80 protein-coding genes (1 of these 80 running past the window's edge) are annotated in these 115343 nt (G+C 71.8%); 33 read left to right on the forward strand and 47 right to left on the reverse strand.

What is annotated here, in order from left to right:
• A partial coding sequence (locus AB0G08_RS11450) for an RING finger family 4 domain-containing protein (protein WP_358086254.1) occupies positions 1-1210 on the reverse strand: 1210 nt, incomplete at its 3' end.
• A 206-nt stretch (positions 1211-1416) separates the two neighbouring features.
• On the opposite strand from AB0G08_RS11450, the gene AB0G08_RS11455 reads away from it, so the two are divergent.
• Positions 1417-2706: an MFS transporter gene (locus AB0G08_RS11455; RefSeq protein ID WP_358086256.1), complete on the forward strand. Its 1290-nt coding sequence runs from the start codon at positions 1417-1419 to the stop codon at positions 2704-2706.
• A gap of 91 nt (positions 2707-2797) precedes the next feature.
• Here the strand turns inward: AB0G08_RS11455 and AB0G08_RS11460 are convergent, their stop codons facing one another.
• The 17 genes from AB0G08_RS11460 to AB0G08_RS11540 form a co-directional block, all read right to left on the reverse strand.
• The gene (locus tag AB0G08_RS11460) at positions 2798-3781 is read right to left on the reverse strand and encodes a nitroreductase (protein ID WP_358086258.1); all 984 of its coding nucleotides are present in this window, start codon (positions 3779-3781) and stop codon (positions 2798-2800) included.
• Positions 3782-4867 (reverse strand): hypothetical protein, encoded by a 1086-nt coding sequence (locus tag AB0G08_RS11465; RefSeq protein WP_358086260.1) that lies wholly within the window; start codon positions 4865-4867, stop codon positions 3782-3784.
• On the reverse strand, positions 4864-5304 hold the full coding sequence (locus AB0G08_RS11470) for a DUF4188 domain-containing protein (RefSeq protein WP_132239827.1): 441 nt from the start codon (positions 5302-5304) through the stop codon (positions 4864-4866). Before AB0G08_RS11470 ends, AB0G08_RS11465 begins: the two co-directional genes overlap by 4 nt.
• Positions 5305-5307: 3 nt before the next feature.
• Positions 5308-6888 carry a phenylacetate--CoA ligase family protein gene (locus AB0G08_RS11475; RefSeq protein ID WP_358086264.1) on the reverse strand — a complete coding sequence of 527 codons (1581 nt, stop codon included), beginning with the start codon at positions 6886-6888 and terminating at the stop codon, positions 5308-5310.
• 236 nt (positions 6889-7124) lie between these two features.
• Positions 7125-7523, reverse strand: coding sequence for a hypothetical protein (locus AB0G08_RS11480; protein WP_358086266.1), 399 nt, complete (start codon positions 7521-7523; stop codon positions 7125-7127).
• A 117-nt stretch (positions 7524-7640) separates the two neighbouring features.
• The gene (locus tag AB0G08_RS11485; protein WP_358086268.1) at positions 7641-8129 is read right to left on the reverse strand and encodes a hypothetical protein; all 489 of its coding nucleotides are present in this window, start codon (positions 8127-8129) and stop codon (positions 7641-7643) included.
• A 368-nt stretch (positions 8130-8497) separates the two neighbouring features.
• Entirely contained in the window at positions 8498-9055 is a 558-nt protein-coding gene (locus AB0G08_RS11490; RefSeq protein WP_358086270.1) for a hypothetical protein, read from the reverse strand.
• Positions 9056-9216: 161 nt separating this feature from the next.
• Positions 9217-9513 (reverse strand): MerR family transcriptional regulator, encoded by a 297-nt coding sequence (locus AB0G08_RS11495; RefSeq protein WP_358086272.1) that lies wholly within the window; start codon positions 9511-9513, stop codon positions 9217-9219.
• Positions 9514-9876: 363 nt separating this feature from the next.
• The gene (locus AB0G08_RS11500; RefSeq protein WP_358086274.1) at positions 9877-11430 is read right to left on the reverse strand and encodes an aminotransferase class I/II-fold pyridoxal phosphate-dependent enzyme; all 1554 of its coding nucleotides are present in this window, start codon (positions 11428-11430) and stop codon (positions 9877-9879) included.
• A gap of 23 nt (positions 11431-11453) precedes the next feature.
• Positions 11454-12782 carry an NAD(P)/FAD-dependent oxidoreductase gene (locus AB0G08_RS11505; protein WP_358086438.1) on the reverse strand — a complete coding sequence of 443 codons (1329 nt, stop codon included), beginning with the start codon at positions 12780-12782 and terminating at the stop codon, positions 11454-11456.
• Positions 12783-13108: 326 nt separating this feature from the next.
• Positions 13109-14758: a family 10 glycosylhydrolase gene (locus tag AB0G08_RS11510; RefSeq protein ID WP_358086276.1), complete on the reverse strand. Its 1650-nt coding sequence runs from the start codon at positions 14756-14758 to the stop codon at positions 13109-13111.
• Between the two features lie 137 nt (positions 14759-14895).
• Complete coding sequence (locus tag AB0G08_RS11515; RefSeq protein ID WP_358086278.1) at positions 14896-15072, reverse strand: hypothetical protein; 177 nt, start codon at positions 15070-15072, stop codon at positions 14896-14898.
• Positions 15073-15189: 117 nt separating this feature from the next.
• Positions 15190-15453 carry a GNAT family N-acetyltransferase gene (locus AB0G08_RS11520; RefSeq protein ID WP_358086280.1) on the reverse strand — a complete coding sequence of 88 codons (264 nt, stop codon included), beginning with the start codon at positions 15451-15453 and terminating at the stop codon, positions 15190-15192.
• Positions 15454-15565: 112 nt separating this feature from the next.
• On the reverse strand, positions 15566-15907 hold the full coding sequence (locus AB0G08_RS11525; protein WP_358086282.1) for a DUF202 domain-containing protein: 342 nt from the start codon (positions 15905-15907) through the stop codon (positions 15566-15568).
• 130 nt (positions 15908-16037) lie between these two features.
• On the reverse strand, positions 16038-16436 hold the full coding sequence (locus AB0G08_RS11530) for a DUF202 domain-containing protein (protein ID WP_358086284.1): 399 nt from the start codon (positions 16434-16436) through the stop codon (positions 16038-16040).
• Positions 16430-17158, reverse strand: coding sequence for a sulfite exporter TauE/SafE family protein (locus AB0G08_RS11535; protein WP_358086286.1), 729 nt, complete (start codon positions 17156-17158; stop codon positions 16430-16432). Before AB0G08_RS11535 ends, AB0G08_RS11530 begins: the two co-directional genes overlap by 7 nt.
• 2 nt (positions 17159-17160) lie before the next feature.
• On the reverse strand, positions 17161-18036 hold the full coding sequence (locus AB0G08_RS11540) for a hypothetical protein (RefSeq protein WP_358086288.1): 876 nt from the start codon (positions 18034-18036) through the stop codon (positions 17161-17163).
• A 126-nt stretch (positions 18037-18162) separates the two neighbouring features.
• Here AB0G08_RS11540 and AB0G08_RS11545 point away from each other — a divergent pair, with 126 nt between their 5' ends.
• The 12 genes from AB0G08_RS11545 to AB0G08_RS11600 all read left to right on the forward strand — a co-directional run bounded on the left by AB0G08_RS11545 (position 18163) and on the right by AB0G08_RS11600 (position 33448).
• The gene (locus AB0G08_RS11545; RefSeq protein ID WP_358086290.1) at positions 18163-18945 is read left to right on the forward strand and encodes a DeoR/GlpR family DNA-binding transcription regulator; all 783 of its coding nucleotides are present in this window, start codon (positions 18163-18165) and stop codon (positions 18943-18945) included.
• A gap of 186 nt (positions 18946-19131) precedes the next feature.
• Positions 19132-20352: a mandelate racemase/muconate lactonizing enzyme family protein gene (locus AB0G08_RS11550; protein ID WP_358086292.1), complete on the forward strand. Its 1221-nt coding sequence runs from the start codon at positions 19132-19134 to the stop codon at positions 20350-20352.
• Positions 20349-21824, forward strand: a complete 1476-nt coding sequence (locus tag AB0G08_RS11555) for an aldehyde dehydrogenase family protein (RefSeq protein ID WP_358086294.1) — start codon at positions 20349-20351, stop codon at positions 21822-21824. The genes AB0G08_RS11550 and AB0G08_RS11555 overlap by 4 nt, the downstream gene beginning before the upstream one ends.
• Before the next feature lie 5 nt (positions 21825-21829).
• A complete protein-coding gene (locus AB0G08_RS11560; protein ID WP_358086296.1) occupies positions 21830-22936 on the forward strand; it encodes a diphosphate--fructose-6-phosphate 1-phosphotransferase in 1107 nt (368 codons plus the stop codon).
• A gap of 27 nt (positions 22937-22963) precedes the next feature.
• Positions 22964-24259, forward strand: coding sequence for a sugar ABC transporter substrate-binding protein (locus AB0G08_RS11565; protein WP_358086298.1), 1296 nt, complete (start codon positions 22964-22966; stop codon positions 24257-24259).
• A gap of 10 nt (positions 24260-24269) precedes the next feature.
• Entirely contained in the window at positions 24270-25220 is a 951-nt protein-coding gene (locus tag AB0G08_RS11570) for a sugar ABC transporter permease (protein WP_358086300.1), read from the forward strand.
• Positions 25217-26038, forward strand: a complete 822-nt coding sequence (locus AB0G08_RS11575; protein WP_358086302.1) for a carbohydrate ABC transporter permease — start codon at positions 25217-25219, stop codon at positions 26036-26038. Before AB0G08_RS11570 ends, AB0G08_RS11575 begins: the two co-directional genes overlap by 4 nt.
• Complete coding sequence (locus AB0G08_RS11580; protein WP_358086304.1) at positions 26035-27036, forward strand: alcohol dehydrogenase catalytic domain-containing protein; 1002 nt, start codon at positions 26035-26037, stop codon at positions 27034-27036. The genes AB0G08_RS11575 and AB0G08_RS11580 overlap by 4 nt, the downstream gene beginning before the upstream one ends.
• Positions 27033-27944, forward strand: a complete 912-nt coding sequence (locus AB0G08_RS11585; RefSeq protein ID WP_358086306.1) for a 2-deoxy-5-keto-D-gluconate 6-phosphate aldolase domain-containing protein — start codon at positions 27033-27035, stop codon at positions 27942-27944. The genes AB0G08_RS11580 and AB0G08_RS11585 overlap by 4 nt, the downstream gene beginning before the upstream one ends.
• A gap of 8 nt (positions 27945-27952) precedes the next feature.
• A complete protein-coding gene (locus tag AB0G08_RS11590; protein WP_358086308.1) occupies positions 27953-28660 on the forward strand; it encodes a GntR family transcriptional regulator in 708 nt (235 codons plus the stop codon).
• Complete coding sequence (locus tag AB0G08_RS11595; protein ID WP_358086310.1) at positions 28647-29702, forward strand: alcohol dehydrogenase catalytic domain-containing protein; 1056 nt, start codon at positions 28647-28649, stop codon at positions 29700-29702. The genes AB0G08_RS11590 and AB0G08_RS11595 overlap by 14 nt, the downstream gene beginning before the upstream one ends.
• A 290-nt stretch (positions 29703-29992) precedes the next feature.
• A complete protein-coding gene (locus AB0G08_RS11600; RefSeq protein ID WP_358086312.1) occupies positions 29993-33448 on the forward strand; it encodes a discoidin domain-containing protein in 3456 nt (1151 codons plus the stop codon).
• Between the two features lie 84 nt (positions 33449-33532).
• Here AB0G08_RS11600 and AB0G08_RS11605 read toward each other — a convergent pair whose 3' ends face one another.
• Positions 33533-36370, reverse strand: coding sequence for a M48 family metalloprotease (locus AB0G08_RS11605; protein WP_358086314.1), 2838 nt, complete (start codon positions 36368-36370; stop codon positions 33533-33535).
• Positions 36367-36828 (reverse strand): hypothetical protein, encoded by a 462-nt coding sequence (locus AB0G08_RS11610; protein WP_358086316.1) that lies wholly within the window; start codon positions 36826-36828, stop codon positions 36367-36369. The genes AB0G08_RS11605 and AB0G08_RS11610 overlap by 4 nt, the downstream gene beginning before the upstream one ends.
• A 282-nt stretch (positions 36829-37110) precedes the next feature.
• Here AB0G08_RS11610 and AB0G08_RS11615 point away from each other — a divergent pair, with 282 nt between their 5' ends.
• A complete protein-coding gene (locus tag AB0G08_RS11615) occupies positions 37111-37941 on the forward strand; it encodes an IS5 family transposase (RefSeq protein WP_358086440.1) in 831 nt (276 codons plus the stop codon).
• A gap of 274 nt (positions 37942-38215) precedes the next feature.
• Here the strand turns inward: AB0G08_RS11615 and AB0G08_RS11620 are convergent, their stop codons facing one another.
• The 17 genes from AB0G08_RS11620 to AB0G08_RS11700 all read right to left on the reverse strand — a co-directional run bounded on the left by AB0G08_RS11620 (position 38216) and on the right by AB0G08_RS11700 (position 83394).
• Positions 38216-38923 carry a hypothetical protein gene (locus tag AB0G08_RS11620; protein ID WP_358086318.1) on the reverse strand — a complete coding sequence of 236 codons (708 nt, stop codon included), beginning with the start codon at positions 38921-38923 and terminating at the stop codon, positions 38216-38218.
• A 347-nt stretch (positions 38924-39270) separates the two neighbouring features.
• The gene (locus AB0G08_RS11625; protein WP_358086320.1) at positions 39271-45894 is read right to left on the reverse strand and encodes an SNF2-related protein; all 6624 of its coding nucleotides are present in this window, start codon (positions 45892-45894) and stop codon (positions 39271-39273) included.
• Positions 45887-51070 carry a RecQ family ATP-dependent DNA helicase gene (locus AB0G08_RS11630; RefSeq protein WP_358086322.1) on the reverse strand — a complete coding sequence of 1728 codons (5184 nt, stop codon included), beginning with the start codon at positions 51068-51070 and terminating at the stop codon, positions 45887-45889. The genes AB0G08_RS11625 and AB0G08_RS11630 overlap by 8 nt, the downstream gene beginning before the upstream one ends.
• Before the next feature lie 313 nt (positions 51071-51383).
• Complete coding sequence (locus AB0G08_RS11635; protein WP_358086324.1) at positions 51384-53537, reverse strand: UvrD-helicase domain-containing protein; 2154 nt, start codon at positions 53535-53537, stop codon at positions 51384-51386.
• A gap of 123 nt (positions 53538-53660) precedes the next feature.
• On the reverse strand, positions 53661-56204 hold the full coding sequence (locus tag AB0G08_RS11640) for a DUF262 domain-containing protein (RefSeq protein ID WP_358086326.1): 2544 nt from the start codon (positions 56202-56204) through the stop codon (positions 53661-53663).
• Between the two features lie 261 nt (positions 56205-56465).
• Positions 56466-60188 (reverse strand): ATP-dependent RecD-like DNA helicase, encoded by a 3723-nt coding sequence (locus AB0G08_RS11645; RefSeq protein WP_358086328.1) that lies wholly within the window; start codon positions 60186-60188, stop codon positions 56466-56468.
• A gap of 82 nt (positions 60189-60270) precedes the next feature.
• The gene (locus AB0G08_RS11650) at positions 60271-61851 is read right to left on the reverse strand and encodes a serine/threonine-protein kinase (protein ID WP_358086330.1); all 1581 of its coding nucleotides are present in this window, start codon (positions 61849-61851) and stop codon (positions 60271-60273) included.
• Between the two features lie 42 nt (positions 61852-61893).
• Positions 61894-63852: an N-6 DNA methylase gene (locus AB0G08_RS11655; protein ID WP_358086332.1), complete on the reverse strand. Its 1959-nt coding sequence runs from the start codon at positions 63850-63852 to the stop codon at positions 61894-61896.
• A 2-nt stretch (positions 63853-63854) separates the two neighbouring features.
• Entirely contained in the window at positions 63855-64637 is a 783-nt protein-coding gene (gene drmC / locus AB0G08_RS11660; RefSeq protein WP_358086334.1) for a DISARM system phospholipase D-like protein DrmC, read from the reverse strand.
• 76 nt (positions 64638-64713) lie between these two features.
• On the reverse strand, positions 64714-66615 hold the full coding sequence (locus AB0G08_RS11665; protein ID WP_358086336.1) for a DUF1998 domain-containing protein: 1902 nt from the start codon (positions 66613-66615) through the stop codon (positions 64714-64716).
• A complete protein-coding gene (drmA, locus tag AB0G08_RS11670; protein ID WP_358086338.1) occupies positions 66615-70451 on the reverse strand; it encodes a DISARM system helicase DrmA in 3837 nt (1278 codons plus the stop codon). The genes AB0G08_RS11665 and drmA overlap by 1 nt, the downstream gene beginning before the upstream one ends.
• The gene (locus AB0G08_RS11675; protein WP_358086340.1) at positions 70448-71083 is read right to left on the reverse strand and encodes a hypothetical protein; all 636 of its coding nucleotides are present in this window, start codon (positions 71081-71083) and stop codon (positions 70448-70450) included. The genes drmA and AB0G08_RS11675 overlap by 4 nt, the downstream gene beginning before the upstream one ends.
• A gap of 47 nt (positions 71084-71130) precedes the next feature.
• Positions 71131-72327 carry an AAA family ATPase gene (locus AB0G08_RS11680; protein WP_358086342.1) on the reverse strand — a complete coding sequence of 399 codons (1197 nt, stop codon included), beginning with the start codon at positions 72325-72327 and terminating at the stop codon, positions 71131-71133.
• Between the two features lie 96 nt (positions 72328-72423).
• The gene (locus AB0G08_RS11685) at positions 72424-74007 is read right to left on the reverse strand and encodes an exonuclease domain-containing protein (protein ID WP_358086343.1); all 1584 of its coding nucleotides are present in this window, start codon (positions 74005-74007) and stop codon (positions 72424-72426) included.
• A 30-nt stretch (positions 74008-74037) separates the two neighbouring features.
• Positions 74038-78030 (reverse strand): type IIL restriction-modification enzyme MmeI, encoded by a 3993-nt coding sequence (locus tag AB0G08_RS11690; RefSeq protein ID WP_358086345.1) that lies wholly within the window; start codon positions 78028-78030, stop codon positions 74038-74040.
• Positions 78027-81176, reverse strand: coding sequence for a DISARM system SNF2-like helicase DrmD (gene drmD / locus AB0G08_RS11695; protein ID WP_358086347.1), 3150 nt, complete (start codon positions 81174-81176; stop codon positions 78027-78029). Before drmD ends, AB0G08_RS11690 begins: the two co-directional genes overlap by 4 nt.
• A gap of 289 nt (positions 81177-81465) precedes the next feature.
• Positions 81466-83394, reverse strand: a complete 1929-nt coding sequence (locus AB0G08_RS11700) for an N-6 DNA methylase (protein WP_358086349.1) — start codon at positions 83392-83394, stop codon at positions 81466-81468.
• A 102-nt stretch (positions 83395-83496) separates the two neighbouring features.
• Here AB0G08_RS11700 and AB0G08_RS11705 point away from each other — a divergent pair, with 102 nt between their 5' ends.
• From AB0G08_RS11705 to AB0G08_RS11725, 5 genes are all read left to right on the forward strand, one after another.
• Entirely contained in the window at positions 83497-84036 is a 540-nt protein-coding gene (locus tag AB0G08_RS11705; protein ID WP_358086351.1) for a DUF4352 domain-containing protein, read from the forward strand.
• Positions 84037-84128: 92 nt separating this feature from the next.
• Positions 84129-84893 carry a hypothetical protein gene (locus tag AB0G08_RS11710; RefSeq protein ID WP_358086353.1) on the forward strand — a complete coding sequence of 255 codons (765 nt, stop codon included), beginning with the start codon at positions 84129-84131 and terminating at the stop codon, positions 84891-84893.
• Between the two features lie 34 nt (positions 84894-84927).
• A complete protein-coding gene (locus AB0G08_RS11715) occupies positions 84928-85746 on the forward strand; it encodes an RNase H family protein (RefSeq protein ID WP_358086355.1) in 819 nt (272 codons plus the stop codon).
• A 337-nt stretch (positions 85747-86083) separates the two neighbouring features.
• Positions 86084-88600, forward strand: coding sequence for an AAA family ATPase (locus tag AB0G08_RS11720; RefSeq protein ID WP_358086357.1), 2517 nt, complete (start codon positions 86084-86086; stop codon positions 88598-88600).
• A complete protein-coding gene (locus AB0G08_RS11725) occupies positions 88597-89040 on the forward strand; it encodes a hypothetical protein (RefSeq protein WP_358086359.1) in 444 nt (147 codons plus the stop codon). The genes AB0G08_RS11720 and AB0G08_RS11725 overlap by 4 nt, the downstream gene beginning before the upstream one ends.
• A 13-nt stretch (positions 89041-89053) precedes the next feature.
• Here AB0G08_RS11725 and bla read toward each other — a convergent pair whose 3' ends face one another.
• Positions 89054-90013, reverse strand: a complete 960-nt coding sequence (gene bla, locus AB0G08_RS11730) for a class A beta-lactamase (RefSeq protein ID WP_358086361.1) — start codon at positions 90011-90013, stop codon at positions 89054-89056.
• Positions 90014-90207: 194 nt separating this feature from the next.
• On the opposite strand from bla, the gene AB0G08_RS11735 reads away from it, so the two are divergent.
• Positions 90208-92412 carry an ATP-dependent RecD-like DNA helicase gene (locus AB0G08_RS11735; RefSeq protein WP_358086362.1) on the forward strand — a complete coding sequence of 735 codons (2205 nt, stop codon included), beginning with the start codon at positions 90208-90210 and terminating at the stop codon, positions 92410-92412.
• A gap of 113 nt (positions 92413-92525) precedes the next feature.
• Here the strand turns inward: AB0G08_RS11735 and AB0G08_RS11740 are convergent, their stop codons facing one another.
• Complete coding sequence (locus AB0G08_RS11740; protein WP_358086364.1) at positions 92526-94103, reverse strand: helix-turn-helix domain-containing protein; 1578 nt, start codon at positions 94101-94103, stop codon at positions 92526-92528.
• Positions 94104-94238: 135 nt separating this feature from the next.
• Here AB0G08_RS11740 and AB0G08_RS11745 point away from each other — a divergent pair, with 135 nt between their 5' ends.
• Entirely contained in the window at positions 94239-95501 is a 1263-nt protein-coding gene (locus tag AB0G08_RS11745) for an FAD-dependent oxidoreductase (RefSeq protein WP_358086366.1), read from the forward strand.
• 228 nt (positions 95502-95729) lie between these two features.
• Here the strand turns inward: AB0G08_RS11745 and AB0G08_RS11750 are convergent, their stop codons facing one another.
• A complete protein-coding gene (locus tag AB0G08_RS11750; protein WP_358086368.1) occupies positions 95730-96776 on the reverse strand; it encodes an aldo/keto reductase in 1047 nt (348 codons plus the stop codon).
• 91 nt (positions 96777-96867) lie between these two features.
• Between AB0G08_RS11750 and AB0G08_RS11755 the strand changes: the two genes are divergently transcribed.
• Both AB0G08_RS11755 and AB0G08_RS11760 read left to right on the forward strand, forming a co-directional pair.
• The gene (locus AB0G08_RS11755; protein ID WP_358086370.1) at positions 96868-97479 is read left to right on the forward strand and encodes a TetR/AcrR family transcriptional regulator; all 612 of its coding nucleotides are present in this window, start codon (positions 96868-96870) and stop codon (positions 97477-97479) included.
• A 191-nt stretch (positions 97480-97670) separates the two neighbouring features.
• Positions 97671-97943, forward strand: coding sequence for a GlsB/YeaQ/YmgE family stress response membrane protein (locus AB0G08_RS11760; RefSeq protein ID WP_358086372.1), 273 nt, complete (start codon positions 97671-97673; stop codon positions 97941-97943).
• Between the two features lie 101 nt (positions 97944-98044).
• Here AB0G08_RS11760 and AB0G08_RS11765 read toward each other — a convergent pair whose 3' ends face one another.
• Complete coding sequence (locus AB0G08_RS11765) at positions 98045-98398, reverse strand: TraR/DksA family transcriptional regulator (protein WP_148710084.1); 354 nt, start codon at positions 98396-98398, stop codon at positions 98045-98047.
• Positions 98399-98881: 483 nt separating this feature from the next.
• On the opposite strand from AB0G08_RS11765, the gene AB0G08_RS11770 reads away from it, so the two are divergent.
• Positions 98882-99625 carry an N-acetyltransferase gene (locus tag AB0G08_RS11770; RefSeq protein WP_358086374.1) on the forward strand — a complete coding sequence of 248 codons (744 nt, stop codon included), beginning with the start codon at positions 98882-98884 and terminating at the stop codon, positions 99623-99625.
• 15 nt (positions 99626-99640) lie between these two features.
• On the opposite strand, the gene AB0G08_RS11775 is transcribed toward AB0G08_RS11770, so the two are convergent.
• The gene (locus AB0G08_RS11775) at positions 99641-100210 is read right to left on the reverse strand and encodes a WHG domain-containing protein (protein WP_358086376.1); all 570 of its coding nucleotides are present in this window, start codon (positions 100208-100210) and stop codon (positions 99641-99643) included.
• A gap of 71 nt (positions 100211-100281) precedes the next feature.
• On the opposite strand from AB0G08_RS11775, the gene AB0G08_RS11780 reads away from it, so the two are divergent.
• Positions 100282-100773 carry an FBP domain-containing protein gene (locus tag AB0G08_RS11780; protein WP_358086378.1) on the forward strand — a complete coding sequence of 164 codons (492 nt, stop codon included), beginning with the start codon at positions 100282-100284 and terminating at the stop codon, positions 100771-100773.
• A 24-nt stretch (positions 100774-100797) separates the two neighbouring features.
• Here the strand turns inward: AB0G08_RS11780 and AB0G08_RS11785 are convergent, their stop codons facing one another.
• Positions 100798-101997 carry a citrate/2-methylcitrate synthase gene (locus tag AB0G08_RS11785; protein ID WP_358086380.1) on the reverse strand — a complete coding sequence of 400 codons (1200 nt, stop codon included), beginning with the start codon at positions 101995-101997 and terminating at the stop codon, positions 100798-100800.
• Positions 101998-102065: 68 nt separating this feature from the next.
• Here AB0G08_RS11785 and AB0G08_RS11790 point away from each other — a divergent pair, with 68 nt between their 5' ends.
• Positions 102066-103223, forward strand: coding sequence for a citrate/2-methylcitrate synthase (locus AB0G08_RS11790; RefSeq protein WP_358086382.1), 1158 nt, complete (start codon positions 102066-102068; stop codon positions 103221-103223).
• Positions 103224-103241: 18 nt separating this feature from the next.
• Here the strand turns inward: AB0G08_RS11790 and AB0G08_RS11795 are convergent, their stop codons facing one another.
• Complete coding sequence (locus AB0G08_RS11795) at positions 103242-104522, reverse strand: hypothetical protein (protein WP_358086384.1); 1281 nt, start codon at positions 104520-104522, stop codon at positions 103242-103244.
• A 163-nt stretch (positions 104523-104685) separates the two neighbouring features.
• On the reverse strand, positions 104686-105846 hold the full coding sequence (locus tag AB0G08_RS11800; RefSeq protein WP_358086442.1) for an epoxide hydrolase family protein: 1161 nt from the start codon (positions 105844-105846) through the stop codon (positions 104686-104688).
• Positions 105847-105987: 141 nt separating this feature from the next.
• Here AB0G08_RS11800 and AB0G08_RS11805 point away from each other — a divergent pair, with 141 nt between their 5' ends.
• The 4 genes from AB0G08_RS11805 (at position 105988) to AB0G08_RS11820 (ending at position 108803) form a co-directional block, all read left to right on the forward strand.
• Entirely contained in the window at positions 105988-106389 is a 402-nt protein-coding gene (locus AB0G08_RS11805) for a DUF2267 domain-containing protein (RefSeq protein ID WP_358086386.1), read from the forward strand.
• Between the two features lie 161 nt (positions 106390-106550).
• Positions 106551-107075: a pantetheine-phosphate adenylyltransferase gene (gene coaD / locus AB0G08_RS11810; RefSeq protein ID WP_358086388.1), complete on the forward strand. Its 525-nt coding sequence runs from the start codon at positions 106551-106553 to the stop codon at positions 107073-107075.
• A 147-nt stretch (positions 107076-107222) separates the two neighbouring features.
• A complete protein-coding gene (locus tag AB0G08_RS11815; protein WP_358086390.1) occupies positions 107223-107918 on the forward strand; it encodes an ElyC/SanA/YdcF family protein in 696 nt (231 codons plus the stop codon).
• 96 nt (positions 107919-108014) lie between these two features.
• Positions 108015-108803, forward strand: a complete 789-nt coding sequence (locus AB0G08_RS11820) for a methyltransferase domain-containing protein (RefSeq protein WP_358086392.1) — start codon at positions 108015-108017, stop codon at positions 108801-108803.
• A gap of 115 nt (positions 108804-108918) precedes the next feature.
• On the opposite strand, the gene AB0G08_RS11825 is transcribed toward AB0G08_RS11820, so the two are convergent.
• Positions 108919-110133, reverse strand: coding sequence for a peptidoglycan DD-metalloendopeptidase family protein (locus AB0G08_RS11825; protein WP_358086394.1), 1215 nt, complete (start codon positions 110131-110133; stop codon positions 108919-108921).
• 172 nt (positions 110134-110305) lie between these two features.
• Entirely contained in the window at positions 110306-111514 is a 1209-nt protein-coding gene (locus AB0G08_RS11830) for an MFS transporter (protein ID WP_358086395.1), read from the reverse strand.
• Positions 111515-112078: 564 nt separating this feature from the next.
• Between AB0G08_RS11830 and AB0G08_RS11835 the strand changes: the two genes are divergently transcribed.
• The 3 genes from AB0G08_RS11835 to AB0G08_RS11845 form a co-directional block, all read left to right on the forward strand.
• Positions 112079-112777 carry a response regulator transcription factor gene (locus tag AB0G08_RS11835; protein ID WP_358086397.1) on the forward strand — a complete coding sequence of 233 codons (699 nt, stop codon included), beginning with the start codon at positions 112079-112081 and terminating at the stop codon, positions 112775-112777.
• Between the two features lie 5 nt (positions 112778-112782).
• Positions 112783-113622 (forward strand): aminoglycoside phosphotransferase family protein, encoded by an 840-nt coding sequence (locus AB0G08_RS11840; protein WP_358086399.1) that lies wholly within the window; start codon positions 112783-112785, stop codon positions 113620-113622.
• A gap of 236 nt (positions 113623-113858) precedes the next feature.
• Positions 113859-115343, forward strand: partial view of an amino acid adenylation domain-containing protein gene (locus AB0G08_RS11845; RefSeq protein ID WP_358086401.1) — the start only. 1743 nt of this gene lie beyond the right edge of the window; 1485 of the gene's 3228 nt are visible here — the first part of the coding sequence; its start codon is at positions 113859-113861; the stop codon falls past the right edge of the window.

Below are 115343 nucleotides of genomic sequence, written 5' to 3' on the forward strand. Positions count from 1 at the left end.
ACCCTCTCGTACGGGTGCAGCCGCTCGCCGAGGCGCTTCCAGACGGCCGGGTGCCGGCCACCCTCTCGTACGGGTGCAGCCGCTCGCCGAGGCGCTTCCAGACGGCCGGGTGCCGGCGCAGGTCCTCCGCCGCGACCGCGGCGCCGCAGGCGTCGAGCCGCGCGAGAGCGGCGCGCCGCAGCGGCCGGGGCAGGGCCCGCACCCGGGTGCCGGGCACGACGACGGCGGGCTCGTGGACCGGACGCCAGGTCGCGCCCGGAGCCGCGGACTCGTCGTCCCGCCGCGGCAGGACCAGCCCCGGGTCCCCACCCGAGTACGCCCACAGGGTCCGCGCCACGTCCGTCGCGGTCGACCAGCGCTGCCCGGCGGCGGCGAGAAGGTCGTGCTGGCCGGGGGTGCCCGCCGTGGCGTGCAGCGCCCAGGCGACGACCAGCGCGAGGGTCTCCCGCGCGGGCACCACCTCGGGCAACCAGTCGAGGCGGCCCGGCGCGGTGGATCTCACCAGCACCTCGAGGTCGGCCCGGTCGGCCTCGCCCAGCGCGACAGGCCGGGCGACGAGTTCGTCCCGGAGCCGGACCGCAGCGCCGACCGGGTCGGGCTCGAGCCCGGCGAGCCGCACCGGCAGCGGCGGCGCGTCCGGGGCGGCGCGCTCGCCCACGTCCTCGACCGGCGCGGCGGCCCGCCGTGGCGGGCGGCGGAGCGGCGCCGGGGGCGCGACGACCTTCAGGTACGGGTTGTCCGCCGCCAGCCGGCGGCCGCAGACAGGGCACGCGGTGACCTGCTCCGGCGGGAAGCACGCCGGGCAGACGGGATGACCGCACGGGTCGAGCGGCGCGCCACCGTCCTCGCGGCCGCACAGCACGCAGGGCGCGCCGGGCACGGCGAACAGGTGGGTGAGCAGCCGCCGCACGTAGACCGCTTCGATGTCGCGCGGGGTGTCGGGGAACGCGCGGTAGAGCGGCAGCATCGGACGATCCGCGCCGACCATCTCGTCGACGGTCGCCAGCAGCCAGTCGGCCCAGCGGACGCGCACCGCCGCCGGCAGCCGGGCCGCCGCCGTACGCAGGTCGTCCCGGAGCAGCCAGCCACGATCGGCCAGATCGGCCTCGAGCGCGGCCACCCAGGCGGCGCCGTCGGCGGGATCGGCGCCCGTGCCCACCACCGCGACCCGGCCGGTGCGTCGCAGCAGCACCACGGCCAGCGCGTCCATGCCCGCGACCTCCCCGTGCGAAGCGGTGGGCGGAGAGTCGCGACGCTAGTTTCGTCGGAAGAAGTGAGAAGGAAGCACCGCGGGGAGCCGCCCACCGCGGGAGGATCATACGAGGACGCCCGCCACCGGCACACCCCGGTTTCGCCGTCGGTCGCCGGGCGCGCAAGGGGCACCGCTCGTACGGGGGTCCGGATTACCCTCGCCGAATGAGCCGACGCTCCGATCCGGTCCGGCGTCCCCTGTGGCGTGACCGCAACTTCGGCGCCTACTGGGCTGCGCAGTCGCTCTCCGCGGCCGGTGACTCGTTCGCCTACATCGCGGTGCCGCTGCTCGTGCTCCACGCGACCGGGTCGGTCGCCCAGATGGGCCTGCTCACGGCCGTGGCCGGCGCCGCGTCCGTCGGCGCGGGGATCTTCGGCGGCGTGCTGGTCGACCGGTACGACAGGCGGACCCTGATGATCGCCGCCGACCTGGCCCGGCTGGTGCTCTACGGGCTCATTCCGCTGGCCTGGCTCGCTGGTCCGCAGATCTGGCTGCTCTTCGTCGTGCTGCCGATCTGCGAGGCGGCCGGCATGGTGTTCCAGGTCGCCGCGGTGACCGCCGTGCGCAACCTCGTCGACCGGCCCAGGATCACCGAGGCCAACGGGCGCCTCCAGGCGACGTACGCGGCGGCGGCCGTGGTCGGGCCGCTGCTCGCCGGCGTGGTGTCGGCCCGGTTCGGCCCGACGGCGGCCATCGCCATCAACGCGGCCAGTTTCGCCCTGTCGGCCGCCGGCCTCTGGCTGGTGCGGCTGCGGCAGCCGGACGAGAGCGCGGGGGCCGACGGCGCGGTGACGCGGGAGAGCCGGCTGGCCGAGTTCCTCGCCGGCGCGCGGTTCCTCTGGCGTCAGCCCGTGCTCCGCTCGCTGACCATCCTGCTGTCGGTCTTCATCTTCCTGACGTACGGCTTCACCGACGTCCTCGTCTACCACGTCAAGCACGACCTCGGCGGCTCCGACCGCACCGTCGGCACGGTGCTCGGGTTGGCGGCGCTCGGCACGATCGTCGGAGCGCTGCTGGTCGCGCCCCTGCGCCGGCGGCGCGGCTTCGGCATGACCTGGATCGGCGCGCACGCGACGTGCGGTCTCGCCATCGCGGGCATCGGCGTCGTCGGGAGCGTGCGGGGCGTCACCGTGCTGACCGCGGTCTACCTGTGCGGGGTCAGCGTGGGCGGGATCTGCTCGATGTCGCTGCGCCAGGAGATCACGCCCGACCACCTGCTCGGGCGGGTCACGTCGGCGTTCTGGAGCACGCACTACTCGCTCGGGCCGGCCGGTGCCGCGGTGCTGACCTGGGCCGCGGGCCGGTACGGCGTCCCGGCGGTCGCCCTCGTCGCGGGGGCGGGGTGTCTGCTGGTCGCGGTCGGCGGGCTGTTCACCCCGGTCCGCCGGGCCGGGTCGGAGCCGGTGGCCCACCGCCCGGAGGCGCCGCGGGCCACGACCAGCCAGGCGTCCTGACCGGACGCCGGCCCTTCCCGTCGGGAGCCGGCGGTGCTCGACGAGGCGACCGCGCCACCCGCGACGTGGGGAACAGCGCCGTCGACGCCGATCAGCGGAGGCCCTGCCCGACGCCACCGACCCGGCGCGCCGAGGGTGCCGCCGGGCCCACCGGCCGGCCGACCCGCGCCACGTGCAGCAGGCGCCGCGGTGCCACGCCCAGCAACGCCCCCAAGGCCTCCCGCGTGTCGGACGCGTCGACGAGCTGGCTCAGCGGGTGCGCCGCCAGCCCGGCCGCGTGCAGGGTCAGCCAGGTGCGCGCGAGCACCCGACCGAACTCCACCTCTGTCGCGTCGTCCGTCCCGGGCGGTCCGACCAGGACGAGCGCGGCGCCACCGAGGGCGAGCGGGTTGCCGGACGCCGCCGCGAGGAGCCGGGGCAGGCCCAGCCGGCGCAGTGCCGGGTACGCCGCCAGCGCCGCCCGCAACGCGGTCGCCTCGCGCCCGGACAGGCCCAGGCACCGGTCGGTGAGCCCGTCGGCGTGGTAGTGCGGGTGCGCCGGCGTGAGCCGCAGCCACGACCGCAACTCGCCGACCACCGCGGGATCCGCGTACGTCTGCCGGTCGGCGACCCGCAGCAGGCGGGCCAGCAGCCCGGCGTCCGGCACGGCCCGGACCGTCCCGCCCGACGCCCGCGCGACGGCGTCGGCGGCCGCCACCACCTCGGCGTCCGGGCCGGCCGAGAACCGGCCCCGGTGGGTGCGGCGGGTGAGCACCTGCGCCGCGTTGAACGGGGTGTCGTAGCGGTGCGGGGACGCCCGCAGCCAGCCCACCCGACGGTTGGCGACACAGTGGTCGGCGACGAACCGCATCCCCAGTCCGGCGTCCGCCGCGACGATCAGGCAGGTCTCGACGAAGGCGCCCAGGGAGAGCCGCAGGTCCCGCCCGGAGGGGTCGGCCGCCGGCAGCGTGTACGCCTGTTCCCAGCCCACCCGGATCGCCCCGGGCCGGTGGTCGAGCCGCCACGGCTGGGTGTTGTGCGCGCTCGGCGACCGCCAGCAGAGCGGCTCCAGCGCCCGGAACGCCGCGAGCTCCATCTACAGCGCCTTCTCGTAGAAGGTGTACCCGTGCAGCGGCCGGCCGCCCAGCGCCCGGTACTGCGCGGCCGAGGCCGGGTTGTCCCGCCCGACGTAGGTGCTGCGCAGCGTCGTGTACCCGCCGGCGTGCAGGTTGCGACGCAGCGCGGCGGAGAGCAGCCGCTGGTATCCGCGCCCCTGGTGCTCGGGCAGCACCCCCTTGACGATCAGCACCGCCTCCCGCCGGTAGCGGCGCCGTACCGCCAGCAGCCGGAGCTGGTTGACCAGGTTGAGGTTGCCGCGCACCCGGACCACGAACTCGCTGATGTCCGGCACGCACAGCACGAACGCCACCGGCCGCCCGGCCCTGCTCAAATAGAGCAGCAGTGACTCGTCCAGCAGGTACGCGAGCCCGTCGGTCTGCCGGCGCAGCTGCGCGGCGGAGATCTCGGTGTAGTAGCCGAGCTGGGCGAAGGACGCGTTGAGCAGTTCGCGCAGCAGCTCGAGCTGGTCGGCGAGCCGACGGACGTCGCCCCGGTGCACCCTCAGCTCCGCGCCGTCCTCGTCGGCGCCGGGCGGCACGTCGTCCCCGGCGGGGACCGGGCAGATCCAGGTGTCCGACTCGAACCGCCGGCGGAACCCGTACGACTCGTACGCGCCCACGTACCGGGGCGGGTTCCAGGCGCTGTCGATGAAGCCCCGGTCGGCGTACCCGGAGGTGATGACCCCGCCCGCCTGGTTGGGCAGCAACGCGACCGGCCCGAAGAGCGCGTCGCGGTCGCCGGCGGCGTGGGCGGCGTCGGTGACCGCCTCGAACAGCGGTCGCGCCGCCGCGTCGGTGAACTCGGTGAGCCCGAAGAGCTGACACCGGCGGCCGAGCCTGGCGTCGAGGGCGGCGTCGGTGTGCAGGGTGGTCCGGGCCACGACAGCACCTCCGTGGTCGCGCAGCACGTACATCGGCACGCCGTCGCGCCACCACCGCCGCACCTGCTGGCGGGACGGCGGCACGAAGCGCGGCTCGCCGGCGTACACCCGGTCGGTGAGCGCCAGGAACTCGCGCAGGCCGCGCCGGTCGACGACCCGCTCCAGGCCGCGCGGCGCGGTCATCGCCGCACCGCCGGTCCCACCGTCTCCGAGCCCAGCGGCGTGAACGTCTCGATGTGCCCCAACTCGGTGGACTCGGCCCGCCACAGCCCGTTGGAGTAGCCGTCGGGCTCGGCGGTGAAGAGCCGGATGAAGCCCGCGGTGGCGTTGCGGTCGCCGTCGGTGAGCCAGACCATCAGCTTGCGGTGGTGGCGGGAGCGGGCGAAGCGCATCAGTGCCTCGCGGTCGGTGAAGAACGCGACGGTGCCGAGGGTGAACGGGAATTCCCAGTACACCCGGTGCCAGCGGTATCCGGACATGCGGCGCATGTCGCGGACCATCCGGCGCCAGGCCGGGAAGAGCCGCAGGATCGCCAGCGGCCCGCGGTAGCGGGTGGCGCCGAAGAACATGGCGCCGGCCTGGGCCCGCGCGGGGGCGCGGGAGAAGTCACGGGTACGCATCGCTCAGCCCTTCAGGTAGACGTTCTTGATCTTCTGCTGTCCGGCGAACGGGCCGGCGCCCGGTTCGTGCAGCTCGATGCGGAGATCGCCGGCGGTCGGGTCCTCGGTCAGCGACTGCGCGAAGTCGCGGGAGACCGCCGCCAGGTGCCGAAGCACCCCGCTGCGGCAGGCGGCGGCGAGAGCCTCGCGGTCCGACCCGGACAGCGGGCGGCGCAGTTCCAGGTGGACCACGGGTCGGGTCTCCAGCGCGGCGTCCTCGGCCAGCGCCAGGCAGAACCGGCTGATCTCGGCGGCGTACGGGTTGTCGGTGTAGAGGCCGTACTCCACGTCCTGCGGGTAGAGGTTGGCGCCCAGGTACGACACCGTCGAGTCGCGTCGGCCGAACAGCAGCAGCACCGGCAGGGTCATCCGCTCGCTGGCCAGCGCCGCGCGACACTCGGCCCAGCGCTGCGGGTCGCCGCGGACCAGGTCGAGGATCCGCCGGTAGCCGACGAGCAGCGCCTCGTCGCCGACGTTGTACCGCAGCCGCGGCTGGAGCACGTCGGGACCGGTGATCGTGCAGAGCAGTTCCCGGCGCTCGTTGGTCTCCAGGTAGGTGGCCAACGGGTTGTACTGGAACACCATCGGCAACCGCTGCTCGTCCCCGCCGAGCAGCGCCGCCCGCAGCTCGGGATCACTGCGCAGGCGTCGCCGCAGCCACACGGTGAACCGGGTCTCCGCGCCGATCCCGATGGTCAGGTCCGAGGCGCCGTACGCCGACCGGACCTTGAGGAACCGCTCCTCCAGGTAGCCGCGCAGCGCCTCGGTCATCCCCTCTCCCCCGCAACTGGCGAAGATGCGGTGGCGCGACCAGTCGAAGCCCTCGGCGTCTAGCCGGTCGCGCAGGTGCTTCAGGAACGGCGGGTACGCGGTCACCAGGTAGTCGAAGTCCGGGCCGAACTCGCGGAGCGTGTCGACGATCTTGCCGAGGTCCGGGCCGGTGTTCTTGACCACCGCGATCCGGGCCATCGCGGCGCCGGTCGTCGTCCCGGTCGCCCAGGCGCCCATCGAGTAGGCGTTGATGACGAAGGGGCGACGCATCGGGAAGACCAGGCTGGTGTAGCCGACGATGTCGCGGTGCACCGCGCGCAGTTCCCGCTCGCCCCGGGGCCAGTTGAAGGGCCGGCCCGACGAGCCGGCCGACTCGTCGACCACCACGCCCCGCTCCGGCAGTCGGCCGCCCCGGCAGCGCTTGGCGGCGTCGAAGGGGACGACGTAGCCCACCTTGTCGGTCTCCGGGAAGTCCCGCAGCCGACGACGGACCCCGGCCGGCCGGGCGCGCAGGTGGGCCCGGTACGCCGGGACGTCCAGCGCGGCGAGCGCGCAGCCCGCCCGCGCGTTCGCCGCCGCGAGGAGGTCCAGCACCGGGTGGTGCCGCCTGGCCGACCACCGCCACGACGCGGGATGGCGACCGGCGAGCCGCACCGCCGCCCCGAGCACCCGGCCGAAGAACGTCAGACGTGCCCGGCGCCAGCGTTCGCCGGCCGTCAGCCGCGGTGACGCGAGGGGGAACGGGTCGGCACGTCGGTGCAGCGTCTCGGTCATGTCAGAATCCTCGGCGGGTCTGGCCGGGGATGCCTGAGCTGGCGCACCGATCCGCCGCTGAGTACCCGCACCCAGTTCGACTCCCGGTCCCGGGTCGGCCGTGGCGGACGGCGGTCGGGCCGGCTCCTCCCACCGGGCACCCGACCCCTACCCGGAGTCGGGCGTCAGGGCCGCCGCCGTACCGACGTGCACTGCCGGGCTCCCGAGGGCTTCGAACGACGGAGGTCGGCTCTGGTTCAGTGCGGGACGTCGCCCGACGGTCGACCGGGCATCCCGCCGAGCGGACTGTTGAGGATGAGCGGCACGCTGCCCGGTGCCAGGAAGGGGTGGCCGTCGAAGTGCTCCAGGTGGACGTGACCGCCGTCGTCCATGGTGGCCATGTCGCGGAGCACATCCGCGAAGATCGCCCGGCTCTCCGCGCCGCCGCGGACGGTGAGGTGGCGGCGATCGTCGACATCGACGGCAACGGGCCCCCGCGCCACCTCGACGAGGACACCCCGAAGGTGTCGCGGGTGGGTCGACGGTGCGAGGCTCAGCTCGCCCCCGCCGGCTACCAGGTCGGCGAGGCGGCCGAGGTCTGCCCGGTCACCCGTGACGTCGACGCCCTCGGCGCGGCAGTGGTAGTCGAGCTCCATGGCGCAACCGTAGGCTTCCGCGCCTCACGACCGGCTCCCGGTGCCGGGAGTCGTGGCCCGCCGAGGCCGCCGGCGCACCGCTGAGCCTCGCCGGTGCGGGGGTGGAAGCAGAGCCGGTCACCGGGCCAGTCGCTGCGACATCCAGTCGGCCGCCCGCTCGACGGCCCGCCGGGACTCGTCGGTGTGGTCCAGCATGTCGAACCCGTGCTGCCCGCCCGGCACGTCGATCACCTCCACCCGTACGCCGGCGTCGGTCGCCGCGTCGAGGAACACCGCGACCGTCTCGGCGATCTCCTGTCGTTCCCGGCCGGCCCGGGTGAGCAGCAGCGGCGGTACGGGGTCACCCGGCTCGCCGATCGCCGCGCCCGGCGCGAATCGCGGGTCGACGCCCCAGCCCGGCATCGGCGCGAGGAGCGGATACGTCAGCGCCACCGCCCGCAGCCAGGAGGGCCGCTCCCGCAGCCAGTCCGTGCTCAGCAGTCCCCCGCCGGAGAAGAACCAGAGGGCGATCCGCCCGCCGTCGACGCGGGTCGGCGCGTACCCGGTCCACGGCCGAGGCGACGTCGAGGGCGGCCGTCGGGCAGTCGGTGACGGGGCCCTGCGCACCGACGACGACGCGCATCCGGTGCTCGACGGTGACGGCCAGGAGACCGAGGTCGGCGAGGAGGCAGCCGTAGCCGCGGTAGACCGGCCAGTCGCGGGGGCCCGGGTGCGCGTCGGCAGGTAGCGGTCCCCCGTGGACGAGGACCACGGCGGGGTGCGGACCGCCGCCCTCCGGCACGTACCAGTCGAGATTCGCTTCTCGCTCGGGCTGGCGTGCGGTCGGCGTCAGCACGAACGGGCGGAGGAAGTTCGGCGTCTCGTCCACGATCGCAGTCTGGCACGGTCCGGCCACTCCGTGGCACCGCGGTCGAGCGTCGGGCGCGCCCGCCCGCCGAGGCGATCCCCGCGTACGGCGGGCGTTGCCGGGCGGCTCAGGCCCCGGTGCCGGGCGACCCGGGCGGCGGCGGCAGCGGCAACTCGACGGCGTCCACCGTCGCGACCCGCACGGCCGAGTGCGCCGGCGGCAGCTTGTCGGCCCGCGGTGAGCGACTGTGCACCCGGCCCCGGCCGGTCGGGTCCGGCCGCCTGCTCACCTCGCAGGTCACCATCAGGATCGGCGGAGGCGGCGCGGTGAACCGGCCTGCGCCCCAGCGCACCCAGAGCGGGATCCGCCCCGCGTCGGCCTCGGCGAGCAGTTTCTCCCAAGTGCGGCGGCGCGTACCGTGGTCGACCTCGACGACGACCGGCGGCCCGTCCGGGCGGGCGCAGGCCACGTCGAGCACCGACTGCTGTGCGGACATGGGCGGCGGCAGCGGCACCACGCTGGACGCCCGCCGGTAGACCCGCCAGCCCCGCTCACCCGCCCAGTCGACCACCGCGTCGATCAGGCGGGCGGTGACCTCGTCCGTGGTCACGTCGGTGAAGGCGACCGCGTCGAGCCGGTCGGCCAGCGACGCCGCCAACCGCTCCCCGTCCGCACCGACCGCCACCGCCGCAGGGTAACCCGCGCCAAAGTCAGGAGATGACACGGGCTCACGGTGGACAGTTGGGCTGTCTGAACCGCCAGACGACCCATCGCCGTCGTGTCCGGTCAGGCTCAGCATGGTCGTCCGGCTGCGGACGCTCGCCAACGTGGCCCGGCTGAACACGCTCAAGCCTTGGTGATCTGCGATCCGCTCGGCAGGCTGCTGTTCTGGTTGTGCCGGAGGGCTTCTTCGAACTGGTCCTCGAGAATGATGATCCGGCAGGCGGCTTCCAGGGCGGTGCCTTGGTCGACCATCTCCCGGGCCCGCGCGGCAAGGCGCAACTGGTAACGGGAGTAGCGGCGGTGGCCGACGGCCGACCGGGACGGGGTGATCAGCCTTGCCTCGTCGAGGCGACGTAGATGGTCCTGCGAGGCGCCGGTGATCTCCGCGCCGGGGCCCGGATTACGGGTCAAAAACACCATCTGTCGACAGCAGTACGTCCAACCCAGCGCGTGCCTCGTCGCGGTGAGCGGTCCGGCAAGCCGCCCGCTTGACCGGAGCTGCGCATACTGAAAGCAGCGACAGGTTTACGGGCTGTCAATCGGGCCTGCGGTCGTTCAATGGACGGAGGTCGACATGCGTTGGCTCATGACTCTGATCATCGTGTTGGCGGTCGTTGCAGCGCTCTGGCTGTGGCGCCGTTCCCGAAATGCCTCACTCGACATCGACGGCCAGGTTCGTAACCAGCAGGCGTCGACTGAGGCCCGCAGACGACTTGGCGAACACCGCAACCCCAGTGACGGTAGCCCCGGCAGCGGCGCCGGTGGGGTCGGTGGTACCTGGGGCTAGCGGGGAGCGCTGCCGAAGGCGCTGGAGAGGTACGCCCGGGAGTCGGCGATGGCGCCCTCGATGATCCGGGCCGCCTCGCGGGCCTCCTCGGGCCGGTGCCCGGCCTGCACCTGAAGCCGGAACCGGGACGAGCCGGTCGGGGTCACCGGGAACTCGACCATGAACGCCAGCACCCCCCGGTCGAAGAGCAGGCGGTTCGCCGTCCGCGCCAGCTTCTCGTTGCCGATCAGTAGCGGCACGATCGGTGACGGCTCACCCATGCAGGTCAGGCCCCGGCCGGTCAGCTCGTCGCGCACGGCGTGGATCGCGGTGAAGAGCCGGGCCCGCAGCACGTCTCCCTCGGCCGACCGGATGATCCTGGTGGCCTCCCGCACCACTGCGGTCTGCACCGGTGACAGCGCATTGGAGAAGAAGTGCGAGCCGCCGAACATCTTGATGTACTGCTTCAACGCCGGCGAGTTGGATGCCACGAAGCCACCGTTGGAGCAGAACGTCTTGGAGAAGGCGCCCATCACGATGTCGACGCTGCCGAGCAGGTCCTGCATCCCCAGCACGCCCGTCCCGCCGGGCCCCATCGAGCCCAGGTCGTGCGCCACGTCGACCAACAGCGTGGCGTCGTGTTCCCGGCAGGCGCGTTGCAGGGTGACGAGGTCCGGCCAGTCCGCGTCCACCGAGAAGAGCCCGTCGGTGACCACCAGGATCCCGTTGCGGGTGTCGGTGGCCCGGATCTCGGCCAGGTGCCGGCGTACCGCCTCGACGTTGAGGTGCTCGTAGCGGACCACGTTCCGGGTGGCCGCCCGTGCTCCCTGCTGGAGGCAGGAGTGGGCCAGCCGGTCGATCAGGATGTGGTCGGACTGCCGGACCAGACCGACGACCGCGCCGAAGCCGGCCGCCCAACCGGTCGGGAAGAGCGTCACGTGGTCGAGCCCGACCAGGTCGCCGAGGTCCGCCTCCAGATCCTCGGAGATGCGGGTGTTGCCGAGCACCATCGGCGAGCCGGCGCTGTGCGGCCCGTAGTCGTGCATCGCCTTGGCCGCCGCCTCCCGGATCGCCGGGTGAGTGTTGAACGACAGGTAGTCCTGGGAGTTGAAGTTGATGCCCCGGGCCCGCCGGCCCAGGTCGTTGGTGATCTGGGCGACGCTGTCCGGCGCCGCCTCCAGCACCCGGGAGTACTGCCACGTCTCCGTGCGGCGACGGGCCTCGACCCAGCCGTAGAAGTCCTCGGTGCGGGTCAACAGGTTGCGGCCGGCGGGTCGGTAGAAGTCGTACGCGTTCTTGTCCAGGGCGTACTCCTCGTCGGGGTCGACGGGGTTGCGCAGGTGGGCCGGCTCCCACATCTCGGTGAGGTCGGCGACCACCCGGGCCAGCTCGTCGTCGGCACCCTCGAGCGACGCAAGGTCGTCCCACGGGATGTGGGTGGCCCAGTTGCGGGTCATCTCGGAGACCTCGGTCGCGGTACGCGCCATGGTCTCGAAGTCCCCGCAGTGTGCCGCCTTGAGGATGATCCCGATCAGTTCGCCGTCTTCACGCTGGTCCAGCTCGGTGGTCACGGTGTCGTCTCCCTGGTGGGTCATCAGGCGAAGAGGTTCTGCTGGTAGCTGCGCGAGGTCTCCGCGAAGTCCTCGAAGACCGCGTGGTCGGCGGAGGACTCCTTCGCGGCGTCGTTGAGCAGGAAGAGGTTGGAGGCCTGGAAGAACTCCGACACCGGCGCGACGTCGGCGTGCGTGGCGATGAACCGGTCGGTCTCCTGCTGGTTGCCCCGCAACGCGACAAACAGTTGCAACTCGTCGTGCCGGTACGGACGCATCTCGGCGAGCGTGCAGACGTAGTCGTGGTAGGCGGCGGCGTTCTGGCTTCGGCGGCGGTCCCCGTAGGCGGTCATCGCCTCGTCGATCGACGCGTCACCGCGGAGCCACCGGTCCAGTGCGGCGCTGACCAGCTCGGCGTCGCGGAAGGCGTGGGTCATGCCGATCGCGGTGCACTGGTCCTTGGCCGACTCTGCGTCACCGACGAGCACCCAGCCGGGCCCGTGCAGTGGCCGGAGGAAGGCCGACTGGTCCAGGGTGCCGTAGATGCGCTCCTCCCTGGTCCCCTTGGTGCGTACCACCTCGCCCAGCTCCGGGCTGACGAAGTCCAGCGCCTTCTGGTAGTTGCCCGGCACGTCACCGCGAAACTCCCGCGACCATTCACTCGGCCCCCAGACCAGGACCATGTTCTGATTGAAGTTGGTCGGCACCACCGCGCAGGCCAGCCGGCCGCGCCGGTGCAGCTGTGCCGGGCCGAGGTCAAAGCCGGACCAGTAGCTCCAGTAGGCGAACGTGCAGCGGGGCCGCTCGTCGTACTTCGGCAACGCGAGGGTACGGGCGACGAACGAGTTCCGACCGTCGGCACCGACCACGATCCGGGCCCGCTCCTCGACCTGCTCTCCGTCGACCGCACGCCCCCGGATGCCGACGACCTGCCCGTCCTCGACGATCAGCTCACGGACGGTGAAGTTGGTACGCACCTCGGCACCGGCCTTGGCCGCCGCGCCGACCAGGATCTCGTCGAGTACCCGGCGCCGCACGGATGCACAGCTCTGCACCACGCCCGAGTCATCGCCGTGCAGGTCCCGGAAGTACTCCTGCAGCAGCTCGATCGGCACCGAGCCGGTCAGCGAGATGCCGTCGTTGACCACCTCGACCGTGGTGTGCGCCGGAGTGACCGCCAGGACCTGGTCCAGCAGTCCCCACCGGTTCAGGTAGGACATCCCGTGCGGCCAGAGGAAGTGCGTCGAGATGACGTCGCTGGGAAACGAGGAGCGGTCCACCACCAGCACCCGATGTCCACGCCGGGCGAGCAGCAGGGCGGTGGACGCACCCGAACAGCGGGCGCCGATGACGATCGCGTCGTACATCTGTATCGGTCCTTCGTCGATGTGGCGGTGACGGCGCAGGCAGCGGCGGGAAACCCACCCAGGAGCGGCCCCGGGTACGCGGATCCCCGCAGGTCACCCCGGTTGCGTTCGGCGTCAGCCACCGTTGCCGGTAGCGGCCTCCGCCGGTCGAGCCGGCAGGCCCGGCGGAGAGCATAGCTCACGTGTCCACAGTGGATTCGCACCCGCGATGGCGCCCCGTCTGCCACGACCCGGTCGGGTTGGGTGCGGGGTCGATCATGGTCGGGCCGGGAGACCGGATACGGCCCGGTGACCATCCGCTGGCACACCCCGGCGCGCTGTTTCCCGGTCTCCTACCGCGCGTCGACGGACACCGGCGCGCTGAACGGGCCCTCGTTGCCGCTGCGGTCCACGCCGGACACGCAGTAGGACAGTGGGCGGTCGGCCGGGGCGGCGCGGTCGACCCAGCCGGCACCCCGGGCGGTGCCGACCAGCCGGGCCGCGTCGCCGTCCACGCGGTAGACGGCGAAGCTCGTCGCGCCGTCGCCGCGCCAGGTCAGCGTCACCCCGCCGACGTCCGCACGCCGCGCGTCGGTGACCGTGGGAGCGGCCGGCGGCGCCACCGGCAGCTGCGCCATCGCGGGCACCAGCGCCGGGCCGGCGTAGTGGGCGCCGCTGTACCGGCTGACCGCCCCGAGCTTGTCGGCGCGCACCGAAGCGGCGCTGAAGTGCACGCTTCCGCTCACGCCGTACCGGCGGTTGAGGGCGAGCTGGCGGTCCAGCTCGGCCGGGTCGCGCCAGGCGCCGCGCTCGCCCACCCGGTAGTCGGCCTGGCCGATGTAGAGCTGCACCCGGGTGCCCCGCACCGTGGCCACCCACCACGGCAGCAGCTTGGCGTAGTCGGCCCTGCCGAACCCGATGTGCCAGTAGAGCTGCGGCACGACGTAGTCCAGCCACTGCTCCCGCACCCAGAGCCGGGTGTCGGCGTAGATGTCGTCGTAGCTCTGCAACCCGGCCGAAGCCGAGCCGGCCGGGTCGGTGCGCTTGTTGCGCCAGATGCCGAACGGGCTGATGCCGAACTTCACCCACGGCTTGATCGCCTTGATCCGCTCGCTCATCTCGCGGACCAGCGTGTTCACGTTGTCCCGGCGCCAGGCGCGCTTGTCGGTGAACCCCCGGCCGTACCGGGCGAACGTCGCGTCGTCCGGGAAGTCCTGCCCGGCCTCGGGGTACGGATAGAAGAAGTCGTCGAAGTGCACCCCGTCGACGTCGTAGCGCTGGACCGCCTCCAGCATCGCGTCCTCGACGAACGTGCGCGCCTCGGGGATGCCGGGGTTGAAGTAGAGGCGGCTGCCGGGCTGGTCGGCGCTGGGATAGGTCACCACCCAGTCGCGGTGCCGTCGCAGCGGGTGCGTCGGCGCGAGCTGGTCCAGCCTCGGGCCGGGCCCGCCCACCGTGGCCGGCTGCCCGCCCCGGTACGGGTTGAACCAGGCGTGGAACTCCAGGTTGCGGGCGTGCGCCTCGGCGACCATGAACTCCATCGGGTCCCAGCCCGGGTCGCGGCCGTCGCGTCGCCCGGTCAGCCACTCCGACCATGGCGCGTACGCCGACGGCCAGAGCGCGTCCCCGCTCGGGCGCACGTGCACGAAGACCGCGTTGTGGTTGCGCCGCACCGCCAGGTCCAGCCAACCCCGGAACTCCGCCCGCGCCGACTCCGCCGGCAACCCGCGCCGGCTCGGCCAGTCGATGTTGTTGACCGTCGTGATCCACATGCCCCGCAGCTCGCGGGGCGCGTGAACCGCCCGACCGGCGCAGACGGGGGCGCCGTCCGCGGGGGCGGCACCGAAGGCGGTCACGGCGCCCTGCTCCGGCGCGGCGTCCTCGCCGGTGACCCGGTCGCGCAGCGCCCAGGCGCCGAGCGCGACCGCCATGGCGAGCGCGGCGACCACCGCGACGAGTGTCCGGGTACGACGACGGCGGCGGGCGGGTGGGTCGGCGGGCATCGCTCCAGTCTGCCCAGTCCAGCCCACCTCATGCATCAGTTCGACCGTCACTTGACGGTCAGCTGGGGCCGGCCGCCCACGCTGGGGCGGACGGATCCGGGCCACCCAGACCGGCAGGGGACGCGATCCGCCGGAATCTAGCGTCGGTCGGTCTCGTCGGCGGCACCGCGGTCGGTGTCGCCGGAGACGAACGGGGTGCGCATGCGGGTCATCGCGTCCGCGCTGACGTCCACCGCCCGCCCGCGGTCGCGGTCGGTGTCCCCGTCCCCGTCCGATCCGAAGGGATTCAGGGCGGGCGGCGTCAGATCTGCCAAGGCGTACTCCAAGATGTCACAGGGCAGCTCACAACGGATTCACTGGCAGCTGCGAGCCGGGAAGGAGGGCGGGCGGTCGGGGCACGTCATCGGCCGTCGCATACCCGCCTCGACAGCCTACCGCTCCCACGCCCCGGTCGCAGACGGTGAGGGGTGGCCGCCGTGCAGCTTCAACTCGGCGCTGCCCACGACCTCGCCGTCGAGGGGCACCGCGAAGACCAGCCGGTCCGGGGGTGCCGCCACGGCGGCCCGCACGTACGCCTGCGTCTGCTCGTAGGTGTTGGGCCCCCACGCCTGGTAGCGGCACGACTCCGGCAGGCGGGCCCAGTCGTGGACGGCCGCGGTGTCGTCGAGCGCGAGCGGCCGGAGTGTGACCAGCATGGCGGCACGTCAGGTCACCGCGCGGGCCGGCGGCAATCGATCGGTCGAGCGGGGTCGGCGCGCGCGTCGAGCTGTGTCGCGCGGACCGGGGGGCCGTCGCCGGCCGGCACGGTCAGGGGATCGACGACGGTGTCGCGGCGGTCAGCACGGCCGCCGCGGCGGCGAGCCCGAGGAGGCAGGTGAGCCCCGCGACGCCGGCCAGCCGGCCGGCCGGTGGGACGACGGCCGCCGGCGACGTCGTGCGGCGCGGCGGGACGCACCTGGCGAGGGCGACCGCGACCGCGCAGAGCGCCGGCGCCGCCACGGCCGGATAGGCCCAGCCGCCGAGCAGCGGCGTGAGCAGGCGCGCGCCGACGGCACTGGCCACCAGGAACGCCGCCGCGGTGCGTCGCCAGGCCAGCATGGTCCGCTCGAGTTGCAGGCCGGGGTCGCCGTCCAGGCAGGGAGGTGTCACGACCGGCCAGCCGACGCCGCCCGGTCCGCCTCGCCGGGTGCGGCGGCGCGGCCCACCGCACGAGGCACGTCGCGCGATGCGGCGGCGCGGCCCACCGCACGAGGCACGTCGCGGGGCGCGGCGGCGCGGCTCACCGGACGAGGCCGAGCAGGATCAGCCCGGCCGCCGCGACCAGACCCAGGCCGAGCGGCATCGCCAGCGCGGGTGGCGGCAGGCTCCGCCCGAGACGCAGCGCCGCCTCCGTGCGCAGCCAGCCGAGCCACGCCTGCACCGGCGCCGCGGCGCCGAGCACGATCAGGACGACGGCCGCCGCCCGACGCAGCCCGGGCGCGATGGGCAGGGCGAGCGCCTCCAGGGCGATCCCGGCCGCGAAGAGGGCCAGCGAGGTGCGGATCCAGGCCAGGAAGGTCCGCTCGTTGGCGAGGCTGAACCGGGGGTCGGGGTCGACGCCGATGTCGAAGACCCGGCCGGGCCACCGGCGTCGCCGGTCCGTCCGCGACGAGGTGTCGTCGTCGGTGTCGGCTACCACAGGGCGGTCACTCCCTTTCCGACGGCGATGACGCTGCCGATCAACGCCAGGCCGATGACCGACCGCCGGGCCCGCTCCTCCGGCAGCCAGCGGGACAGGACCTGACCTGCGGCGATGCCGACCGCCATCGCCACGCCGCAGGCCAGCAGCAGGGGCCAGGACAGCGTCGGCGTGCCCTTGGCGGCCAGCGACAGCACGTTGGTGACCAGGCCGACGAGCTGCACGGTCGGCACGAAGCTGCGCTGGCCCCAGTCGGTGCTCACCGCGTAGACGGCCAGGGGCGGCCCGCCGGTGCCCGCGGTGGTGTTGAAGAACCCCGAGGTGAAGCCCGACAGCACCGGCCCGCCACGGCGGCGCAGAAACCGCAGCGGGTTGCCCCGGGCGACCCAGGCGACGGAGACCGCCGTGATCGAGCCGACGCCGATGAGCAGCAGCGGTCCCGGCAGGGACGCCACCACCCAGGCGCCGAGAGGGACGGCGACCACGACGCCGACGATCATCTCCACGGCCAGCCTGCCGTTCAGGGCCCGGAAGGTCGAGGCCAGGACGACGAGGTTGATCGCGGCGGAGAGCAGGTTCGCCAGCACGACCCCGGTGAACGGGCCGAGGATGATGACCAGGAACGGCGCCGCGACCAGCGCGAAGCCGAGCCCGGTGACCCGCTGCATGGCCGCCCCGAGGGCGACCGCCACCACCGCGAGGGCGGCGCCGAGGAGGGCCACCGTCAGCGGGACACCGCGTCGTCAACCACGTCGCAGAGGCGACGCAGCCGGTCCACGGAGATGGTCCGCAGGTCGTCGGCCATCGTCGGGCTGCCGACGACCGACGCCCAGATGGCCCGGCCCGCGAGGAAGCCCGACGCGCCGGCCTGGCAGGCGAGCCGGACGGCGTCGGGGAAGAGCTCGGCGGGTACGCCGGAGGACAGCACCACCCAGGGCCCGGCGATGGACTCGCTCAGCCGTGCGCAGCCGGCGACGATCTCCGCGGGGGTGCCCTGCCCGGCGGTGGGGACCTCGGCCTTGTAGAGGTCGGCGCCGAGCGAGCCGAGTTCCCTGGCGGCGGCGAGGATGCCGGCGTCGTGGTCGAAGGCGCCGCCCTGGCGGGGGGCGCGGGACACCGGCTCGATGATGCTGACGAGTCCGTTGTCGCGGCACCGCCGCACGAAGTCCGTCACCAGGGCGATCCGGGCGGCGGGGTCCTCGTCGGGGCGCCAGAGCACGAGCAGCTTGAGCGCCTTGGCGCCCTGGGCGCGTACGGCGGCGGGGTCGACGTCGTCGTCGATGGCGACGTCGGCGACGAACTCGGTGGCGCTGGCGGTGAAGCGGTCGGCGGCGGCGATCAGGGCGCACTCGGGGGCGACGGCCTCCTGCGCGATGACGGCGTCCCAGCCGAACTGCTTGTCGACGAGGATCGCCGAGGCGTGCGGGCTCAGCGCGCGGGCGGCCGCGACCTTGAAGTCGGTGATCTGCGCGTCGGTGACCGGCTGACTCTGGTGGGCGGCGAACATCGCCCGCAGGGCCTCCCGCTGGTCGACGGCGAGCATGGCGTAGCCGCCGGAGGGGCGGGCCAGGACGGTGGGCGACACGGTGGCGACGGTCATGGTACCTCCCAGGATTACCAAAGGACGTTGGCAACCTACCATCGGATGGTAGAAAAATAACATCCCCAGGTTGCTCTAAACTCTCCACCGAGCCCCGTGGGGTGACATCCGGCAGGAGGGCCCGGCGTGAGCGTGCAGACGTCCCGTTACGAGAGCGCCCCTCGGCGCCGCACGCAGATCATGGCGGCGCTGCGGCGGGCGGGCTTCCTCTCCGTGGCGGAGCTCAGCGCCCAGCTCGGCGTCTCACAGATGACCGTCCGCCGCGACCTGCGTCAGCTCGCGGAGTCCCACGAGGTGACCCTCGTGCACGGCGGGGTCAGCCTGCCGCCGGGCGGCGTCGCCGGTCCCGGCTTCGCCTCCCGGGCCCAGACCCACACCCAGGCGAAACTGGCCATCGGGGCGGCCGCCGCCCGCCTGGTGCAGCCCGGCGACACCGTCGGCATCGACAGCGGGACCACCGCCGCCGAGGTGGCGCACGCCCTGCCCGCCGAGTTCGAAGGCTGCGTGGTCACGCACTCGGTGCCGGTGCTGGGGCACATGCTGTCGCGGCCGCGCGCCCGGGTGATCGGGATCGGCGGCGAGCTGCTGCACGACAACCAGGCGCTGGTTGGCTTCGCCGCCCTCGACCTGACGCGCCGCCTGCGGATCCGGATGCTGTTCCTCGGCGCCGGCGCCGTCGACGAACGCGGGGTCTACGTGCGCTCGGAGATCGAACTCAGCGCCAAGCACGCCCTGATGGAGATCGCCGACGAGATCGTCCTGGTGGTCGACGCGAGCAAGTTGACCTCCACCGCTCCGGTGCAGGTCTGCGGGCTCGACCGGATCGACAGCATGGTCGTCGACGCGCCGCTGCCCGAGGCGGTCGCGACGGCGGTCCGGCGCAACGGCATCCGCGTCATCACCGCCTGACCCTCCCCGGCCAGCCCACCACCTCCCGCCGCACCGACGGTGCCGCGTCCCGTTGCGGTGCGCGTCGTCCTTTTTCGCCCTTCGCCGCCCGCCGCCGGGTCGTCCCAGTTTGTTTCCAGCCCTTGACGGGCCGATGAACGGCGGCTAGAACTGCATGCAGTTCTTCACAAGTGTGAGAGAGGCCTCATGGGACTCAGCGGAGATCTGCAGCACGCCCCGGAAGCGGCCGACCAGGCCGGCCCGGCGGCCGGCCCGGCCGGCCGCCCGGTGGACACCGTGCGGCTGCCCGACGTCCCCGTCGCCGACGTGCGCTGCCGGGTGTTCCGCGCCCGGCCCGCCGAACAGATCGCGATGTCCTTCGCCCCCCTGACCCACCGCGTGATGGTGCTGGTCGAGGTCGAGCTGGCCGACGGCTCGGTCGGCGTCGGCGAGAGCTGGGCCAACTACCCGTCCTGGGCCTGGCGCGAGCGCGTCGCCACGATCAGGGAGGGCGTGGCGCCGCTGCTGCGCGGCGCGCGGCCGGTCGACCCCGCCGGGACGCAACGGGCGCTGATGGCGAAGCTGGGCCCGCTGGGCCGCCAGTGGGGCGCCCCCGGCCCGATCCACCAGGCGGTGAGCGCGGTCGACATCGCGCTGTGGGACCTGGCCGCCCGGCACGCCGGGCGGAGCCTCGCGTCGCTGCTCGCCACGCACCCCCGCACCGAGCTGCCCGTCTACGGCTCCAGCCTCGGTCCCGACGGGGTCGCGGAGACCGCGGAGCAGTGCGCGGCGCTCGGGCTGACCGCCGTGAAGGTCAAGGTCGGCTTCGGCCGCGACCGGGACCTGGCCAACGTCCGCGCCGCACGACGCGTCCTCGGCGACCGGACGCAGATCTTCGCCGACGCCAACCAGGCGTGGTCGCTGCCCGAGGCGCTGCGGATGCTGCCGGCGCTGGCCGACCTGGGCGTCGCCTGGGTCGAGGAGCCGCTCGCCGGCGACCGCCCGGAGGAACTGGACGAGCTCGGCGCCCGCACCGGCATGCCCCTGGCCACCGGCGAGAACCTCTACGGCGCCGCGGCCTTCACCCCGTACCTGCGGGGCAGCGGCGTCACCATCCTGCAACCGGACCTCACCAAGGTCGGCGGGATCAGCGAGTACCTGACGGTGCTGGAAGCCGCCGAGGCCGCGGGCAGGACCGTCAACCCGCATCTGTACAACGGCGCGATCGCGACCGCCGCGACCGTGCAGGTGGCCGCCAGCAGCCAGGCGACGTCCCTCGTCGAGTGGGACGTCCGTTCCAACCCGCTGCGCCGGGCCGCCGACGAGTTCCTGACCGCACACGGCACGGTCACCGTGCCCCACCGCCCCGGTCTCGGTATCGACCTCGATCCGGACCAGCTCGACCCGTACGAGGAGCAGCTGTCGTGACCGATTCCCCGATCGTCGACGAGGTCCTGGCAACCCGGAGCGCGGTGCGCATCGGCGGCCGGGCGGTCCCGGACGCCGCCACGCGGGCGCCCGCGCTGCCCGTCGTCGACCCGTCCACCGGGACGGCCTTCGCCGAGGTCGCCACGGGTGGCCCGGCCGACGCCGCCGACGCGCTCACCGCCGCCACCGCCGCGCTGCCGGCCTGGGCGGCCACCCCGGTGACGCGGCGCGCCGCCGCCCTGCGGGCCATCGCCGACGACATCGAGGCCCTGGCCACCGGAGCGGACTGGGCCGCGCTGATCACCCGGGAGACCGGCAAGCGGCTGGCCGAGTCCACCGCCGAGCTGGGGCTGACCGTGACGTACTTCCGGGTCATGGCCGACCTCGCCGAACGGCAGGACGAGCAGCGGCTGACGGTGGTGCCGCAGCACGAGCACCGGGTCGCCGCCCGGCCGGTCGGGGTCGCGGCAGTGCTCACCCCGTGGAACTTCCCGGTCTCGATCCCCGCCCGGAAGATCGCCCCGGCGCTCGCCGCCGGCTGCCCCGTGCTGTTCAAGCCCTCCGAGCTGGCTCCGCTGTCGTCGATGGTGCTCGCCGCGGTGTGCGAGCGGCACCTGCCCGACGGGGTGCTCGGCACCGTGCTCGGCACCCCGGCCGACGTGGTCTCCCCGTGGCTCGAGGCCCCGGCGGTGCGGGCGGTCTCGTTCACCGGGTCGACCCGGGTCGGTCGCCTGGTCGCGGCCCAGGCGGCGCCGCGGTTCCTGCGTACCGTCATGGAGCTGGGTGGTTGCGCGCCGTTCGTCGTCCTCCCGGACGCCGACCCGCAGGCCGCGGCGCAGACGCTGATGGTGGCCAAGTACCGCAACAACGGCCAGTCCTGCATCGCGGCGAACCAGATCCTGGTCGCCCGGGAGGTGGCCGGCGACTTCGTCGAGGCCTTCGTCGCGGCCAGCCGCGCCCTGCGCGTCGGCGACCCCCGGGACCCCGGCACCGACATCGGCCCGCTCGCCCCGGCCGGCGACCCGGCGCGCATGGCCGACCTGGTCGACGAGGCCGTCGCCAAGGGCGCCCGTGCCGTCGCGCCGGGCGGCGCAGCACCGGCCGCCGGGCACTACGCCACCCCGACGGTGCTGCTCGACGCGCCCGTGGACAGCCGCGCCATGACCGGCGAGATCTTCGGACCGGTCGCGCCGGTGCACGTCTACGACGACCTCGACGAGGCGTTGGCGGTGCACCACGCCACGGGCTACGGGCTCGCCGGCTACGTGTGCGGCACCGACCTGGACGCCGCGCGGGCGGTCGCCAACCGGCTGCACGCCGGCATCGTCGGGATCAACACGGGCACCCCGAACACGCCGTGGGTGCCGTTCGGCGGACTCGGCGACTCGGGCATCGGCTACGAGGGCGGCCGGCCGGGCCTGGAGGCGTTCCAGACCTACCTCAGCGTCGCCTCCCGCCCGGCGGGGGCCTGAGCCTCATGCGCCTGCTCATCGGCCAGACCGGCGCGCCGACCGCCGTCGTCAACGCGAGCCTGCGCGGCTTCCTGGAGGGCGCCGAGGGGCACGAGGTCCTCGCCCTGCGCGGGGGCCCCGACGGCCTCGTCGACGGCCGGCTTACCCCGGTCACCCTCGCCGACGTCCCGCCCGCGTGGACCGGCCGCGGCGGATCCTGGCTCGGCGCCGGCCGCCGGGCGGTCACCGGCGACGACCTCGACGCGGCGGTCGCGACACTCGCCGCGCACCGCGTCGACGGGGTGGCCCTGATCGGCGGCAACGGCACGATGGCGCTGCTGCGGGCCCTCACCGAACGCGCCGAGCAGGCCGGGTTGCCCCTGTGCACCGCCGGCATCCCCAAGACCGTCGACAACGACCTGGTCGGCGTCGACCACTGCCCCGGCTTCGGCTCCGCCGCGCGCTACCTGACCCGGGTCGTGCCCGACCTCGCCCGCGACCACGCGGCGATGCGGGCGATCGAGCCGGTGCGCATCGTGGAGACCCTGGGCCGGTCGGTGGGCTGGCTGGCGCTGGCCGCGACGTGGCACCGGGAGGACCCGGCCCACGCGCCGCACCTCGTCCTGCTGCCGGAGGTGCCGTTCGACCGGGCGGACTTCCTGCGCCGGGTCGCCGACGCCATCGACGCGCACGGTCGCGCGTTCGTGGTGACCAGCGAGGGCGCCGCCCGCGAGCTGACCGACGAGCCCTTCGAGGCGGCCAACCACACCCGGATCCTGCTGGGCGGGGTGTCCCGCCGGCTCGCCGCGCTGGTCACCGCCGAACTCGGGGTCGCCGCCCGCGGCGAGGTCCTCGGCATGGTGCAGCGCTCGGCGGGCGCCCTGGCCGGCGACGTCGACCGCCGGGAGGCGGCCGAGGCCGGGCGACAGGCCGCGCGGCTGCTCGCGGACGGGTGCAGCGGGCTCATGGTCGGCCTGCACCGCGTCGGCACCGAGCCCTACACCGCCGGGTACGACCCGGTGCCGCTGGCCGAGGTCGCCGGTCGGACCCGACCGGTGCCCGCGCGGTGGCGTACGACCGATCCCGCCGACCTCGACGACTTCCACGACTGGCTCTCCCCTCTCATCGCCTGAGTGACCCCTCCATCGAAAGGCAGGCACATGCGGCACAGGTACCTGAGCGCGGCGCTCGCCCTGGCCCTGGTCGGCGGGCTCACCGCCGGCTGCGGCTCGGACTCCGCCGGCTCCGCCAACGAGATTAACCTGATCATGTCCAACCACCCCTGGCAGCGGGCCATCGAGCCGTTGATCGACGACTTCGAGAAGGAGTCGGGCGTCACGGTGAAGGTCCAGACCTTCGCCGAGCAGCAGATGCGCGACAAGGTGCAGCTCAACCTCCAGTCGCGCAGCTCCTCGATGGACGTGTTCATGACGCTGCCCTCCCGCGAGGGCCCGCAGTTCGCCAAGTCCAACTACTACGAGCCGCTCGACGAGCACGTCAGCAAGGCGGGCGCGGACTACGCCGTCGACGACTTCCCGACCGCCGTGCGGGCCGGCATGACCGTGGACGACAAGCTGATCGCGGCGCCGATCAACGTCGAGGGCGTGGTGCTGTACTACCGCACCGACCTGTTCGAGCAGTACGGCGTCACGCCGCCGAAGACGCTCGACGAGCTGACCACCGCCGCCGAGACGATCAAGCAGAAGTCCGGCGGCAGCGTGACCCCCATCGCGTTGCGCGGACAGTCCGCGGCGCTGCCGTTCACCTTCGGGCCGTTCCTGCACTCGCAGGGCGTGAGCTGGACCAAGCCCGACGGCACGCCCAACTTCGACGACCCCAAGGCGGTCGAGGCGATCAACCGCTACGCCACCCTGGCCCGCGACTACGGCCCGCCCGGCGTCGTCAACAACACCTTCACCCAGTCCTCGGCCCTCTTCGCCGCCGGCAACGCCGCCATGGAGCTGGAGTCGAGCAACGAGGTCAGCAGCATCATCGACCCCAAGACCTCCAAGGTCGCCGACAAGATCGGCGTCCTCGACTTCCCGGCCGGCGCCGCCGGCTCGAAGACCACCGTGCTCTCCTGGGGCCTGGCGGTCTCCTCGTTCTCGAAGAACAAGGACGCCGCGTGGAAGTTCGTGCAGTGGGCCACCAGCGCGAAGACCCAGCTGGAGCTGACCAAGTCCGGCATCGCCCCGCCGCGCACCTCGGTCAGCGAGGATCCCGCCTACACCGCCACCCTCAACACCGAGACGCTCAAGCAGTGGAACACGGTGCTGGCGAAGGCCCAGACCGACGGTGACACCGAGGTCGGCCCGGTGGGTGTCGCGGCCGCCGAGATGCGCAAGGTCATCGGCGACGCGGTAGGCACGGTGATCCTCGGCCGGGCGAGCGCCGAGGAAGCGGCCAAGCAGATCCAGGACGGCCTCACCCCGCTGCTGGCGAAGAACCGCGAGTAGGAGCAGCCTCATGAGCACCGACACGATGACGACACGCCCGACCGGCTCCCGCCCCGCCACCGCGGGGCGGGGGGCGGGGCGCCGGCCGAGGAGGACGGTGCATCCGACGGCCCGGGGAATCTGGCCCTTCGTGGTGCCGGCCGCGGTGGTCACCGCCCTGCTGGTCCTGCTGCCGATCGCGTACACCGTCTGGTTGTCGGTGACCGACCGGCTCTCCGACGGTACGAACGCCGGCTTCCTCGGGTTCGACAACTACGCCCGGATGTTCGCCGACCCGGCCTTCTACAACTCCCTGAAGGTGACGCTCTTCCTCTTCGTGGTGTGCCTCGCCGTGGAGACCGTGCTGGGCCTCGCGCTCGGCTACGTGATGAGCCTCGACGTGCCGGGTCGGCGCGTCTTCCAGGGCATGATGCTCATCCCGGCGATCACCGCGTCGGTGGCGGTCGGCCTGCTCTGGCTGCTGATCATGGATCCGTCGCTGGGGGCGGCCAACGAACTGCTGGCCGTCGTCGGGATCGACCCCGTGGTCTGGCTCGGCGACCCGTCGATCGCACCCTGGTCGATCGCGCTGGTGGACATCTGGCAGTGGACGCCGTTCATGGCGCTGATCATCTCCGCGGGCATCCGGTCGCTGCCGGAGGAGCCGTTCGAGGCGGCGGCCATCGACGGGGCCAGCGGCTGGCGTACGGCGTGGAACATCGGTCTGCCCCTGCTGCGGCCGGTGCTCATCGTCGCGATGCTGCTGCGCACGGTCGACCTGGTCCGGTTCTTCGACACCATCTACATCATGACCCAGGGCGGGCCGGTCGACTCGACGAACAGCCTCAACGTGTACGGCTACAACGAGGCGTTCATCGACCAGGAACCCAGCTACGCCGCCACCCTGCAGATCGCCCTGCTGGTGCTCGTCGTGCTGATCGCCGCCGTCTTCACCCTGGTACGAAGGAGGACCGCGAAATGAGCGCGGGCAAGCGGCTGGTCGGCGTCTACACCGCGTACTTCCTGTTCGCCGTGGTCTTCTTCGGCCCGGTGCTGTTCATGCTCTGGTCGTCGCTGCGGCGCAACGTCGACATCACCGGTTCCCTGTTCGACGTGGCCTCGCCGCTGACGCTGGAGAACTTCACCAACCTGTTCGAGCGCTTCGAGTTCGGCCGCTACATCGCCAACAGCTTCATCGTCGCCGGCGGCTCCACCCTGCTCGGCCTGGTGCTGGGCGCCCCGGCCGCGTACGTGATCGTCCGGCGGCAGCTGAACACGCTGGGCTTCGTCACCCTGCTCGCCCGGATGGCGCCCGGCGTCCTGTTCGTCCTTCCGCTGTTCGTGCTCTCCATCCGCATCGACGCCCCGTCGAACACCGGGCTCAACTACGCCCTGCTCGTCGTGGCGCACCTGATCGTCACCCTGCCGCTGTGCATCTGGCTGCTGATCCCGTTCTTCGAGGAGATCCCGATCAGCATCGAGGAGTCCACGCTCATCGACGGGGCCTCCACCTGGCAGCGGTTCCGCCTGGTGGTGCTGCCGCTGGCCCTGCCCGGCGTCTCGGTGGCCCTGACGCTCAGCTTCGTCTTCTCCTGGAACTACTTCCTGTTCGCCCTGGCGCTCGCCAACGACCAGACGCTGCCGCTGACGGTCATCGCCTTCAACTTCATCGGCCAGGGATCGAACGACTTCGGCGGTCTGATGGCCGCCAGCACGCTCATCTCAGCGCCGGCCCTGCTGCTGACGATCTTCGCGCAGCGGTGGCTGGTGCGTGGAATCACCGGAGGTGCCGTCAAGTGACGACCACCAGTCTCCGAGCCCGCTTCCTGGGCGACGGTCGGATCGACTTCGAGCGGGCCACGCTCGGCCCGGTCGCAAACGGGCAGGTACGCGTCCGCGTCGACGTCTGCGCCCTCTGCGGCTCGGACAAGCGGCTGCTGCGCTCGGGGTCGCCCGTGGTGCCGGGACACGAGATCGCCGGCACCGTGGTCGACGTCGGCGCGGACGTCGCCGTGCCCGTCGGCACGCGCGGCATTGTCTACATCCCGGTCTTCTGCGGTACGTGCCGCCGCTGCGCCGCCGGGCGCACCAACCAGTGCCTGCACCTGCGGGAGCTGATCGGCTGGCAGCGCGACGGCGGGTTCGCCGAGCACGTCGACGTGCCCGCCCGCTGCCTGCTGCCGGTGCCCGACGACGTGCCGCTGGACACGGCGGTGCTGGGCCTGGACACCGTCGGCACCGCCGCCCACGCCCTGCGGCTGTGGCAGCGCACCCAACCCGACGGCGTGGACCGGGCGCTGGTCATCGGCGCCGGACCGTTGGGCCTCGGCGTCATCGCCGTGGCCGGCGCCTTCGGCGTCGGCGCGGTCGACGCCTTCGACCCGCACGAGGGTCGCCTGTCCACCGCCGTCGAGCTGGGCGCCCGCGCCGCAGGCGACCTGGCGGCGGAGAACCAGTACGACCTCGTGGTCGAGGTCAGCGGCGCCGCGGCGGCGCGGGAGACCGCGCAGCGGGTGGTCGCGCCCGGCGGCGCGGTGATCGCCCTCGGCGAGTCCGACGAGCCCTACACGATGCCCGCGACGCCCCGCTGGCGGCGCACCGACTGCTACACGGTGCGTTCCTTCTACTTCCCCACCAGCGAGGTCGAGGCGAACTGGGACCTGCTGCGCGGCCACGGCGCCGCGCTGCGGGACCGGTTGACGGTGCCGGTGACCCTCGCCGAACTGCCCGACGCCTTCGCCCGCTTCGTCGCCGGCGACTACTTCAAACCCTGCATCGTGTCGGAGGACGCACCATGACCCAGCCGCAGCACCTGCTCATCCTCGCGGTCGACCAGCGTCCCTGGCTCACCCAGGCGCTCTACGGCCACACCGGCACCGCCACCCGCGACCAACGCGCGGCGATCGCCGACGGCAAGCACATGGTGGCGGAGGGGCTCCTCGCGGCGCTCGCCGACGAGCCGGGGCTGGCCGCGCACGCCGGCATCCTCGTCGACGCGACGCTCGGCCCCGGCGTGGCCGAGCGGGCACACGCCCACGGCGTGACCGTGAGCATGCCGCTGGAGCGCGGCGGCTGCGAGATCTACGAGACCGAACCGGCCGACCTGAAGTCCCACCTGGAGCACCACCGGCCCGAGCTGCCCAAGGTCCTGGTCCGCTACAACGTCGAGGGCGACGTCGACGGCAACCGGGTCCAGCGCGCCCGGCTGGCCGAGGTCTCCGCGGCGGTGCGCGACGCCGGTGGCCGTTTCCTGTTCGAGCTGCTCGTGCCCCCCACGCCCGCGCAGCTGGACGCCGTCGGCGGCGACCCGGGACGGTTCGAGCGGGAACTGCGGCCCGCGCTGGTGCACCGCGCGATGACCGAGCTGCTCGACGAGGTGCCGGTGGACGTCTGGAAGCTGGAGCACCTCGACCGGCGGGAGCACTACCGCACCGCGGCCCGGATCGCGGCCGAGGCCGGCGGCGAGTGCATCCTGCTCGGCGCCAACGCGCCGGCGGCACGGGTCGAGGGGTGGCTCGCCGACGCCGCCACCGCCGGATTCACCGGCTTCGCTATCGGGCGTAGCATCTGGTGGGACGCGCTGCGCGGGCTGCTCGCCGGGGACCTGGCCCGCCCTCAGGCGGTGGCGGCGGTCGCCGCGAACTACCGCGGATTCGCCGCCGCGTTCCTCGCCGCGGTGCCGGTCGGGCCCGAGCCGCACGAGTGAGGACGCCAGTGACGCCACCTTCCACGCCCCGGCCCCCCGCCGCGACGCTGCCCGCGCCCGCGCCCGCGCCGGAAGCGGACCCGCAGACCGGTGAGCGGGTCGGCGAGCTGCTCTACCGGACGCTGCGCGACCGGATCATCTCGGGCGAGCTGCGGCCCGGCACCCGGCTGAGCGTCCCGGCGCTGGCCGAGGAGTTCCGGGTGAGCCGCAGCCCCGTGCGCGACGCGGTGATCCGCCTGGTGCAGGACGAACTGGCGCGCGAGACCCTCAACCGCGGCGCGGTGGTCGCCCGCATCGAGGGAGAGGAGCTGGTCAGCCTCTACGAGGCCCGCGAGGCCCTGGAGTGGGCGGTGGCCCGGCTGGCCGCGCAGCGGTACAGCCCGGCGCTGCGCCGCCGCCTGCTCGCCCTGCTCACCGAGCACCGGCAGGTCGCGGCGGACGGCGACTTCGCCCGCCACATCGAACTCGACGCCGCGTTCCACCGGGAGATCCGGCAGGCCGCGCAGAGTCCCGTGCTGACCCGGATGCTCGACGGCGTCCAGAGTCGGGTCCTGATCGCGATGCGTTCGACCAGCCTCACCGGAGGCATGGCCCAGGCCGTCGCCGACCACCAGGCCATCTTCGAGGCGCTCTGCTCGGGTGACCCCGACGCCGCGGGCGAGGCCGCCCGGGCGCACATCCGACGACTCAAGGAGCTGCTGCGTGCCGCCTACTGACGCCGGCACGATCACCGCCGTCCGGTGCCACGGTCCGGGCGACGTACGCGTCGAGCACCTGCCCGCGCGCGCCCCGGGCCCCGGCGAGGTGGCCATCGAGCCCCTGGCCGTCGGGGTCTGCGGCACGGACAGCCACATCGTCGGCGGCAGCTTCCCCGCGGCCTCGCCGGTCGTGCTGGGCCACGAGGTCTGCGGGCGGGTACGGGAGGTGGGCGCCGGGGTCGACCGGCTCACGCCCGGCGACCTGGTGACCGTCGAGCCGCACGACTACTGCACCACCTGCGCGTACTGCCGGCTGGGGCAGGAGCACCTCTGCGACGCCAAGCGGGGCTACGGCGTGCGGCTCGACGGCGGGATGACCGAGCGCATGGTGGTGCCGGCGCGGATCGCCTACCGGCTGCCGCCGGGCACGCCACCGTGGATCGGGGCCCTGACCGAGCCGCTCGCGTGCTGCATCCACGGCATGGACCAGCTCGCGCCCCGCTCCGGCCTGCCCGTGCTCGTCTACGGCGCGGGCCCGGCGGGCGCGATGATGGTGGCGCTGGCCCGCTCCCGCGGGCTCGCCCCCGTCGTCGTGATGGATCCCCGCCCGGACCGCCGCGACCTCGCGCTGCGCATGGGGGCCGACGCCGCCCTCGACCCGGGCGACCCGGCCAGCGAGGCGGCGGCCCGGGCCCTGACCGGCGGCCTCGGCTTCCCGTACGTCGTCGACGCCGTCGGCTCGGCGCGCCTGCTGGAGTCCGCGATCGGCATGGCCAGCCGGGGTGGTCGGATCCTGGTCTTCGGTGTCGCCCGGCCGGACGAGGAGGCGCGGGTGCGCCCCAACGAGGTCTTCGCGCGCGAGCTGACCATCGTGGGGGCGGTCATCAACCCGTACACCCATCACCGCGCGGTGGGCATGCTGCCGACGCTCGGCCTGGACCGGCTGCGGCCGGCGTTCTTCGGGCTGGAGGAGGTCTCGCAGGCGCTCGCGGCGCAGGCCGGCGGGCGGGCCGACAAGGTCTTCGTCGCCCCGCGCGGGGCCGACGCCGCCCGCGGGTAGCCCCCGGGGCTCCGGCCTGCCCACCCCGTGCGCGCCACCGTGGCCGGGTCCCACGGTGGCGCCGCACCGGGCCGACGACTTTTGACCGTCCGGACGAAAGTTCAGACGATCTCGCACAAACATCTAGACATTTAGATTTAAGAATCATAGTGTTGCCTCACCAGGCAGCGGCGTGCCAGGCCAACCATCAGGACATGACAACGATGTCCGTTCGATGTCCCGGGCCCGCCGCTGAGCCCGAGCGCCGCGCGACGACGCACGTCGTTGTCCCGCTCCCCTGGAGGAGAAGAATGCTCGGACCGTCCCGACGAGCACGCGCGTCCCTCGCGAGCGCCCTCACCGCCGTCCTGGCCGTCGCCGGCCTGTGGCTGTCCCCGCCGAGTGCGGGTGCGGCTCCCCCGCCGCAGGAACCCGGTGTCACCCTGCGCGTCTTCGACCTGCAGGTGCCGCTGGAGAGACTCTGCACCCTCAAGGCCGGCCAGACCCCGAACGTCGACAAGCTCATGCCGACGATCAACTGGACGACCGCGGCCGACTTCGGCATCGAGGACCAGTTCCTGGTCCACGTCCTCGGCAACGTCAACGTCACCCAGGCCGGGCGCTACACCTTCCGGCTTATCAGCGACGACGGGTCACGCCTGCTGATCGACGACACGCTGATCGTCGACCACGACGGCGCGCACGGCCCAGCGCCAAAGGACGGTGCGGTCGACCTGACCGTCGGATACCACTCCCTGCGCATCGAGCACTTCGAGCGTACGGGCGGCCAGCAGCTCACGTTGCAGTGGCAGCCCCCGGGCTCCGGCTCGTTCGTGGACGTGCCGAACTCCGCGCTGAGCACCGACGCCGGCGTCGTCCGGGTGACCGCACCCGGCCGCAAGGAGTGCGAGGCCAGTGGCGACTCCCCCGGCGACGGGCTGCCGCTCACCTCGGTGCACCCCAACTACACCCTGACCGACCTGCGCCCGAGCGGCTTCCAGCCGCAGGTGACCGGGTTCGACTGGTTCCCCGACGGCCGCCTGGCCGTGGCCACCTGGGGTGGTTCCCTGACCAGCGTGGGCGAGGTGTGGATCCTGGGCAACGTCACCGGCACCGCCAGCCCCGCCCAGGTGACCCGGCAGCGGGTGGCGAGCGGGCTGCAGGAGCCGATGGGACTCAAGATCGTCGACGGCAAGATCTACGTCGCGGAGAAGGCGAAGCTCACCGAGCTCAACGACACCAACGGCGACGGGGTGACCGACCAGTACCGCACCGTGGCCACCTGGCCGTTCGGCAACAACTTCCACGAGTTCGGGTTCGGCCTGCTGTACCGGGACGGGTACTTCTACCTGAACCTCTCGGTGTCCATCAACTACGGTGGGGCCACGACCGACCCGCAACCGGCGCCGAACCGGGGCACGACCGTCAGGGTGAACCGGAGCACCGGCGCGATCGACTACGTGGCCGGCGGCCTGCGTACTCCCCACGGCATCGGCTGGGGCCCCGAGGGTGACATCTTCGTCACCGACAACCAGGGTGGCTGGCTGCCGTCGTCGAAGCTCGTGCACGTCAAGCAGGGCCGCTTCTTCAACCACTACATGAACCCGCCCGGGCCGTTCGACGACAACCCGGTGGTCCAGCCGGTCCTCTGGATGCCGCAGAACGAGATCGGCAACTCGCCCAGCACCCCGGTCATGTTGACCCAGGGCCCCTTCGCCGGGCAGATGGTCATCGGCGACGTGACCTACGGCGGGCTCCAGCGCGCCTACCTGGAGAAGGTCAACGGCGAGTACCAGGGTGCGCTGTTCCGGATGACCCAGGGCCTGGAGGCGGGGGTGTCCGAGGTGAGCGTCGGCCCCGACGGCGCCATCTACACCGGCGGTCTGCACGGCGGCGGCAACTGGGGGCAGGACGGCAAGCTCAGTTACGGCCTACAGAAGATCGCCCCGAACGGCGCCAACCACTTCGACATGCGGGCGATGCGGGCGCTGCCCAACGGCTTCGAGATCGAGTACACCCAGCCGCTGTCTGCGGCGACCGCCACGGCACTGGCCACGAAGTACCGGGTGAAGCAGTGGCGCTACGTGGCGACGGCCGCGTACGGCGGGCCGAAGATCGACGAGGAGAGCCTGCCGGTCTCGTCGGCCACCCTGTCGCAGGACGGCAGGACGGTCACGCTGGTGACCAACGGCCTCAAGCCTGGTCGGGTGGTGCACGTCCGATCGCCCCGGCCGTTCGCGGCCAGCAACGGTCAGTCGCTGTGGAGCACCGAGGCGTGGTACACGCTCAACGCCATCCCGGGTCAGCAGCCGCCCGTGAACCTCGCGCTGGGCAGGGCGGCGACCGCCGACAGTTCCTGCTCGGCCACCGAGCGCCCGGCCAAGGCCGTCAACGGAACGGTCACCAGCGGCAACCTCGACAAGTGGTGTTCGACGGGCGCGAACAAGTGGCTGCGGGTCGACCTCGGCGCCACCCAGAGCGTCAGCCGCTTCGTCGTCAAGCACGCCGGCGCAGGCGGGGAGAACACCGCCTGGAACACCCGCGACTTCACCATCCAGACCAGCACCGACGGCACGACGTGGACGACGACGGCCAACGTCACCGCCAACACGGCCAGCACCACCACCCACGACGTCTCCCCCACCCAGGCCAGATACGTCAGGCTGAACGTCACCAAGCCCACCAGCACCACCGACAACGCGGCCCGGATCTACGAGTTCGAGGCCTACGGTGGGCAGGCCGCCACCGAGAACCTCGCGCTGGGCAGGGCGGCGACGGCCGACAGTTCCTGCTCGGCCACCGAGGGCCCGGCGAAGGCCGTGAACGGCAGCGTGACCGGCGGGAACAGCGACAAGTGGTGCTCGTCGGGCACGAACAAGTGGCTGCGGGTCGACCTCGGTGCCACCCAGAGCGTCAGCCGCTTCGTCGTCAAGCACGCCGGCGCAGGCGGCGAGGACCCCGCCTGGAACACCCGCGACTTCACCATCCAGACCAGCACCGACGGCACGACGTGGACGACGACGGCCAACGTCACCGCCAACACCGCCAGCACCACCACCCACGACGTCTCCCCCACCCAGGCCAGATACGTCCGACTCAACGTCACCAAGCCCACCAGCACCACCGACAACGCGGCCCGCATCTACGAGTTCGAGGCCCACGGCTCCGGAGTCGACACCGGCCGGGTCACGCTCCTCGACGGGTCCAGCCTCGACAACTTCGAGTCCACCAACGGCACCCCGGCGACGTGGCCGCTGGCCAAGGGCGGGGTGGAGGTCCTCGGCGGCGACATCCGCAGCCGGCGGAGCTTCGGCGACTTCCGGCTGCACGTCGAGTTCTGGCTGCCCAACCTCCCGCCGGACGTCACCGGCCAGGCCCGCGCGAACAGCGGCATCTACCTGCAGGACCGCTACGAGCTCCAGGTCCTGGATTCCTTCGGCGACACCACCCCGGCCAACGACGAGGGTGGCGCCATCTACGGAAAGATCGCGCCGTCGGTCAACGCGGCCACCGCCCCGGAGACGTGGCAGACCTACGACGTCACCTTCCGCGCGGCCCGCTTCGACAGCGCCGGAATCAAGACGGAGAACGCCCGGGTCACGGTCGTGTGGAACGGCGTCACCGTCCACGACAACGCGGTGATCAACGGGCCCACGGGCAACGGCGCCCCGGAGGGCCCCTCCGTGGGGCCGATCCGGCTGCAGGACCACGGTGACCCCGGCCTCAACGTCCACTACCGCAACATCTGGGTCGAACCGATCCGCTGACCGCAGCACCGAGGGGACGACGATCGCGCGGGTCGTCGTCCCCTCGGCCGTCGCCCCGCCGTAGACGGATCTACGGTCGGCTGGTCAGTCGGTCAGTCCGGCCACGGCGGCCTCGACCGCCGCATCGAGCAGCCGCTCGTCCAGGGGCTCCGTGATGGCGCTGGCGTAGACGGTCACGAGGTTGTGCCCCGCCCGCACGATCACGAAGGCCGACTGTCCGGTGATCCGCGTCCGCCCACTGCCCGCGCTGAGCCGGTAGTCCACCCGCCAGGACTGCTCACCGAGCGCCGGCGGGGGCTGCGCGTCGACCGCGAACCGCACCGCCGAGCCGTCCGCGCCCCGGGCGGTGAACCGGGGGCAGGCCCGGCGCGCCGACTCCGCCTCGGCGAGCACCGACGCGGGCACCGGTTCGGCGTGGGACCTGATCTCGACCACCAGTTCGGCCGACGCGGTGGCGGTGAGGCCGGGCACCGTGGCGTAGCGGGCCCGCTCCCGGACCCGTTCGGCGCCGCCGAGCCGGTCCAGGTAGGCGTCCTCGGCCAGGGGCCGGCAGGCCGACGGGTCTATCCGGGAGCCGCCGCCGTCGCCCCGGTCGGGCGGAACGCGCCAACCCCGCGGCAGCACCGCCCGGACCGCGCCGGCCGCCCGGCGGGCCTCCGCGCGGGTGAGCGGCCGACCGGGCTCGGGCCGCCCTGCAGCGGACCGCGTGGGCCCCGGGGTGGCATCGGGCGCCGGCGGGGCGACCGGAGCCGTCGACGCCGCCGCGGCTCCGGTCTGACCGGCCACCGGAAACGGGGCGTACGCCCAGGGGATCCCCGGCCCGAGCACCGCCACCGCGAGCAGGGCCGCCAGCGCCCCGACCGCCGCGACGGGCGTCCGGGCGCCGCCCGGAGTGGACGGGGCCGGTCCGGGCACGGCCGGCCGGGACGCCAGGAACGGCAGGGTGACCGCGACGAGGTAGCCCAGCCAGGCCAGTGGGGCCAGCAGGTGCGCCTCGGCGGTGTCCAGCCCGTCCGCCCGCCCGGTCGCCAGGGCGTGCGCGTACTGCAGCAGCGCCGCCGCCGTGCCGGCCGCCCAGCCGGCGGTCAGCGCCCGGCCGACACCGGCGCGGCGGCCCAGCGCGAGCACCACCAGGACCGCCCAGCCGGTGAACGCGCAGAGCAGCCAGCGCTGCTGGGCCAGCCGGTTCGCCTCGGCCAGGGTGTGCGGCGGGAACACCTCGGTCCGCCACATGGCGGCCCCCGCACCGAGCAGCACGGCGGTCAGGACCACCGCCACGACCCCCCGGTCCCACCGCCGCGCCGGACGTCGGCGCCCCTGCCCGGCGCCGCGCAGCAGCGCGCCGACCAGCACCGGGACCAGCAGCGCGAGCAGCGGCCAACCGCTGCGGGGCAGCGCGAAGACCAGCCAGGCCCGGGCCGCGTGTCCGTCGGTCGGCACGGACGCCAGCGCCGGCAACGGCCAGAGCACCGCGACAGCGGCGGCCACCGCGACCAGGTACGTGGCCGACCGCCAGCCCACCGACCCGGGCCGGCGGGCCACCACCAGCCGCGCCAGCAGCACGCAGAGCCCGGCCACTGACGCGGCGAGTGGTCCCGCGAGCGCGGCGACCAGCAGCGCGACGGAGACGTCCGGCCGGGCCGACACACCCGAGCTGCCCGGAACCGGCAGCGCGGTGGCGAGGAACGCCGTCACCGCGAAGCCGACGGCCGCGCCGAGCACGGGACGCCACCAGCCGCCCGCGCCGGCGGCGGCCCGGCGGACCAGCGCGGGCAGCAGGCCGAGGCACAGCAGCACGGCGCCGACCCAGACCGCGACGGGCGGGCCGACGATCGTGTGCGCGGTCAGGAAGAGGTCACGCACGAGGGCGTCGGCGGCGCCCGCCGCCAGCATCGCGACCGCGCCGACCGCCAGCCCGTGGACCGCGCCGCCCGGCGGGTCGGCCGGCCGGCCCAGCGCCGCCGCCCGGGTCCTCGGATCCGGATGCCGGGCGAGCAGCCGACGCCCTCGCGCGGCGGTCCCGGCGCGCAGCAGCGCGGCCAGGTGCCCGGCGTGGCCGGCGTCGGCGGCGTACCGGTCGGCCTCCCGCTCGCGCCGGCGCAGCAGCCCGGCCGCCAGCAGCGCCGTCAGCACCGCGACGACCGTCGCGCGGCCGAGCGCCGTCAGGTAGGTCGCGTTCAGCCCGAAGGAGGCCACCTCGAACAGGCCGGCGGCGAGCACCGCCGGCACGGGCAGCCAGATCAGGGCACGGACGGCCGACGCCCAGGCCACGTCCCGGGCGAGGACGTGCGCGAGTTCGTGCGCCACCACGGGGTCGAACCGCGCCGCATCGGCGTGGGCCACCGCGACGGCGGCCGGGAGCACCACCGTCGGCCTGCCGACCACGCCACCGGTGGTGTACGCCTGCCGTACGGGCGGGGCGGCGACGACCAACCTCGGCCGGCGCCGGGCGGCCACCCCGTTGCGGTCGCAGAGATCGGCGAAGCGGTCCTGCGCGCCCGGCACGGTGAGCCGGCGGCGAAGCCGACGCCGGTCGGCCAGCGGCAGTGCCAGGACGAGCGCCCCCGCCGCGCCCAGCGCGATCCCCGCCCCGGCGAGCATGACCACTCCACGCCGGCGGAACTGCCCGGCCAGGCAGCGGTCCCGGCCGGCCGACTGCGCCGCCGCCTCGATCGGATGGGCCCGGGTGCAGACGTCGACGGCGGCCGCCCAGGGCCGGGAGAGCGAGCGGTCGGCGAGGAAGTAGAGCCCACCGGCGCTGAGCCCGACGCTGATCAGGGACGCCAGCACGAGCGCGTAGAGCCAGCCGAGCCGGTCCGGCGGCAGGCGTGGGCCGGGGCCGACGCCGACCTCGCCGCCGGTCGTGTCGTCCGCGGCCGCGCCGCCCTCGTGGTGGGTCCCGCCGGCGCCGGGCCCGGTCATGCGTCCGGCGGATCGACCATCGCGCCGACGGCCGCGTCGGCGAGCAGTTCCGCCCGGCCGGCGTCCAGGCCCAGCGCCAGCGCGTGCCGGAGGCACGCCTCCCGCAGTCGGCGTGCCTGCTCGGGCTCCAGCCCCGGTCGAGCGTCGGGCGGCGCGGGCAGCTCCCGGCGGCGGCGACGCAGCAGGCCGGCCCGGACGGTGGCGGCGCCGAGGACCAACACCTCGCCCACGGCGGCGGCCACCACCTGGAGCGCGAGCTCGGTGACGAGCGTGACGTCGATGCCGAAGCCGACCCCGCCCTGCGGGACGGACCAGCTCGCCGATCCCTTCGACAGCTGCCGCCGCCAGCCGGCGGCCACCTCGTCGAAGACCGGAAGTTCCTCGGGGGCGATTCGACTGACCGCCGCGTGGGCAGCACCCACGACCAGATCGGCGGCGACGTTCTGGGGCTCGGTCACGATGCCATCGTGCCGGTACGACGCCAGCCCGGAAACCCGACAGTAAGGTTTCCGGCACCGAGATCTGACGGTCCTGGCCCAGGAGTTCGGGGCCGAGCATATTGACCAGGGATCGGTGCCAAGGCGGCCCGGGCGCAGTGGTGGCCGACTCCTTGTCATCCTCAACTTCTCACCCACTGAGGGGCGGTCGCTCAGCACTTAGAGGGCATCTGATCCGTGTAGTGGCTGATTCACGTTCGGCCGTTGCGGTGATGGGGCTGGTTCGTTGATCGCCGCGTGGGCGTGCAGCGGCGTGGGTATCGGTCGGATTTATCGGACGAGCGGTGGGCGTTGATCGAGCCGGTCCTGACCGCGTGGCGGGCGGCGCGGGTGGGCCTGGGGATCAGCCGGCCGGTGCATGATCTGCGCGAGATCGTCAACGCGATCCTGTACGTGGCCAGGACGGGGATCGCGTGGGAGTACCTGCCGCACGACTTCCCGCCAGCGAAGACGGTCTACGACTACTACGCCGAGTGGGAAGCTGACGGGACGACGCAGCGGATCCACGATCTGCTGCGGGAACGGGTCCTGGTCGCTCGCGGCCGCCGCGAGAGCCCGTCAGCGGTGGTTCTGGACTCGCAAAGCGTGAAGACTTCCAGCAACGTCGGTGAGGACAGCCAAGGCATCGACGCGGCGAAGAAGATCAAGGGACGCAAACGGCACATCGCCACCGACACCCTCGGACTGCTCCTCGCTGTGATCGTCACCGCCGCGTCGGTGCAGGACTCCACCGCCGGCCGGCACCTGCTCACCAGCGTGTCCGCGGACCATCCGACCGTGGTCAAGGCATGGGTCGACGGTGGCTACAACACCGCCGTACAGGCGCACGGCGCCCAACTGGGAATCGATGTCGAGCGGGTGCCCCGCGCCGCTCGGAAGGGCTTCCAAGTCCAGCCCCGGCGGTGGGTCGTGGAACGGACCTTCGGTTGGCTGATGCAGCACCGACGACTCGTCCGTGACTACGAGACCCTCCCTCAACGCACCCGGGCGATGATCCATTGGGCGATGGCTAACACAATGAGCCGCTACCTCACCGGAGAATCCACCCCAACCTGGCGAAACGAAACCACCTAATCGGACCAACCTCACCAAGCGAGATCAGATGCCCTCTTAGAGCCTCCGTGGTCTACAGTGAGTCACTCACCAGCGCGCTCCCCTCGACAAGCATGACGAGCTACAAGCGTGGGGGCCACATGGAAGTTGCTGGATTCGATGGCGTTGGTGACGCTGATTCGAGAAACGCAACCAAGCGCCCTACCAGGAAGAGACGAACGCAGCCAGGGCTACTTCTCCTTGAAGCCGGCATGGATTCGCGAAATCCGCAGCTGTTGCCGTGACGGGCAAATCGCTACCCGGTACTCACGTACGCCTCGGTGAGCTCCTCGTACGCCTGCAGCAGCGCGAGGGTGTGATCCGCCAACTCATCCACCATTCCCAGCCTGCCGCCAGTCGCCGAAGAGCCCACGTCGGCAAGCCTCTCCTGCGCGCGTCGGGTTACCTGACGGTTCTTTTGCTCCCGGAGGAACTCGTCACCGGCGTCCGCCAGCGTCTCTAGCCTGGCGCATAGTTCATAAAGCTGTGATTCGATATCCCCTCGTAACGCCATAGTCCGCTCCCGCTCGGCCGACTGCTGGCGAAGCTCCGCGCTGCCTGGCGGCAGCCTCGTGGTGTTCTGTCTGCTGAGCTCGACGATTGCCGCTCGAACGTTCTGGTGCCAGGCCACCAACCGAGCCCCTTCCCACAGCGCGTGCACCAACGTGTAGTTGGCGTCCTCGCGAGGAATGATCCGCTGCAGTAGCGGAGTGTTCCTGTCGATCCGCCGACCCAGATCCTCGATCTTGTTGAATCTGGTCCGACCAGATCGGTCCCGGAGGATGACGTGGTCGTCCGGAAAACGTTCCAGCCGCTTCAAGGTCACGCCACTCGAGGTGGAGGTCCCCAGCATGACGAGGCAGGCTAACGCGAGCACGACCAGCCCAATCCGGACCGGCCAGGCCGCCTCACCGAGGCAGGAGACGAGTGCTCCGATGATGGCAAGCAGCAGCACGGCCGCCATGGCCGTCTCTCTGCCGGTCGCGAGCTTGGTATCGGCAGGAATGACCTTTCGGAAAGGTCCGCCGGGCTTACGCGGCTCGCCGTTTCTACTGCCAGGCACGATCATAGGCCGTAGGGCCACAACCGTCTGCTCTTCCAGCCGTCCGATCCACAACGCAAACGGCTGTTCCGTCCGAGACAAGCCCTTCCCTCTCACATCCATATTGGCCGGCGCGGCAACCGCCCCCACACCAGTGGCTCTCTTTCTCACTCGATCCACTTACGGCGGCGAAACAATCCCCGTAAGCCTCCGCTCCTAGCCGGCTGCTACGGCAATCTGTGAGGCTTCAGAGCATCCTCGAGCACCGCTCACAGGGATTCGCCGAGCATGCGGGCGACGGATGTCAAGGAATCGCCGCGGAGGGGAGCCTTGACTAGTCCGTCCTTGTCCCACCTCTCCAGCGACCAGCCTCCCTTATCGCGACGCACCGTGACCTCCACCCGCTCGCCCGCGCCGTGCCACGCGGCGCCCCGCATCGACACGCCGAACTTCCCCCGCTCAAACAACCCGACCTTTCGTAGCTGCGCACACGTCGGGCATCGACCGTCGGGGCTGGCGACACAGCTGCCGCAGAGCCGCCCTCCGCACAGGGCACAGGGCCGCACCGCGTCGGGGCACACGGCACACGTTGCACCCATGCAGGTGCTGCATAACTCCAGGGACCTCACCAGGTGATTCCGTCGGCAGGTGGTGGCCTGGGAAAGTGGATGGCCGGTTACGACATCGGTGAGGTAGCCGGTGGTCTGTCCCGCCGGCACCTCGTACTTGACACCCAGCATCTCCCCATTGGGCAGGCGCCACTGCTCCTCCACCCGCAAGCCGACGGTGACATCGACCTGGGTAACACGGTGAGCCGCCACCCGGCCAAGCAGTTCCCGCACCATGAGGTCCGGCAGGCCGGCGACAGGTGCGGGCGCGGCCGGTGCGGTATGAGGAACGATCGTGGCGACGGCGACGGCGGGTGAGAGCGCCTTGCGTCGTGGCTGTCCGAAGGGCAGCTGCGCCACGAGCGGAGAGGTACGACGCTCCATCAGCCGGGACCGCGTGATCATTGGTCCACTGAGCTGATCGACGGACGTGTGGTCGACGACCGTCACCAGTGCGTGCTTACCGAGCAGTTCCGAGCCGAGCAGCGCCCGATAGAGATCCTGTTCGGTATCCTCGCTGAGCCGATACCAGATCGGCTTCTCGCTACGGTGGCGCAGCGCGAGCAGAGCGTGCTTGCCGACAGCCGCAACCACCGCCGTCCAACCGTCCAGTGCGGCGGTGGAGACGATTTGTGGCGTGGGACGCCAACCCTCACCCGCCCACGCCGGCGCGTCGAGAGGCAACTGCCAGTCCGCCCGCTCCTCGAAGATCTTGCTGCCGACAGCTCTGCGTCGCACCAAGCCGCCTGGCGTGAGCGTGAGGCTGGTCTCGGTGTGCTGCCGGCAGGCGCTGGCGACCGTGCGAATCTTGGGGGCGGGAAGAGCAACGGTCCGCCGGCGGATCGCTTGCCGGCGGGCAGGTGACGCTGGCGTCGGCACAGGCACGTCCGTCGCTGCATCATGCAGCGCCGTGTCGAATGCGCGGGTGAGCTCCGCGTCCAGGTCCCCCGCACTTGCCATGTCCGCCAAACCAGGGCCATTGCCGGCATGCCGAACGTCCTCCGTCTGCACGATCCACTGGAACGTCGTGTCGTGACTGTGCTGAAGGACCAGCGCGTCGGTGGGCCTAGGCGGGATCTCTGCAGAGACAGCGCGGACGTTCACGTCGCCGTGCCCGGCCAGCCGGGCGGCGCCCAGCCGCACCCGAAGGAGCATCTCGTCGTCGCTGGTGACGGTTTCCCAACGTTGCAGACCGGACGACGATACGACGGCCACCTCCGAGCGCGTGGCGCCGTGCAGTACCGTCACCGTGCCGCCGTCGTCCTCACCGATGAGCACGGCCAGGCCGTCCGCGCACAGCTCGGCGGGCAGGCCAGCGATCTGGTTGGCAGCGGCCGGGGCGAGGTGTTCGCAGGTGAGGCAGACCGGGCCGGGACTGCAGGTCGGGCAGACATCGCGACCGCACAGCTGACAGCTGTACACGGGCAGGTGACGTGAGCACTCGCCGCAGGAGTGGTCACCGCACCGCCCACATCGGGCCGCCGTCACGATGGACGGGTCGTTCGACCGGCAGCTGCCACATGCGGGCCGCTGGCAGGACGGGCAGTCTCTGATGACTCCGCCGTCACCACAGCACGGCCCGTAGGCGCGCGCGCAGACTGGACAGTCGCCTACCTCTTGGCTGCTGACCAGGTGCCCGCCGCTGTCTACGTACACCGGTCCGCGCGCCGGGCTGCCGTCTGTGAGGGGCACCGCGATCGTCCGGCCGGACGGGATTAGGGTCCGTCCGGCGAGCAGCCGCGCGTTCAAGGGGATAGCCGGAGCGACTAGGTAGCGGCGGGTTGCCGCGCCGTGCGAGGACTGCCACTGTTCGTCGATGGTCAGGCAGTCGGAGGCGGAGACTGGGGTCACCGGATCCGCCAGCTGGTCGAGAGCGTGCCGCAAGGCAGCGTCATCGGCGAGGACGGCCGTAGCGAACTCTCCTGCGGTGGTGCCCGGGCCGAGAAGGCCGGTCTCCGGATCGCCGATCTCCTGTTCGACCAAGGTCCAGTGGGTCTCCACCGTGCGCGTCACAGCGACATCCGCGGCCGCCGTGCTGTAGCGCAGGTCGTCGGCTGGCGGCGCGCTCCAGGGGTGTCGGACGACCACCCGGTTTGCGGGCAGACCGGCGGCCATGACGGTGCGCGCCAGATGTTCCTCTGCCTGCACCGTCGCGCCAGGGAGTCCCGGGACGAAGAGGGTGCTGCTGCGGGAGCCGTCGGTGAGCAGGCAGAGGTAGGAGCGGTGCAGTCGGTCGACCTCCACGCTGACCGGCCCCACCACGGTCTCCGCGACCGACCGGCAGAACGGTGCCACGTCGTGGCGGCTGATCTGCAGCGGCTCGCGATCCTCCAGAACCACCTGGGGATCCCGGTCACCGTCGTGCCAGATCTCTCGATAGACGAACTGCCCGTCTTGGATGTCAACCCGCTGCACCACGGCGAACGGCATCGCCGCGAGGGCTGGGGCGGCTGGGATTGCGTGGCGGGCACGGAGATCGGCCAGCAGCGCGCTGAATCCGGCCTCGTCCTCGGCGGTCACCGGCGGACCGGCAAGCTCGGGCACCAGGTCGGCCACCTCGCGGTCGATGCCAGACCCGCTACCGGGCTGCCAGGTCCACCACGCCGACGATGACACATTCGCCCACGCACTGCCCGCCGTCAGATCGGCCGGCGCGCCCCTCGGGGCTGCCCCGACCAGGCCGGCGCCCGCAGGTAGTCGCAGCCGGTGGGCCAGTCCCCGCAGCCGCGCCCGAACCGGGTCCTGGGCGTCCGCCGCGGGCACCAGCGTCTGCCGGTCATCGCGTCCGTCAACGAGCAGGGCGTGGCGCTCCCCGACCAGCAGGTAGGCCGCGCCACCCAGGCGCCAACCGGTCTCCCACTCACTGTCCAGCTCCGCTGCGCGCTGTGGCCGGGTGCAGCCAGCGCAGAGCGAGCCACCGGTACGGCAGGTGGCACAGCACACTCGTTTGCAGCCTCGGCAGGGCTGCACCGCTCGCGTGGGGCCGCACGCGCCGCACCAGTCGGTCTCGCAGGTCTGGCAAGTCGACAGTGCCGACCGGTCGACGGCGTGACCGCCGCCGCACAGGCTCAGCGTGTCGAGCGGCCCACCGGTCGCCTCACAGGTCAGACCGTGCCGGGCGAGGTTGCCCGTCCACGCGTACCGCAGTTCGCGGACGGCGCCGTTGATGTGCTCCCATCGTTCGACCACCAGCAGTCGGTCCGAACCGTGCATCTCGAGGGTGAGCAGCTCGGCGCGCAGCTCGGAGTCCACGACCGTCGATGCGGGTCGACGGGCGGCCTCGATCGCCCGGGTCAGCTGGCGTTCCCTCTCCTGCAGCTCGTCGTACGCCTCGTAGGCGCCCCGTTTGTGCCAGGTCTTTTGCGCCTTTTCCCATACCTTTTCCGCCGCCCTGAGCTGCTTCTCCAGGTTGACGACCAGCGCCTCCTGTGCCTCCCGCTGCCGACGTTGCTCTGCTTCACGCGCCTCCTGCAGGGTCTGACGCAGCCTCACAGCCGCCTGACCATCGACGATATCGAGGACGGCCTTCTCCACCATTTCCGTGGGCATGGGGGCTCCATCGGCCAGTGGTGTCCGGCGCCGGACGATGTCGATGGCCGGCCCCACAGCGACGCTCAGAAGCTGCTGGTTGCCGCTCGTGGCGCCCTCCTGCACTCGGTATGTGGCTCGCGCGGCCCACTCGTCGACCGGCTCGATGTGGCGCTTGACCAGCTGTACGTCCGGGCTGTGGGCGAGCGCCGGCCGCTGGTGCACCTCGGGAATCTGGGCGACGGTCCCGGCCAGGTCGCCACGCTCGCGCAGCACCTCCAACAGCTCATCGAAGAGCTCGGATCCGACGACGCAGAGCTGTGCCTCCGGGTGGTGGTCCAACGCGACGTTGGTGAAGGCGAGGAAGAGCTCGCGACGGCCGCCCAGCGCCTCGGCGAGGTCGTCGGGCAGAGTAGCGACGGTGAGCCCCTCCGAGGGTTGCGTCAACGTCGCACCGGCCGACGTCAGGAAACGAGCGACAAACTGCTCAAGGTCCTTCTGTCGGCGACGCGGGCGCTTCGAGGCTTGCGGCAGCAGTTCCCGAGCCTCCGGCTCAGCAGCGCGCTTGCGCCGTTCCTCCTGCCGTTGGGCGAGCCAGTCGCTCAGCCCCGCGTCAGCGGTCATCATCGTCACGGCGCGGCTGCGGGCCTGCTCCAGTTGGCTTCCGAGTTCATCCAGCCGGCGCTGCATGGTGGCGTCGCTCTTGGCGTAGAGGGCCTCCAGCACCCGGTTCTCCATGCTGGAATCCTGCGTGCCCTCCAGCTCACCGAGGACAGTGACCACCTGGCCGAAGAGCAGTTCGAACATCGCGAGCTTGTCATGCAGCAGGCGGTAGACGGCCTCGTCGAGGGTGTTGCGGGCGAACAGGTTCGCGATGTGCACGTCACGCGTCTGGGTGAGTCGGTGCACCCGGCCAATGCGTTGTTCGACGCGCATCGGATTCCACGGCAGGTCATAGTTGAGCACGCAGTTGCTCACCTGCAGGTTCTGGCCCTCAGCACCGGCGTCCGTGGAGACCAACACCCGGGCTCGACCGGAACGGAAGTCAGCGACGGAAGCGCTGCGTGCGGAATGGGTCATCCCGCCGTGGAACGGGGCAGCGCTGATTCCGGCGCCGTCCAGCAGCCGGAGAATGCCGGTCAGGGTGTCGGTGTGCTGGGTGAACATCAGCACCCGCCCGTGTTCGTCGAGCCAACGCTGGACGACCTTCAGCGCGGTCTGTTCGCGGGACGTGTGCCGGATGTCCCCTGCGAGGTGACCGATCTCGGCGAGGACTTCCCGCACCTGCCGGTCCGGTTCCCGTTCGGCCATCCGCAGGGCGCTGCGGGACACCGCCTGCGGGGAGGCTGTCAGCCGCAGCGCAAGTTGCCGACGGCGCATCGTGTCGGCCGGACCGGTCATCCGATGCCGCAGCGTGTGCAGGAGGAGGTCGTAGAGCTGACGCTCCGGTGGGGTCAACACAACGCCGTGGTCCTGCGGAGGCATCCGGTGCACCCGGTCGACCCCGGCCTGATGTCGGGTCGTACGTACCACCACGCTGCTGATCAGCTTGCGCAGCTCTACGGCGTTGACCGGCCGGCGCGGGTCTTGCCGGTTGACGAAGCGGCGGGAGAAGTCGTACTCGGAGTCGAAAGTGCCGGGGCGCAGGAGCTCGACCAGCCGGTACAGCTCCAACAAATTGTTCTGTACCGGGGTGGCCGACAGGAATAGCGCACGAGGCGCCTTGGCGATGAGGTCGCCGACGATCTCGCGGGTGCGTTTTGCGCCGGCGCCGGACAGTCGGTGGGCCTCGTCGACGATGACCAGGTCGAACCGCATACGGAACCGTTCCGCGTTGCGGAGCACCAGCTGCAGGGTCATGATGACCCGGTCCTGCTCGAAGGCCCTAGCGTCCTGGCCGCTGGCCACTACCGTGAAATCCTCGTCGAACTTGTCGCGTAGCTCATCGCGCCACTGATCGCGCAGCGGTGCCGGGCAGATGATCAGAATTCGTTGTGCCAATCCCCGAAGCATGAGCTCCTTTAGGACCAGGCCTGCCTCGACCGTCTTGCCGAGACCGACCTCGTCGGCGAGGATTCCTCGCCCGCCCATCCGAGTCAACACCGTGCGGGCCGCCGCTTCCTGGTGCGGCATGTGTTCGATGTGCGCCGCGTCGATGGCCAGCAGCTCGTCGAACTGGTCAAGGGTTGCCAACCGCTCCCCCTCAAGCCGCAGCTCGACCGCGTCGGCCGGGTCCCAGCCACGGTTCTTCAGCGCGCCCACGGCGTGTTTCCGGGCGCTCTTGAGAAAGCCGATGTGGCCCTGCCAGGTGTACTCCTCGCGCTTGCGCAGGCGGTACCGGCCTCCGGTGCTGGCCTTACGCCGAGGGCTGGCAGCGGACCGCGCAGCCGCTGCGCCGCTGGCTGCGGGGGTGGCCGACGCGGCGACGACAGCGCCTGGAAGGCGAACCGCGTACGACAGTGGGACTCCCGGGGCGGAGACGACGAGCCGCAGCGGGCCATCGCTGCGGCGCTCCAGCCGCAGCAAGCCCCCTACTCGGGCCGTGTCCTGCAGATACTCGGTGAGTGCCTCGCCGTGCAGGCGTCGCCGACCAGCAACCCACGCCACGGCGAGCAACTCGTCGTCCACGACGAGGCCCAAGTCTGCCGAGTGGCTGGGAAGCCCGAGCCGGGTCTGCTCGACCGGCCCCAGGGAAATCTCCCCGTTCTCCAGCAATTCGGTGGTGATGATCCGCTCGGCACTGACCAGTTCACCCACGTCGGCCCCCCAACCGTTCCCGCCCGGCACCTGTGATCGCCAGGCTGGTGTAACTCCTGCCGTCCCTGCTGACCTCGTCACGTACGAGAAGCCCGTTGGCGATCAGGCGAGCGGCCGCCTCGTCCCAGCGCCGGTCGGCCCCCCGCAAGTACCGCAGGGCACCAAACTGGGGGCAGCGACGCAGGCCCGCACCGATCGGATGGCCCCCAGCAAGCACTTCTGATCCCAGTACTGCCGCCTTCAACCCCACCGCACCGTAGCGGCCCGTTCGTAGCGTCGACGCCCACCCCACCGCCTGCAGCACGGTCAGCTCTACGTTGACCAGCTGCTCGGGGTCGGGCACCGCCGAAGCGGGAAGATCGTGCCATGCGGGCCTGCCCCCGCAGGCGTCGCACGACTCATGAGGGCCGCCGCACTCGTACGCGGGAAACCCGAAGTACCGAACGATGGCGGCCCGCCGGCACCCAGTGCCCCCGACGTAGGAGATGACCGCATCGAGCTGCTCCCGCTGCCAGGCGTTCCACCGTCGGATCTCCCGCGTCAGCAGGGCCGTGTCGACCTGCTCTGCCCGCAGCCGCAATCGACGGTAGCGCTGGGAGGAGGAGAACGTGATGAGCCGGTCCAGGGACCAGGCGACAAGGTCGCGCTCCAGCTCGTCGGGATCGATGCCGTGTTCCTGTTCGAGGCGGTCAAAGTCGATCCGGCTGCCAACCTGCGGCCGCATCCGCAGCAGCACCGACACATGTCGGAACCGGCGTCGCTCCTGCTGGTCTTCCGGTTCCCGGACCCCAACGTGCACTGTGCCGCGGGCGGAGCAGTCCGGGAGTTGCTCCACCGCTCCGGCGCGTTCCAACCAGCCCAGCAACACGTTGAGCTCGTCCGCCTCGACGCCCGCCGCCTCGGCCAGTTCCTCCTGGTGGAATACCACGTCCCCGCCGCGCCTGCGCTGGCCGCCCAGCAGGGTCAAGACCCGCTGCGTCTGGGCCCGCCGGTCAGCGTCCGTCGCGTCGGCCACCTGGGCGCGCCGTCGGGCGATGTCGCCGCCGCCGTACAACAGGACGCATTCGCCGCGCAGGTGGACGGCGCGCGCCGCCCGCCCGGCCTCCTGCACGTACGCGTCCAGCGATTCTGGCAGATCGTAGTGCGCCACCCAGCCGACGTCCGGCTTGTTGACGCCCATGCCGAACGCCTTGGTCGCAACGATGACCTGCGTGGTCCCGGCGAGGAAGTCGTCCTGGACGGCTTCGCGCTGCTCGGGCACCATACCGGCGTGATAGTGGCGGGCCGCGAGCCCGGCACGTCGCAGCAGCGCGGCGATCTCCTCGGTGACCGCCCGCCGCGATGCGTACACGATGCCCGGCGCGGAGCCCATGGCGGTGGCGATGCGCAGCAGTTCCCGGGCGCGTTCCCGTTCGTCGGCGACCTTGGTGACCTGGAACCGGAGGTTCGGACGGTCGGAGGGCCGGGTGACCGTCACCGGGTCGCGCATCTCCAGGGTGGCGACGATGTCGCGCACCACCGGGGTGGTTGCGGTGGCGGTCAACGCCATGCGTGGCGCACGGTCGAGGTGGGCCACGGCCCGCGACACCTGGCGGAACTCCGGCCGAAAGTCGTGTCCCCAGTCGCTGACGCAGTGCGCCTCGTCGACCACGAGCCCGGCCAGGTCCTGCCGTTCCAGCGCCACTCGGAGCACCGGATCCCGCACCAGCCGCTCCGGCGACACGTACAGCAACCGCACCTTTCCTGCGGCAAGGTCCCGCAGGATCTCATTACGGACGCTCGCCGGGGTGCTGCCGGTGATGCCTTGCACACCGCGCAGACCCCGACGGCCCCGGAGATCGTCGAGCTGGTCCTTGATGAGCGCGACCAGGGGGCTGACGACTACCGTCGCCCGGTTCTGGGGACGCAGCAGGGCCGGTAGCTGGAAACACAGCGATTTACCGGTGCCCGTGGGCAGGACGCCGACCGTGTCCGCGCCGGCAAGGTGAGCCAGCATCAGCTGCATCTGCGGCTCTCGCAGCTCCTCCACCCCGAACAGCAGGCGCGCGCCTTCACGCAGCTTGGGCTCCGGGTCCTCCCCCGGCTCCAGCCGCAGCCGCTGCACGATCGCGTCGACCTCGTTGCCCGCCAACGCCAGCGCGGCGCTAAGGTCCGGTTCCTCACCTGTGACGAACCGCAACGCGTAGCGCCATGCGTCGTCCCGATCAACCGCGTAATGCAGCTCCGGGCCGGGAAGCGTGGACAGCAGCAACCGGTTGGCGCTGCTCGGCGACTGCATCCGTCGATCGCAGATCAGCGCCACGCCCCGGTCGCTTTCGCTGCGGATCAGCCGGCCAAATCCCTGGGCCAACAGCACGGCGGTCTTGGGCACCACGTAGTCAAGGAACGGGTCCCCGCCGCGGTCGGCGATGGCACGGGCCCGGGCGCTGACCACGGCGTCGTCGGGATGAGGGTAGGGCGGTTTCTCGATGATGAGGTAGCTGAGTGTGTCGCCGGGGGCGTCGAAGCCCTGCCAGTACGACCGCAACCCGTACACCACCGTGCCGGGCTCGGCCCGGAACCGCTCGGAGATCTCGGTTCGGCCAGCCTGGCCCTGTACGAGCAGTCGCACCCCCCGGTCGACGAGGGCGTCGTTCTGCTGCCGCACAAGGTGCGCGACCGCCTCCATGCGCCGGCGGGCCGCGAACAACGTCATGGACCGGCCGCCGGTGAGGGACAGCAGCCCCACCTGGTCCCGGGCGAACTCCTCGACGAACTCCCGTTCCTGGCTCGGAACGGGGACCGGCAGGTGGTTGGTGAGCACCACCGCGGACTGCGCGGCGTAATCGAAGGGGCTGCTTAGCTGACGGCCGTCGAACACGCCGGGTTCGCTGCTGCCCCTCTCGATGCGGATGCCTAGCCGGGAGGCGACGTAGTCGAACGTGTTACCGGAGGTGAGGGTGGCGCTGGTCAGGGTGAGGCTTCGGGCGGGCCGCACGACGGCTTCCGAAAAGGCGGGGCCGACGTCGATGGGGATGCACTCGAACGTCCACTCCGGCTGCGCGTTGGTGTCGTCTGTGTCGGGCAGCGGGTCGGCTGACAGGCGGTACACCCACAGGTGTTCGTCAGGGAGGTCCCGCAGCCGCCCGAGCACTTGCCCGGCCTCGGTGACGGTGTGGACCAGCCCGGCGAGGCGGGACACCACACTGCGCAGCACCGGGTGAGTGTTGTCCGCCTCCGCCAAACGCGCTCGTGCGGCGGTGTCCACGATGGCCAGTTCGCTTCGCAGCTCCCGCAGCCCGCGGCCGGTCTGGCGGACGGCTTCGACGAGCTGACGGTATTCCGGGCGGGAGAGCACGACGCCGCTGCGGGGAACCGTGGAACGGCTTGGCCCACCGTATTCGTGCAGGTAGCGGAGCACGGCGGAGGTGAGGCTGTCGCAGTAGTGGCGCAACTGCCGGGCCATCGTCGGCAGGGGGCGGCCCGTGCGTAGGTCGGTGCCGGCGGCAGCCAGGCGGCGCAGTTGTCGGTCGAGCCCGCTCCGCCCGTCCAACCGAGCGGCGAGACCGATCAGTTCGCGGCGGCCGACGGTCTGCGTCCAGGCGCTCGTTAACGAATCCTCGAGGTCGTGGGCTTCGTCGAACACCAGGTCGCCGGCACCGTCAGCGAGCACGTCGCCCGGGCTCCGCAGTCCGTGCTGCGAGAGCTGGGCCCAGGCGGCGATCAGGGCATGGTTGACGACCAGTACGCCTGGACGCTCCCGCATGCCGGCAAGCCGCTGGAACAGCGGGCAGTTCGCCACCCACACACACTGGTGCCGTTCGCAGGAATGGGCGTCGGTCCGTAGCGTGTCCCGCGCCGTCCGGTAGGCCAGTCGGTTGTGAAGATCGGTGTCGGCGATGTCGTCCCACACCCCGGTCTCGCTGACGGCGAGACCACGGATCGCGACTGCCAAGGCCAACCACTGATCGGGATCCGCCTCCTCGTCCGTGCCGTCGAGCGCTGCACCGATTTCTCGAGGGCAGATGTAGTTTCCGACGCCGTAGAGTTGGCGGAGCGGGGCCATGAAGAGCCCCTCGTCGCGCAGCCGTGTCACATCGCGGCGAAGCTGTTGCTGCAGGACCTTCGTGGCAGTGGCGACCACGACGGGCCTACGCTCTCCGCTGGCGCGTCCGGCGGCCGGCGTGAGGTAGGCCAGGGACTTGCCGGTACCCGTCGGCGCCTCGACGGCGAGCAGCCCGCCGTGGTCGAGCACCTCGGCGACCGCCGTGGACATCTCATGCTGCGACGGACGCGTGGCATAGCCGCGGTCGGTGAGGCGGCCGAACACCTGACGGACCGCCTCGGAGGCCGACCGGTACCCGTCGCCCAGCGGCTTGAGCAGCGGATCCTGCGCGCAGGTCACGGCGTCGCGGGCACGCTCGGGAAGCGAGCCGTGCGGCAGCAGGCGGGCCACCGGCAACTGTGCCGCCGCCAGGCACGCGCGAGTGAGCTGCCAGGACGGCTCCGATCCGTCGATCCGGTCCATCAGGGCATGTAGACAGTCCGCCGTTGCGCGGGCATCGCCTGCCAAGTCGCCACTGGTAGGGGTAACGCCGAGTGCCGTGCACAACTCTCGAAGTCGTACGCCGGGTCGCGTGGGATCCTGCAGCAACGCCAACAGCCTCAGGTCGATACGCACGTCGGGCAACTGTTCGACGGCGTCCTGCGGCACCTGCGACCAGTCGACGTCGTGAGCGACGACGCATGCCGCCCCGGCGACGAACGTGCCCAGCTCAGCGACACCATCCGCCGTCCTGGGGAAGACCCGGCACTGCCCGTCGCCCATCCGCACCGCAGCCACGTCCGCCTCAGCCACAGTGTCTGACGCAAACGCGACGGCGATTACGACGCAGTCAGCGAGTGGGATCGTTATCGGGGGCGTCGCACACCGCCACGCCGGCGCCCGGACCTGGTGCCTCGGCTCCGGCTGCTCGTCGGAGGCGGGAGCGGCCTGGGCCGGGACACCGAGACGTCCCTGGTCGTCGAGGACGAAAGCGTCGGGAAACCGCTGCGGCAGCTTCGCCAACCGGGCGGCGGCGACCACGATTCCGTCGGCTCGGAGAAGTGTGGCAACCTCCTCCGGCGGCAGCGGACCCCGCTGCATCAGCACATCGCTCGCCGCCATGAGATTCGGCGGCATCACCGGCGACACCATGCACTTCCCCAGACCCCGTACTGCCCCGCGCTCGGCAGCTGAGGGTCGAAACGCCGGCTGGCACGCCGGAGCAGGCCGCACCGTAAGTTTCGGCCCTCGTCCGAACCCACCATCTGCTCTGGACTCTGCCTGTTTCGCGAGACAGGGGCCGCGAGCAACCTCAACCTAGTCAAACGGCCGGCTGGCCGGAAACCCTCCGGACGGCCCTTGTTCACGTCCTCCGTTTCTAGCGTAAAACGTGGGCCGGTCGAGAGCCGAGGGCTCCCAGTTCGCCGGTCCATCCGGCCGGCGATCGGATGGACCGGCGCAACGTTCACCTGGGCTGGCCCAGAGAGGCGAACGACAGGAACGGGCTGGGCGTTCCGCTCCACGACACGTACAGCGCCTCCCGTGCCCGCGTGCTCGCCACAAAGAGCAGGCAGCGTTCCCGAAGCATGTCGCTCTCGTGCTGCAACTGGTCCACCTCTGGCGGTGTGACCTCTTTTGTGAACGGAACCGCTTTGGCCGTGGCCCCCACCATCGCGACACAACGAAACTCCAGGCCCTTCATCGCGTGCATGGTGGCGAGCCGCACCCCGTCGACCTCCGCACCCGGCTGATCCCGTACCCACACTGCGGGGATTCCAGCCGTGGTCAGTGTGTCGTGCACGCTGTTGAGAACCGTGTTGAATCGCGCGCAGATGGCTATCTCGCTCGGCTGGACGCCATGCTCGAGCCACTCCCGCACCCGCTTAACCAGCGCCGCGATCTCGGCTTGGGACGTCGGATACCCGTACGCGTGTGGTCGCTTGCCGTGCAGCAGCGACCGGTAGCCCGTGAGACTGTCCTCGCCATCACCGCCGAGGTCCTCAACTCGAGCCCCGACAAGCACCCCGGTAGACCAGGAGAGGATTTCCTCGGTGCTGCGATAGTTGATACGCAACCGACTGCTACGCCCCGCGACGGAGATACCGAGCGAGCTGAGGGAGACGTGAGAGTCGTAGATCCGCTGATGTGGGTCTCCGGTGATGAAAAGGTCGTCAGGGCCCGGGGCCACCGCGGCGCGCAGGACCCGCCACTGCGCCGGGTGTAGGTCCTGCGCCTCGTCCACCACCACGTGGTCGAAGCCGTGGACGCTGAGGTCGGCCCGCCCAAGCAGTTGTGCAGCGCGGGCGCAGATCTGGAGGTGGGTGGTGGTGCCGGCCGCCGCCAGCTCGGCCGAGAAGATCTCCACGGCCTCCCACACCCGGTCGCGCTGTCGCGGGCCCAGCGCCGTCCCTCTGCCCCGCCGGCTCACCTTCCGGTACGCCTCGCGGTTGGGGACATCCTGGGCAAGGACGACGTGCCGGTACTCCTGCGCGAGGAACTGCTCGGTCCACGGCAGGGTCAGTCGCCGACACACCCGCCGCCAGACTTGCCGCTCGTCGACGTCCCCGACCGGGGTCGGCATCCGTCCGGCGAGGGCTCGGACGGTGCGGTTGGCGAAGGAGTTGACCGTGGTGACCTCCACACGCGCCAACTGCTTCTCGTCTCCAAGAAGCAGCGCCAGGTTCTCCCGAAGGGCGGCGGCCAGAGCATTCGTGTACGTGGTGAGCAGCACCCGGCTGTCGGCCGAGCGGGACAACAGATGCTTGACCCGGTGCAGGGCGACCACCGTCTTGCCGGTGCCCGGTCCGCCGCTCACCTGCGCCGGCCCCTTGTACGACACCCGGTACGCGACCCGCCGCTGCGATGGATGCAGGAACACCCGCCACGCCGCGAACGGCTTGTCGAGGATCTCGGCCAGTTCGTCGGGCCGGGTCACCAGCATGATGCGGCTAGTGGTGTTGGCGATTGCCGCCGCCAGGCTCTCGCTTGGCTCCGGGGCGGCAGCCGGTCGGCGCTCAGCGACGAGGTCGCGGTAGACCTCGTCCGGCGAGAAGCCCTCGGCGAGATACTGCAGAACTTCAAACTGGTCCTCGGGCAGCAGCGTGCCGAATGCCTCGAGCTGTGGCTTGTCGATGATCGTCCGGACGGCCCGCAGCACCTGGTCGTCGATGCCGAGGTCACGCAGCACGGTGTCCGAATGGCGGGCGAAGAGCAGCGTCGGTGCCTCCGCCGCCGCCTTCTCTAACGCGGGCGTGAGCTGTTCGATGGCGACGACGTTGCGAACCTCCAGGGCCCTCGTCGCCGTGTTGATCGTGTAGAGGCGTTTCGCCGCCCAGGTATACGCGCTGTCGTGCGGCACGACGCTGATCAGGAGGAAGGTGTCGCTGCCGTCGTCCGGCGCCAGCACAACTCCGCGCCAGAAGTCGTTGATGCGGATGGTCCGCATCCTCGGGTCGCGCGCGTTGTTCACCGACTCCAGGTGCAGACCCTTGTCGGCGTGCAGCTCGGCGATGCTCAGCTGCTGGAACTTCGCCATCGCCTTGCGTACGCCGGCCTTGACCGGCTTCCCCAGGACGTCGTAGCTCTCCCAGAAGGTATTGGCGAAGGCAAGCTGGGGCACGGGCGGACCTCCGGGGGGAAAGGGACGACGACGGCGGAGCGGCGCTGCCGACCAAGCAGGGTGGGCGGCTCCCGCAGCGCCCGGCTCCGGACGCTACGGGAGGGCAGGTGTCGGGTTCGGAACCTAGACCATGACCAACTCGTCCGAGGTCGGCAGCTGCGCCTGGTCGTAGAACCAACGGAGATGGTCGAGTAGAGCCTCGCGGGCATCCGCGTCGACGAGGACCGTCAGCGGGAAACCGGGGCGGAGAGCAATTTTCGCGGCGGCAATGTCGACGCCGGACAACTGGTTCAAGCGTTGTCGGAGCTCCTCCCGCAGGCTGACGTCGTCGAACGGCGCCCGGGTGCTCAGGTGCTGGAAGACGACCTCAAACTTCCCGCTCGGGTAGATCGCCGCTGGCCAGAGGTTGCCGAGTTCGTGCGTCTTTCCGCGCGCCATGAGAAAGCAGGAGGTTTCGCCGCCACTGCCGTAAAGAACGGTGCCACCCATCGTGGTCCAGGCGTCGAGAACGACGTGCGTGGCGGTGGCGACCTGGGGGCCTTGCAAAGTGGTGAGCTGCTCCATGAATCGTGCGGCGAGGTCGGTCTCGTGACCCGGTCGAGGTCGGGGCAGGCGGTCGGGCAGATCCTCAGGCGTCACCCCGGCCAGTTGTGCCAACTCTTCAGTGCCGATGCGTTGGGCCTTGTCGGCCCGTCCAGACTCGTCGAACGTCACGCCCTCGGCGCGCAGCAGGTCACGTGGGTCGTCAGTCCGGTTGGGGTCGAGCCAGCGGAAGCCGGGTGAGGGGGTGCCTTCGGCCTGCAACACCCGGTGTGCGTTCGGGGTCGGATGGTTGGCGAGGCGGGAACCGACCGGCACCGGAGCGGTGCCGATGAGGGCGGCCAAGTCGCCGTACGTGGTCCAGGAGCCGGCAGGCAGCTCGGCGAGGGCCTTGTTCATGATGTCCCAGGGCACCTCCGACTGCTCGCCTGCTTGCTCGGTGGGGCCCGGCCAGATGGAGACGATGCGGTCAGCGAGGACGTCGGCGCGCGCGTGGATTTCGGGACGTCCCCAGCGGTCCTGGTCGGCGATTTCCTGGTTCAGCAGGATCCCACTCTTGGCGAGCTGGAGACGCTTCACTGGAAAGGAGCTGTTGCTCAGCTCGGAGTTGTAGCCGGTCAGGGTGAGGTTACCCAGGGTGTGTACCAGGGCTTCGTGCACCTCGCTGAAGCTCTCCTCGGGCCCGAGGTCCGCAGCCAACACCTGCCGCCATTCGGCCGTGGGGGTTTGCGGCAGCACATGCTCGATGGTCAGGGAGTCCAGCGCCACCGGCTCCTTGCTGCCATACGACTCCTCGAGCCAGCGGAGCACCAGGTTGCGCTGGTGCGGGCGACCGTTGAGGTAGTACGGGATCGATCGGACGGCGGCTCGCACGCTGGCGTCGGTGGCGTAGTACTTGCGACCGACCGACAGGTATGCCCGCACCGCCTCGTCCACCGGCAGGCTCTCGTCCATCTCCGTGACGACGGAGAGCAGGATCCGGTTGACGTTGGCAGTGGCCCGGCCGATCAACAGCCGCCGCACGAAGAAGCTTTCCACGTAAAGCATCGCCGAGGCAACCTGCGCAGAGGTCGCGGTCCCGTGCTCCCTGCGGTCCAGCAGGTGCAGCAGCAGCGGATAGACGGTGGTCGTACCCCACGCACTGAGCCGGTCCAGCCGCCGCCGAACGCCCTGGTCCTGCTCTTCGCCGGGATGGAGGATGACCCGAAGCAGGGCGCCCAAGCGGCTGAACCGCTGCACCTCCGCTTCGATGTCCTTTTCGGACCGAAGCCGCTCAAGCCGGGCCTGTTGGCCCGCGTAAACATCGGTCTGTTTGATCCGCGGGTCGCGGTGGACCAGATCGAGCCAGAAGAGCAACTCCAGTTCGGCTGACGTCAACCGGCCCTGCAACGGCAGCCAGAGGGACTGGTAGACGATCTCACCCCGGGTTGGCAACCGCATGAACAGGTAGTTGCGCAGCAGGTCGCCCTGAGTGAGTTTGAGACCGGTGTTGTTGAGCGACTCGAAGATCCGGTGGACGTTGTCTCCAGGCTGTGCGGTGACCGACACCAGGGCGAGGCCTGTGATGACGGCGTTCTCAATGCGTTCGATGTCGACAGGATCGTCCGCGTCGTCCGCTGCGGCCAACTGCGCGACGAAGAACCGGTACGCCGCACCCACTGGATTCGCGCCCCCCGCCTGCGAGGTCGAGTCCAGACACGCCAGGTACGCGTCCCGATCAGCCTGAGTGGGGACAAGCTTCAACCGCTGGGAAGCCGGCTTCCACGGATTGACCAGGTACTGCTGGTTGATCCGCTCACGGTGCATACCGTCCTCGTGCTTCGCGCGGTGGTCCCGTATCGCGCAGAGCAGGAGGGTCAGGGTCGTGAGCCGCTGCTGGCCGTCCACCACCAGATACTCGGCAACGCCCGCGGGGCCGTTCGTGGGACTGGGCGCGAGCACGAGAGAACCGATGAAGTGCGTCGCGCTCGGGTTGGTCACTCGATCGTCGGCGAGCTTGCGGACGTCATCCCAGAGCCGCGCCAGCTGTTGTTTGGTCCACGAGTAGGTGCGCTGGTAAAGCGGCACCTGATACTGCTTCGCACCCTCCAACAAACCTTGGAGCGTGGTCTCCGCTGCCGCAACCATCCTGACTCCCCGCTACTTGGCACCTGCCCTGAGTCCGGCAAGACAAACAGAACACCGGACCCGGAAGCAACCGACGTGAGGCCTGAAACTATCTCGTACAGCCCTTTGGTCCCGTCGGATTTCTGACACATCATGACTTTCGTCCGCTGTCTGGTGGCTTGGTCCGGCGGCTGGGTCGAGCCGGAGCGGTCCGAGACCATGGATCCCTCAAGGAGCCTGTGGTGACTCTCCTGAAATGGGTAGGCCACCACAGGCGCCCTGTCAGAGACCGAAGACCTTCTGGGCAAGGTTTCGCCAGGCCGGGAAGTTCACCCCGCCTCGGTCGTCCGTCACCACCAACATGCCCTGCTCCCCACCGCCATCCTCGGACGGGAGGACCCCGTTTCGGGCGTACCAGTCCTTCTTCACGGTCCACTTAGCCGCATACCGAGGGTCGGCGAGCATGCCGAGGTGCTCCCAGATCACCGTCTCCCCAAGATCGGTGGTCACGGTGAAGTCGGGCCGGACGGTCCGTCCGTCGGTACCGGTGAAGGACGCCTCGTAGTCGTAGGACAGGCCCAGCTCGTGCAGCAGGTTGGCAATGAGCAGCTCGCTCTTGCTGCGGACCAGCTCCCCTCGATCCGTACGGTGGACCAGGCCGCGATCCAGGACGGCTTCACCGACCTGGATCGGGTCCGACGGGACGAAGAGATTCGTCAGCCGGCCTGCGGTGTCTGAGTAGACGGGGGAGCCGCACTTGGCGACCTCGTCGAGGTCTGCCTCGTGCAGCAGGATCACCTTGCCCTTTTGGCGGGTCAGGGCGGTATAGAGCAGTTCCCGACTCAGGCCGGAACCGTCTTCCGGCAGCACCACGACCGTGATGCCGAACTCGCTTCCCTGCGACTTGTGGATGGTGATCGCCCAGGCGAGTTCCAGCATCGGTGCGCGAGAGTCGTCGGACCAGTCGTAGAAGTCGTACTTGATCTTCTCCCGGCCACTGAACTCGATCTCGGTCTTGTTCGGCCGGGTCACCCACTTCGAGCGGGTCTGTCCGACCACCACCCCCAGCTCACCGTTTGCCACGAAACGTTCCGCATCCCTCGGGTAGACCCGCGACTGCTTGAACTGGTGATTGCGGATGTTGATGACCTTGTCGCCGACGACGATCCGTTCCGGGCCGATCGGCTTGGCGTTCCACCGGTTCGGCCCGACCGACTGTTCCAGGGCACGGGTGGCGAAGGCGTCCTTCAGCGCGCGGTTGATCTCGACTGTGCCCCAGCCCCGACTCCGGACCGGCGACAGGATCTGCCAGGCGTCGGCGAGCGCTCCCGCTCCGCCGGGGAAATAGAGATTTCCCTTGCCGGACACCACACCGCCGTAGCTACGGCCGAAGGCGGCTGCAAGTTCCTGATCGGAGGCCGACCTCATCTCCGGAATTTCCTCCCGCAGGACAGCGAGAAGCGTCGGGAACAGGTCGGCGCGGCCGTACCGGACGGCGCGCAGGGTCGGCAACTTCTCGCCCGCGCGCAGCCGCTCCCAGACCAGGTCCGCGGCCGGCGAGAGCTCGCCGTCGGCGAACCAGCTGGCGAGGACCAGGTCGTCGCGCTCCTGCCCCACCTGGCGACGGGGGATGGTCAGTTCGGCGTAGCCGGGTGCGCAACGTGGCGTGCGGGTGGCGATGTCCTCGGGGGCGAGCCGACGCACGATGTCGACGAAGGGGCGTCCAGCGCCGATGGGAGGGAGCTGCCGGGGATCCCCGACCAGCACCAGCCGCTGCACTCCGGTGACGGCGTCGAGCAGCGCCGCCAGTTGCTCCTCGGTGAGCATGGATGCCTCGTCGACCACGACGGTCTTGAAGTGCTTCGCCCGGGTCTGCGCATCACCGGTCACGAGGTACCGCTCGGTCCACGGGTCGTACCGCCTGGTGGAGATCAGGAACTGCGCCAGGGTGACCGCTGGCGCGTCGACCCGTTGCGCGAGCTGAACACGGGCCTTGCCCGTGGGGGCGACCAGGAGCACTCCGCCAGCGGCCACCGACTCGGTGTGCCGCAGCACCTGGAGCAGTGTCGTCTTTCCCGTTCCCGCCGAGCCAATGAGGACGCTGATTCGCGACGAGTAGAGGGTGTTGAGGGCCGCCACCTTCTCGGCCCGAGCGCGCTTCTCGGCGTCCAGTTCGTCCTCGGCGATGGCAATGTCCATGGCCGGCAGGAGAGCGTTGAGGCGTGCCTCGAAATCGGGAGCGCCCGGAATGGGGGCTGCCTTGAGCCGCCGCCCGACCTGGTCGCGGATGACGTTGCCCACGCGGGTCAGATCTGCGAGCTGAAGGGCCGGTGCGCCGTTGGACAGGATCACCCCGGTCAACGGGGCATCGGCAGGCAGAGTCCCCGCGGACAGCTGGTGGGCGTCGAGCAGATCCGCGGTCACCGGACACGGCTCGGTGAGGTTCCGCCCTCGGATGCTGATGACCAGTTCTGCCTGGGGCTGGAGGGTATGTCCGGCCTCCTTTGCCCGCTGCAGTTCGTCGAGGAGGAGGGCACGTACCCGGCGAGCGTCGAGGTTGTCGTCCATGGCACTGGGCCTGGGCAGCGGGAACGTCGAGGCGATCCTGGCGTCCGGAAAGCAGCCACGGTCGATGATGGAAAGAGGGACGCCCTCTGGCTGGTCGCGGTCCGCCTCGTACAGCCGGTAGGGGTTAGCGATGATCTGGTCGTCATCGCCCAGCGCCGAGTCGCGCTTCTCCAGCAGGAAGAACCGCTCCGCCTGGTCTCTCGTCAGGGAGAAGCGACTCAGCAGTTGCAGCAGACGACGTCGTTCTGGCTTGAGGGCCTTCCAGGTGGCACGCAGGCTGGGCGTCAGGTGCGTCTTGGCGGTGACGCCCAGGCGGTTCGGGTCCGTCATCGCCTCTTCAAGCGTCTGCCACGGGTCATTGCCGGGCCCGGTCGCCGCAGCGACCATGTGGGCGAACGTGACGTACTGCGGGACGCCGAGGGCAGCCAGGACGCTGGCCAGCCCGGGTCGGGGCCCACGTAGCTTCCAGAGTCGGTTGAGCTGCCCCTGCAGCCAGTCGAATCCGAGGGTGCCCGCGTCGTCTCCGAGAATGCGACGCGCGGCGCGTCCCGCCGCCATCAGCGCGAGCAGCCCGTCGATGGCGAGATCGTGGCTGACGTGTTCCGTAACGTACGAGAACGCCTCCCAGCCGCCCTCCGGCGCGAAGGCCAGAGCATCGCCGATGTCGACGCCTCTTCGGTCGCGAGCCTCAAGCAACGCCTGGTACGGCAGCAGGAATCCTTGCTGCTGGTCGGGCCGCAGCGAGTGCCCGATGCTGGTCTCCCACATCTGTGCGGGGAACGGCTCCCCGCCGCTGCTGCGGTACGCCCCGGTCGGCGTGACGTCGGTGACCATAGCGGCCCCGACGAGCAGCCGGCGCGGGTCGTCGCTCAGCGGGCTGTGCTTGGCGTAGAAGAAGACGATGCTCCGCTCCGGCTGGACGGTGCTGAAGAAGGCGTCCAGCAGGGCCCGCTGGTTGTCGCCGTGCATCATCCACGTCGATTTGTCCCAGCCGGTGATCGCGTCGACCTGATCCTCCAACTCGGGTAGCAGACCGAGGCGGCGTTCCTCGTTCAGCAACTTCGCGCCGTCTCGGGACATCCAACGGAAGGGAACCGCCTGGGCGGAGTACGGCGGCATCGTCTGCGGGGTGGGTTGGAACGTCGCGAACGCAGGCGACTTCTTCGTGAACGGGTGCGTGCGTTGAAACGGAATCACCCGTGGGGACATGAAGGTGGCCCGTTCCGCCACGCACGGCGGGGCCTCAGCGAATGGCAGGTCGGCGATGTCCCGACCGGCGTTGCGTTGCTCCTGGTCGTCGCGTCGGTTCTGGCCGATGTTCTTCAACAGCACGCACGTGCCGTTGCCGTGGGGGTCGGCGCAGACTGTTCCCTTCCAGCCGGTGTCGTGCCAGGGCACACGGATGGAGATGTGCTCGATCGGCGAGGTGTCACCCATGACGCTCTCCTCAGTCAGCGCCGCCCCGGCGGCGAAGAAGTGATCGGTCGGTGCTGCGGTTCGTTGCCCCGGTGAGGAGCAGTTATCGGGAGTCCGGTCGACGCAGGCCTGACAGCAGGTCAGCGATCTCCCTGCTGCTCGGATGCGTGGCGCTGTTGAGCCGGGTCAGATCCGCGAGGAGACGGGTCAGGGTCTGCTCGGCAGCGTGCCTCTGGCCGGCGCCGAGCTGGAGCAGACCGATCTGACGCCTCAGCTCCAGCGTGCGCGGGTCGTCCGGCCCGAACGCGTCGGTCTGGTCCCGCACCAACGTCTCAAGCTGCCGCAACGCCTCACTCGTCTCCCCGAACAGCGCCCGACAGGTGGCAGCCCTGAGCCGGCAGTGCAGCGCGATGTCGGCATGCGGTCCGGCGTCCCGGGCCACGTCCTCGGCAAGTTCCTCGTACGCCGGGGCGGCCTGCCGGTAGTCCCCCTCCTCGAAGAGCGCGTCGGCCAGCTCGAGCCGGACGCGCACCACGTCCTCGTCCGTCCTCCCGAGAGCGGTGACCGCGGGAGCGACGGCGGCAGCGAGCACTTCCGCCGCCTGGCCGTAGCGGGACGAACCGACCAGCCGGCTGGCTTCCGCTCGTGCGCGCCGGAGATCCGAGCGTCCCGTCCCCGACTTCACATCAGGCCGGCGTTGAGGTTGCGCAGACGCAGCTGTGGACGCGGGCGGCACGAGCGGCCCGGCCAGCGACGTCGCGGGGACCGCGGTGAACACCCGTCCGAGCATCGAGCCGTACATCCGGGTCGGGCTCACCGTCGACGGCGCCTGAAGAACCCCGGGGATCGGACCGAGGTCGGTGACGAAGGGCCGCAGACGGTCGTAGACGACGTGAGCGCTCTGCGGCCGGTCCTCGGGTTTCTTCCGCAGCAGGTGCAGCAGCAGCTCCTCCAGCGCGGCGGGCACATCGTCCCGGACGCCGCGTACCGGCAACGGCTCGTGGGCCACCTGCTTGCTCCACACGTCGTAGGAGGTGGAGCCGGTGAAGAGGCGCTCCCCGGTGAGCATCTCGTGCAGCGTGCAGCCCAGTGCGTAGAGGTCGGTGGCGGGGCCGCTGATGTTCGTCTGGATCTGCTCTGGCGCCATGTACGCGGGCGTTCCGGGCGGCAGTCCGGTTGCGGTGATCTTCGAGAAGTCGGAGAGGGTGGGTGCGGCGGCGAGCCCGAAGTCGAGGACCTTGACCGCGCCGTCGGGCTGGAGCATGAGGTTGCTGGGCTTGAGGTCCCGGTGCACGAGTGAGGCATTGTGGGCGGCGGTGAGGACTGCGCACACCTGGGCGGCGATCCCCGCCGCCCAGCCGATGGGCAGGGCGCCTTGTTCGGCCACCAGGTCGGCGACGCTGATCCCCTGGATGCGTTGCATGACGAGGTAGGGCCGGCCCTCGTGCGACCCGACGTCGTAGACCGCCGGGACGCCGGGGTGTTCCAGCCGGGCGGTGATCCGGGACTCACGGACGAACCGGCGGATGTAGTCCTTGTCCGGCTCGCCGTCCGGGAACCGGATGAACTTCACGGCCACCGGTCGGTCCAGTTTCGTGTCGTGGGCGAGCCATACCTCGCCCATGCCACCTCGGCCGATGGGCAGGTCGTCCAGCTCGTACCGGCTGTTGATCAGCGTTCCCATCGGGGCAGCCCTCTCCGTCCTCGGTCCTTCGACATGAGCCGGCTAGTCCGTCATCACCGGACGGAGCGTCCCGTGGCAGAGTCCACGGAACGCATGCTCGACGAGTTCCTCTGCCAACACCGCCGTCTCCCGCAGGCCCGCCTCGAAGCTCATCAACCGCCGGAACGCCTCTCCGACGGCGCGTTGCTCGGCGAGAGACAGGCGAGGTATTCGGGTTCGTCGGATGTCGAAGCGCCCACCGAGGGACGAGCCGCTGGAGCCGCCGCGCTGCGCGGTGCGCAGCGAGCCGGCCAGGAAGTACGGATCCACCTGCCCAGGGTCGACCCGCAGCAGGTACAGCCGCGGCCCGAGCAGTGGACCTTCGGCGGTGACGACGTGCACGGCGGGCCCGCGCGGCGCGAGGGGTGTCACCACGTCGCCTGCCCGTAGGGTGACCGCGCCCGGCAGCACCGCCCCTCGCGCGGAGGCCGGACGGCCGAGGCGTACGTCCCGGGCCGTGAGCACCGGCACGGGCCCGTCCTCCTGCGTGCTCATCTTCATCGGCGCCTGCCGGACGGTGATCGCGCCGATCCTGATCAGCTCACCGATGGTTGTCATCGTCGGAGCGTCGGGCAGGGGAGCATCCGTCAGGTCCGGCAGAGTCGGCACGAGAGCCTCGACGGCGGCGGTCAGCGACGCCAGCGCGGGCGGGAAGGCGGACGGGGCCGCGCCGACAGCATCGAGGTGCCGGGCCGGCGTGAGGTCCACGTCGTCGTCCAACAGGTCGATGACCGGAACCGACCGGCCACCGGCGGGCATCTCCCGTCCGGCCGAGAAGGCGGCCCAAGCGTGTTCTGCGCGTGCGGGTTCCGAGGCGGCGTCGACCAGGAGCACACTGTCCGGACGCCGCGCCCCGTCGGGGCGTTGCAGCAGCCACAGATCGGGTGCGACGGATCCGGTCGGTCCGGGCGTGGCGCGGCAAATGATCGCCCGCAGCGCACCGGCCCGCAGCAGGTTGCTCCGGATGCGTCGGCCGGAACGCCGACCGGCCGCGGCAGGCGGCATGAGGATCGCGACGAGTCCTCCGGGCTCGACGTGGCGCAGGCAGTGCTGCACCCAAGCCAGTTCCGGCTCACCGCGCGGCGGCAGGCCGTACTCCCAGCGCGCGTCGCCGGCCAGTTCGTCGCTGCCCCAGGCACGGTCGGCGAAGGGTGGGTTGCAGACCACGGCGTCGAACAGCTCCCCCACGTAGGCATCGGCTCGCAGCGAGTCCGACACGGCGACCCGGACGTCGCCGGCATGCAGCAGCAGGCGGGCGGCGGCGATGCGCGCCGACGTCCGGTTCACCTCCTGGCCGCACACGTGCCGGGCACGGCTGTCGGTAGCCGCGAGCAGCAGGGTGCCGATCCCGCAGGCCGGGTCCAGAACGGTTTCGGCCTTAGGAGCGGCGAGCGTGATCATGAACGAGGCGAACGCCGTCGGTGTGACGGTGTGACGACGCGAATGGACCTCCAGATAACGCTCGCAGAGAAAGTCGAAGACGGCGCGGGAGCCTTCCTGGTCGGCCGCCTCGGCGGCCAGGCGGACGATGGTCACCGCGTCCGGGTCCGGCACGTCGGTGATGAGGTGGGCGAACTCCGGAACGCCCCTCGCCAGTTCCTCCCGCAGCTGGTCCATCACCACGTCGTCGGGCTGCTCGGCGAGGCTCTTCCATCCGGCCGGATCCCGCTCGAGAAACACCAGGAAGCCACCGAGATAGCCGATCCGGTCGCCCAGCTCGAGATCGGCGGCGGCACCACGCAGGGACTGCCACACCCGGTCCACGGGGGTCAGCTGGAACGGCCTGTCGTGCCGGCTGAGCCACCGCTCGACCTCGGTGAGCGCGAACAGAGGACTCGCGGAGCTGCCGCCGACCGGCTGCGGGAAATCGGGAAAGCGCCGTCGCCAGTTGCTCACCGCCGCCCGCCCGACGCCAGCCAGCCGAGCGATGTCACCGGCGGCCACGGTCGCACCGTCCGACATGGTCACCTCCCCTGCCCGGATGCCTGGAGCCGGGCCAGCACCCCTCGCGTCTGCAGCTCCGCGATGTGCTCGGCGGCCCGCTTCGGCGCCGTCCCGCCGCGTACCAGGAGCCCGGCCTCGATGTTGCGGTTGACCCCGAACTGGGTCAGGTTGGCGCTGGACACCAGCAGCACGCGGCGATCAGCGACGGCGATCTTCGCGTGCATCTTGGCGTGCTCCTCGGTCCTCCGCTCGGCCGGCCAGTGCCACACCTGCACGCCGGCCAGGGTGGCGAAGGCGGCGGCGGGCTCCGCACCGTTCAACGCACCGCGAGCACCGGCCAGGGTTTCGACCACCACCGTCACGGCAACACCACGTGCGACTGCCGCCGTGAGCGCGGCCAGCAGCGGCGGGTAGGGCTTGGCGGAATACGTCATCAGCAGCAGTTCCGCTTGGGCCTCCGCCACCAGGTCGACCAGCACCTGGGCGGTGGCGCGGACCGGCACCGGGTGGGTGCTCGGTCCACTCCACACCGACTCGATCCGTACCGCTGCCGACCGCTGCGCGTGGCCGGCGGCCAGCCCGCGCAGGTAGGCCGCCGCCTCCGCGCCGGGCAGGCCCGAGGTTCGCTGAGCAGCCAGTACCGCCCCGGCCGCCTCGGCGAAGCCGGGCACCGGTACGGCGTGCCGGACGGCCTGCTCCGGCGAGCCGTCCCCGAGGCGGTCGGCCAGCACCCGCAGGTGTCCCGGGCCGAGCCGGTGCACCGCGGTCTCGGCCGCGGCCTCGAACGCCGGGTGCCAGCTCACGCCGGCACTGCGCTTCGCTCCGTGCCGCCATGAGGCACCAACGCACGGTGCTGATGGTTCGCTCGCCGGCGCCCGCTCATGGCAGCTCGGGGAAGAGCGCCAGCTCCGGCTGGTCGATCGGTACAACGAACCGCCGGTCCAGGAACCGGTTGCCACGTTCACAGGTCGTCTCCGAGACAAAGAGGCAGACGTGGCAGGCGGCCCCGTGCAGGAAGTCCTCCGGATGGTGCGGGAGTCGCTCGGCGCAGAGCGGATCCGAGGAGCAGTGCATGGCGTCGGTCAAGGCACGGCGGGTGAGGCGGACCAGGTCGTCGTGCTCGGCGAGCGACACCAGGCCACCGAGCGTTCCCTCGGCGTCCGGCACCGCCGTGTAGATGAGGATGCCGGCCCGCTGCGGGTCTTCCGGCGTGCCGGTGTAGATGCGTTCTGACAGGCTGGCCGAGCTGTAGCCGCATTCCAATGCGATGGTACGGATCAGCAGGTGCGACAGGGTGTGCAGGGCGAAGTACCGTTCCCCCGGCCAGTGCCTCATCCGGTCGAAGCCGCCCCGGATACGCCCGGAGTAGCGGCTCTCCCGGAACCGCCCGTACGCCTCCCGGTGCGTCTCCATGGTCTCGGTATCGGTGACCCGGTGCTCCCAGTCGACCAGCAGGTCCTCGGGGAGACGTAGAAAGATGCCCTCGCCTCGTACCTCGCTGGCCGGTACCCACTCAGGGGTGGCCCGGGACAGGGGTGCCCGCTGCACAAGGTCGGGGTCCATCGGGTCGGGAGCGTCGAGACGGGTGAAGCCGACGAGCGCCCGGACCTCGCGCAGCCGCTCGGCGTGGATGACGTCGGCGTAGATCTCCTTCAGCTCGCCCGGCACGCCGTTCGGGTCCCGGCGCAGCGTGAAGTCAGGGGTGGCGGGCGGCAGTTCCCGAGACGAGAAGATCTCCCACTCCGGTGTGTGCAGGTCCGGGTAGCCCTTCTCGTCGTCGTCAGCCTTCGGACCGTTGCGATGCCGCTCGGTGGCCGCCCAGATCTGCTCGTCGGTCCACTCCTCGAACTCCCGTTCCACCAACGGAACCGCTTTGCGGGCCCACTTGAGGAACGCGAGACTCTCCATTCCCTCGAAAGTCGACCAGTGCCGTTCCACCTTGGTCTGCAGCTCGCTGGCACCGGTGCGCGGCACCGCCAACGCGGACAACGTCTGCGCGAACCACTGGTTGGAGGCGCCGACCACCAGCAGCTTCAGCTTGCCGGTGCACTCCCCCGGCTCGAAGTCGCCGAGGTGGGCGCGGCGGCTTCGGCAGCGGGGCAGCTTCTCCGCACCGCGCTGGCCGAGCACCTCCTTCATGTTGCGGCGTGCGCCGCACGGCACGCACCGGATCTCCACGTTGGCGCCGAGGTTGCCGCCCCGGTCATCCATCCGCAGCTTCGGGTGGCTGACGTTGGGACACCCGCCGCCCTGGTGCACGTACTGCACGTACGGGAAGTCGTCGAGGTGGCTGGCGGTGCAGGCCAGCACGAACCGGGCAGCCACCGCCATCGGCCGCCGACCGGCCTTCTTCCGCCCGCAGACCGTGTGGAAGAACCGCGCCTCGTGCGGCTTGCGGGCCTTCGAGTTCTCGAACCCGAAGACCCCTCCGTCGATGGGGGCCAGTTCGTCGCAGGCAGTGCAGCGCAGCCAACCGGGGAAGGGCGTGATCGGCACACCGACCTTGGCCCCCGGGCCGTTGGGCTGCTGGTCGGCGCCCTCGATCCACGGCGCCGGCCGCAGCTCCTTCACGGACTTCTGGTTGAGCAGCTTGCGTACGGCGGCGAGCAGCCGGGGCTCTTCGATCGGCTCCCACTCCGGCACGGCCTGGTGGTTCCAGTCGTCGAGGCCCCGCACCAGCACGGAGAAGTTCGGCAGGTCGACGATCGCGCCGACGCCGGTGGTGAACATCAGGTGGCTGGGGCGCACCGACCCGACCCGCCGGAAGTGCCTGCCCGCCATCAGTTCCCCTTCCCCGCGAGAGTCGACTCGCCCAACTCGTCCCCGTCCGGCAGATCCTCGTCCCGCACGTCGTCAGTGGGCGGCGGGCCGAACGACCACTCCGGTGCCCCGTACTGCGGGTCGAAGATCTTGTCGCCGGCCGGCAGGACCAGGTTGATCTCGTTCTCGGTCTCCCGCATGGACTGCCCGACGGTCAGGTCGGTCCACCGCTCGCCGCCCGCCACCGTGAGCAGCCCGGCGAGCTTCTGCTGCTTGAAGGTGCCCTCCGCGTAGCCGAGCCGAGTGGAGCCGGTCTTCCGTTTGCTCCACTCGTCCCGCAGCCGGTTGATCCGCTCAAGGAGGTAGTCCCGGCCGCGGTCGCCGGCGATGTCCTCGGCCCGCTGGAGGAAGCGGTCAATGACTCGCTGCACCTCCGGTCCGTGGAGGGGCACATCGTGCGCGTCCGTGTTCCGGGAGAAGCCGTCCTCCGCGTTGCGGACGGCCGCGACGAGGGTCGCGGTGGTCTGCCGGTCCAGCGCCCGCCGGGTGTACGGGGTGACTGACAGCGCCTCCACCTGCCGGTAGAAGGTGGCGTGGTAGTACTCGAAGTCCTCGTAGTGCGCGAGGTCCCGGGGCCGGGTCCAGTTGTAGAGGGTGACCACCAGCCCGGGCCGGCGCGCGTCCCGGCCGACGCGGGAGGACGCCTGGATGTACTCGGCCGTGTTCTTCGGCTGGCCGGTGACCACCATGAGGCCGAAGCGGGACACGTCCACACCGACCTGGAGCATCGAGGTGGCGAGTACCGCGTCGACCGGAAGCTGGCCCTCGTTCTGCCGCTTGTAGAAACGGTCGGTCACCGGGTGCAGGTTGAGCCGCGGGTTGGAGGCGGTCTTGGCCTTCATGGCCTCCCGCATGTCCTCGACGATGGCCTTGCGCCGGGCGGTCGTGTCGATCTCCGGGTCGAAGCCGATCTCCAGCCGCTTCAGCACCTCGCTGATGTCGCCGGACGAGATCCGGGACGTCAGCTCCTGCACGTTGAGCATGCTCGGGCCGGCGAGCCGATCGGAGAGGTCCTTGCGCCGGCCGTGCGTGCGGACGCGGGTGGTCACGTCGTCGTCGAGCAGGCGGCGCATGCCGGCCAGCTCGCGGGTGGCGCTGAAGTAGCCCACCGTCGTCATGTACGGGTCGGCGGGCTTGCCGTACCTGTCGAACAGGGTCTGCCCGGCGAGCAGCAGGATCTCCGCGACCCGGATCTCGGCGGACTTCATCCGTACGCCGTGGGCGCAGACACCGAGGTACCGGCGGCCGGGGTTCGCGACGGTGACCGGCACCTGCTCGCTGAAGAACGTGTCGGTGATGTCGATGACCGGCGGCGGGAACACCGCCAGGTCCCGCCCGAAGACGCCGAGCACCTGCTCCCGGGCCCGCTTCGTCGTGGCCGTGGACGCGACGATCTTCGGCCCGGCCTCGCCGCCGTTCGGCAGCGGCCAGGTGCAGAGCTGGTCGACGGCCGCCTCGAAGAGGCCGACCACGGTGCCGAGCGCGCCCGAGATGAGGTGCAACTCGTCCTGGATGATCAGGTCCGGCGGACGCAGCCGGATCACCGGCTGGCTGGTGACCGCCTCCAGGCTGCCCTTCTTGTTGTGTCGGTTGCTGCAGCCGGTGCGCTGGTCGAGGTCGTCGTGCCGGTAGCCGTGCCGGGGGCAACGCGTGCGCACCCGCCCGAAGAGCAGACCGGCGAACCCGCGCCACGGGAGCTGGGCGAGCTTGTCGACGGTGGCAATGACCAGGCTGGGGGCGTACCGGTAGATCTCCTCGTCGACGGTGAGGATCGGCAGGCCCTCGGTGCTGCGGGTGCGGGAGAACGGGCAGGCGTCGACGCCCTCGGCCTCGGCGCAGAAGAGCAGGACGCGGCGCAGGTCCTCCTTCGGCTCCAGGTCGCGCTCGGCGCGCAGCTTCGACCCGCACCACGGGCAGCTCAGCGTCTGGAGGACGTTGGTGAACTTGCCGTGCCCGGCCTCGCGCGCCTCGGCGATCTGCTCGGCCGCCTCGTCGAACCAGTTCGGTGAGACCCCACCGCCGACCCACAGCCCGATGCGGAACGGCTCGGTGCCCCAGGTGCGCTCGGCGCGCTGGCGCAGCACCTCGGCGGCGCAGATCAGCGCGGCGGCCCGCTGGAACTGCTGCGCGGTGAGCAGCCGCAGCGTGTAGCGCATGAGCACGGCGACGCCGGCCTCCCCGCTGCGGGCGTCCGCGCCGGAGCCGACCACGCCCTGAAGCCGGCGGATGGCGAAGGTGAACGCGGTCAGACCCAGGTACGCCTCGGTCTTGCCACCACCGGTCGGGAAGAAGAGCAGGTCGACGGTGGCGGCCCGCTCGGGGTGCGCCGGGTCGGTCAGCGACGGCAGGTTGAGCAGCACGAACGCGAGCTGGAAGGGCCGCCAGGACGCGGCGGCGGCGCCGCGCGCGTCGATGGCGGCCTTGGCCTCCGCGTACGTCAGGCCCTCTTCCTCCCGGAGCCGGGCGACCTCGCTGTGGCGACGTTGCAGCGCCATGGCCTCGTTGGCGAACCGGAACGCGGCGAGCGCGTCGGCGTGCTTGTCCGCCTCCGGGTTCGTGAGCAGCGCGATCCCGGCGCGGATCCGCTTCGCCGCCTTCTCGGCGTTCATGACGGCGGTCTGGGCGGCCTCGCGGAGCGCCTCGGGCAGGTCGGGGATCTTCGCGGCCTCGTCGTCGAGCCAGGCTTCGTACCCGTCGGCGAGCGGCGCCAGCCCGGTGCGGAGCCGGTCGATGTCGGCGGCGGCGAGGGCGTCCATGGACAGCTCGACACCGGCGAGCGGCCTGCCCTTGCCCACCGGGGCGACGGTAGCGGGGACGTTGTAAGTGGGCAGCCAGGTGGTGAAGAGCATGTGGGCGCAGCGCTCGCCGTCGCGCACCCAGGGGTGCACGGCAACGTTGCGGCCGGAGGCGTAGCGGCGCTGTGACCGGTAGAGCAGCCGCAGGTGCGCCTCCTCCAGGTCGTCACCGGTTCCCTTCACCCCGTCGAGCGGGTCGTCGATCGGCAGGAAGACGGCGGCGTGGCCGTCCAGCGCGGTCACCGTCAGCGCGGACTGGAAGAGCCAGGCGGTATCGGCGTTGCTCTCCGGCTCGACCTGGGTGTTGATCAGCACGAGCTGCACCACCCGCTGCCCGTCGCGCGGCCGGACCTCGACGGAGAGGTGCACCCCCGGGTCGTCCTGACTGGGGACGGTGAGCGGGATCCGGTACGAGGTCTCGCCGTCGAGCCGAACCTCCTTGTTGTAGGAGACCGGTTCCCGGTACCAGACGCGGCGCTTCTTGCCCTTCTCGTCCTCTGACTCGCGCAGGTCGTAGCGGCCCCACTCGGCGGTCACCGCCAGCACGTCGGTGTCGCCGGCGACGGCGAAGGACAGCCCCATCGAGGAGGCCCACATCTTGCCGAGGTTCTGCGGCGTGACCACATCCGGCAGCTCAGCCTCGCTGCCGTCGCCCTGGACGGCCGCGTCCACGTCCTGCACCTCGGACGATTCGCGGCGCTCGGTACGCGGGCGCTGCTTCGGGCCGAGCATGCCAACGAGGTAGCGCTCGCGCGGGCCCATCGCGCCGGGGCGGAACTCCTCGTGCTCGCCGTCCCACGGGCCGAGCAGGTCCCGCCCGATCAACTCCTCCAGCTCGTCGCGGACCTGGTAGGACGTGACGTCGGGGAACGTCTGCGGTACGTCGAGCGCCGGAATCAGCGCCGACGGATCCTGACCCTGGTCCTCCGCCCCGGACAGGGATAGCGCCTGCTGCTCGCCGCGAGGATGCGGGAAGAGTCCTCCCTGCGCGTCAACCGTCACGAGGACCTCCTCATCTTGGGAATGTGCTGTTGGCAGCAGTCGCTGACATCAGTCCGTAGCTGGCTCCAGGACCGGTTGGTGCCCACGGGCTTGTGGACACAGCCCAGCGCGACCGCCTTGTCGAACAAGGCCGGGGCGTCAGACTCGCGGTAGGGGCGTCCGGATTTACTTACCGACCGCATCAGAACCTTCTTCGGGTCGGCGATCGACCCGGTGTCCCGATTCCGGTACTGCGCCGGCACCTTCCAGGACGAGACCATGCCAGCCAGCGCATCCGGGAAGAGCAGCAGCCACGCCTCCATCTCCTCAACGGATAGGACGTAGTGTGCCGAGCCGAGCGCATCGATCAGCGCCTTCTGCACACGAAGGCGCACGGTGTTGTAGTTGTCGCCGTCGGTACGGTCGAGATCCTCATGGACGAAAACGCAGGCCAGCTCGGCATTCTCCCGGGACGCCCGGGCCCGCGCCTTCTTGGCCAGCACGTCGACCCGAGCCGCAAGGGTGCCCTGAGTAGCGTCGCGCAGCCGGACCTTGTCGTTGATCTCGACGATCCGCCCGCGCATCTGCGGGCAGAGCTCCTCCAGCAGGATGCGCAGACTCTTCCGGTCGTTGCTGTCCTCACCGGCGAGCACGACGACGGGTTTACGGGTTGCTCGGACAGACGTGCCACCTCGCCGGTTCACAGGTCACCACCGAGAGCCCCAGAGAACCACAGGTCGCCCAACGGAAGGCCTTCGCTCTCCGTGACAATCCGATCGATTTCCTCGACCGTGACGGCCGGGATGGCGGATGAACCGTCGTTACGGCGCTCGCAGACGATCAACTCCTCGGGCTCCAGGCGGTCAGCCAGGGCCGGGGAATGGGTGGCGATCAGGAACTGGGTACGGTCGCTCGCCTCCCGCAGCCGCTCCACCAGTAGCTCCAGCGCCTGCGGGTGCAGTCCGTGGTCGATCTCCTCTACGCAGGTGAGTGCCGGCGGGTTCGGGTCATAGAGCAGCGCCAGCAGGCCGAGCAGCCGGATGGTGCCGTAGGAGGCGTCGGCGATCTGCGTGTGCCGCCGGAGCCCGCGTTCGTGCAGCACGATAACGACCTCGCGGGCCGCGCCCGACGGGTAGTCGAAGTCGATGTCGTCGAGCTGCGGCAGCACCTCCATCGCGTCCTCGACCAGCCGCTGCCACGCTCCCTCGTCTCGGCTGCGCAGGTTCAGCAAAAAGCCGGCCAGGTTCGCCGCGTCATCGTCCAAGACCTCCCGATCGGTGCGCGGAAATCGCGACGGCCGACGGGCTGCGTCGACCCGGACGTCAAACACCCGGAAGGAGGCGAGGCGCTTCGCCACCGTGCTGACCTCGGTGCCGCCCCGATCGTCAGAGAGCCGGGGCAAGGTGGACAGGCCGCTACTCAGCGCGCTGATGCCGATCTCCCGCTCAGTGGACTCCGCTCGGTCCTTGCTGATCCCGACAACGCTGACCTTCTGACCGCTGATGGTGATGCGCCGGCCGCGGCCCTGGGTGCGCTTGAACTGGAAGGACTCCCGGCGTGACAGCCCGCCACCACGCAACCGCGTGACCCGCAGCGCGTACTCATCAGGGGCACTGCGGCTGCTATGCGTCGTCCAAGTCGCCTTCAATTTGATCTGGATATGCGACGGAGGCTTCTCGCCACCCCAGAAACGCACTTCCCCAAAGCCGCCGCGCAGGTCCAGCGCAGGCTGCAGGTCGGTGCGGATCACGTCAGCGAGGAACCGGAACACCTCGAGGACGTTCGTCTTGCCAGCGCCGTTGGGCCCGACGAGTACATTGAGCGGACGCAGCGGCAGGGACACCTTCCGCAGGCTGCGGAAGTTCTCCACCTCAACCCCGATGAGTCGCTTTTCCATGCTTCACCTCCTTCGCGTCATCCTTCACCAACGCCGGGTCCGTCGATTGCTCATCGTCGCGGCCCTCGCCCGCGTCGAGCCGTTGTTCACGCCGCCTCACGCCACCACCTGCCGAACAAGCTCGGCAACACCGACCACGATCGCGCCGCCGACGGCGATGACAGCCGCGCACCCGCTCTTCTTGGCGGCAGTCGGCATCACCGGCTCCCTGTTGGGGGCGGCGGGCACGGTAATTCGAATCGTGTGAATCTCGTCCCAGTCCTCCTGTCGCTCGACGAACATCGCGTGGTACTCGGCGGCTGTCAGCTCACGTGGGCGCCAGAACTCGTGCCACTCCGGACGAGCGGGCCGGGTTGCTGCTACCTGTTCGGCGGCGAGCCGCTTAGCGACCTGCTCACCGCGTAGATCGGTGAACAGCCCGCCGCGAACCTTCGTCACCTCGCCCTCCAGGAGCTTTCGCGCTTGATCGGGCGACACCACGTCGACACCGGCAGCAAGGGCCTTGGCGATCCGCGGATCGTTCTCCGCGGCACCGTCGCAGATGGCCAGCCGGACCGTCTTGGTGAGGTTGACCGCGACCTTCGCCCCATGCTCGACGGCGAAGTCGACCACGTCGGTGACGGCGGCCGAATCGCCGACCGACATGATCCGCCAACTCTTCAGCGGTCCGTTGCTTCTGGCGCGGTTCGCGGAGGCGGCCTCTTCCAGGTCGCTGATGAGATGCGACGCCGCAAGCTCCTTCGCCGCGCGATGCAGCTCTCTGAGTTCCGCCGACGTCACCACGCCGTCTGCCTCGGCCCGTGCCCGAGCCCCGGCCAGGAACTCCTCATGAACCTGACGTGCCGTGGTCTGGGTCAGGCCGGCGCGGGCGGCGAGGACCGCAAGCTGGTTGGCCTCCTCGCCGACGATCCGGCTATCCGCGAGCGCGTGGGCGAGCAGCGCCCGATAGTCACGAAGCCCGTCCGGGCGCGGCTGTGGGGAGTACGCCATGCGCGGCAGCCGTGCCGTCAACGTAGCGAGCCACCCTTCGCTGCCCTTGCGGAGCCCAACGGCTCGCGGGGCGATGACGCCGCTGCGCGGCAGCCGAGGCAGCGGCGCGGACGGCGGCCCCAGCCAGTACAGCGGCTGCGGTGCCTCCGCGATGAGCTTCGCGAGCATCGCGGCGAGGGCCCTCGCATTGCCGAGCGCGGAGTGCAGCGGCGCCGGCCACTCGTCGGTGATGAGGTTGGCGATGTTCTCCAGCTTGTAGCCCCACCGGTCGAGTTGGACCCGGGAGGTGACAAGCGAACAGAGCCCCGGAACCTGCGCGAGGGTGACGTTCAAGCGGCCGAACTCGGCGACCAGGAACTTTTCCTCGAAGTCCAGGTTGTGACCCACCACGACGGAGTCGCTCAGGTAGGCCAACACATCCCCCGCGATGTCCTGGAACCTTGGGGCATGCTGAACATCCGTGTTCGTGATCCCGTGGAACTCGTCGTTACTGATCCGCAGTCCAGGGTTGATCAGCGTCGAGTACTCATCGAGGACGACGCCGTCGCCGCGCATCCGAACGATCCCAACCTCGCAGGCGCGAGAACCCTGCTTGGGATGCAAACCGGTGGTTTGCAGATCCAGAATGGCGAACGTCAGGGCTCGCGGGTCGACGCCGCGCTGGCGGGTGAGTTGACCGCGGACGAACACGGGGGGCTACCTCCGGACGAGGGGCTAGAGCTAGAACAGGCCTGCCTGGGCGGACTTGGCCTTGCGGCCGGTCTTCTTCTTGTCGTGCAGCCCGCGCGCCTCTTCCTCGGCGTAGCGCTGGTGGTTCAGTTCCAGCAGCCGATCGAGGATTTCGCGCTGGACGGCAGTGCCGATGGTGTAGCGGGTATATGCACCGGCCTTGTGGAAGCCGTGGTCGAGGCCCTGCTTCACAAGGTCGTTCCAGCCGTACGCTCGGAAGGTGGCCTCGTCGATGTCGCGGTGGATGCGCCGCAACTCCACGATGCCCTCGTCCTGGCAGGCCGGATCGAAGACTAGGTTGTACGTGGCGGTGAGCCCGGCCTGTCGGCTCAGCATTACATTCCGGCGGTACGCGTCGAGGTGCCCGCCCAGCGCTCGCAGTTCCGGCGTCAACTCCGGCAACGCAAACGTCTCGAACACATCAGATGGCGAGTAGTTGAGATCCGCCTTCATCGTCGAGCTACGGCTAGCAGCCCACCAGTAGTGGGGCCCGCTCGACAGAAGCGCCAGCATCCCGGTGTCATCCGTCGCAAAGACCGCCAGCTTGTGCGCGAACACCTGACGGGTCTGCACGAGCATCGGCATGACAGTCTTGCTCACCAGAGTGATCGCCACGACCCGCTCCAGCTTCGCTATGGCTGCCTGCATCTCAGGTCGAGGCCGGAGATAGCGCCACCAAAATTCTCGTGCACCTCGATCTTTGCTTTGGTCCCGTTCCGGCTTGACCAGGCGCCTGACCTGGTCGTAGCAGTCCGGATAGGTCTGCGCCCCGGCTTCGTTCCAGTCATGGAAGTTGATGACCCAGCGGCTCGCCGAGCCGTCCGGGCGTGAGTTCAGGTCCTGCCCGTTGAGATACGGGAAGAGGACATTCCGATTGCGATTGTCTCTGGCTATCAGCGCGGCGGCTGCCTCCGGCACCATTGTGAAGCCCAGCCCCAGAATGATCGAGCCCTGGAAGGAGATGCCGGCGTTGCTCTGGAGGCGGTGCGGGTTGCCCGTCACCCGTGATTCGACGTCGAGCGATGGAGTGATGCCGGCAACCGCCATCCCGTCGGCACGCCGCTCAGCTCTGTCGCCCATGTCTGCTCGACTTGTCCAAACGGCGCAGAACTCCAGCGCCGCCGACTGTGACGGCCACGGCCTACTCTTGATCGCCCGGCGGATGGTGACCTTACCGGCGACAATCTGATCGAGACCCACCTCGCGGGTGTCGCCTTGGGCTAGGGTGTTGGTGGCGATCAATCCGGTCTGCCCGCCGGGGTTGAGCAGGTCGTGCCCCCGGAGCAGGAAATAGGCGACCAGATCAGCGCTACCCCGGACATTCCGGCCGATCGCGCTAATCAACCACTCGCGGTAGGCCGGGCCCAACGCGCCGGTGAGCTTCTGACCGCCGAGGAAGGGTGGGTTGCCGATGATGGCGTCGAAGCCGCCTTGCTCGAAGACCTCGGGGAACTCCAGGGGCCAGTGCAGCGGGTCCCGGCCGAACCCGCTAGCCGGCCGGTCGAAGGCCAGCCACGACCGTGCCTGCTCGACCAACGGGTCCACGTCGCCGCCGCGCGCCAGCTGCTGGGCCAGCGTGCCGACCCGCTCGGCGATGACAACCGGGTCCTGGCCGCGCTTAACCGAGGCGAGCGACGCACCGACGACCAGGTCGGCGTATGCGTCGGCCCGCCGCCGCACCTCCCGAGCCTCTTCGAGCAACCGCCGCTTCTCCGCCAGGTGCACCTGGTCATCCGGCAGCGCGGCGAGCCGCCGCCGCAGCTCCAGGGCCTCGGACAGCTCCCGGTCCAGCCGTAGGTCACGCCCGCCACTCTCGGCGGACACCGGCCGGTTGCCAAGACCAAGCAGCGAGTCGCCCGCGACCAGGCGGTCGTCGAGGAAGGTGAAGGGGCGCTGCGGGTCCATCGACACCAGCCAGAGCGACAGCTTCGCCATCTCCACGGCCATCGGATTGATGTCCACCCCGTACAGGCAGTGCTCGATGACCTGCCGCCGCGCCTCGATCACCAGCGGGTCATCGTCGGCGTCCACCGCCCGGTCGACGCCGCGCTGCTGGTAGGCGACCGCCCTCTCGTTGCCCTCTCGTGACCACGCCTCGATCAGATGCCCGGCCAGGTAGCGGGCCGCCGCAACGAGGAACGCAGCCGAGCCCATGGCGATGTCGGCGATCTTGAGGGACAGGATCTCCTCGCTGGACTTGGGCTTCCACTGCGACTTGTCCGCCGTCTGCAACGGCCCGGGATCGTAGACCAGCGGCTCCAGCGCCCCCTCGACCACCTCCTCGGCAAGGAAGCGCGGGGTGTAATGGGTGCCGGTGTTGCGCCTTAGCGCGGACTCGGTGACGAAGAGCGCCCCGGGCAAGATCACCACGGGCAGGCCCCGCAGGTCCTCACGGAGGAGGCCGACGATCGGCAGCAGCCGCTCGGAGAGCTGGTAGTCGCCACCGGTAACGGCGAGCAGCTTCTTACGGGCCTCCTCGCGCTCCACCCCGTCGAGCCGCGTCAGCTTCTTCGTCAGCGCCGCCACCGACCCGATCTTCGAGTCCTTGTACTTCTCCGCGAGCGCCTTGGCCAGCGCTGGCACGTCGGGGTGCCGCTCACGCAGGACCTCCAGGTCGGCGAGCGCGACCTCATCCTCCAGCCCTTCCTTACCGATCAGCCCGACCGTCACATCCTGCGCCCGGAAGCCCTCGAAGGAGAGCAGGCCCTCGTAGACGTACCCGATCTGCTCGACGTCGAGGGTGCGGAAGCTGACCGTGCGGCGCTCACGAGACCGACCGGTGCCGACCTCGACGTACTGCACCGAGCGCAGCATGTGCAGCACGGTCCGGTCGTCGATGGTGAGCGGCAGCCACGCGTACTGCTTCGGGTCGAAGAGCGATCCGTCGTGGCCGTGCAGCTTGAGGCGGGGGTGGTCGATGCCGTGGTAGACGGCGTTGAACAGGGCGAGCAGCCGGTGCCAGGCGGCGGAGCTGTGCTCCAGGTCCTCCTCGCTGCCCTCGGTGACCCGCTGTTCCAGCTCGGCGCACAGCCGTCCGGCCGAATACGCCGTCGCATACAGCTCGTTGTCGGCGGGGAGCAGCTTGCGCTCCTCGGCGAAGAGCAGGAAGACGATGCGCATCATCACCGAGACCGCGCCGCGGTAGACCTCGTGCGCCTCCTGCTCTGCCAGGCCACGCCCGCCGGTCTCCCGCTCGCGTACGTCGATCCGGCCGATCGCGGCGACGAGCAGCTCGACCGCCTGGCGGACCTGGACGCCGAGCGCCTCGGTGATCTCCTCCTGGCTGCCCAGGCTGTCCCGCAGCAGCGGCACCAGCCGCTCGCCGTCGGGGACGCCGAAGAACCGGCGGCGGGACAGCAGCGACGCGAACGCCCGCACCACGTCCCGCTCGGCCGCCTCCGGCCACGAGACGGCGTCGAAGGTGGCGGTGGTGGTGACGCCGCCCCGCGGTGCCCAGACCAGCGTCCACCAGCGGCCGTCGGTGGCGAGGCCCAGCTCGATGTTGTGGTGCCGGCACAGGTGGGCGAGCCGGTCGGCGGGGGTGGCGGCCCAGGTGGAGTCCTTGATGCGCGCGGCCGGCTGCTGGCCGGGCGGGCAGACCATGCCGAGCAGCCGTACGCTGTCCGGCTTGACCTCCTCCCCCGGCTCGACCAGCACGAACGACGGACGCAGCTCGGTGTCGTGCTCCGCGACCGTGTGGGCGAGCGTGTCGAGGCCGTCCTCGTGCAGCGTGTCGCCCCAGCCGAGCAGCTCGCCCAGCACGTACCCGATCCAGGTCTGCTGGCCCCCGGCGGCGTCGGCCTGCCAGGTGGTGTGCTCCTGGCGCAGCTGCTCCCGGGTCTTCTTGTCGAGGGCGTCGAGGGTGGGCCAGGTGCGGCGCAGCACCGGCAGGCTGAGGAACGGGCCGTTGACGTCGACCAGGCTGAGCCAGTTGCGGTGCTGCTCGGCGCCGTCGGGGGCGGGGCGACGGAAGGTGCCGCTCATCGGGTGGCCTCCCGCTTCGGTACGACGAAGACCACGGCGACCGGGAACCGGTGGGGCTTCGGGTCGCGGTAGCGGGCGGCGACGGCGTCGAGTTCGCGGTCGCGCTCGGCTTCGAGGGCCGACAAGCGTTCCTCCCAGGATTGGCGGTCCTTGCGGTACTGGGCGAGCTCTTCCTTGCTCTTGCTCATCGCGACGAGCTGCTCCGGCGTGAAGAAGGAGTCCTGCCCGTCGCTGCCCTCCTCGGGCGTCGCGAGAGCGCCGCGCAGGGTGGCGGCGAACTGGTCGAGGTTGTGGATGATGCGCTGCCGGTCGGCTTCCAGGCGCTGCTTCAGCTTCCGGTCCAGCGCTTCCTGCCGGGTGTTGGTCCGCCAGTCGATCGCGGCGAGCAGGCCATCCTTGATCCGGGGCCAGCGCTCGGCGAGCCGGGCCTCGACGACCCGCGAGGCCGGTGTGCCGGTGGTGAGGGCCCGGTCGAGGACGCCGCCGAGGGTGGTCAGGTTCTCCAGGCGGCGGAAGCGGCCCTGCTCGGGTGCCCAGCCGCCGGCGTAGAGGACCTCCTCGTGCAGCCGGACGCCGTCGGCGCCGACCAGCACGAACCGGGAGTACGCGCCGACCAGCACGTCCTCCAGCGTCGGGTCGTCGCTGACGACGGCGGTGACCCGGTGCAGGCCGATGTCGGGGTTGGAGACGGCGGCGCGCAGCAGCCGGGTCGACATCGCGACCAGTGGGTGGTTGAGGTGGGCGAGGACGATGCCGTCGCGGTCCACCTTGGCCACCTGCGGGTCGAAGGTGACCGGCAACTGGCGGGCCGGCTCGTTGTCGTCCTGGAGCTTGGCGGTGAGGCCGGCGTTGGCGCGTTGCCAGGAGCCGGTCAGCGGCGGCACGGCGTAGAGGCCGTCGACGAGATGCCTGTCGTCGACGTGCCGTTCCAGCCGCTGCTGGCGGGCCAGTTCCAGAGCGGTGTCGACGACGCGCTTGACCGCGGGCGGGGTGATGCCGAGTTCCTCGACGGTCTTGTCCAGGTCGGCCCGGAGCCGCCGGACCTGCTCCCTCAGGTTGGATTCGGTCGGCAGGGTGCCGCCGGCCTTGCCCTTGCCAGCCTTGTCGATGTCCACGCCGACCTGCTCGCCGAGCATCCGGCGCTGCACCGCCTCAGACAGAACCGCGTTGACCGAGCCGAGGTCCGCTTCCATGTCGGCGACCTTCTTGGCGACCCGGGACAGGAACTCCAGGTCGGCTTCGAACGAGTCGACGGGCTTGCCGAATCCGGTGCCGACGAAGTGCTGGATCTCGGGGTTGACCGTCTGCCCGTACCGGTCGATACGGCCGATCCGCTGCTCCAGCTTGTTGGGGTTGAACGGGATGTCGTAGTTGACCAGCCGGTGGCAGTGGTTCTGCAGGTCGATGCCCTCGCTGGCCGCGTCGGTGGCGAGCAGGATGCGCACCGGCCGCTCGGCGGGGTGCGCCTGGAAGGCGAGGCGGATCTGTTCCCGCTCGTCGGTCGGCGTGCCGCCGTGCAGGAGCGCGAGCCCCTCGCCCCCGAGGCCCTCCTGCCGGAGCAGGTCCGTCAGCCATGACTGGGTGTCGCGGTATTCGGTGAACACGACGACGCGCTCGTTGGTCCAGTGCCGGCCGTCGGGCTTGCAGATCGCGGTCAGATAGTTGATCAGCTCACGGGCCTTCGCGTCGGGCTGCGCCTCCTTGGCCTCCGCCCAGTCGAGCATCTTCTGCAGCAGAGCGGTCTCGTCCGAGGTCGGGTCCGGCTGCATCGGCCGGACGCGGTTGAGGGCGTCGTCCTCGGCCTCGGCGAGTTGCTCGTCGTCGTAGGTGGCGAGGTCGTCCAGGAACTCGTCCATCCACTCCGGCACGTCGTCGCCGGCGGCCAGACTGGGCGAACCCTTCCTGGTTGCCAGGGTGTCGAGGTAGACGCGGACGGTGTGGGCGAAAGCGGCCGGGCTGGAGAAGAGCCGCTTCTTGAGCAGCAGGGTCACCAGGTCGGTGGCCTTGCGGCCGCGCTGCGAGTTGAGCCGCTTGCGCCGCAGCTCGGCGAACTCGGTGAGCAGCGCATGGACCTGCCGCTCGTCGTCCGGGTACGCGACCGGGATCGCCGACGCCTTCCGCTCCACGAACCGCGCGGTGCCGTCCGGGTTCTCGATGTCGCGCTTAAGTCGGCGTACGACGGTGTCCTTGACCGCGGCCTGGTCGGGTCGGACGCCGCGAGCGAACCGCTGGTTGTCGAGGATCTCGAGCAGGGCGGTGAAGGACGCCTGGTAGCCGTTGTGCGGGGTGGCCGACAGGAAGAGCCGGTGCGTGAAGTGCGGGGCGAGGCGCCGGATCAGCTTGGTCTGCTGCGAGTCGACCGCGTAGACCTGCTTCGGCGCGGCCGGCGCGACGTGGTGCGCCTCATCGAGGATAAGCAGGTCGAACGTACGCGGATACGTCGGCCCGTCGGCGGGCAGCACCTCGTCGAGCAGGCGCTGCGCCTTCTGCCCGCGCAGCCAGGGCAGGCTGACGATGCTCAGCGGGTAGACCTCGAACGGGTTCGCCGCCGAGCCGTGGCTGCGACGGACGGCCGCGCAGCGCTCGGAGTCGATGATGGTGAAGTCGAGGCCGAACTTCTCGGCCATCTCGTCCTGCCACTTCAGCGTCAGGCCGGCCGGGCAGACGATCATGATGCGGCGGGCGCGGTGCCGCAGCAGCAACTCCTGGGCGACCAGGCCGGCCTCGATGGTCTTGCCCAGGCCGACGTCGTCGGCGAGCAGCAGGTTGACGCGGGGCGCGTCGACGGCGCGGGCGACCGGTTCGAGCTGGTAGTCCTCGATGGCGACACCGGAGCGGAACGGCGCCTGCAGCGTCTTCACGTCTGCCGAGGTGACGGCCGACCAGCGGACCGCGTCGAGGAAGGCGGCCAGCCGCTGCGGCGAGTCGAACTTGCCCTCGACCACGTCGGGCAGCGAGCCGCTGGGCAGCACCTGCCGGCCCGGTTCGACCTCCCAGATCACGTCGAGGGTGTGGCCATAGCGGCCGTCCTCGACGCTCTGCAGGTTGACCAGAGTGCTGTGCTCGCCCTCGTGCAGGTCGCTGACCACCCACCGCTGGCCGCGTACCGCGACCAAGGCGCCGATCGTCGGCTTTGCCGTCGTCACGCTCGGCATCGTTCCCCCGTTGTTGGTTCGCTTACTCGAATCCGACCCGCACCGTACGCCCGCGCTGACGGGGGCCGGAGTCCGCCGAAAGGCTTGTTTGTTCACTTCACAACCCCGGCAGCGAATAGGAAGGAAATCACTCCACTGCCGTCCCGTCAATCGGACTCGTCAGTCAGTTACGCGACACTGTCGCGCCGGGCGGTCGCCGGGCCTGCCTCGGAAGAGCAGCAGCGAAGCACGTTCCGGTAGTCGCAGGGTTGCTCCCCCGCCCGGTCGTTCGGGTTCACGCTCACTTCCCACCGCCCTCGGGCCGAAGGGTGCCGGCGGCCAGTCCGTCCGCGGTGAGCCGCACCAACTCGGCACTGAGCGAACGCACCTCCGCGACAGCCGATTCGAACCTGACGAGCCGTTGGAAGACCTCTCCAAGCGCCCTCTGTTCCTCCAGTGGCAGCCGCCGGATCTGGGCGCGCCGGATGTCGATTCGGGTGCCCGACAGGCTCGTCGTCTGCTTGTCGTTGACCGAGCTGTGCAACTGCCCGGCCAGGAACCACGAGTCCAGCGCGACTGGATGGGGGCGCAGGAGGTAGAGGTTGCTGCCGAGCAGCATCCCCTCGGACATGATCACCCGCGCGATCAGGTGACGTGCCGCCGCCGGCACCACCACATCCCCCACCAGCAGCGGCACGCGTTCCGGCATGGTGCCGTCGTCGACGCCGGACGCCTCGCTATCGCCGATCACATCTTGGGCGGTGAGAACGGGTGCGTCGTCCGGCGTGCCAGCCGCGCCGTCCTGACTCGTGCTTGACGACGGACGGATTGGGCCGATCACCTGCAGGGCTCCGGTGCGAACCAGTTCAGCGATGGAGAGTGGCGGTTGCGGGGAGGCGCCGTCCGGCGCCGGCTCAACGCGTGGCATCAACGCTGGCAGATCGCCGACGACGGCGGTGAGGCGCTTGGTCGTGCGTGCCAACTGCTTGCCGGTCGGCTCAGTCTTGACGGCGAGTTGCCGGCGCGCGGGAGTCAGATCGACGTCCTCGTCGAAGAACTCGATCAGCGGAACCGTATGCGCGAAGCCGGCTTCCTCCACCTCTGCCGCCGGAGCCTCGGCGAATGCCCGCCAGGCGGTCAGGATGCGCGGGAAGACCTTGGCCGGATCCCCATCGGCCGCGTCGACCAACAGCGCGCGTGTCGGCGCCTGAGCGTCCGTCGCGGCGCGGCGCAACACCCACAGGTGCAGGGGTACGCCGTGCGGCGCGGCCGCCCCCGGCGGAAGGGCGACCACCGCGCGAAGGTGCCCCTGACGCAGCAGCTCCTGGCGGATCCGCTTGCCGGCCCGCCTGCTCGCCACCGTGGGCGGCATCAGCAGGACGGCATGCCCGCCCACCCGGAGGCGGGCGAGGGCGTGCTGAACCCAGGCCAGCTCCGGTTCGGTGCGGGGTGTCGTGCCCACGATCCAGCGCGGATCGTGACCGAGTTCCGCGTCGCCCCAGTTGGTGGCGCCGAACGGTGGGTGGCAGACGACGGCGTCGACGGTGCGGCCGGAGAACGCGTCGGCGCGTAGCGAGTCCCCCGGGCACACCTCGCCGGGCACCTCGCGCAGGGCGAGCGAGAGCCCGGCGAGTCTGGCGAGGTCCGGGTCGAGTTCCTGCCCGTACGCCGAGGTGCAGCCGGCGCGCGCGGCGGCCCGCAGGAGGGCGCCGGTGCCGGCGGCCGGGTCGAGGACGGAACCGCCGCCGACACCGGCGAGCCCGGCCATCAGGTCGGCGAGCTCGTCGGGGGTGGCGTACGGGCGGCCCGGGCCGGGGGCGGAGAAGCGCCGCCACAGCTCGTCGAAGGCGGCCTGGGGGCCGATTTCGTCGGCGAGGGCGTCGACGTCGGGCAGCAGGGCGGCGAGGTGGGCGTCGGCGGGGCCGGGCGCCTGGCGGTCGTCACGGTGGCGGGCGAGCAGCAGGGCGCCGACGGCGGCCAGCGCGGCGGCGGGGGTCTCCTTCGGGGCGGCGAGGTGTTGCCAGAGCCGGTCGGCGCGGGACAGCTGCGGGAGCTTGCCCTGGCCGCGTAGCCACTGCTCGACCTCGATGAGGTCGAACTCCGGGCTGGCCGTGGTGCCGCCCACCGGGGCCGGGAAGTCGGGGTGCCGCTTGCGCCAGTTGCTGACCGCGGCGCGTCCGACCCCGGCAAGCCGAGCGATCTCTGCGGCGGTCACGGTCGGTGTCTTCACGTATGAAGTCTTGCACAGCCGTCAAGGCCCGCATCGTCTGTTGACAGAGTTGTCGGACGATGCTCTTATTGACCCCGCCACGTTCACAGTTGGAGGAAAACGATGCGCAAGACCACGACCTTCGCTCTGCTCGCCACCGCCGTCGTCGCGCTGGGCTGCGGCGCTGGTGCCACCGACGCCGACACCGCGAGCAGCTCGGGCAGCGACGGTGCCGCCGTCAAGGGCGAGGAGAAGGCGGCGAAGACCGCGAAGATCGGCCAGCCGGCCCGGGACGGGAAGTTCGAGTTCACGGTGAAGTCGTCCAAGTGCGGCGTCGCCAAGGTCGGCACCTCGATGCTCGGCGAGAAGGCGCAGGGCCAGTTCTGCCTGATCACGATCAACGTGAAGAACATCGGCAAGGAGTCGCAGATGTTCGACGGCAGCAGCCAGAAGGCGTACGCGGCCGACGGCACTGAGTACTCCGCCGACACCGGCGCCGCCATCTACGCCAACCAGAACGCCGAGACGTTCCTCAACGACATCAACCCCGGCAACCAGGTGACCGGCGTGGTCGTCTTCGACATCCCGAAGAAGGTCAAGCTCACCAAGCTCGAGCTGCACGACTCGCCGTTCTCCGGCGGCGTGACCGTCGCCCTGAGCTGACCTCCCGCCGTCCCGTCGGGGCGGGCGATCCGCCCGCCCCCTCTTCCCCGGGCATCCCGCCCGCCAGCTGCAAGAGTTCAGGAGAGAACGTCGTGACCGATCCGACCACCCCGAGGCCGTCGGAAGAGCTGGCCGACCAGCCGGCGCGGGGGCCGTACCCGTCGCCGCAGGACTCGCCGGCCGTCGTCGCCGTACCGACTCCGGAGGAGAACGTCCCGCAGGCCGATGCCGCGCTCGGGGCCACCGCCGCGCCGCGGCGTTCCCACGTTCGGACCTGGGCCGTCGGCGGCGTCGCCCTTGTCGTCACCCTCGCCGCCGGGGTCGTCATCGGCGCGGCCGCCGGCGACGGCACCGACCCGGCTGCCCGCGCCAACAGTTCGACGTCGCCCGCTCCGGGCAGCGCCGTCCCGACCACGGCCGCGCCGACGACCGTCGCCCCCACGACTACCGCGCCGACTACCAGCGCGGCCCCGTCGCCGACGAAGACCACTCCCCCGCCCAAGCCGAAGCCGCCGTCCTACAAGACGTTGAGCGAGCGGCAGTGGAAGCTCGTCGCCAAGAATCCCGACGCGCACATCGGCAAGACCTACGTGGTGTTCGGCCGGGTCACCCAGTTCGACGCCGCGACGGGCGTCGACACCTTCCGGGCGAACGTCGCGCACCGGAGGATGGCCGACAAGTACGACTACCAGACGAACACGCTCCTCACCGGGTTGGCGGCGGACCTCGACAACCTGGTGGAGGACGACATCTTCCGCGCCAACGTCACCGTGCTCAGCGCCTTCAGCTACGACACCCAGATCGGCGGCGAGACGACGGTGCCGCTGCTCCAGGTCGACTCGATCAAGGTCCTCTGACCCCCACTCCACCTAAGAGATGCAGGAGGCGTCCGTGCGTCCCGATGAGTTCCTCCGCGCCCTGGACCTGCTCCCCACTCCCCTGCACGAGCGCGCCGTCGCGCTGCGCGCCTACGCCCGCGTCACCCGCTGCGAGGACTGCCAGCGCATCGGCGACGCCGTGCGGCTGGCCCTGACCGCCGCGCACTACGACGAGCTCGCCTCGGCCGGTCAGCTCCTCGACACGGCGGAGCAGCAGGCCGCCCGACACAGCTCGGCCTGCCGGTCGCAGCCGGACCCGGAGCGCGGTCGCGGCCGGGTCGGCCGCTGGGCGGGGACGTCCGCGCCGCTCGTCGCCGCGACCGACGCGAGTTTGAAGGGACGCGCCGGCGGCATCGGGTACGTCGTCAGCGACGGCCACTACGGCCTGCGCAGCCGGGGCACCGGCCGGCTGGACCCGACGGGCGCGCCGCGCGTGCTGATCAACGAGCTGCGGGCGGTCGACTTCCTGCTCTCCGCGTACGACGAGGCCCCGGCCGGCATGACCGTGCTGCTGGACAGCCTGGATGCCCTGCGCTACCTGCGCCGCTGGCAGGCCGGCGAGGCGGACGTCGTGCCGGCCGGCTACAGCCTGCGCCCGCGCACGTCGTCGGCCCAGCCCACCCTGGTCCGGCTCGCCGAGCTGGTGCGCCGGCGGCCGGATCTGTCCTTCGCGCACGTCAAGGGCCACAGCGGCCACGCGCTCAACGAGGCCGCCGACGGCCTGTCCCACATGGCCCGCCGCCGGCTCGGCGAGTCCTTCGACGTGCGCCCCCGCGCCCACGCCCTGGTCGACGCGTTCCTCCGGGACTGGCACAGCACCGTCGCCAGCTGACCACACCGGCTGACTTCTCACACCCGGGAGATGATCGTGGTTCTCGCTGCCCAGCACACCGCCGTTCCGTCCACGGGCCCGTCGCTCCCGTTCTGGGTCGGCCCCGGCCTGATCGTCCGGCAGACCAGCACGCCGGTGGCCTACCGCCTGCCGAACCACGCTCCTGACCGTCCTGCCTGCTGACGTAGCCCGGCGGGACAGCTCCACAACGACACGCGGCACTCCGATCCGTCCACAGATCAGCTCCACACCATCCGGAACCACCTTCCCCCGCTCCCCCGCAGCGGGCCGGCACCCCCGCCGGCCCGCGGGGAGCACGCGCCTGGAGACGAACACCATGCCCGTCCCCCGCCAGCCCTCCCCCACCACGCCGGCCCTGCCCGCCCGCCGTGCCGAACCGCTGGTCGAGCTGATCTTCGAGCGGCTCACCGCCGACGACGTGCCCGACCACACCGCCGAGCTGGTGCTCGCCGCGCTGACCGGGCAGGACGACCTCGCCACCGCGCTCGACGGCGGGACGACCAGCCTGGACCTGGGCACCTCGGCCGACGAGGCGCCGACGGGCCGGATCTGGCTCTCCTCGGTCACCGTCGCCGGGTTCCGTGGCGTCGGCCCGGAACGCACCCTCCAGATCGACCCCGGCCCCGGCCTCACCCTGGTGGTCGGACGCAACGGCTCCGGCAAGTCGAGCTTCGCCGAGGCCGTCGAGCTGGCGCTGACCGGCGACAGCGCCCGGTGGGCGGAGCGCAACAGCGTCTGGCGTACGGGGTGGCGCAACCTGCACTCCCCCGACCCGTGCTGGATCGTGGCACAGCTGCACGTCGACGGGGTGGCGAAGCCGGTCACGGTGACGCGGTCGTGGCCGCTCGGCGCGGCGCTGGCCGACGCGGAGGTCATCGTCACCAGCGACGCCGGGCGGCACGCGGACCTGGCGGAACTCGGGTTGGCCCGCCCGCTGGCGCTGTACCGGCCGTTCCTCACCGCCGCCGAGCTGGGTCGACTCACCGCCGGCACGCAGAGCCAGCTCTTCGACGCGATCTCCGCGATCCTCGGCCTGGAGGCGATCACCGAGGCCGACCAGCGACTGTTGGCCGCCGCCCGGCCCCTGGACGCGGCCATCAAGGAGGTACGGGCACAGCGCGCCACCTTCGCCGAGCGCCTGGCCGACGTCGCCGACGACCGGGCCCGACGGGCGGCCGCTCTGCTGACGGGGCGCGGCGCCGTCGGCCTGGCGGCGCTGGGCGCGATCCTCGACGAGCCGGAGGAGGTCGCCGCCGACGGGCCGCTGCCGCTGTGCCGGCGCCTGGTCGAGCTGGCCGTGCCGACGCCGGAGGAGGTGACGCGGCTGGCCGAACAGCTGCGCGAGGCGTCGGCCGAGGTGCAGCGGCACGACGGCGGGCGGGCGCGGGCGGCGCTGCGCAGCGCGGAGCTGCTCCGCCTCGCCATCGAGCACCACGAGGACGCCGGCGACGGCCCGTGCCCGGTCTGCAACGCCGGCACCCTCGACGGGGACTGGCGCAGCGCCGTCGGCGCGTCGCTGGCGCGGTTGCGGGACCGCAGTCTCGCCGCCCAGTCGGCGGCGGCGCGGCTGACCGCTCTGCTGCGGCGGGCGCACCACCTGATCGACGACCTCACCGTGCCGGCGGGCGACGCGGCGGGGGTGCAGCGGGACAAGCCGCGCGACGCGGCGGAGGTGCCGCTGGACGGGCTGCGCGAGGCGGTGGCGGCGCTGCGGCGCGTACCCGCAGAACCGGCGGAACTGGCGGCGCACCTGGACGCGCGGTACCCGGCCGTCGTGGCCGCGGCGGACGCGGCCCGCGCGTACGCCGAAGGGGTCCTGCGGCAGCGTGACACCGGGTGGCGGCGGGCGGCGGCCGAGCTGCGCGGCTGGGTCGGCGCCGCGGCCCGGCTGCCCGAGCGGGAGGCGACGCTGGCCCGGGTGAAGGCGGCGCGGGCCTGGCTGAAGTCCACCGCTGCGCAGCTGCGCAGCGAGCGGGTGGCGCCGTTCGCGGAGCACTCGCAGCGAATCTGGGCGCAGCTGCGGCAGGAGAGCAACGTCGAGCTGGGCGCGATGGCCCTGGAGGGGACGAACACGCGGCGGCGGGTGGTGTTCCCGGTCAGCGTGGACGGCGCCGACAACGGCACCGCGCTCGGCGTGATGAGCCAGGGTGAGATGCACGCCCTCGGGTTGGCGACGTTCCTGCCGCGCGGCTGCGCGCCGGAGAGCCCGTTCCGGTTCATCGTCGTCGACGACCCGGTGCAGAGCATGGACCCGGCCAAGGTCGACGGGCTGGCCCGGGTGCTCGCCACGCTGGCCGAACAGCGGCAGGTGGTCGTCTTCACCCACGACACCCGGCTGCCCGACGCGGTGCGCCGGCTCGACCTGGGAAGGGCCCGGATCATCGAGGTGACCCGCGCGGAGCGGTCGGTGGTGACGCTGCGTCCGGCGTCCGACCCGGTGGCGCGCTACCTAGACGACGCGTACGCGCTGGCGCGCAACGAGGAGATCCCTGCCGAGGTGCGCGGTCCGGTGGTGGCGGAGCTGTGCCGCTCGGCGCTGGAGGCGGCCTGTCACCGGGTCGTGTGGCGGCAGCGGGTGGCGCGCGGGGTGCCGCACGACGACATCGAGGCGGCCATCGTGGACGCGTCCCGGCGGCTGGCGACCACGGTCGCGTTGGCGCTGTTCGACGACGCCGACCGGGGCGGGGACGTGCTCGGGTATCTGGGCCGCCGGCACGGAGCGCGGGCGGTGGCCGCCTACCAGGCGTGCCGGGAGGGCGTGCACGGGGCGCCCCTGGCGGACCTGCCCGGCCTCGTTGCGGACGCCCGCCACCTCGCGAAGGCCCTCTCGTGACCGCCGGAACGGCTGCGGGGGCGGCCGCGCCGACGCCCTTGCACTGCCTGGCGGCGGCCGACCAGCTGCTGCGCGGCGCCGGCCCGCTCGGTACGGCTGCGGTCGCCGCCGGCTGGTGGTCGCGGGCCTGCGCCTGCCTGATCCGGCTCGCCCTCGAGGGCGGCATCGACGCCTACTGGCAGCGGACCAGGCCGGCGGTGGCGCGGTGCCGGCAGGGCCGGGCCAAGCAGCTGATGCTGCGCGGCCGGTTCGGTCCCGGGGTCGTCGTCGCCCGCCGTGCCGCGTTCGCCTGGGCGACCCTGTCGGCCGCCGCCCACCACCACTGCTACGAGCTGGCACCGACGGCCGCGGAGCTGCGTCGCCTGCACACCGAGGTGAGCGTCCTGCTCGCCCGGCTGGACGAGACAGCGGAGCCGGAGGATGACCTGCCCGCGACCTAGGTGAGGCGCGACCTTAGGTGAGCGTGGCCGCCACGTACGCGGCTGCCTCGGCGACGAGCGCCTGCTGGTACTCCGCGTCCCTGGTGGCCCTGCTCGACATGATCGCGATGACGAGCGGTGGGGACGTCGTGGGCCAGACGACCGCGATGTCGTTGACCGTGCCGTAGGCGCCGGTCCCGGTCTTGTCGGCCACGGTCCAGCCGCGCGGCACGCCGGCGCGGATGCGCTGGGTGCCGGCGCGGGTGGCGTTGCGTTCGAGTAGATCGCGGAGGACGGCGCGCTTCTCCGGTGGCAGGGCGTCGCCCAGCACGAGCCGCTGGTAGGTGGTGCCGAGTGCGCGCGGGGAGGACGTGTCGCGGGGATCGCCCGGGACGGCGGTCGTGATCGTCGGCTCCATCCGGTCCATCCGGGTGACCTCGTCGCCGAGGCCACGGGCGTACGCGGTCAGCTGGGCCGGCCCGCCCAGGTCGCGGAGCAGGAGGTTGCCGGCCGTACCGTCGCTGTGGCGCACGGCGGCGTCGCACAGTTGGCGGATCGTCATCCCCGTGGCCACGTGCCGCCTGGTGATCACCGAGCTCTGCATGAGGTCGTCCCCGGTGTACCTGACGACGGTGTCCAGGTGGGACAGCGGGTGGCGGTGCAGCACCGCCGCGGCCGCCAGCGCCTTGAACGTCGAGCAGAACGCGAAACGTTCGTCCGCGCGATGGGCGATGGTGTCGCCGGTGCCCGTGGCCAGGGCGTACACGCCCAGACGCGCGTCGAACTTGCGTTCCAGCTCCGCCAGGCGCTCGTGGCGGCCACTCGTCGCCGCGGCGGAGGGGGAAGCGGAGCGAACGGCGGCGGAAGGGGAGGCGGGCGGAGCGGAGGACGTGGGGGCAGGGGGCGTGCCGCCGTCCGCGCATCCGGCCAGCGGCAGGGCCGCTGCCGCCCCCAGCAGGGCACGGCGGGTGATGGTCGGCTGCGTCGAAGTCAAGGTCCTGCCTCCGTTGTCGGGTCATGAGGATGGGCGGGGTCTCGGCCCCTGCCACCCCATGAGCCAACGCGCCGCCCGCCACCATCGGTTGCATCACGGGAGGGATTGGCGATCCGCCCGCCCGGGACGGCTCCTCCACGGTGGCATGGCCGGGCCGGCGGCAACCCCGCGTCGGCAGGAGGCAGGATGGGCGGGTGACTGCCCCCACCCGCCCACCGTCGGCCGTGTTGGACGCGGTGCTCGAGCGGTTGACGTACGTCAACGAGGAGACCGGCTACACCGTCGCCCGGGTGGCCACCGACCACGGCAGCGACCTGCTCACGGTGGTCGGTGCGCTGCTGGGGGCCCAGCCGGGGGAAAGCCTGCGCCTGTCGGGTCGGTGGTCGTCGCACCCGCAGTACGGCCGGCAGTTCGAGGTGCACTCGTACACCACCGTCCTGCCGGCCACGATCCAGGGCATCCGCCGCTACCTCGGTTCCGGGCTGGTCAAGGGCATCGGTCCGGTGTTCGCCGAGCGGATCGTCGCCCACTTCGGCCTCGACACCCTCCGCGTGATCGAGGAGGAGCCCGCCCGGCTGGTGGAGGTGCCCGGCCTGGGGCCGAAGCGCACCGCGAAGATCACCGCGGCGTGGGAGGAGCAGAAGGCCATCAAGGAGGTGATGGTCTTCCTTCAGGGCGTCGGCGTGTCCACCTCCCTGGCCGTGCGGATCTTCAAGCAGTACGGCGACGCCGCCATCACCGTGGTCCGCAACGAGCCGTACCGGCTGGCGGCCGACGTGTGGGGCATCGGCTTCAAGACCGCCGACACCATCGCCCAGGCCGTGGGGATCCCGCACGACAGCCCTCAGCGGGTGAAGGCCGGCCTGCAACACACCCTGTCCGAGGCCACCGACGACGGACACTGCTACCTGCCGCACCCGCAGCTGGTCGACGACGCCATCAAGATCCTCAACGTGCCGGGCGACCTCGTCACCGCCTGCCTCGACGAGCTCGTCGGCGAGGAGGGCGTGGTCCGCGAGACGCTGCCCGGGCCGGACGGCGAGCCGACGACGGCGGTGTACCTGGTGCCGTTCCACCGTGCCGAGCAGTCGCTCGCCGGGTCCCTGCTGCGGCTGCTGCGCGACCGCGCCGACCGGCTGCCCCACTTCACCGGCGTCGACTGGGGCAGGGCGCTGGCCTGGTTGAAGGCCCGCACCGGCACCGACCTCGCCCCCGAGCAGGAACAGGCGGTCCGCCTGGCCCTCACCTCCCGGGTGGCCGTGCTGACCGGCGGGCCCGGCTGTGGCAAGAGCTTCACCGTCCGCTCGATCGTCGAACTCGCCGCCGCGAAGCGGGCCAAGGTCACCCTCGTCGCGCCGACGGGCCGGGCCGCGAAGCGACTGTCGGAGCTGACCGGGCATCCGGCGGCCACCGTGCACCGGCTGTTGCAGCTACGCCCCGGCGGGGAGGCCAGCCACGACCGGGACAACCCCCTCGACGTCGACCTGCTCGTCGTCGACGAGGCCTCCATGCTGGACCTGATCCTGGCCAACAAGCTCGTCAAGGCCGTCCCGCCGGGCGCGCACCTGCTGCTCGTCGGGGACGTCGACCAGCTTCCCTCCGTCGGCGCCGGCGAGGTGCTACGGGACCTGCTCGCCGCGCCGGCCATCCCCCGGGTCCGGCTGACGCAGGTCTTCCGCCAGGCCGCGGAGTCCGGGGTCGTCACCAACGCTCACCGCATCAACGCCGGCCGGCCGCCCCTGCTCGAGGGCCTGCGCGACTTCTTCCTGTTCGCCTGCGACGACACCGAGGCCGCCGCCGCCCTGACCGTAGACGTCGCCTGCACCCGGATCCCCGCCCGCTTCGGCCTCGACCCGCGCCGCGACGTGCAGGTCCTCCCCCCCATGCACCGCGGCCCGGCCGGCGCGGCGGCGTTGAACACGCTGCTCCAGCAGCGGCTCACCCCGGCCCGCGACGGGCAGCCCGAGCGCCGCCTGGGCGGGCGGGTGTTCCGCGTCGGCGACAAGGTCACCCAGATCCGCAACAACTACGACAAGGGCCAGGCCGGCGTCTTCAACGGCACCGTCGGCATCGTCACCGCGCTGAGCACCGACGAGCAGACCCTGACGGTACGCACCGACGAGGACGAGAGCATCGACTACGACTTCGACGAACTCGACGAACTGGCCCACGCGTACGCCATGACGATCCACCGCTCGCAGGGCTCCGAGTATCCCGCCGTGGTCATCCCGCTGACCACCAGCGCGTGGATGATGCTGCAACGCAACCTGCTCTACACCGCCGTCACCCGCGCCAAGAAGCTCGTCGTCCTGGTCGGTTCCCGCCGCGCCCTCGCCGCCGCCGTCCGCACCGTCGGCGCCGGGCGCCGCCACACCGCCCTCGACCACCGTCTCGCCTGAGCGGCCCGCCGCCCGGCGCGCCGCCGGCCCGGGTACGCCTGCCCCCGCGGGTGGGGACCGCGACCGGCGCGGGGCGGCCCTAAGCCGGCGGGTCGGGGCGGGGGCAAGGGCTCCTACGCTGGCGGGCGGGGCGCGGCCGGCGCGGGGCCCAGCGCCGCGAGCTGGATCTGCAACGCCAGCCGGGTGCGCGGCGAGGCGAGGTCGACGGGGACGACCTCGGTGAGGCGACGCATCCGGTACCGCAGCGTGTTGGGATGCACGTGCAGCTGCCGCGCGGCCCTGTTCGGGTCGCCCTGCTGGTCGAGCCAGGCGGCGATCGTGGCGACGTAGTCGGTGCCGTGCTCCCGGTCGTGGGCCACGAGGTCGGGCAGCGGCCCACCCACCAGCAGGTCGACGCTCGGCACCGCGCCGACCACCCGGTGCACCACCACCTCGGCCCACTGGTCCTCGAACCGCAGCACCGGCCCCCGCTGCCCGACCGGACCGCGCAACGCGAGCAGCTCCGCCGCCTCGGCGCGCGAGCGCGGCAGGTCCGCCAGGTTCCGGGCGACGCCGCCGGACGCGGCGTACAGCCCCGGATCCTGCACGGCGACGTCGTGGATCAGCCTCTCCATCCAGCGCCGCGACCCGGGCGAGGCGCCCTCGTCAACCAGGACGGCGAACAGGACGTCGCCGACGTCCGCGAGCAGCGGCTGGCGCCAGCCGTGCCGGCGGGTGATCGACTCCCAGAGGGCGAGGTTGTCGACCAGCTCCCCCGTCCCGCCGTGCGCGCCGAGGGCGACGACCCGCCACGGCCCCGCGGGCAGGGCCAGCTCCTCGCGCCCCATCCTGCCGGGGGCCCGCAGGGCGGCCCGCAGCCGGTCGGCCGACACCCGGCGCGCGACGTCGGCCTGCACGCGCAGGCGGAGCAGGTGCAGGGCCAGCACGGACGCGGTGCCCTGGAGGTCGCGCAACCGCCCGTCCGGCACCGGGCCCTCGACGACGGCCCAGATCGAACCGAGCAGCTCGCCGCCCGCGCGGATCGGGATGATGAGGCGGGGCAGCGTCCCGTCCGGGCCCTGCGGTACGAAGATCAGCTCGCTGCCCGTCGCGAGCTTGCGGAAGACGCCACGGGACCGGAAGTGGGCGATCACGTTGCCGGGGGCGCGGCGGCCGACGATCGTCGACACGCGCGCCGGATCGGTGCGGTCCTGGCGCGACGAGTAGGCGAGCACCCGGGACTGGGCGTCCTCGATCGTCACTGGTGCGTCGACGACGGCGGCGGTCGCGTCGGCGAGGGCGAACAGCTCGTCGTACACGCCGGGCTCCCCGGTCTCCGGCGAGCCCGGCGCGACGGCCCGGTCGATCATCCCGCGCAGCAGCCAGACGAGCTGGGCCCAGGAGCCGTGGCGCTGCAACTCGACCAGGGTCAGGCGCCGTCGGGCGGCGGCGGACGTCACGTCGGGGTGCGCGGCCAGCGGGGGCTTGAGGACGAGGCCGGCCGCCCCGGTCTCGACGCAGCGCGCGACGACGGTGAGCGCCTGCTCGGGGGTCGCGATGCCGGCGCCGAGGACGAGGTCGCCGCTCTGGCCGGTCGTGGCGTCGTCGAGTTCGGCGACGGTCACGTCGCGTACCTCCGCCTCGTCGGCGGGGACGACGACCTTGAGCAGCGCGGCGCCGGCCGCGTCCACCACGCCAGCCACGGTGAGCATGCCGCGATTGTGCCTCGATCTTGTGCGTCCGGGCCAATGACCTGGGCGAACCTTGGTCGGAACGGACAATGACCTCTCGGCCCGGCGGGGACAGGATTGGCCGCGATCGCGGTTGCGCCTGAAGGAGAGAACGCCATGTCCCCCGTCGAGTCAGTGCCCGCCCCCCAGCACGTCGCCGTCGTCGGCGCGGGGATGGTCGGGCTGGCCACCGCCTGGTTCCTGCAGGAGCGGGGGGTCCGGGTCACCGTGCTCGACCGTACGGGGGTGGCAGCGGGCGCGTCGTGGGGCAACGCCGGCTGGCTCACCCCCGGCATCACCACTCCCCTGCCGGAGCCGGCCGTGCTGCGCTACGGGGTGCGCGCCGTGCTGAGCCCGTCCTCGCCGGTCTACGTGCCGCCGCGCGCGGACGCCCGGCTCCTGCGGTTCCTGGCGGGCTTCGCGCGGCACAGCACGGCGGCCAAGTGGCAGGCCGCCATGCGGGCCCTCATCCCGGTGAACCGGCGGGCGCTGGCGGCGTTCGACGCGCTGGCGGCCGGCGGGGTCGCGGCGCCGACGCACGAGGCGAAGTCGTTCCTCGCGGCGTACCGGACCGAGGCCGAACGGTCGGTCCTGCTCGACGAGCTGGCGCACATCCACGCCGCGGGCCAGGGCATCGAGTTCGACGTCCTGACCGGGGCCGAGGCCCGGGAGGTGGAGCCCTCGCTGTCGGACGCGGTCGGCGCCGCCATCCGCCTGCACGACCAGCGCTACGTCAACCCGGGGCAGTACGTGCACGCGCTGGCCGACTCCGTCCGCGCGCGGGGCGGAGCGATCGTGGCCGGGGTCGACGTGGTGGACGTCCGCGACGAGGGAACCGCGGTCCGGGTGGCGACCTCCGCCGGCGCCGACGAGCGCTACGACGCCGTGGTGCTGGCGACCGGCGCCTGGCTCGGCCAGCTGGCCCGGCGGTTCGGCGTCCGGACCCTCGTGCAGGCCGGCCGCGGCTACAGCTTCAGCGTCGCGATCGAGCACCTGCCGGCCGGTCCGGTCTACTTCCCCGCGCAGCGCGTGGCCTGCACGCCGCTGGGCGACCGGCTGCGCGTCGCCGGGATGATGGAGTTCCGCAGCGCCGAGGCGCCGCTGGACCGGCGCCGCGTGTCGGCCATCGCCGAGGCCGCGCGGCCGCTGCTGCGGGGCGCCGACCTGGACGCGCGTACCGACGAGTGGGTCGGCTCGCGGCCCTGCACCCCGGACGGCCTTCCCCTGATCGGCCGGACCAGGTCGCCGCGCGTCTTCGCCGCCGGTGGCCACGGCATGTGGGGCATCACCCTCGGCCCGCTCACCGGCGAGCTGCTCGCCGAGCAGATCACCGGCGGCGGGCAGGCCGTGGAGCTGCGCCCCTTCGACCCGCTGCGCTGACGGGCACCGCCCGGAACCGAGGAGCCGCCGGCCCGGCCTCGCGGCACCCGGACGGATGCCGCGGGCGGGCGGGCCGCCGTCTCCCGCCCGCCCGCGGCCACCGGGCCAGCGCAGCCGGACGTGCCAGCCCGGCCAGCGGGCCAGCACAGCCGGGCGGGCCAGCACGGCGAGTGGTCCAGGGCTTCCGGTGCCCGGTTAGGAAGCCCGCCGGTCGGCGAGGTGCCGAGGTCAGGAGACGGTCGCGATCGGCGAGGGGTTGAGCCTGGCGAAGCCCTCCTGCCGCTGATAAGGGAAGTACGGGTAGGGCGCGGTGCGGGCGCTGACCGCGTCGAGCCGGGCGATCTGTTCGGGTGTGAGTGACCAGCCGGCGGCTTCGATGTTCTGCCGCAGTTGCTCCTCGTTGCGGGCGCCGATGATGACGGTGGCCACGGTGGGTCGTCGCAGCAGCCAGTTGACCGCGATCTGCGGCACTGCCCGGCCGGTCTCGCGGGACAGCTCGTCGAGCACGTCCACGATGCGGAAGAGGTGCTCGTCGTCGACCGGCGGACCGAACGCGGCGGTGGCGTGCAGCCGGCTCGCGGGCGGTGGCGGGGTGTCGCGGCGGATCCTGCCGGTGAGTCGTCCCCAGCCGAGCGGGCTCCACACGACGGCTCCGACGCCCTGGTCGAGGCCCAGGGGCAGCAGTTCCCACTCGTAGTCCCGGCCGACCAGCGAGTAGTAGACCTGGTGGGCCACGTACCGGCAACGGTGGTCCCGGTCGGCGACGGCGAGGGACTTCATGAGTTGCCAGCCGGCGAAGTTGGAGGCGCCGACGTAGCGGATCTTGCCGGCCCGCACCAGGTCGTCCAGTGTCGCCACGACCTCCTCGACGGGCGTCGCGGCGTCGAAGGCGTGCAGCTGGAACAGGTCGATGTAGTCGGTGCCGAGTCGGCGCAGCGCCGCGTCGACCGAGCGGATGAGCCGGGCCCGTGAGGTCCCCGCGTCGTTCGGCCCGTCGCCGGTCGGCAGGCCGCTCTTGGTGGAGATCAGGACGGCGTCGCGACGGCCTCTGATCGCCTGCCCCAACACCTCCTCGGACGCGCCGTCGGAGTACACGTCCGCGGTGTCGAACATCGTGATCCCGGCGTCCAGGCAGATGTCCACGAGGCGCCTGGCCTCGCGCGCGTCCGTGTTGCCCCAGGCGCCGAAGAGCGGTCCGGAACCGCCGAAGGTGCCGGCGCCGAAGCTCAGCGCGGACACGGTGAGGCCGGATGCCCCCAGTCGTCGGTACTCCACGATCACACCCCTCAGTTAACGGAACTGCGGTTCCTTTAAGCTGGTGGGTACGATAGCAGCCGTCCGCAGCTAAGGGAACTGGAGACCCGTTATGACCGTCGGCGCCATCCGGCCCGGAGGACGGACCGCCCGGGTGCGCGCCGCCGTGCTCCGCGCCGCCAGTGACGCGCTCATCGAGCACGGCTTCGACCGTCTCGACCTCGCCGACGTGGCGCGCCGCGCCGAGGTGGGCAAGACGACCGTCTACCGCCGCTGGGGCACGGTCGCCGGCCTCGTCGCCGACCTGCTGGCGGACATGGCGGAGCAGTCGTCGCCACGGGCCGACACCGGCTCGCTGATCGGGGACCTGCGCGCCAATGCCCGGCTCGTGCAGCGCACCCTGGTCGATCCGCGCCAGGGCGCACTGTTCCGGGCGGTCATCGTCGCCGCGACCTGCGACCCCCGCGCCGCCGAGGCGCTGCACCGCTTCTACGCCGTACGCATCGCCGAGTGGGCCCCCTGCGTCGAACAGGCCGTGCAGCGGGCGGAGCTGCCCGCCGGCACGGATGCGGCCGAGGTCGTCCGCGCCGTCTCGGCCCCGCTCTACTACCGCCTGCTCGTCAGCGGGGATCCCGTCGACGAGGCCGCGGCCGACCGGGCCGCCGAAGGGGCGGCGGCAGCCGCGCGGGCCGGCGTCTACACGCCGACCAACGGTCGCAACTGACGGCGCGCCACACCCTCGGCTGCCGCGCCCGAGGCGGGCCGCCGCGCCGTCCGGCGACACCGATGACGTTTCGTTCGCGGCTCCGTGACAGTTGTGTGAAGAAGCTGTGGAAGGGACCGTGCGTGGTTTCGCCGCCCTTCCGGCGGGGGCAACAACCCGCTCGACGACAACTATCCGGAAGGGCGGCTCCAGTGGAAGTCACCGGTTTCTTCACTGCCATCATCATCGGTCTGATCATCGGGGCGTTGGGCCGCCTGGTCGTACCGGGCAAGCAGCACATCCCGATCTGGCTCACGCTACTCATCGGTGTGGTGGCGGCGATCCTCGGCACCCTCGTCGCCGGGGCCCTGGGCGTCGACGACACCGGGGGGATCGACTGGATCGAGCTGGCCCTCCAGGTCGTCTTCGCCGCGATCGGTGTCGCCATCGCCGCCGGCGCCTACGGTCGCCGACGTATCCGCTGATCTGCGCGTCCGACGGCGCCGGCCCACCCTCGCGGCGGGCCGGCGCCGTCCTGTCCGCCGCGCTGCCCGAAGGACCGCGCCGGCGAGGACAGCTGGCTTGCCTAGCTGCGGCAGTCGCAGCTGGTACGGCCGTGGGCGGCGCGCCGGTGCGGCGCGGGCCGGCAGGTGGCGCAGTACCGGGCCGAGGGGCGGTGCGCCAGCTCCTCGATCGGGATGTCGCGGTCGCACCCCTCGCAGGTGCCGTAGCGGCCCTGTTCCAGGTAGTGCAGGGCCCGGGCGATGTCACCGAGGGCCCGTCGCGTGGCGGCCGTCAACGCGGCGGCGGCCTCGAGATCGGCGCCGTCGGAGCGCACCTGGCGGGCCTGCCGGTCCAGCAGCGCCAGCTGGGTGCTGTGCCGCTCGTACTGCTCCTCCAGGACGATCCGGAGCACCCCCAGCTCGTCCTGCCTGTTCACGACGTACACGATCGGTCCTTCTCCCTGCTCGCAACGAAAAGAAAGGGCGGAGCGCTGATGCGCTCCGCCCGCCGGTGCCGGTCCCGTGGATCTCGACCGGGTGGCGGCGGGCGGCGCTGGCGAGGCGCCCGCCGGGTCGGCGGCGCGACGATCGGCGCGACGGCGCCCCGGCTGGCGCGGACGACCGACGGCACGACGAGGCGACGGGTGATCGCGCCCGCGACGAGGCGGCTCCGCCGCCCGACCGTCGCGGCCGTGCGCGACGGCACGGAAAGGTCCTGGTGGGCCGCGGTGCGGGGCTGCCGGGAGGGGCCGGGGGCGATCACGGCGTCACCATAGACCGAACGCCTGCGCACCGGCCAGCGTCCGGAGTCTCGGGGCCCTCGTCGTGGGGTCGCCGGGTCGGCCGGGGCGGCCGTGACCCGTCGCACAGGCCCCGAAACTGAGGTGCGCGCGCCGGGCCCGGCGCTCTACGTTTCGGCCGTGACCCTCGACATCGTGAGCCTGGCGGACCGCCCCGACCTCGCCCGTTCGCTGGACGAAGACTTCGACGGGGCGTGGCCGCCGTTCATGCTGTGGGACCCGATGGGCGCGCTGTACTACGGCGTCGCCCACGACCTGTATCCCGAGTTCGTGTTCGCCGCCGTCGACCCCGCCGATCCCGCACGCGCGGTCGCCCGGGCGTACGCGGTGCCGCTGCGCTGGACGGAATCCGAGCTTCCCGACGGTGGTTGGGACCGGGTGATCCAGCGGTCCACCCTCAACCGCCTGACCGGCGCCGACCCGAACATCGTCTCGGCGTTGGAGATCTGCATCCGGCCCGACCGGCGCGGCACCGGGCTGTCCGCCGTGATGCTCGCCGCGATGCGGGAGGCCGTCGCGAAACTGGGCTACGACACACTTGTCGCGCCCGTCCGACCGAGCGGCAAGCACGCCCGGCCCGAACTGCCGATGACGGAGTACGCGGCGCAGGTCCGCGAGGACGGCCTGCCGGTCGACCCCTGGCTGCGGGTGCACGTCCGCGCGGGCGGACGCATCGAACGCGTCGCCACCCGGTCGATGACGATCGCCGGGACCCTCGCCGACTGGCGTCGCTGGACGGGCCTGCCGTTCGACACCAGCGGGCCGGTCCACGTGCCCGGGGCCCTCGTGCCGGTGCACTGCGACGTGGCGCACGACCACGCCGTCTACGTCGAGCCCAACGTCTGGGTCAGCCACCGGCTCTAGGTCGTCGCGCCGCGCTCAGGGCGCGGGCCAGTTGCGCAGCAGGGCGTCGAGGGCGTCCAGGACCCGGCTCCAGGTCTCCTCGGTGTCGGGGGCGCTGTGGCTGAACCCGCCGCCCAGCTCCAGGCTGACGTAGCCGTGGAAGACGCTGCCCAGCAGCCGGACCGCGTGTGTCTGGTCCGGCTCCGTCAGGTCGTAGCCGCGCAGCAACGCCCGGGTCATCTGGGCGTGCCTGCCGCCGGCGCTGGCGGCCGCCGTCTGCGGGTCGAGCCTGAGCTGGGCCGCGGCGTAGCGGCCGGGATGCTCCCGGGCGTAGTCGCGGTAGACGTTCGCGAGGGCGGTCAGGGCGTCCTTGCCGGCGCGCCCCGCCAGCGCGTCGGCGGCCCGGTCGGCGAGCTCCTCCAGGGCGAGCAGGGCGATCCTGGTCCTCAGGTCCTGGGAGCTCTTCAGGTGCGAGTACAGGCTCGCGACCTTGACGTCGAACCGCCTGGCGATCGCCGAGACGGTCACCTGCTCGAAGCCGACCTCGTCGGCGAGCTCCGCCCCCGCCAGGGTCAAGCGTTCCGTGGTCAGTCCTGCCCGTGCCATGCTCCTCCGCCCGCTAGGCATAACCGATTATGCATTTGCCTAATGAGTTTAGGCAAATTAGCCTGCCTCGCATGAAGCCGCTGACCGAGCAGGAGATCCGCGCCGCCTTCGTGAACTGCACCAGGGGCGAGGCGAAGCGCCTGTCCGTCCCCCGCGACCTGGCCGAGCGCCCCTGGGACGACCTGGACTACCTCGGCTGGCGAGATCCCCGGTCCCCCCAGCGCGCCTACCTCGTCGTCGAGCTGGACGGCCGGCCGAGAGCCCTCGCGCTGCGCTGTCCCAGCCCCACCCCCGCGCAGCCACGGCGCGGCATGTGCTCGATGTGCCTGACCGCCCCGAGCGGGGGTGTCTCGCTGATGGTCGCGCCCAGGGCGGGCAAGGCCGGGCAGCAGGGCAACACGGTCGGCACCTACGTGTGCAGCGACCTCGCCTGCTCGCTCTACGTGCGGGGCAAGAAGGACGCGGGCGCCGGCGCACGGCTGCAGGAGTCACTCACCCTGGAGGAGAAGATCCAGCGGACCGTGGCGAACGTCGCCGCGTTCGTCGCCAACGTGACGGCCTGATCCGCGGGGTGCGGCGACCCGCACTCACGGCGCGGCGGGGGGCGGCCCGGTGTAGCCGCTGTTCCAGCGGAACCGGTTGGCCGGTTGGGCGTACTCCTCGTTGACGTGCGCGAGCCAACCCGCCGTCCGGGCGACCGAGAAGATCACCTCGGCGGCACCCGGCCCCATGCCGGCCGCGTGCGCCAGCACGGCGACCGCGAAGTCGACGTTGGGCAGGGCGTCCCGCCGTGCCGCCGTGGCCGTCAGGTCGTCCACGGCCCGCCGCAGCTCGCCCTCGACCGGCAGGTCCGCGACGAGGTCGAGCAGGGTCGCGCCACGCGGGTCGCCCGCCGGATACAACGGATGCCCGAACCCGGGCAGGCTGCCGGCCCGCAGCCACTCGGCGATCGCGGCCGACGCCCCGTCCCGCCGGGCGACCTCGATCATCCGGTGGACGCCGCTGCCGGCGGCTCCGTGCATCGGCCCGTCCAGCGCCCCGAGGCCCGCCAGCACCGCCGCGTAGGGGTTCGCCCGGGTGGAGGCCGCGACGCGTACCGCGATGGTCGACGCGGCCAGGTCGTGGTCGGCGAGCAGGACGAGGGCGCCGTTGAGCGCCCGGAGACCGGCCGCGGACGGTGCCGTGCCCGTCAGCCGCGACCAGAGGCGGGCCGCGAGGCGCTCGTCGGCGGGAGGCCGCCCGGCGAGGGGCAGGGCGTCGACCATGGTGGAGAGCAGCGCCGGCGCGAGGGCCGTCACGGTCGCGGGGGCCAGGTCGAAGCGCAGCGGGTCCATCGCGGCCGCGACGGCGACGATCACCGGCAGCCGGTCGAACAGCCGCGCCCGGGCGGGCAGGTGGCCGCTCGCCAGCCTGGCCCTGTCGAGGGTCTCGGCGGGCGCCGCGAAGGCACCCCGGTGCCGCTCCCCCGTCCACAACCAGTGCGCGACCTCCTCGAACGCCGTCGCCGGTGCGAGCGTCCCGGCGTCCAGCCCTCGGTAGTGCAACCGCCCGTACGCGATCAACGTGGTGGCCGTCTGCATCGCCGGGGCGGCGTCGCGGTCCGGTCGGGTCGCCTGCGTCCGGGCGGCCAGCCGCTCGACGTCGGCCAGCCGGAACCGGCTGATCCGCTCGCCGGGAACCTTGACCCGGGGAATCAACCCGCGACTGACGTACGCGTAGATCGTCTCCGGCTTGACGCGCAGGCGAAGCGCCACCTCGGCGGTCGTCAGCAGCTGATCCCCGGACATGTGGGCATGGTCTCATGTTGACTGGATCAACGTTGACTGCGCCCGTCGGGCGGCGTGACGCTGCCCGCATGCCTGACACCATCACCGCCCCGCGCGGGCTCGCCGGGGTCGTGGTCACCGACACCACGATCGGCCGCGTCCGCGGCGCCGAGGGCTTCTACCACTACCGGCAGTACTCCGCCATCGACCTGGCCGAGCACCGCACCCTGGAGGATGTCTGGGCGCTGCTCTTCGACGGTCGCCTGCCCGCCGATCCCCGCGCGCTGCGCCGGGAGATCGCGCCGCTGCGCCGCATCCCGCCCGCCGTCGCCGCCGTACTGCCCGACATCGCCGCGGCGTCGGCGTCGCCGGACCCGATGGGCGGGCTGCGCGCCGCGCTGGCCGTCGCCGGCCTCGCCGCCGGGGCCCGCCCGCTGTACGACACCCCGCCGGCAGAACGGCGAGCGCAGGCCATGGCGCTCTGCGCCCTCACGCCCAGCCTGCTGGCCGCGCTGTTCCGGCTGCGGGCGGGCCTGGAGCCGATCGAGTCGCGCGACGACCTGTCGCACGCGGCGAACTACCTGTACATGATCACCGGCGAGGAGCCGTCCGCACCGCACGCCCGCGCGATCGAGCGCTACCTGATCGCGACCGTCGACCACGGCTTCAACGCGTCCACCTTCACCGCCCGCGTCGTCGCCTCCACCGGCGCCGACATCCATGCCTGCGTCGGCGCCGCCCTCGGCGCGCTCTCCGGCCCGTTGCACGGCGGCGCCCCCAGCCGCGCCCTCGACACCCTCGACGCCATCGGCTCCCTCGACCGGGCCGACGCGTGGCTGCGCGACCGCATCGTGAACGGCGAGCGGATCATGGGATTCGGGCACCCCGTCTACCGCACGGAGGACCCGCGCTCGCGCATGCTCAAGGGAATCGCCCGGTCCCTCGGTGGCGACCTGGTGGACCTCGCCGTGGCCGTCGAGGAGCGGGTCCTGTCGCTGTTGGCGGAACTGAAACCGGGCCGGGAACTGCACACCAACGTGGAGTACTACGCCGGCGTGGTCATGCACCTGTGCGGGCTGCCCCGGGAGATGTTCACCCCGACGTTCGCCACCAGTCGGGTGATCGGGTGGTGCGCGAACGTGCTGGAACAGGCCGAGGACTCGAAGATCATCCGGCCGGACTCGCGCTACGTGGGCCCGCACGCGCCCCAACCGCTGCCGACCGAGACCGCACCGCCCCTGGTCTAGGCGGGGCGCGGCTGCGCGTCACCCAGGCTTGGGCGTGGCGCTGTCGTCACGATCGTCCCGCGGGCAGGTGAGCCACCGCACCAGTGGCACCAGCGCGACGTCGACGCAAAGGTCGACTGTGAGCCGTTGCGGTGAAGCCGGTTCGGTGGCGGGGGCAGGGGTGGTGGGAGCCGGGGTCGCGGGGGCCGGGGTGGCGGTCGGGGCCGGACGACTGGTCCGGGGTGGCGGGGGCACCGGTGCCGTCGCCGGTGCCGTCGAGGGAAGCGCCGGCGCGGCGACACCGTCGGTCCGCCCCGGTTCCGGCGTCCTGATCGGCGCGCGTACCCGTGTCACGTCGCCCCTGGTGGAAGTCGCCGGCACACCGGCCCCCGACGTCGCCGTGCCCGTCGCCCACGCCACCGGCTCGCCGGGGGCGGCCGGGGCGGTGGCCTCGACGAGGTTGGGCGGCGCGGCGGCGGCACCCCGTGCGCCCTCGCCCGCCCGGTACGGCGGGCCGGCCCGCTCCGGTCCGACCGTGCCGGCGGCGGTCAGCGTCACGAACGTCACCGCGACGACGGCGGCGGCGAGGGCCGCGCGACGTTCGGCACGCGGCCCGGTCGACGGGGCCTGATGCGGGTGGACCGTCGGCGGTGGTACGGGCTGCACGCCCCGGTGGGCGGCCAGCAGGGCGTCGAGTTGCTCGGCGACAGCGACCCGTGCGCCGGTGGCGGTGGCGAAGGCGAGGGTGAGGTAGAAGCGGAAGTTCACGGTCGCGACGGCCGGCACCCGCAGCCCGGCGAGTCGGCCGCCGTCGGTGGCGTGCAGCAGGGTGAGCGGCACCGCGGGATGGTGCGCGGGCCCCACGAGGTCGGCGTATCTCCACTCGTGCCGCCGCCCGCGCTCGGAGGAGAAGGCGACGCGGTGGTTGGTGACGACGGCCATCCCCGTGTCGACGGCCCGCACGCCCCTCGGCAGCGCGTCACCGGCGACGCCGTCCGTGGCCACGCTCAACCCCGGGGCGGGCAGCCCGGTGCCGTGCCGCGCGTCCACCTCGACGAGGTCCGCGACCGGCAGTACCCGGTAGACGACCTCGTCGTCGGCGAGGTCCACCGGCAGGCCGGCGCGCGGTTGCGTGCACCCGAGGAACCCGGCCGCCTCGATCCGCAGCCGGATCAGGTGGTCGTGGTGCCGCCGCCAGGACGCGGCCTCCGCGTCGTACGCGCACCGCCGCCGGTGGTTCTCGCGCTCCGCCCACCTGATCTGCCACGTGGACTGCGCCGACGCCGGGGCCGCCAGGATGGAGTGTGGGATTGCCGTCACGTCTCGTACAACCACCGGCGGCTGAATTAGGAAACTGGCGCCGGTCGATACTTCCGGTTGTTACCGGTAGGGGCGGTTTGGCGGTGCGCGGCCAGCGGGAGCCGGCGCGGACGAGGGGCGCCCACCGGCGGTGGGCGCCCTGCCCGGTCCGGCGCCCCGGGGCTCAGGCCCCGCCGAGGGTCCGGGCGAATCGACGGATGTCGTCGGCCAGGAGACCCGGCTGCTCCAGCCCCGGGAAGTGGCCGCCGCGGTCGTACTCGGTCCACTGCACGATGTTCGGGAAGGCCCGGGCGGCCCAGGCCCGGACGGGCTGCGACGGGTCGTGCGGGAAGACCGCCACCCCGAGCGGCACCGGCAGCGGGGGCTGCTGCCGCGGCGCGGCGCTGACCGGGAGCATGTCCGCCGTCTCGTAGTAGAGCTGGGCGGAGGAGCCCGCCGTCCGGGTGAACCAGTAGAGCGACACGTTGGTGAGCAGCCGGTCCCGGTCCACGGCGTCCTCGGGGCTCTTGCCGGAGTCGGTCCACTCCTTGAACTTCTCCACGATCCACGCGAGCTGCCCGACCGGCGAGTCGGTGAGGGCGTACGAGAGCGTCACCGGGCGGGTGGCCTGGATCTTCATGTAGCCGGACTCGTCGTCGACGAAGTGGGCCAGTCGGGCGAGGCGCCGGCCGGTGTCCTCGTCGAGCGCGCCCAGCTCGCGCGGGTCGCCCGGAGGCGGCGTGATGAGGAAGTTGATGTGCGCCCCGATCGCGTGCCCGGCGTCCATCGCGGCGAGCGTGACCGCCACCCAGGAGCCGAAGTCCGTGCCCTGCGCCAGGTAGCGGTCGTAGCCGAGGCGGTTCATCAGCTCGGCCCAGGCGCCGGCGATGCGCGGCACGCCCCAGCCGGTCTCGGTCAGCGGGCCGGAGAAGCCGTACCCGGGCAGGGACGGGATCACCACGTGGAAGGCGTCCGCGGGGTCGCCCCCGTGGGCGCGCGGATCGGTCAGCGGCCCGATGAGGTCGACGTACTCCAGGAAGCTTCCCGGCCAGCCGTGGGTGAGCACGAGCGGCGTCGCGTCCGGCTCCGGGGACCGCACGTGCAGGAAGTGCACCGTGGCGCCGTCGATCTTCGTGACGAACTGGGGGTACTCGTTCAGCCGTGCCTCGGCCGCCCGCCAGTCGTACCCGTCGGCCCAGTAGTCGGCCAGCTCCCGCAGGTAGGACTGCGGCACGCCGCGTTCCCAGCCCTCCGTGGCCGGCTCGTGCGGCCACCGGGCGTCGGCCAGTCGTCGGCGCAGGTCGTCGATGTCGGCCTGCGGTATCTCGATGCGGAACGGCTTCATCCCAGCGCCCTCCATGGTCACGGCACGCACGAGACTCACATCCTTGACGGCGTACGCGCGGGGGCGCACCTTCGCCCGTGCGGTTTGCCGCGCGGGCACGCGGGTAGACGCCGCCATCCGGCAGAGAGAAAGGCGCCAAGGGTGGAGAACAGCGAGTTCATCGGCTCGGTGGCGAGACGCCTGCGCACGTCGCCCGAGCAGGCGACCGCCATCACGCGCGCCACGCTGACGACCCTGGCGGAGCGGATCGACGGGGGCGAGGCGCGCGATCTCTCCGCTCTGCTGCCCGACGAGTTGCGAGCCTACGCGTTCGCGCCCCGGGAGACGGCCCAGCGCTTCGGGCTCGACGTATTCGTCCAGCAGGTCGGCGGGCGGGCCGAGGTGGACGGTGCGACGGCGAAGGCCGGCGTACGCGCGGTGTTCGACACCCTCCGCGAGGCCCTCCCGCCCGGTGACTACGACGACGTCGTCACCCACCTGCCGGCGGAGTTCTGGGAGCTCACGGACTCGGCGGGCCGGTACGACGGCCGGCGCGGCGGCTAGCGCCTCGCCGGGTGGCGTGCCGGGGCCGCGCCCGACACCGCAACCGGGTGGCGTCGGGGTGCCGGGGCCTGCCGCCCCTCAACCAGGTGTCCACGGCGCTGTGACCTGTCGCCCACGCCCGGAGGCCAGCGAATCCGACAGCCGATACCTACAGTCGGGCCATGAGCACCGACGAAGGCGTGCGGGTCCAGCTCCGTGGCCATGAAGCTGAGCTGTCGGCGGGGCCACATGCGACAGCACGCACCCCCGGTCGCGTACGCGTGCGAGCCGTCTACCCCGGCAGCTTCGATCCCTTCACTCCCGGGCACCTGGACGTGGTGAACCGGGCACGCGGCCTCTTCGACGAAGTGGTCGTGCTCGTCGCGGTCAACAGCGGCAAGCATCCGGGCGCCGGTGAAGAGGAGCGGGCGGCCGCTGTCCGGGCAGTTCTGCCGGTCGAGTGGACCTCCGTCACCGTTGCGGCCTGGCGCGGGTTGACCTCCACCTACTGCCGTGACCATGAAGTGGGAGTGATCGTCCGCGGCGTGCGTAACACCACCGACCTTTGGACCGAGTGTCAGCTCGCCGCGATGAACCAGTCGCTGGGTGTCCCCACCGTGTTCCTGCCCGCGCAGCCCGAGCTGGCCGCGGTGTCCTCGACCGCGGTGCGCACGCTGGGCAGGTTGCCTTCGTCCGCGCGGCCGTAGCCCGCCGGACAGTGGCGAGCCCCTCGTCGGACCGCCGCCGGACGGTTCGTGGGGCTGCCGCGTCGGGATCAGGTGACGGTGGAGCACTAGACTGTGCCCGTCGGCCATGGCGTGGGCCTTGGATCGGGCATGAGGGCGGAGCATTCGGTGGATTCCCGTGCGGCCCCCGCCCGGATCGTCGGGGAGGCGGACCTCGCCGGCTTCACCGCCGGCCAGCTTCTGGACGTGACGAAGGCCCTCACGATGATCCTCGCGCTGCCCCAGTCGGCGGCCGACCGCGTCGACGCCCTCGTCGTGGCCACCGGCCAGGGCGAGGAGTGGCGCCTCACCCACGCGATCCGCGGCTGGGAGGCGAATCCGGGCCTCCGCCACCTCCTGGTGGCGAACGGGAACCCGGCCGAGGAGACCTACGTCGAACCCACGCTCGCCCACCTGCGCAGCCTCGGCCTCCGTCGCCTCGACGGGGTCTGCGTCCAGGCCGAGCCGGCCCCCGACACCGGCCGGCAGGCCGCGTGGATCGCCGAACAGGTCCACGGCCGGGGCATCGCGAGCCTCGCGCTCGCCGTCTCCCCCTACCACCTGCCCCGCGCCTACCTCACGGTCCTCAAGGCACTCGACCGCGGTGGCCTCCGGCTGCCCGTCATACCGGTCCCCGTGGCCGTATCCCCGGACACTCCCGTCCCGGAGACCGGAGCCACCGCCTACGACCTGCTGCCGGGCGAGGTGAAACGCATCCTCACCTACGCGGACGAGGGCTGGGTCGCCACCCTCGAGGAACTCCAGCAGTACCTGCGGTGGCTGTGGAGCCGCCACGGGTCCCTCCTCGTCGGAGCCCCGGACTGACGCCCCGGCCCGCTGGCGATCCCCCGGCGACCGGGGTCGTGCTGCCCTGAGCAGAATCGTTCGCCTTTCCGGGCCGTGCCGCCGGAGGCTGGCGGCATGGGAACGGGCTTCAGCGGCGAGGTGGCCACGTACTACGCGAGACACCGGCGCGGGTACCCGCCGGAAGTGCTCGACGCCGTCGTCGGGGCCTTCGGTCTCGACGACGGCGACACGGTCGTCGACCTCGGCTGCGGCACCGGCCAGCTCAGCCTGCCGCTCGCCGCCCGGGTGGGCACGGTCCTCGGCGTGGATCCGGAGCCGGACATGCTGGCGCTGGCCCGGCGGGCGGCCCTCGACGCGGGGGTGACGAACGCCGCGTGGCTGCTCGGCGCGGACAGCGACCTGCCCACTGTGGGCCGGTTGCTGGGCGAGCGGGCGGTCGGCGCCCTCTGCGTCGCCGTCGCGATCCACTTCATGGACCGCGGGGCGCTGTTCCGGGCCGCCCGGCCGCTGCTGCGTCCCGGAGGCGGAATCGTCGTGATCACCAACGGCGCCCCGCTGTGGTTTCAGGACGCCGAGTGGTCCCGGGCGCTGCGCGGCTGCCTGGAGGGGCTGCTCGGGCGTCCGGTCACCGCGACGTGCCAGACCGACGACGCCGGCCGTCGGCGCAACCGGGACGCCCTCGCCGCCGCCGGCTACCGGGTGGTGGAGTCGTCGGTGGAGTACGCCGCGCCGCTCACCGTCCACGACCTGGTCGGCGGCGTCTTCTCCGCGATGTCACCGGACCTGCTGCCCTCGCCGGAGGGCCGGGCCGCGTTCGCCGCCGAGGTCCGCGACGCCCTCGGCGGGCGGGAGTCGGTCACCGAGCGGGTGCGCGTGTCGCTCCAGTGCGGCCTGCCGGGCTGACCCGGCAGCCCGACGACGAACCGCCCGCATCGCCGGTGCCGGGTCGCGGCGCGACGTGCGGGGGCCCCCGCCGAGATGGCGGAGGCCCCTGCGTCGACGCTCGGTCGGGTGCCGGTCAGCACCAGCCGTTGATCGGTCCGTTCACGCCGGTCCACACGTAGGCGTCGGACACCCAGGTGCCGTCGCTCAACCGGTTCCACAGGGCGGTGGTGCCGTACCGCCCGGTGTGGGAGGTGCCGTTCGCGGAGCAGGAGACGGTGACCGTCGCGCCGTCGCCCACCGATCCGCGCAGGGCGTAGCCGGTGCCGGGACCGGACCGCTTGTTCACCGCGCCCCCACCGTTGGCGTCGACCACCGCCTGGTTGAAGCCCAGCGCCCCGAAGTTGTAGAGGCCGGATCCGGCGCCGGCCCAGGCCGAGCCGTGCCGCGCGCCGCCCTGGTAGGCGGAGGCGCCGTTGACGAACGCCCACTTGCCGAGGTCGTGGCCGCCGATGGACACGTACGCGCTGTTCTGCCGCAGCCCGAAGTGGACGTGCCGGCCGGAGGCCGCTCCACCGCAGGTGACGTCGGTGCCCGTGTAGCCCAGGTACGAGCCCTGGCTGACGGCGGCGCCGTTGACCGAGATGCTGCTCCACAGGTGGTAGTAGTCGGTGGAGTAGCCCCGGTCGTGGATCACCCGGATCCACCCGGTGCACATCGTGTACGCCGTGCCGGCGCGCGCCGCGCGGACCACCTGGTCGCCGCCGGCCAGGTCGATCGAGCTGTACGGCAACTCGGAGCCGCCCCAGCCGTGCGGGCCGCCGGTCAGCGTCCACGTCTGCCCGACCGCGAACGGCAGGGCCATCCCGGTCCGGTAGTCGCCACCCGCCTGCATGACGCTCGGGCCGCTCGGGTTGCTCGGGGCGCTCGTGAAGACCGCCTTCTCCTGCTTGTTCACCAGGGGCGACACGGCGGCCAGCTCGCTGAACCCGGCCTCGCCGTCGAAGTTCACCCGCCACGTGCCGGCCTCGGCGCGGGCGATGAAGATCGCGCCGGTCGGGTGGACGTCCTTCTCGTGGCCGGTGACGGCCACGGCGGTGCCGAAGGCCCACTTGCCGCTCTTGCGGGTGACGGTCACGCGCGTCTCGGAGCTTTCGGCGTGCTCCGCCTCGGAGCTGTCGGCGTGTTCCGCCGCCGCGGCCTGGACCTGCCCGCGCAGCTTGGCGGTCACGGCGTCCTCGACGCTCACCTGCACCGGGGTGGGCGCCGCAGCCTGCGCGGTGCCCGCGACCAGGAGTTCCGTCGCCAGCAGCGCGGTGGCGACGCCGGCCCATCGTCTGATGTGCACCATTGACGACCTCTTTCGAATCGAAGCACATCGCTAAGTGGTGCTGACGATAGACAGAACGACGAATGTTGTCTACATGTTGACCCGTCGGCAATGAAGATATGTTTCGCGGCCCGCGACCCGGCCGGCACGCGCGGTGACGGCCGGGCGGTGACGGTCGGGGCGGTGACGGCGGCTACGGGCTGGTCGCGGAGGCCGTCTCGGGGACGAGGGTGGCCTGGCTGCGGTGCGCGACCGGGATGATCAGCGCCGACGCGACCAGCGCGGCGACCGCGATGCCGAGCCAGCCCCAGAAGCCGAAGGCGATGACCAGGCCGGACAGCGCGGCCGGGCCGATGATGTTCTGCGTGATCACGTGCAGGTCGAACGCGCCAAGGTACTCGCCCTGCGCGTGCTCGGGGGCGAGGCCGAACGCGAGGCCCCAGCCCGAGGCGGCCTGCATCACCTCGGCCACCGACAGGATCAGCACCGCGGCGACGATCGCGACGGACACCAGCGCGACGTTGTCGTCGAGGGCGCTCACCGCGATGACGGCGCAGCCGCCGGCCAGCCAGTAGCCGGAGCGGCGGGCGAGCCTGCCGGCGCCCTCCACGGTGTCCGCGCCGCGGCTGGCCCGCACCTGGAAGAGGATGACGAACACCGTGTTGAAGATGAGCAGCAGCGGGATCAGGAAGTGCGGCAGCGAGGTGCGGTTGAGCGCCCACAGCGGCATCGTGACCAGGATGACGGTGACGTGGGAGGCGAGCACCGTCGAGACGCCGATGACGGAGAGGAAGCGGGGGTCGCGTACGGCGGCGAAGCGCTTGAAGCCCACCGGGACGGGCCGCGACGGCGCGTCGGGCAGGCGGGTGACCAGCAGGGCGGCGCCGGCCATCAGCAGGGCGGTGGTGAGCGGGATCAGCACGAGCAGCCGCTGGTCGAGCGCGGCGACGGCGGCCACCCCGATACCGATGCTGAACCCGATGTTGAACACCGACCGCATCATGGCCTTGAGCTTGACCCGTTCCTCGGCCGGCACGAGGTTGCCGACGAGAGCGCCGTTGGTCGGGCCGGTGCCGTACTCGATGAAGCCGACGGTGACCACCAGGGCGAAGAAGTGGACCGGGTTGTCCACCAGCGTGTAGAGCCCGAAGCCCACCGCCAACGCCGCGAACAGCATGACGAGCAACCGGCGCGGGCCCACCCGGTCGGCGATGACGCCGAACAGGACCGACGAGATGAAGGCGGACAGGCCCGCCGCCGACAGACCCAGGCCGACCTGCTTGGGATCGAGCCCGACGCGAAGTGTGAAGTAGACGACGCTGCCGCTGAGGAAGACTCCCTTGCCGATCGATTCGGCCAGCCGGATCGCGATCAGTTTCCTGCGCAGCGGATCGGCCGGCACCAAACGGGACGAGTAATCGATCAATCGAGACAAGGGCATATTTGCACATCCTGGTGTAATGGAGCGGTCGCGTCAATCCTCGCGGCGGCGCCGCCGGGCGGGACAGGGCGTTCGACGGAGCGCGGGCGGGACGACTTCCCGGGCCACCAGGGAATATCTCCCGTGGACGCCCGGAACGCGGTGCGCTAGCGGCCGGCCCGGGGCGGGACCCCCGACCGGGCGACCAGGCACCTCGTCCCGGCATTCCCGTTCTGTCGCGGCCTGTTCCATTCAAGCCGAGAATCGCCTTCGACGCTTTTCATTTAATTGGTCTCTGAGAATGCGTCAGATGACTGACATCACTGTCGTCAGACCACGTTCATGTGTTGTTCTGTTGGCCGTCAGAAGACGTTCACGCCGATCGGAGGTCGGCGCTTCCGCTACGCCTGCACGACAGGGAGGCGTCGCGGAGCCAGTTAGGACGGGTGAGGTGTGGTAATGGTCAGCGTTGGCTCGACCTCGGAACCGGCTCATACGATGAGGCGCGATCCGGGAGATGTCGCGGACGGCACAAAACGTCGCGCCGTGACAGTTGTGCTGGCCGACGCCCAGCCGGTGGTGCGCAGGGGCCTGCACGCCCTGCTGTCCCCCTCGGCTGAGGTCACCGTGGTCGCCGAGGCGGGCACCACGCGGGAGGCGATGAGGTCGGCGGCGTCGCTGCGCCCCGACGTGCTCGTGCTCGACATCGAGCTGCCGGGCTTCCAGGTGGGCGTGACGCTGCAGGAGATCGCCCGGATGTCACCCACGACCGCGGTGCTGGTCTTCACCGCGGTCGAGGACGAGGGGGCGGTCTTCGCGGCCATGCGTGCCGGCGCACGCGGCTACGTGCTCAAGAGCTGCCCGGGCGACGGCATCGTCCGGACGATCAGGGGCCTCGCCACGGGCGAGGTGATCCTCGGCCCCCGGGTGGCCGACCAGATCGTCCGGCAGCTCGGCCGGGAACCCCGCAACCAGCAGCTCTTCCCGGAGCTGACGACGCGCGAGCGGCAGGTGCTCCAGCTGATCGCGTCGGGCCTGCGCAACGGGGCGATCGCCACCCAGCTCAGCCTCTCGCCGAAGACGGTCAGCAACCACATCTCGACGATCTTCAGCAAGCTCAACGTGTCGGACCGGTACGAGGCGATCGAGGTCGCCCGCAAGGCCAGGCTGGAGCACGGCGCCACACCCCTGCCGGGAGCGGGCGGCTGCGCCGCGTACGCCGGCGCGCAGTCGACGGAAAGGTGAGCGGGATGGCCCTGGATCTGGAAGCGATCGCGACCCGGCTGGAGCCGCGGTTCGGCAAGGCGGCGCACCGCTGGGTCGGCACGCTGCCCCAGCGGCTAGACGAACTCGTCGCGCAGTGGGCGCTCGACCTCGGCGACCCGCTCAAGTCCGGCAACTCCTCCGTGGTGTTCCGCTGCCGCCACCCCCGTGGCGAGGCGGTGCTCAAGCTGTCGCCCGACAGCTACGCGGTGCGGGAGGAGGTCGACATGCTGCGTCAGTTCGCGCCCAGCGGACGGGTGCCCGAGGTGCTGGCGGCGGCCAAGGGCGCGGTGCTGCTCGAGTCGATCCACCCGGGCACCCTGGTGGAGAAGATGCCGCAGCCTCCGTCGCCGCAGGAGTACGCCGGCTTCCTCACCGACCTGCACGGCGCCGGGGATCCGGCGACCGCGCCGCGGCGGCTGGAGGACTGGATCGACGTGCTGTTCAACTCGGCGATGCGGCGGGGCGCCGACCTCGCCGAGTCGAAGCGGCTGCGCGACGACCTGTTCGCCGCGCCCACCGACACCGTGCTGCTGCACGGCGACCTGCACCTGGGCAACGTGCTCAGCGGCGGCGCGAAGGGCCTGGTGGCCATCGACCCGATGGCCTGCGTCGGCGACCCGTGCTTCGACGCGGTCGACTACGTGCTGGAGGGCCTGGACCGCGCGGAGATGCTGCGCCGGCGTGACGAGCTGGCCGCGGCGGCCGGCATCGACGTGGAGCGGCTCGACATGTGGTGCCGGGTGACCGCCCCGATCGGTGCGACGTACGTCAGCAACCCCGGGCACTCCGCGGAGCTGGCCGCCTTCGGGCGCGGCGAGTACTAGGCACTCCCCCTGCGGCGGTCGAGCGGATCCTGACCGACGCACCCCCGACCGGCCCCCGGTCCAACGGCTGACCCCGTCGGACCGGGGGCCGTGTCGCGTTCCCGGGCGCCGGAGCCGGCCAGGGTGAGCAGCCGGCCGAGCAGCGGTGTGTCCGGCACCCGACCGGGAGGTTTTCCCTGCTGGAGCGGGGAAGCTCGCTCTGCCGGACGGGACGTCGGACACCGCACGATCGATCCATGGTTCGTACCGGTCGTGCTTCCTTCGCTCAGGAAAGACTCTATTTCCTCAACCAGCTCCAGCCCGGCAACCCGGCGTACGTGGTGGCGTTCGCCGTCCACCTGCACGGCGCGTTGCGGCCGGCGGCGCTGCGCGCGGCGCTGACCCGCGTCGTCGCCCGGCACGACGCGCTGCGCACCACGTTCGCGCTGGTCGACGGCGTGCTCACCCAGCGGGTCTCGCCCACCCCGCACGCCGACGTCGACGTGCAGACGGGCGCGTGGGCCGACCGGGACACCCAGGAGGCCTACCTGCACACCCTGGTCGCCGAGCAGGCCCGACGCCCGTTCGAGCTCGGCGACGGGCCCGTGCTGCGCGCCTTCCTGCGTTCCTGGGGTCCGGACGAGCACACCCTCGTGGTGCTGGTGCACCACATCGCCTGCGACGGCTGGTCGGTGGGGCTGCTGCTGCGCGACCTCGCCGCCGAGTACCACGCGGCGGTGTCCGGGACGGACGCCGCGTACGCCGAACCGGAGGAGTCGTACCTGGCGTACGCCCAGCGGCAGCGCGAGTCCTGGGAGCGCGACAGCTCCGGGCTGGACTTCTGGCGCGCCGAGCTGCGCGACGTCCCGCAGCTCGCGCTGCCCACCGACTTCCCCCGGCCGAGCGTGCTCAGCGCCGACGGCGCGGTGCTGCGCCGCCCGGTCGAGCCGCAGCTGGTCGAGCGGCTCACCGCGTGGGCCAGGTCGCGGGGCGCGACGCTGTTCGCGGTGACGCTGGCCGCGTACGCCTCGGTGCTGTCGCGCTACGCGCGCCAGGACGAGGTGGTGATCGGGGTGCCGGTCGCCAACCGGATGGACGAGGCCGAGGAGCGCGTCGTCGGCTGCCTGGTCAACACCCTGCCGATCCGGCTCGACGTGTCCGGTCGGCCCGGCTTCGCCGAGCTGGTCGAGCGGGCCCGGCGGGCCAGCATGGCCGCGTTCGCCAACCAGGACGTGCCGTTCGAGCAGATCGTGCGGGCCACCGTGGGGGAACGGCAGCTCAGCCACGCGCCGCTGTTCCAGACCTCCCTGACGGTGCAGAACTTCCCGTTCGCGTTCCCCGAGTTCGACGGCGTGCGGCTGACCGAGGTCGACGTCGAGATCGACGTCACCAAGTTCGACCTGGGCCTGACCCTCGACGTGTCCACCGCCACGCCGTTCCTGCGGGCCGAGTACAGCACCGAGCTGTTCACCCCGGAGACCGTCGCAACGCTGCTCACGCACTACCTGACCTTCCTGCGGTCGGTCGTCGACGGGCCGGACGCCGAACCGTGCATGGTGGACGAGGCGGAGCGGCTGCTGCTGACCGAGGGGGTGAACCCGCCGGTCGCGCGGCAGTCGGCCGACCACCCGTCGGTGCTGCGCCGCTTCGCCGAGCACGTGGCGCGCACCCCGGACGCGGTGGCGGTGCGCCACCGGGACGTGGAGGTCACCTACGCCGAGCTGGACCGGTGGGCCGGGCGG

Origin of the sequence: Micromonospora sp. NPDC023644, assembly GCF_040640115.1 — a bacterium.
Taxonomy (GTDB): domain Bacteria; phylum Actinomycetota; class Actinomycetes; order Mycobacteriales; family Micromonosporaceae; genus Micromonospora.

Coding starts and splice junctions, on each gene's coding strand:
- AB0G08_RS11455 (WP_358086256.1), top strand. CDS start 1,417: ATGAGCCGACGCTCCGATCCGGTCCGGCGTCCCCTGTGGCGTGACCGC.
- AB0G08_RS11460 (WP_358086258.1), bottom strand. CDS start 3,781: ATGGAGCTCGCGGCGTTCCGGGCGCTGGAGCCGCTCTGCTGGCGGTCG.
- AB0G08_RS11465 (WP_358086260.1), bottom strand. CDS start 4,867: ATGACCGCGCCGCGCGGCCTGGAGCGGGTCGTCGACCGGCGCGGCCTG.
- AB0G08_RS11470 (WP_132239827.1), bottom strand. CDS start 5,304: ATGCGTACCCGTGACTTCTCCCGCGCCCCCGCGCGGGCCCAGGCCGGC.
- AB0G08_RS11475 (WP_358086264.1), bottom strand. CDS start 6,888: ATGACCGAGACGCTGCACCGACGTGCCGACCCGTTCCCCCTCGCGTCA.
- AB0G08_RS11480 (WP_358086266.1), bottom strand. CDS start 7,523: ATGGAGCTCGACTACCACTGCCGCGCCGAGGGCGTCGACGTCACGGGT.
- AB0G08_RS11495 (WP_358086272.1), bottom strand. CDS start 9,513: ATGGTGTTTTTGACCCGTAATCCGGGCCCCGGCGCGGAGATCACCGGC.
- AB0G08_RS11510 (WP_358086276.1), bottom strand. CDS start 14,758: ATGCCCGCCGACCCACCCGCCCGCCGCCGTCGTCGTACCCGGACACTC.
- AB0G08_RS11520 (WP_358086280.1), bottom strand. CDS start 15,453: ATGCTGGTCACACTCCGGCCGCTCGCGCTCGACGACACCGCGGCCGTC.
- AB0G08_RS11540 (WP_358086288.1), bottom strand. CDS start 18,036: ATGACCGTCGCCACCGTGTCGCCCACCGTCCTGGCCCGCCCCTCCGGC.
- AB0G08_RS11550 (WP_358086292.1), top strand. CDS start 19,132: ATGGGACTCAGCGGAGATCTGCAGCACGCCCCGGAAGCGGCCGACCAG.
- AB0G08_RS11560 (WP_358086296.1), top strand. CDS start 21,830: ATGCGCCTGCTCATCGGCCAGACCGGCGCGCCGACCGCCGTCGTCAAC.
- AB0G08_RS11565 (WP_358086298.1), top strand. CDS start 22,964: ATGCGGCACAGGTACCTGAGCGCGGCGCTCGCCCTGGCCCTGGTCGGC.
- AB0G08_RS11570 (WP_358086300.1), top strand. CDS start 24,270: ATGAGCACCGACACGATGACGACACGCCCGACCGGCTCCCGCCCCGCC.
- AB0G08_RS11575 (WP_358086302.1), top strand. CDS start 25,217: ATGAGCGCGGGCAAGCGGCTGGTCGGCGTCTACACCGCGTACTTCCTG.
- AB0G08_RS11585 (WP_358086306.1), top strand. CDS start 27,033: ATGACCCAGCCGCAGCACCTGCTCATCCTCGCGGTCGACCAGCGTCCC.
- AB0G08_RS11600 (WP_358086312.1), top strand. CDS start 29,993: ATGCTCGGACCGTCCCGACGAGCACGCGCGTCCCTCGCGAGCGCCCTC.
- AB0G08_RS11605 (WP_358086314.1), bottom strand. CDS start 36,370: ATGACCGGGCCCGGCGCCGGCGGGACCCACCACGAGGGCGGCGCGGCC.
- AB0G08_RS11620 (WP_358086318.1), bottom strand. CDS start 38,923: ATGGCGGCCGTGCTGCTGCTTGCCATCATCGGAGCACTCGTCTCCTGC.
- AB0G08_RS11630 (WP_358086322.1), bottom strand. CDS start 51,070: ATGGTGTCGCCGGTGATGCCGCCGAATCTCATGGCGGCGAGCGATGTG.
- AB0G08_RS11640 (WP_358086326.1), bottom strand. CDS start 56,204: ATGGTTGCGGCAGCGGAGACCACGCTCCAAGGTTTGTTGGAGGGTGCG.
- AB0G08_RS11645 (WP_358086328.1), bottom strand. CDS start 60,188: ATGGGTGACACCTCGCCGATCGAGCACATCTCCATCCGTGTGCCCTGG.
- AB0G08_RS11650 (WP_358086330.1), bottom strand. CDS start 61,851: ATGGGAACGCTGATCAACAGCCGGTACGAGCTGGACGACCTGCCCATC.
- AB0G08_RS11655 (WP_358086332.1), bottom strand. CDS start 63,852: ATGTCGGACGGTGCGACCGTGGCCGCCGGTGACATCGCTCGGCTGGCT.
- AB0G08_RS11665 (WP_358086336.1), bottom strand. CDS start 66,615: ATGGCGGGCAGGCACTTCCGGCGGGTCGGGTCGGTGCGCCCCAGCCAC.
- AB0G08_RS11680 (WP_358086342.1), bottom strand. CDS start 72,327: ATGGAAAAGCGACTCATCGGGGTTGAGGTGGAGAACTTCCGCAGCCTG.
- AB0G08_RS11690 (WP_358086345.1), bottom strand. CDS start 78,030: ATGAGCGGCACCTTCCGTCGCCCCGCCCCCGACGGCGCCGAGCAGCAC.
- AB0G08_RS11705 (WP_358086351.1), top strand. CDS start 83,497: ATGCGCAAGACCACGACCTTCGCTCTGCTCGCCACCGCCGTCGTCGCG.
- AB0G08_RS11720 (WP_358086357.1), top strand. CDS start 86,084: ATGCCCGTCCCCCGCCAGCCCTCCCCCACCACGCCGGCCCTGCCCGCC.
- AB0G08_RS11740 (WP_358086364.1), bottom strand. CDS start 94,103: ATGCTCACCGTGGCTGGCGTGGTGGACGCGGCCGGCGCCGCGCTGCTC.
- AB0G08_RS11745 (WP_358086366.1), top strand. CDS start 94,239: ATGTCCCCCGTCGAGTCAGTGCCCGCCCCCCAGCACGTCGCCGTCGTC.
- AB0G08_RS11755 (WP_358086370.1), top strand. CDS start 96,868: ATGACCGTCGGCGCCATCCGGCCCGGAGGACGGACCGCCCGGGTGCGC.
- AB0G08_RS11775 (WP_358086376.1), bottom strand. CDS start 100,210: ATGGCACGGGCAGGACTGACCACGGAACGCTTGACCCTGGCGGGGGCG.
- AB0G08_RS11780 (WP_358086378.1), top strand. CDS start 100,282: ATGAAGCCGCTGACCGAGCAGGAGATCCGCGCCGCCTTCGTGAACTGC.
- AB0G08_RS11785 (WP_358086380.1), bottom strand. CDS start 101,997: ATGTCCGGGGATCAGCTGCTGACGACCGCCGAGGTGGCGCTTCGCCTG.
- AB0G08_RS11790 (WP_358086382.1), top strand. CDS start 102,066: ATGCCTGACACCATCACCGCCCCGCGCGGGCTCGCCGGGGTCGTGGTC.
- AB0G08_RS11800 (WP_358086442.1), bottom strand. CDS start 105,846: ATGAAGCCGTTCCGCATCGAGATACCGCAGGCCGACATCGACGACCTG.
- coaD (WP_358086388.1), top strand. CDS start 106,551: ATGAGCACCGACGAAGGCGTGCGGGTCCAGCTCCGTGGCCATGAAGCT.
- AB0G08_RS11820 (WP_358086392.1), top strand. CDS start 108,015: ATGGGAACGGGCTTCAGCGGCGAGGTGGCCACGTACTACGCGAGACAC.
- AB0G08_RS11825 (WP_358086394.1), bottom strand. CDS start 110,133: ATGGTGCACATCAGACGATGGGCCGGCGTCGCCACCGCGCTGCTGGCG.
- AB0G08_RS11840 (WP_358086399.1), top strand. CDS start 112,783: ATGGCCCTGGATCTGGAAGCGATCGCGACCCGGCTGGAGCCGCGGTTC.